This is a genomic window from Paracoccus salsus (assembly GCF_021556615.1).
Classification (GTDB): Bacteria; Pseudomonadota; Alphaproteobacteria; order Rhodobacterales; family Rhodobacteraceae; genus Paracoccus; species Paracoccus salsus.
In genome coordinates, this window is record NZ_JAKGGD010000006.1 from 169,227 (window position 1) to 254,798 (window position 85,572).

The window sequence follows — 85,572 nt, forward strand, 5'->3', positions numbered from 1 at the left end:
TGCGAAACCGATACGCCCCTCCCAGCCGGGCCATCGCGTAAAGTGCCGTCAGCACCTTCATCGTGCTGGCCGGCGGAAGCGGTCTGGCGGCCTCACCGCCATCCAGAAGGGCACCGGTCCGCGCGTCCAGCAGCGCATGGCCGATTGTACCCGGCAGTCCTGCACGCGCGATCAGGTGCTCCGCGGATGGCGACGGCCGGACAGGCGGACGCTGCGCCAGGCCCGTCGGCGCCTGCTCGGCCCATCCCCGCGCGACCGGCAGCGACAAGGCGCCCGCCAGCACGCCGCGCCGGGTCAGCGCCGTCACGATCCTTCCCCCGATGATGCGTGCTGGCCAAGCGAGGCCCGGATCGCCGTCGATGAATGAGGACGCATCGGCAGGTTTATCAGCACCCAGGCAGGCGGGCGTCGCCGTGCGAGGCTTGCGGCCTGCGACTGCGGCAGGCGCCATCGGCGCATGATCTGCGCCGCGACCGAGTTCCGGGCCGCGACACGCGTTCCGGGCCGCGCAAGAACACCGATCGGCACCATTCGTGCGATCTGGCGCCAGCGGTCCCATCGATCGAACTGCACCAGATTGTCGGACCCCATGAGCCACACGAAGCGAACGCCGGGATATCGCTTCTGCAGCGCGGCGATGGTGTCGGCGGTCATCCTCGTTCCCAGGCGCGCCTCGATATCGGTGACCTCGACCGAAGGATCCTGCAACAGCTTGCGTGCATCGGCGATGCGGTGGTCTATCGGCGCGGGTCCACGCGTTTTCAGCGGATTGCCCGGCGAGATCATCCACCAGATCCGGTCAAGCTGAAAGCGGCGCATCGCCACCCGGGTGATATGCACATGCCCGGCGTGGGCAGGATCGAACGATCCGCCCAGAAGTCCGATCCGCATGCCCGGTCGCGCGAGGGGAAATCCGTCAGCCATTCCACAGGTTTAGACGATCCCGGCGGGCAAGCCAACCGGTTGTTCTGGCCGATGGGAAACCACGACACCCAGCCATGGGCACGCCGGCAGCCCGGGTCGGTCACCACGCATCGGTCACCAGGACAGAACCGGCAGAAGCCCGACACGCGTCCCGGGCGCCCCTTTCGAACGACCGGCAGCGGGTGCGCGCGCCTCACCCCAGGTCGTCAGGCTTGCTTCATGTGACGTCCTCGGGCGGCTCGGTCAGGATCGTGACGCGTCCCCTGCCCTCGCGTTTCGAGCGGTAAAGTGCCGCATCGGCATCCGAAAGCATGCGTGCGGCAGGCAGGTCGCGATAGAAACGCGACAACACGAAGCCCACGCTTGCCGAGACCGAGCAGCTGTTCTGCTGGCTGCACAGCGCCGCCTCGATGCCTTCGATCATGCGCTTTCCCAGCCGGTCAAGCGTCGCCGGGTCTTCAAGTCCCTTCAGGATCAGCACGAACTCGTCCCCGCCGATCCGCGCGGCGGTATCATCGCTGCGGGTGACGTCGCGCAACACCTGGGCCACGTGACACAGCACCCGGTCGCCCTCGGCGTGACCCAGCTGATCGTTGACCTGCTTGAAGTGATCCAGATCCAGATGCGCCAACGCGAACCCGTCCCGTCCGCGACCGGCCCCGCCCGATCCGCGCGCCGGGCGCAACGCGTTGTTCAGCGCAAGTTCCAGACCGCGGCGGTTGCAGAGCCCGGTCAGCGCATCGGTATGGGCTTGCACCTCGGCTGCCTCGCGGGCTGCCTCCAGCTGGCTGTTGAAACGCTTCAGCTCACCCAGCACGCCGCCCATCGCCTCGCGCATGAACAGCAGCTCCATGGCCAGTTCGGCCGGCGCGAAATCGTCGTCTGTCAGCCCTGCAACCCGCACCGCGTCGTGCAAGCCGATCCCGAAGCCGAGATTCACCAGAACTGAACGATCATTCGCAAACACGGCATGGCCGCGCAGGTTCAGATGCGGAGAACGCTGCATCCGCAGGAACAGTCGCTCGCCGCGTGCCGCAGCGATGCGGATCGCGATCACGACATCCTCGGTCGCCCCGGCACGTCCACTGAGGAAAACCTCGCCGACATCGTCCGCGCCCTCGCCGATCAGCTTTCGCAGAGTCGGGCCGACCGACCTCACCCGGCCATCCAGACCGATCCAAAGATGCATGGGCAGCAAGCTGTCCATCGCCGCGCGGATGAGGACAAGATCCTGGCCGGGGGCGTTCATCGCGAGCGCTCCGCCGCCTGTCCGCCATCCAGACTGAAATCGCGGCCCTCGGCAAACGACTGGTCCGAGATCTGGACGACGACCGTGCTGCCCTCGACGTCGATCAGCCCAAGCGTGCCATAATCGTCAGCCATCGCCCTCAGCAGTCCGGCCAGCATCGCGGTCCATTCGGGCGCCGAGGACGGCAACACCAGCCGAAGCGTATTGCCATGCTGGCGATGCACGTCGATGCGTGGAATGCACAACTCGGGGATGACGAAATGCGCGCGGCCGGGCAGTTCTTCGAGGCTGATCACGAAATCCTCGAAGTCGCGTCCCGAGAAGCGAAGCAGCCGCCGGATCGCCTCGCGACTCGCCAGCCATGCGCCAAGATCCTCGAACAACTCTTCGGGGGGCTTTTTCAGCAATATCGCCGCCGTAGGGATGATCTTTTCGGCGCTGCACCCGCATCCCTTGGGGCCAGCCAGCGAACCCACGGCGTTCGACCGGGCGTTTTCGTTGCAGGACGCGATGACCTGCGACAACATCGCGGCACCATAAGTGTCGCGCAGAAACTCCTCGACCGCCCGAATTACCAGCCTGTGCATCTTTCACCTCGGTTGGCTGCAAGCTAGCCGGGAAAGATGAATAAACCGGTAACGCTGGCCGCGCCGCGATCGGATTTCAGCCCAACTCCCAGCCGTAATTTCCAGGCCCGGCGATCACCACCCGCGCGGACATCAGATCCTGCGGCCGGATCTGCAATGCCTCGGCCGCGTCCAGCACGCGTCCGTCATCCTCGAGCAGAAAGTCGAGGACATGCAGACCCAGTTCCGGCGTGCCCGACAGCGCGCGGATATCCTGCGCCCGCAGGCCAGAGCCGCCCAGGAACGTCGCCGCGAGTTCGGGCCTTTCAAGAATGTAGATCAGGCCGGCTCCGGCCAGTTCCCGTGCGGCATCGATACGGCCCGCCATACTTCACCTCCTTGTGTGGATCGGCGGAAAACGGCCGGTCCCCTCAGCGTGGAAACGCTTTGTTAAGAATTTGGTGACACGGTCCTTCTTCAGGCAACGCATGTAAAGGGACGAGACGCCCAATGACGGCACGCATCCTCGTGGCAGATGGGATGGCGACGACTCGCATCACCCTCAAGGTGCGTCTGGCCGCTGCTTGCTATGATGTCCTGACGGCAGGAACATTAGGTCAGCTTGTCCAGCAGGTTCGGTCCGGCCATCCTGACCTGATCCTGCTGGGAAGCGGCTTTTCGGATCAGAATCCCGTGGCGATCTGCCGCGAGCTTGCGCGCGACAACGGCGGCGCGCAGGCTCCGGTGCTGATGCTGGCCAACGGCGCCAACAGGCTTGAGGCGCTGCGTGCGGGCGCTGCGGCGGTGCTGGAGCCGACGGTGGATGAACAGATGCTGCTGGCACGGATTCGCGGCCTGCTGCGCGACACCGGCGCCGTCAGCGACCCGCAGCGATCGCTGGCCGAGGCGCAAGCCGAATTCGCCGGTGCCGCAAGCGCGGTGCAGGTCGCGCTGGTGGCCGACGGCGCGCCACGCGCCTTGCGCTGGCGCCACCTGCTTCAGCATCGCCTGGGCTGCCGCTTCGCGATCTGCAGCCCCGAGGAGGCCCTGGGCGCAGTCGCGGTGGGCCGCGCCGCTGATCTTTACCTGATCGCCGCCGATATCGCAGGACGGGGCGACGGGTTGCGGCTGTTGTCCGAACTGCGATCGCGCGTCGGTTCGCGCGACGCGGCGTTCGTGGTGGCCACCGAGCCCGACCGCGCCGAACTTGCGGCAATTGCGCTGGATCTGGGCGCGGGCGAGGTGCTGCCCATCGACCTTGGCGGCGATGCCGGGATCGAGGTCGCGGCGCTGGCCCTGCAGATGCAGCTGTCGCGAAAGGAGCAGTGCGACCGCCGACGGGCAGAGGCGATACGCACCATGCTTTGGGCGATGACCGACCCGCTGACCGGTCTTTACAACCGACGCTACGCGTTGCCTCGGTTGACGGAAATCGCGCGCGATGCCCTGCGCGAGGACACGTCCTTCGCGGTGCTTGCCCTCGACCTCGACCGCTTCAAGCGAATCAACGACAACCATGGCCATGCGGCGGGCGATGCCGTCCTTCGCGACGTGGCTGGTCGCCTCGAGGCCGAGATAGGCAATCTGGGCATCACCGCGCGGCTTGGGGGCGAGGAATTTCTGGCAGTGCTGCCAGGCGTCGACGACCGGCAGGCATGGCGACGTGCCGAGCAGGTCCGGCGGGCCATCGAGGCGCAGCCGATCACCCTGCCCGACCTGTCTGGCGGCGGACGCATCGATGTCACCTTGTCGATCGGGATTGCGATCGGCCGGGGTCGTGACCCCGCGGATCGTCCCGAGCGGTTGGCCGAGACGTCGCTGGAACGCGCCGACCGGGCGCTGATGTCGGCCAAAGCCATGGGCCGCAACCGGGTCATGCTGGCGCAGACCGAATATGCCGCCTGAGCGACGCCGGTTGCCGGCGGTGAGGAGGGGTGGCGCGCCCGCGTGTCAATGACTAGATTGGGGCGGTGCGGACCGCATCGGACCGCTGGCCACCACTCCGGAGACGCCCATGTCGCATTCCCAGGTCCCACACGTCGAATCCGATCGTCCAAGCGGCCGGTCGATGCTGCGCGGCGCGCGCGGATTGTGCCCTGCCTGCGGCGATGGTCGGCTGTTCAAGGGGTATCTGACGGTCGCCGACCATTGCCCACGCTGCGACGAGGCGCTGCATCATCAGCGCGCCGATGACGGACCCGCCTATCTGACCATCCTGCTGGTGACGCATCTGGGCGCCCCCCTGCTGCTGGCATGTTTCGTTGCATGGCGTCCCTCGGCCATGACGATGATCCTCAGCTTCGGACTGGGCGCGATCGTCCTGTCGCTGCTGCTGTTGCCGCGGATCAAGGGCGCTTTCGTGGGGCTGCAATGGGCAAGACGCATGCACGGTTTCGGAGATGCGGCCGAGCCCTCTGCATCATGATGGTCCCCCAGGACGCGCCGATCCGCGATGCGGCGACGATGATCCTGCTGCGACGGACCCGGCAGGGCGCATCGGTGCTGATGGGAATGCGCGGTGCCAAGGCGGTTTTCATGCCGTCCAAATATGTCTTCCCCGGTGGTGCGGTCGATACGGAAGACGCAACGGCCTTGCTTGCCAGGCCGCTGGCAACGCTGCATCACGACCGGATGCTGGCCGAACCTCGCGGCTGCGCGATGCCGAAGCCTCACGCCATCGCCGCTGCCGCGCTTCGCGAACTTGCCGAGGAAACGGGCCTGCTGATCGGGCGTCCGGGCGGACCGCCCTGCCCCTGGCCAGGTTATGCCGAAACCGGCCTCAGCCCCGATGCCTCCGGGCTGCATTACTGTTTTCGCGCCATCACGCCGCCCGGCCGTCCGCGTCGATTCGACGCCTATTTCTTCGTGGCGGATGCTGCCACGATATGCGGCGACGCTGATGACTTCAGCCGCGCTTGCGATGAGTTGTCGCATCTGCACTGGGTCCCGCTGGCTCAGGCGCGCGCGCTGAACCTGCCTTTCATCACCGAGGTGGTGCTGGCCGAGATTGCGGAACTGGCGGGCAGCGTCGCCCACGACGCGCCCCTGCCTTCGCCGGATACGGTTCCGTTCTTCGACAATCGCGGGCCATCGCCGCGCTTTGCCCAGATCGCCTAGCGTCCGCTGAAGCGCGGCTTGCGTTTTTCCAGAAAGGCGGTGACGCCTTCGCGGAAATCGTTGCTTTGTCCCGCCCGACCCTGCAACCGCGCCTCCAGCTTCAGCTGCTCGTCAAGATCGTTGTCAAGCGACGCCGCGACGGCCTCTCGGATCGCCAGATAGGCGCCGGTCGGACCTTCGGCCAGCTGCAACGCCCGAGTTGCGACGCCCTCGGCGAACTCGCCATCGGGCAGCGCCTGCCAGATCAATCCCCAATCGGCGGCCAGCCGCGCCGGAACGGGTTCGGCAAACAGCATCATCCCCATGGCGCGCGCCGCCCCGATCGCCCGAGGGACGGCCCAGGTCCCGCCCGCATCCGGGACCAGCCCGATCCTGCTGAACGCCTGGATGAAACTTGCGCTTTCCGCCGCGATCACGACATCCGCGATCAGCGCCAGGTTCGCCCCGGCTCCGGCCGCGACGCCGTTCACGGCCGCAATGACCGGCGCCGGGCAGTCGCGCACCGCATGCAGCATGGGTTCGTATTCGTCGCGCAGCGTCGCCTCGAGATCAAGCGCCGCGCCCGCATCCGTCAGATCCTGCCCCGAACAGAACGCCTTGCCGGAACCGGTGATGACGACGCACCGCACCTCTGGTGGCAGCGTCGTCAGGGCCCGGGTTATCTCGGCCCGCATCCGGCCGTTCAAGGCGTTCATCACCTGCGGACGATTCAGGATAAGCGTCGCGATGCCGCCATTGATGCCGAACTTGATGGTTTCGAAATTCATGAGGACCCCCTTGTCTGGGACCATGATGACCGGATTGCCGCAAAGGGAAAGCAGGACCCCGCGTCAGTCCCGCATGATCTGGCGCAGGCGATCCTTTTCGGCGTCACTCAGATCGCTGGGTGGGGACTGCAATCCGGCCCGGCCACGCAGGAAACGCCACGCAACCAGCAGCGCGACCAGCGCCATCAGCGGCCCGGCCAGCCACAGCAGCAGATTGCCGCCCCGAGCGCGCGGTTCGAACAGGACGAACTCGCCGAATCGGCTCACCACGGCGTCGATCACCTCGGTATCGCTGTCGCCCGCGACCAGCCTCTCGCGCACATAAAGCCGCAGGTCCCGGCTGATCGCGGCATTCGATTCGTCGATGTTCTCGCCCTGACAGACCGGACAGCGCAGCTTTTGCGAGATCTGCCGCGCCCGCGCCTCGAGCGCGGCATTGTCCAGAACTTCGTCGGGCTGAACGGCGAACGCCGCGAAGGGCAGCGTGACCAGCAGCAAAATGGCCAGAAACAGCGCCCTCATTCCGCAGCCACCGAAGCGGGCTGTGCGCGCCGCGCCCCCGCCGCCACCCGATAGCGGCGATCCGACAGGCTGATCAGGCCACCAAGCGCCATCAGGATCGAACCTGCCCAGATCCAGTTCGCGAACGGCTTGATGTAGCTGCGCACCGCCCAGCCCCCATCGGCCTGCTCGTCCCCGATGACCAGATAGATATCGCGGAAAATACCGTTGTCGATCGCCGCCTCGGTCGTGGGCATGGCCTGAACCGGATAGACGCGCTTCTCGGGGTACAGCGTGGCGACGGTGCGACCATGTCGCGCCACGTCCATCGTCGCCATTGTCGAAACATAGTTCGGCCCCTGCACCTCGGAAACATCGGTCAGCGTGATCTGATACCCTGACATATCAAACGGCTCTCCGATCCGCGCGACGCGGACATCCTCGGTCTGCCAGGCTGTCAGCAGGCCGACCCCGATGAAGGTCACACCCAGGCCGGAATGAGCGACCGCCTTGCCCCAGTCGGCGCGCGGCAGCCGCAGGATGCGGCTCCAGCCCGATCTGCCGGTCCGCAGCATCAGCTCCGCGACCGACCCCGCGATCAGCCATGCGCCCAGGCCCGCGCCGATCACCGCGATGGCGCTGCGTCCGGTCGAGACGGCAAAGACAAGCATCATCACCGCAAGCGCGAACAGCAAGGCGCCGCGCAGCGGCCGCAGCGCGCGCGACAGGGTCGCACGTTTCCAGGGCATGATTGCCCCGATCGGCAGCACCAGCGCCAGCGCAATCATGAACGGCGTGAAGGCCTGGTTGAAGAACGGCGCGCCGACCGACAATTTGCGATCCCACATCATCTCGGCAAACAGCGGCCACATCGTCCCGATGAACACCACGAAGGCGGACACGGCCAGCAAGGCGTTGTTCAGCACCAGCGCGCCCTCGCGCGAGACGGGCTGAAAGACGCCCTTGGCCGTCATCTCGCCGGCGCGCACCGCGAAAAGCGTCAGCCCGCCGCCGGCAAAGACAGCCAGGATCGCCAGGATGAAGACGCCCCGTGCGGGGTCGCTGGCAAAACTGTGGACCGAGGTGATGACCCCGGACCGCACGATGAAGGTGCCGATCATCGAGAAGCCGAAGGCCATGATCGCCAGAAGGATGGTCCAGCTTTTCAGCGATTCACGCTTTTCGACCACGATCGCCGAATGCAGCAGGGCGGCGGCCAGCAGCCACGGCATGAAGCTGGCATTCTCGACAGGATCCCAGAACCAGAATCCGCCCCAGCCCAGCTCGTAATAGGCCCACCACGATCCCAGGGCGATGCCGATGGTCAGGAACATCCATGCCGCCAGGGTCCAGGGCCGCACCCAGCGCGCCCAGGCAGCGTCCACACGGCCCTCGATCAGCGCGGCGATCGCAAAGCTGAAGGCCATCGAAAGCCCGACATAGCCCAGATAGAGGAAGGGCGGATGAAACGCCAATCCCGGGTCCTGAAGCAGCGGGTTCAGGTCGCGCCCGTCGAAGGGCGGGTTGGCCAGCCGCAGGAACGGGTTCGACGTGAAGATGATGAAGGCATAGAACGCCGCCCCGATCGAGGCCTGGACGCCCAGCACCCGCGCCCTGAGGCTGGGCGGCAGGTTGCCGCCAAACGCGGCTGCCGCCGCGCCGAACAGCGCCAGGATCAGGACCCACAGAAGCATGCTTCCCTCGTGGTTTCCCCAGACGCCGCTGATCTTGTACAGCATCGGCTTCGCGGTATGCGAATTCTCGTAGACCAGCTTGAGCGAGAAGTCCGAGGTCACGAAGGCCACGGTCAGCGCGGCAAAGGAAACCCCGGTCAGCAGGAATTGCGCCATCGCGGCGGGACGCGCGCTGTCCATCCAGCCCGGCCAGCCCTTCGCCGCACCGATCATCGGCACGGTCATCTGGTACAGCGACACTGCAAAAGCAAGGATCAGGGCGAAATGGCCAAGTTCAGCGATCATCAGGATGGTCCCTCCGTCGCGGCCAGCATAGGGATACGGAAAAAGGGGGGAAAGTCCCCCCTTCGTCCCGGTACATCAGTTTTGCGTGCGACCTATTCGCGCAAGCTGGCCGACCAGTCGCGCAGGGCCGCGTTGTCGGCAAAATCGTCATCGGGACGCGCGGGCCCGGCAAGGGCCTTGGTGTCCGCACCCCCCGCCTCGACAGAGACTTTCCTGGCAGGCCAGACGCGATGGCGAAAATAATGCGCCTCGCGCGCCCCGAAATAGAAGCCGACGATCGCTCCCAGCAGCCACCACAGCGGTTCCGGCACCTGTTGAAGTCCCTCCATCCGCAGCCCGAAGCCGACCGGCTCGACCATTGCATAGACGAACAGCGCCATCGTCCCCATCGCCAGCAGCGGGCGCGGAAGCCGGTTCAGTCCGTTCACAACACCATCGAAAAGGCCCGGCCGCGCGACCTCGAATTCCCGGCCAAGCTGGGTGATGGCGTGGGCATAGGCCTGCTCGTCCAGTTCCATCTTCCGCGTCGCGTTCTGGGTAAAGACCTCGGCCATGCCGGTCGCGGCGCTGCCAAGCGCAGTCACGCCCTGGCTGACGCCGAGGAAACGGTCGATCATGCCCATCCGGATGTCCTTTCGCGATGCTCGGCCTCGGTCAGGTGATAGCGAGGGGCGACGAATGCCTCGGCCCGGGTGATCCAGCCACCCTTGCCGCCTGCCCGCGTGCGGGCGTATTTGCGGCTTGCCGGACGTTGGTCGGCCAGCGCGTAGTAATAGTTCCTGCGTGCGATCCCGTAGGCGTCGGCCAGATGGTCCGGCGCCGCATCGGCGGCATCGGCGACCGCCGCGATGGTTCTTGGTCCGATCACCCCGTCGGCGGTCGCGGTGAACCCCATCCGCGTGACCAGTTTCTGCAGGATCTTCACCGCGTTGGCCCCGGCGTTGACATACATGTCGAAGACGCTGGCCTGGACGGGTGGGGCGAGTTCCGCCAATCGCGGCTTGCGGAAATAATGCTGAACGAAGATCTGCTCGGCCTGGGTCCGCGTCAACGCCCTGACATCGCCGGCATCGACCTTGCCATCGCGGTTCAGATCCAGCCCCAGCGACCGCATCGTACCGATCGTCACGCCGAAATTGGTCGCACCGCCCGGATCGTCGGGGTCGTTGACGTACCCGCCTTCGCGGGCGACGATCTCGCGCGCGATTTCCTCAACACTCGGCATAGCTGCCCCCTCATGCCGCCCGCCACCATTGACGGACCGGGGCATCCTCGCGGTCGGCAGTTAACCCTTTCTTAACCGGACGGGCGTTGCTCATGCCTCGGGCAAGACATCCTCGGGGGGTCGGGGGACGAAGCGCGCCCGGAAGTGGCGGGAGGCAATCAGGAATTCGGGTCCTGATAGACGCCGCTTTCCTTCAGTGTGTCCATGACCTCGCGCGGCATGTAGCTTTCGTCATGCTTGGCCAACAGGCTCTCGGCTTCGAAACGACCGTCACGATAATGCCCCTTGGCGATCGTGCCCTGGCCTTCCTTGAACAGGTCCGGTCGCGGGTCGCGGCCGACATAACTGACCGGGATCTCGGCGGCACCGTCGGTAATGACGAAATCGAACGCGACGCCGTCGCGGTTCAGGATCGAGCCGTCCTTCACCAGCCCGCCAAGCTGGAAATACTCGTCCGGCAAAGGCGCGCTTGCGCGGACTTCCGAGGGCGAGCGGTAAAGATTGATGCCGTCACGCAACGCATATCCGATCGTCCCTGTCGCGATGAACAACGCGACGGCCGTCGCGACCAGCACTTGCACCCTGCGGCGCTTCTTCAGCGATTTCATTCCGGCCATCGCCCCCTCCTGCTCCTCATTCGGTCTCGAATCGGATTGACCGGCGCAGGAACTGCGTGGCCTTGCCCGACACCCGCACCGGATCGCCCGTCGTCAGATATTTCGACGTGCCGCCCTCGCCCCGGAATTCGGGCCTGCGCTGAAGATAGTCCGCGAGGCTCTCGGCGACCAGCCCCGCCTGGCTGTAAACCTTGACCTGCGGGCCAAGCGCGCGCTGGAAGGCGGCTTCGACCAGCGGGTAATGCGTGCAGCCCAGAATCGCCGCCTCGGGGTGTGGCATCCGCCGCAGCAACGCCTCGACATGGCTCGTCACCAGCGCCTCGGCCAGAATTTCGTCTCCCATTTCAATGGCATCCACGACCCCGCCGCAGGGCTGCGCCTCGACATCCACGCCCACCGCGCGAAAGGCCAGCTCTCGCTGAAAGGCCCTGCTGGCGACAGTCGCGGGGGTGGCGAACAGCGCAACCTGACTGACCGCGACCTTGCGGGGCGGCGAATTGTCGCCCCATTGCCGTTCGGTCAGGGCCTCGATCATGGGGACAAACACGCCCAGAACCCGCTTTCCCTCGGGCAGCCAGGTTTCCTGCAACCGCCGCAGGGCGGCGGCGCTGGCGGTGTTGCACGCCAGAATGACCAGATCGCAGCCCTCGGCCCAAAGCCGCTCGACGCCCGCGCAAGTCAGATCGAAGATATCGTCCGGGGTACGGACGCCATAGGGAGCGTGGGCGTTGTCGCCCAGATAGACCAGCGGCAGATCCGGCAGGCGTGCGGCGATGGCCTGATGGACCGTAAGCCCGCCCAGCCCCGAATCGAAAACGCCAACCGCCATGGTTCCACCCCCCTTGCCGCGCGCCTGTTTAGGACGGCGCGCGACATTTGGGAATGACCCAGTTCATTCAGCGGCTTCACGCATCGGTGCGCCGCCCTGCCGGAACTGGTCCAGCAACGCGCTGCGGCGGAGGGCGGCGGCGTCGGCTGCCTTGTCCTTGACCGGACCATAGCCGCGCACGCTCAGCGGCAGTTCGGCCAGTTCGATCGCGATCGGCATCGTCGCATCATCGACCGCCGCCATGATCTCGCGCATGTCGGTCTCGTATTCGCGGATCATGGCGCGTTCCCGCCTGCGCTCGGTGCCGTAGCCGAAGGGATCAAGCGGCGTGCCGCGCAAACGCTTCATCGCGGCCAGCACCCGGAAGGCCTTCAGCATCCAGGGACCGAATTGTCGTTTCCTGGGGCGGCCGTTCGCATCGATGCCGGGAAAGATCGGCGGCGCCAGATGGAAGGACAGCCTGGTGTCGCCCTGCCATTTCTCGGCAATCTGCGCTGCGGTCGCAAGATGCAGCCGCGCGACCTCGTATTCGTCCTTGTAGGCCAACAGCTTGTAGTATCCGCGCGCGACGCTTTCGCGCAGCGGGGCGGGCGCGGCATCGACCAGTTTCCGGAACTTCCTTGCCAGCCGCTTGCCCTGATAGTCCAGAAGCCGCGCTTCGCGGTAGGAAACCGGATCGACAGGCAGCGCGGCGGGGTCCGCCGGCTTCGCGGCCTGATCGGGAAACACCATCGCCCATCGGCCGATATCGAAGGCGCGCAGGTTTTCCGCGACCTTGGCGCCGTTCAGGCGGATCGCCTCGCGGATCGCCTCCTCGGACAGCGGGATCAGCCCCTGCTGCCAGCAGGCACCCAGAACCAGCATGTTGGAATAGATCGAATCGCCCAGCAGGCGCAGCGCCAGATCGTTGGCATCGAAGAACGCCACCCGCTCGCCCAGCCGCGCCTCCAGAGACAGTTTCAGGCGGTCCGAAGGCACCTGGAAGTCACGAAAGCGGGTGAAATCGCCGGTGATGATCTCATGGTCGTTCACGACCGCGCCGGTGCGCGCCGTGGTCATCAGCCCGACCGTCTTGGCCCCGGCGGTCACGACCAGATCGCCGCCGATGACGCAGTCGGCCTCGCCGGTGGCGACGCGGATCGCACTGATATCCTCGGGGGCATTCGCAAGCCGCAGATGGATGTGCACGGCCCCGCCCTTCTGCGCCAGACCCGCCATCTCCATCATGCCGGCGCCCTTGCCGTCGATATGGGCGGCCTGCGCCAGCACCGCGCCGATCGTCACGACGCCGGTACCGCCGACGCCGGTGATGACGATGTTGTGCGTGCCCTTGATCGCCGGCAGCGCGGGTGCGGGCAGATCGGGGATCTCGAAGGATTCGGCTTTCGGTTTGCGCAGCGTGCCACCCTCCACCGTGACGAAGCTGGGGCAGAAACCGTTCAGGCAGCTGTAGTCCTTGTTGCAGCTTGACTGGTCGATCTGGCGCTTGCGGCCCAGTTCGGTGTCCAGCGGCACGATCGAGACACAGTTCGACTGGACCGAGCAATCGCCACAGCCCTCGCAAACCTCGGGGTTGATCCAGACGCGGCGGTCCGGGTCGGGGAACTGCCCCTTCTTGCGGCGGCGGCGTTTTTCGGCCGCGCAGGTCTGGATATACAGGATCGCGCTGACGCCCTTGGCGTTCTCCAGCTCGCGCTGGACATTCATCATCTCGGCACGCTCTTCGAAGCGCAGCCCCTTGGGGAACTGGTCGCGGACCACATCCTCTTTTTCATCATAGACGACAACCACCGGATCGACGCCCATCGCGGTCAGTTCGCGGGCGATCTGCGGTGCGTCCAGACCGCCCTCGTTGGGCTGGCCGCCGGTCATCGCCACGGCATCGTTATAGAGGATCTTGTAGGTGATGCTGGTCCCCGCAGCCAGCGCCGCGCGGATCGCCAAAGAGCCGGAATGATTATAGGTTCCGTCGCCAAGGTTCTGAAAAACATGGCCCCGCTTGCTGAACGGAGCTTCGCCGACCCAGTTCGCGCCCTCGCCGCCCATATGGGTGAAGCCTTCGGTCTCGCGGCCCATCCACTGCACCATGTAGTGACAGCCGATCCCGGCATAGGCGCGGCTGCCTTCGGGCAGTCGGGTCGAGGTGTTGTGCGGACATCCCGAGCAGAACCAGGGCGTTCGGGTCGCAATCTCGGGCGCGTTATCATTGCGGCGCACTTCGGTCAGGCGATCCAGACCGGCGCGGATATGTTCGGTTCCGCGGCCTTCCTCGATCAGGATTCCGCCGATCTTCTGCGCGATCATCACCGGGTCCAGCGCATAGCGAGTCGGGAAAAGCTCCTCGCCGGTCCGATCATGCTTCCAGCCATGCACGCGACGGCCGTGGCGATTGTCGAAGATCGCCTCTTTCAACTGCACTTCTATCAGTTTGCGCTTTTCCTCGACGCAAACGATAAGTTCCAGATTTTCAGACCATTCCTGAAAGGACTTCATATCCAGTGGCCAGGTCTGGCCGACCTTGTAGGTGGTCAGGCCCAGACGTTCCGCCTCGGCCTCGTCGACCCCGAGCAGCGACAGGGCGTGCACCAGATCCAGCCAGTTCTTGCCGGCCGCAACGAAGCCGATCCTGGCACCCGGCCTGCCCCAGACCTTGCGGTCGATCCGGTTGGCGCGGCTGAACGCCTCGGCTGCCCACCGCTTGTGATCGATCATCCGGGCTTCCTGGACGACCGGCGTATCGCCAAGGCGTATGTTCAACCCGCCCTCGGGCATCCGGAAGTCCTGCGGGGTCACGAAGGTCAGCCGATGCGGGTCGCCGTTCACGACGGCGGTCGCCTCGACCGTGTCCTTCATCGTCTTGAGGCCCGTCCAGACGCCGGCAAAGCGCGACAGCGCAAACCCGTACAGCCCGAAATCCAGGATTTCCTGCACACCGGCCGGCGACAGCACGGGAATATAGGCGTCGATCATCGCCCAGTCCGACTGATGCAGCACGGTCGAGCTTTCGCCCGTATGGTCGTCGCCCATCGCCATGACCACGCCGCCATGCTTCGACGATCCCGCCATATTGGCATGACGCATCACGTCGCCGCTGCGGTCCACGCCCGGCCCCTTGCCGTACCACAGCGCATAGACGCCGTCATACTTGCCCTCGCCGCGCAGTTCGGCCTGCTGGCTGCCCCAGATGGCCGTGGCGGCAAGATCCTCGTTGAGACCGGGCTGGAACAGGACATTCGCCTGCGTCAGACGCTTGCCCTCGCGCATCATCTGAAGGTCGACCGCGCCAAGCGGGCTTCCGCGATAGCCGGTGACGTAGCCCGCCGTGTTCAGCCCCGCAGCCTTGTCGCGTGCCGCCTGCATTAGCATCAGGCGCACCAATGCCTGGGTGCCGTTCAACAATACGTGTGACTTCGACAGTTCGAACCGGTCGGCCAGCGAGAATTCCTGCTTGCTCATCGTGTCTCTCCTCCACTCCCCATGGGCACTCCCCATTGGGCTTGCTCCGATTATAGGTCAGAAATACTGACCGATGAAGAAAAAAATCCATGCTTGACGCAGGCGTGAGGGACAGGCAGGGGAGAATGACTTTTGCAAAAATTGCATGGCTGGCCACGCAGGATTGTAACAGCTATGGACTGGGACAAGTTAAGGATATTTCACGCGGTTGCCGATGCGGGCAGCCTGACTCATGCTGGCGAGACGCTGCATCTGTCCCAATCGGCCGTCAGCCGCCAGATTCGCGCGCTGGAAGAATCGCTTGGCACCGCGCTTTTTCACCGTCACGCACGCGGGCTGATTCTCACCGAGCCGGGTGAATTGCTGTTCGACGCCACCTCGTCGATGGCGCGCCGCCTCGATGCCGCCTCGGCCCGGATCCGCGACAGCGAGGAAAACGTGCTCGGCGAGCTGAAGGTGACCACGACGGTCGGGTTCGGCACGCTCTGGCTGGCGCCCCGCCTGGTCAAGCTCTATGAGAAATACCCCGATCTGAAGATCGACCTGATCCTGGAAGAACGGGTCCTGGACCTGCCCATGCGCGAGGCCGACGTCGCCATCCGCATGAAGGAACCCAGCCAGTCGGATCTGATCCGCCGGCGCCTGCTGAACATCCGCATGCGACTTTACGCGACGCAGGCCTATCTGGACTGCGCCGGGGTTCCGACCGGGCTTGATGATCTGGCCGCCCACAGGCTGATCTGCCAGAAGGCAGATCAGCCGCAGGTCGCGGCCGGGGCGCGACTGGTCCAGATGGTGATGGGCCAGAACATCACCTCGACCCTGACCGTGAACAACTATTTCGGCGTCCTGCAGGGTGTGCTTGCGAATGTCGGTATCGGCGTGCTGCCCGACTACCTGACCGCCGATCATCCAGGTCTGGTCCGCGTCCTCCCCGAGATCGAGTCGGCCGAGGTGCCGGTCTTCCTCGCCTACCCAGAAGAGCTGCGTCAGACCCGCCGCGTCGCCGCTTTCAGGGATTTTGTCTTGGAACAGATACAGTCCTATCGCCGGCGGCAAAGCGAGGCCGAACTGGTCTAGACTGCCAAATGCCTGGATTCCTTTACTTTGCGGCGGCGAAATGCTGCGACTCGCCTGGCCATCTACAACTTTCGCGTGTAGCTATTCGGCAACTGCATGTCCGGTATGCTGCACATGCAGCATGTTATGCCTTGATCCGTTCCCGTTCTGCCCATAAATCGGGCTCAGAGGGTCATGGTCGGCCTCGCCGGCCATCATCTTCTACCTCCCTGTTGGACTTAGGCCGGGCCTCGTGCCCGGCTTTTTTTGTTCGGCCTGCAACGGCCGGGCTTTGAGCGCCCTTTCCATGTCTTGCGTCTCGCCATAAAAGGCGCCTGACTCCATGTGCAGGAAGGGCCAGACATGCAGGAACCGTCGATCACCCCCGATCTGATCGCCGCGCACGGGCTGAAATCGGACGAATACGATCGCATCCTGGATATCATCGGCCGAGAGCCGACCTTCACCGAACTGGGCATCTTCAGCGCCATGTGGAACGAGCATTGTTCCTACAAGTCGTCCAAGAAATGGCTGCGGACCTTGCCCACCGAGGGCCCCCAGGTCATCTGCGGCCCCGGAGAGAACGCCGGCGTTGTCGATATCGGCGATGGTCAGGCCGTGGTCTTCAAGATGGAAAGCCACAACCACCCCAGCTATATCGAGCCGCATCAGGGCGCCGCGACCGGCGTGGGCGGCATCCTGCGCGATGTGTTCACGATGGGCGCGCGTCCGATCGCGGCGATGGATTCGCTGTCGTTTGGCCGGCCCGAACATCCCAAGACACCACATCTCGTCAAGGGCGTGGTCGAAGGCATCGGCGCCTATGGCAACTGCTTCGGGGTTCCCAATGTCGGCGGCGAAGTGCGTTTTCACCGCAGCTATGACGGAAACTGCCTTGTGAACGCCTTCGCGGCAGGGCTGGCCGATGCGGACAAGATCTTCTACTCGGCGGCCTCGGGCATTGGCATGCCGGTCGTCTATCTGGGCGCAAAGACCGGCCGCGACGGCGTCGGCGGCGCGACCATGGCATCCGCCGAATTCGACGACACGATCGAGGAAAAGCGGCCGACCGTGCAGGTCGGCGACCCGTTCACCGAGAAATGCCTGCTGGAAGCCTGTCTCGAGTTGATGGCCTCGGACAGCGTGATCTCGATCCAGGACATGGGCGCGGCAGGTCTGACCTGCTCGGCGGTCGAGATGGGTGACAAGGGCGGTCTGGGGATAAAGCTGCAGCTGGATGCGGTGCCGCAGCGCGAAACGGACATGACCGCCTACGAGATGATGCTGTCGGAATCCCAGGAACGGATGCTGATGGTGCTGAAGCCCGAGAAAGAGGCCGAAGCCCGCGCGATCTTCGAGAAATGGGATCTGGATTTCGCCATTGTCGGCGAAACCCTTGCGGAAGACCGCTTTCTGATCATCCAGGGAAACGATGTGAAGGCCGACTTGCCGCTGTCGAAGCTGTCCTCCAGCGCGCCGGAATATGATCGCCCCTGGGTGGAAACCCCCGCTGCCGGCGCCGCGTCCGCCCTGCCCCAAATTACGCCTGTGGCGGCCCTGCGCGCCCTGATCGGCAGCCCCAACTACGCCCATAAAGCCTGGGTTTGGGAACAATACGACACTCAGGTCGGCGCCGACACGATCCTGCGCCCCGGGCTCGGCGCCGGTGTGGTGCGCGTTCACGGCACCAACAAGGCGCTGGCCTTTACCAGCGATGTGACCCCCCGCTATGTCAAGGCGAACCCGTTCGAGGGTGGCAAGCAGGCCGTCGCCGAGGCCTATCGCAACCTCTGCGCCGTGGGCGCGACGCCACTGGCGACGACCGACAATCTCAATTTCGGCAACCCCGAAAAGCCCGAGATCATGGGCCAGCTGGTGGGCGCCATCAAGGGCATCGGCGAGGCCTGCCGGGCGCTGGACTTCCCGATCGTCTCGGGGAATGTCTCGCTTTACAACGAAACCGACGGGACGGGGATCATGCCCACGCCCACGATCGGCGGCGTCGGGCTGATCGAGGACCTGTCGCGGTTGATCGCCGGCCTGCCCGGGGATGGCGATGTGGCGCTTGTCATTGGCACCACCTCGGGACATCTGTCGCAGTCGGCCCTGGCCCACGAGGCTTTCGGCATCGACAGCGGGGATGCGCCGCCGGTCGACCTCGTTGCCGAACGCCGCCATGGCGAGTTCCTGCGCGCAAACCGGTCGCACCTGACCGCTGCCAGCGATCTGTCGGACGGTGGCCTGGCTCTCGCCGCGTTCGAGATGGCCGAGGCCGCCGGCATCGGTGTGCGGCTTGACAGCGACGATATCGGTCAGTTGTTCGGCGAGGATCAGGCGCGCTATCTGGTCGCCTGCGATGCGGCAGGTGCAGAAGCCCTGCTCGAGGCCGGCGCACAGGCGGGGATCGAGGTGGCGCAGGTCGGCAGCTTTGGCGGCATGGCCATCCAGATGGGCGGCGATGCGGGCGATCTGGCGGAACTGTCGCAGCTTTACCGCACGGCTTTCGCGACCGCGATCCGCGGTGACATACCCGACCACGCATGACCGTCAATGCGCCCGCAGGCTATGCGGCCCTTGTCACGGCGGGCGGCCGAGGCCACCGTGCGGGCGGGGTGACGCCCAAACAGTGGCGCGATCTGGCCGGGCGATCCGTGCTGGCCCGCGCGCTGTCCGCCTTTGCGGGGTTCGAGCGCGTCATCCTGGTCGTCCATCCCGATGACATGGACTTGGCAATCGCGGAATTCGCCGGACCTGTCACGATCGTCGCCGGCGGCGAAACCCGTGCCGCCAGTGTCCGGGCGGGCCTGCGGACGCTTGAGGGAAGCGGCCTCACCCATGTCCTGATCCATGACGGCGCGCGCCCGCTGGTCGGCGATGCGGTCATTCACGGCGTTCTGGACGCGCTGCGGGCCGGCGCGCTGGCCGCCGCCCCCGCACTGCCGGTCAGCGACGCATTGTGGCGCGGTGAAGGCGGCATCGTGGTCGGGACGCCCGCGCGCGAGGGGCTTTTCCGGGCGCAGACCCCGCAGGGATTCGCGCTTGAAGCGATCGTCACGGCGCATCGCACGCACGCCCATGACGCCGCCGACGATGTGGAAATCGCCCGCAAGGCCGGAATCGCCGTTGCCATCACGCCGGGCGACGAGGACAACCTGAAGATCACCTACCCCGCCGATTTCGCGCGGGCCGAACGCATTCTGGGGACCACGATGGATATCCGCCTTGGCAATGGCTACGATGTGCATGGCTTCGGGCCGGGCGATCATGTCGTCCTGTGTGGCATCCGGATCGCCCATGATGCCGGGCTGGTCGGACACTCGGACGCGGATGTCGGCATGCACGCGCTGACCGATGCGATCTACGGCGCGCTGGCCATGGGCGACATCGGTCGCCATTTTCCGCCCTCGGACCCGCAGTGGAAGGGGGCCGACAGCGCCATCTTCCTGCGCCACGCGGCCGATCTTGCGCGCGCGGAGGGCTTCGCGTTCGGCAATGCGGATGTCACGCTGATCTGCGAGGCCCCGCGGATCGGACCGCATGCGGACGCCATGCAAATGCGGCTTGCCGAGATCATGGCGGTCGAACCTGGCAGGATCAGCGTCAAGGCAACCACATCCGAGCGTCTGGGCTTCACCGGCCGGCGCGAGGGGATCGCCGCCATCGCGACCGCCGCGCTGATGAAAGGATAAGCGATGGAACGTCTTCTCTGCATCTGGTTCGGGACGGGATTACTGCGCCCGGCACCCGGCACCTGGGGCTCGGCCGTTGCGGTGGTGCTGGGTGTGCTGCTGCATCGGATCGGGCATTTTCCCCTGTTGGCGGCAGCAACCATCGCCGTGACCGTCGCGGGATTCTGGGCCGTGCGCCGGCATACCGCCGGGATGGCTGATCCCGATCGCAGCGAGATCGTCATCGACGAGGTCGCCGGTCAATGGCTGACCCTGTGCTTTCCCTCCGCTGCGTTCTACTTTTCCGGCATGCCCGCCGACGTGTTTCCCTATCCCGGTTGGCTGGCGGCCTTCCTGTTCTTTCGCCTCTTCGACATCTGGAAGCCCTGGCTGGTCGGGCGCGCCGACCGTGAGGGCGGCGTGGACGGCGTGATGAAGGACGATCTGTGGGCGGGCGTGTTCGCGGGCATCGCGACGCTGGCTGCCGCTGCGATCGCGCATCTGGTGCTGATGTGAGCCTGGCCTCCGATGTGCTGGACGCGGCGCGCGATCGCGGTGTCCTGATCGCGACGGCGGAAAGCTGCACCGGCGGCCTGATCGCGGGCGCGCTGACGGAGGTGCCGGGTTCGTCCGATGTGGTCGATCGCGGCTTCGTCACCTACTCCAACGCCGCCAAGCAACAGATGCTGGACGTCCGGCCCCAGACGCTTGTGGCGCATGGCGCGGTCAGCGAGCAGGTCGCGGCCGAGATGGCGTCCGGTGCATTGTCCCATTCCGACGCGACGATGACCGTTTCGGTGACCGGCATCGCCGGACCCGGCGGATCCGAGCACAAGCCCGAAGGCCGGGTCTGCTTCGCTGTCGCAAACGCCTTCGGCATCAGCACCGAGACGGTCGAGTTCGGACCACTCGGCCGCCATCGGGTCCGCGCGGCGAGCGTCGATCATGCGTTGCGCCTGTTGTTGCGGGCGCTGCGGAACTAGCTGCGCAGGCCGCCGTCGGCGAGGATCGCGACGAAGGCGTCGACATCCGCCTCGTCCGTGTCCCACGAGGTCACCAGCCGCAGCGGAACGGGATCCAGCCCCTCGGCCGATTTGTCGGGCCAGAGATGATAGACCGCCCCGGCGGCCAGGGCGCGGGCATGCGCTTTCGCCGGAATGGTCGCGAACACCGCGTTGGACTGGACCGGGGCCAGCAACGTGCCGCCAGCCGCCTGCAAGGCCTTCGCCAGTCGCGCGGCCAGCGCATTCGCACGACCGGCCAGGCTCAGCCACAACCCGCCTTCCGCCAGTGCCAGCATCTGCGCGGCCAGATAACGCTGCTTCGAGACCACGTGGCCGGTCTGCTTGCGACGATAATCGAAGCCCTCGGCCATGTCGGGATCGAAGAATACCACGGCCTCGGCGGCCATTGCGCCGTTCTTGGTGCCCCCCAGGCACAACACATCGACGCCGGCCCGCCATGTCAGATCCGCGGCGGAACACCCAAGTGCCGCAACGGCGTTGGCAAATCGCGCGCCGTCCATGTGCAACGGCAGACCGGCCGCGTGTGCAATCCGCGCCAGCGCGGCAACCTGGGCCGGGTCATGGATCGTGCCCCACTCGGTCGCATTGGTGATCGACACCATCGCATTCCGTCCGCCGTTCAGGCCGCCGCCCGCGCCGATCCGCAGCGCCTCGGCCAGATCCTCGGGGTCCATTCTGCCCGCCGCGCCCGGCAGCGTCACCAGCTTGGCGCCATGCGAAAAGAATTCGGGCGCACCGCATTCGCTTGTCTCGATATGTGCGTCACGGTGGCAATAGATCCGCCCGCCCGGCGGACAAAGCTGGGCGCAGACCAGGGCATTCGCCGCCGTACCGGTCGAAACGAACCGCACGAAGGCCTGCGGCGCCTCCAGCAGATCGCGGATCGCCGCCTCGGCCCTGGCCGTGACCGGATCGGCACCATACCCCAGGACCGCCCCGCCATTGCAATCGTTCAGCGCGCGCAGCACGGCCGGATGTGCGCCAAAGGCGTTGTCGGACGCGAAATTCACGACAGGTCCTCGATGATATGCTCTTCCCAGTCGTCCTCGGTCACCTCGGCCTCGCTTACGGTCCAGCCGCGCACACTGACACCGGCGCGGTGCACGGTTTCCGCGTCGCCCGAGATCAGATGGTGCCAGTCATACAGCCGCCGCCCTTCGTGGCGCAGCCGGTAGGCGCAGGTCACGGGCAACCACCAGGCGATGGCCTTCAGCTTTCCGGGGGTCAGGACGACGCAGTCGGGAACGTAATCGTGGCGGTTGCTGTAAGAACTGCACCGGCAGGCTTCGCCATCCAGCAGCTTGCAGGCGACGCGTGTGAACGCCAGTTCGCCGGTATCCTCGTACTCGATCTTGTTCAGACAGCACTTGCCGCAGCCGTCGCACAGCGCCTCCCACTCTCCGGGCGTCAACTGATCCAGCGGCAATTCCCAGAACCGGTCACGCATCAGGCGCCTGCCAGAACCGCACGGGCCTGTGCCGCGTCGGCGGCGATCTGGTCGATCAGCCCGTCGATACTGTCAAAACTTGCCTCGTCCCGCAGGAACTCGACCAGTGCGACGGACAGATGCTGCCCATAGAGATCGCCTTCGAAATCGAACAGATGCACCTCGAGATTGGGGGCATTGCGTCCGAACATCGGCCGCACGCCAAGGCTGGCCACGCCCAGGCAGGACAGCCGGTCCGGGCCGGTCAGGACATCGACCAGCACGGCATAGACGCCCAGCCGCGGCAGGTGCAGCCCCTCCATCCGCATATTGGCCGTGGGCCAGCCGAAGTCGCGGCCGCGTTTCTCGCCATGCACCACCTCGCCCTCGATCCGGTGCCAGTGTCCCAGGATCTTTTCGGCATCGCGCGTGCGGCCCTCGGTCAGTGCGGTGCGGACGGCGGTAGAGCTGTAGTCCTGCCCCCCGGTGCCCACCAGCGGCACGGCGGTCACGCCAAATCCCAGCTGCGCGCCCAGTTCCGCAAGCGTCTTCGCGTTGCCCGCCCGTTTCGTGCCAAAGCAGAAATCCAGCCCGACGGTGACATGGCGCACGCCAAGGCCGTCCACCAGCACCTCGCGGGCGAAAGCCTGCGGAGTCAGGCCGGCAAGCACCGGGCCGAACGGCAACTCGTAGAGATGCTCGACACCAAGCCGCGCCATCCGGTTCGCACGCGCCTCGGCGTTCATCAGCCGGAACGGCTGTGTATCGGGGACGAAATATTCGCGCGGATGGGGCTCGAAGGTGATGACACCCAGCGGCGCATCCGCCGCCCGGGAGGCCGCCTCGATGACCGCGCGATGGCCCAGATGCAGGCCATCGAAATTGCCCATGGCGATGGTCGCGCCCCGTGCGTCGGAGGGCAATCCGCTCCAGTCTCGATGGATATGCATTGCGCCCCCAATCGGGGCGCGACGAAGCCCCGTCAGTCGAACTTGCGGCTTGGGGCCAGCACGACCGCCTCGCCTTTCAGCACGACCGTATCGCCCACCAGACAACGGGTTGCAAGCGTCACCCGGCGTCTCCCGTGGTCGATCGAGTCGACCGTGACCTCGGCACGAACCACGTCGCCGGGTCGCACCGGAGCCATGAATTTCAATGTCTGGCCCAGATAGACGGTGCCATGTCCGGGCAACTGCTCACCGATCACGGCCGAGATCAGCCCGGCTGTCAGCATGCCGTGGGCAATCCGGCCCTCGAAGATGGTGTCGCGCGCGTAGTCGTCGTCCAGATGCACCGGATTGCGGTCGGTGGACACCTCCGAGAACAACGCGATATCGCGGTCGGTGACCTGCTTTTGCAGATAGCGCGTCATGCCGATCTCCAGGTCCTCGATGACGATCGTGCCGCGCGGAAGATTGTCGAACATGATTTCATCCATCTGCTGAGGCCGGTTTGTTCACTTCCGATGCTGCATAGCAGCAATCTTGCGGGCGCGCAACAAAATACCACTTTACCTGCATTAAAGTATGCTTTTGTTGCGGACCTGATTGCGGCGGCGCCTACAGGCAAAAGCGCCCGAACCGTCACCGGTGCGGGCGCCTGGGCCAGTCGCGGTGATCCGGCCTCAGCGAAGCCGGCCGATGCTGAATTCCGGGCCGAGTTGGTGATGGGCCAGCCATTCGCGCAGCAATTCCGGGTCCGGCTCTTCGACATCGGTCCCAAAGGCTTGGGCCGCCAGGCCGCCTGTGACGAACACCGAGTCGATGCCCTCCTGACGGGCACCGCGAATATCGGTGTTGATGCCGTCGCCGATGGCCAGCACGCGGGACTTGTCGCTCAGCCCCAGCAGCCGTCGGGCGCGCTCGTAGATCGGCGGATGCGGTTTCCCGAAATAATAGGATACGCCGCCCAGATCCTCATAGAATTCGGCCAGGGCGCCGGCGCAATAAATCCGGGTCTCGCCCAGATCCACCACCACGTCGGGATTGGCGCAAAGCAGCTTCAGGCCGCGCTGTTGCGCCAGCATGAACGGCGCGCGGTAATCCTCGGGGGCCTCGTTTATCTCGTCGAAGGGACCGGTCACGACGATCCCCTCGGCCTCTTCCAGAGCGACGCGACGGATCGGCGCCGCGCCGGTCCATTCGGGCGGGGTGTCGGTGAAGAACCCGTCATCCTTCTCGGTGCCGACATGCCAGACCTTGCGGCCGACGGCCCCGCCGAACATGGCATCCTGTGCGGCGTCGCCGGAACTGATCACCATGTCCCAGGCATCCCGCGGCACACCCATGCGATCCAGCTGCGCGATCACATACTGGTTTGGGCGCGGCGCATTCGTCAGCAGAACCACCCGACCGCCGCCGCTGCGATAAGCCTGCAGGGCGCTGATTGCGGCCTCGTAGGGCCGCTTGCCATTATGCAGGCAGCCCCAGAGATCGCACAACAGCGCGTCGTAGTTCGCACCGATCTGCGACAGGTGCCGGATGATGCGCGTCATCAGAGCGCCAGGGCCGGTATGATCTGCTTCTTGCGGCTCATGATGCCCGGCAGCACGACGCTGTCGCCCGTGGCGGTGGCGCCGAAGCTTTTCCGGGCGATCTCGCGGACGAGATCATTCTGCAACAACAGCGTCGCCTCTTCGTTCAGGATGTCGATGATGAACAGCAGCACCTCGTCCGCACCATCGGCTGCCGCGACGGCCGGCATGGCGGCGATAAGCGCCTCCTTGCGGTCCAGCAGCACCTGCGGCGCGGTGGTTTCCAGCACCGAGATCCGCAGCTGCTTGCCGCCCAGCTGGTATTCCTTGCTGTCCATGCGCAGCAACGCGTCCTCGCCGAAGGCGCTGACATCGGATTTCGCGGCAAACATCTCGTTGGCATAGTCGGTGATGTTCACGCCCAGATCGGCGGCCAGTGTCTCGGCAACCGCGCGGTCATGTGCCGTCGTGGTCGGGCTGCGGAACTCGAGCGTGTCCGACAGGATGCAGGTCAGCATCGCGCCCTTCACCCCGTCGGGCGCGCGGCTCATGTCGTCGCCGATCAGGTCGTGCATGATCGTGGCGGTGCAGGCCAGCGGTCGGATGGTGATGTTGATCGGAACGCCGGTCTTGATGCCGCCGGCCAGAAGATGGTGGTCGATGATCTCGATCACGTCGGCATCGTTGATGCTGGGCGGCAACTCGGCAGGGTTGTTGGTATCGACGATCACGCATTGATCGCCCTTGGCAACGTCCGAGATGATTTCCGGCTTGTCGAGATTCCAGCGGGTCAGCATCCACGCGGCTTCGGTGTTCGGCTCACCCTGAAGGAAAGCCCTGGCCGGGGTCTTGCGGACCTCGGTCAGATACCAGGCCCAGATGATGGGCGAGCCGGTCGAGTCGGTGTCGGGGGCTGTGTGGCCGAAAACCTTGATCATGATGCACCTCTGCGGGGTCTGAATTCGCGCGCCTTATAGGCGTGGCGGCAGGCGATGTCCACGCAGCCGCCATCCCGAAGAAGAACAGGGCAGCCCAGGCAGGAACAGCATGTTTCGCGCCGGCTCGCGCGGCCGGCCAGCGAGCCCGAAGTTCTGCCGCGGCACGGCATCGGCGCGCTGACCGGCACCAATGCCGCGACCGGGCTCGAAGCCCTGGCACAGCATCCCCGGAGGCAACGGAACAACCAATTCCGGCTTGCATGCATCGACGCAGCCGGGGCGTTCGTCTCCTTGGGTGCTCGGCGCGCGCGACCGCCACAGTCTCGCAGGGTTCAATCTGCCAGACGCCTCGGCCGTTCTCGGCCACATGCCCCGCGCAAGATCCATGCCCCCGATCGCAGCGAATTGACCCTGATCGGGCCACCGGATCCCGGCCGCAGAGACCGATCGGGACACGGGCGACAAGCATAGCGATTTCAGGTATTTTTGGCTCCGGCGGTAGGGATCGAACCTACGACCAATTGATTAACAGTCAACTGCTCTACCGCTGAGCTACGCCGGAACACGGGGCGGGATATAGCAATGCATCCATGGGGCGTCCAGAGGCATTGCGCCGTTTTTTTCACATCGTCACAAACTGCGCGTCGGCCGACAGCGGACCGGTCGGCGCGATGGCGCCCAGAGTTGTCAGCGCGATCAGATGGGCAAGCACGTTGCGTGAGGCGGCGGGCAACAGATGGGGTGGGACAGCATAGATCCGACGGGCCAGCCCCGCTGCGTCATCCGGACCGTCGCGCAGGGCGGCAAGGATCTGGGCCGTCCGGAAACGACGATGCGCCGCGAGCTCGGCCAGACGGATCGCGGGTTCGACGACGGCGTCGCCATGCGCCGGCAGCAGGACTTGCGCGTCGAGTCCGGCGATCCGTTCCAGCGACTTCAGGTAATCCGCCAGATCCCCGTCGGGGGGCGAGATGATGGTGCTGGACCAGCCCATCACGATGTCGCCGGAAAACAGCGTGTCCTTCCACAGGAAACAGAGATGTCCTCCGCAATGACCGGGCGTATGGAGCGCGGTCAGGCACCACTCGCTGGTTTCGACGGACTCCCCGTCCCGCAGCAGCCGGTCGGGCGCGAAGCCCATGTCCAGCCCCTCGCCGCCACCGACAAGCCCCTGCGCCGCCAGGCCTTCCATCACCGGCGAGCGGCCCGAAAGCGCGTCGCCGAAGGCCAGCACGGGCGCACCGCTGAGCCGCGACAACCGCGCCGCGCCGGCGCTGTGATCGCGGTGCGCATGGGTCACGAAGATGTGGCTGATGCGGTCGCCGGCAGCCTCGGCGATCGCGGCGATATGGGCGGGGTCGTCGGGCCCGGGATCGATCACCGCGACGTTCCGCGCTCCGATCAGGTAGCTGTTCGTGCCCGGCCCCGTCAGCGGCGAGGGGTTCGGGGCGAGGATGCGGCGAGGCTCTTTCGTCGTGTGGCGCATGCGGTTAGCGTAGCGTCCAGACCACGGGGTTTCCATGTCTAACCAGGGCGACACAGGCTTTTCGCGATGGCTTCTTCCGCGCGGCCTTTACGGGCGCGCAGCGCTGATCCTGTTCCTGCCGGTCGTCGTGGTGACGCTGGTCGTCAGCGTGATGTTCCTTCAGCGCCATTTCGACGGCGTGACCCGGCAGATGACCGCCAGCATGGCACGAGAGCTGGGCTTTGTCGCCCAAAGCATGGATCAGGCCGACAACGCAGCCCAGGCGCTGCTGGCGGGCCGCGCGATCGCGGTGCCGCTTGGCCTGACGCTGCAGCTGCCGGTGCCGGCCGGCGGTGGCGATCAGCGCCTCGGATACGACTTCTCGGGCCGCGTGGTGATCGAGCAGTTGCGTGAAAGCCTGCCGCAGGTCCGGTCCGTCGACCTCGCCACGGACGAAAAGCGGGTGGTGGTCGTGATGGAGGGACGCTTCGGCCCCTACGCGCTGGCCTTCCGGCGCGAGCGTGTCAGCGCCTCGAACCCGCATCAGTTGCTGGTCCTGATGGTCTTCACCTCGCTGCTGATGACGGGGATCGCGACCGTGTTCCTGCGCAACCAGCTGCGCCCGATCAGACGGCTGGCGCAGGCGGCCGAAGAATATGGCAAGGGCCGGATCGTGCCCTATCGTCCCGGCGGCGCCGTCGAGATCCGCAGCGCCGGAACCGCCTTTCTTGACATGCGAAACCGGCTTGAGCGCCAGAATGAGCAGCGCAAGTTGATGATGTCCGGGATCAGCCACGATCTGCGCACCCCCCTGACCCGCCTGCGCCTCGGCTTGTCCTGCGTCTCTCCCGATGCGCCGCCCGACCCCGAAGAGATCGCGGCGATGGAAAACGACATCACCGAGATGAACCGCATGGTGGACGCCTTTCTGGACTACGCCCGCGACGAAGCCCAGGAACGCGCGCCCGAATCCGTCGCCGCGCTGGAATTCCTGCGCGGTGTGGTGGTCGACGCGCAGCGTGCCGGCCAGAATGTCCGCTTGCTGCGCGCGGAAGGCGACGAGGCCGGGCGCGCCACGTTTCGGCCCGACATGCTGCGCCGGGCGCTTGACAACCTGATCAGCAACGCCGTGCGCTATGGCAGCCGTGCCGAGCTGGACGCGACGCTGGGTCCGCGCAGCCTGCGGGTGGGTATCGAGGATGACGGGCCGGGAATCCCCGATGACAGCGTCGAGGCCGCGATGCGGCCGTTCACGCGACTGGATGCGTCGCGCAATCGCAACCGCGGTCAGGGCGCGGGTCTGGGACTTGCCATCGCCGCCGATGTCGCGCGCGCCCATGGCGGTCAGCTGCGGCTTGGTCGCGGACCGCGCCTGGGGGGTCTGCGCGCCGAGATCGTGATCCCGCGATAAGGCCGCGCCACGGTCATCTTGTGCGGAAGAGGTCTTGCCGCGAAATATGTGGTATTATCGAGGCCGTATTGAACGTGAACGCACGCCCCCCTAGATTGATCCAGGCAGGGATCGTGCGCCGCCATGTCGGGGCCATGATCTCGGGCAGGAAAGGAACGCAAAGCATGAACGAATTCGCCCCCCAAACCTATCCGGTGCTGCCTTTGCGCGACATCGTGGTCTTTCCGCACATGATCGTGCCGCTTTTCGTGGGGCGCGACAAATCGGTCCGCGCCCTTGAATCGGTGATGGAATCCGACAGCTCGATTCTGTTGGCCGCCCAGAAGGACGCCTCGATCGACGAGCCCGTCGAGGATGGGATCTATCGCACCGGCGTGCTGGCCAATGTCCTGCAACTGCTGAAGCTGCCGGACGGCACCGTGAAGGTGCTCGTCGAGGGTCAGGAACGCGTCGCGATCACCGGCTTCGTGCCGAATGACGACCATTTCGAGGCGACGGCCCTGGTGCTGGAGGAAAGCGACGGGGACGCATCGACCGTGACCGCGCTGGTCCGCACCGTGGCCGACGAGTTCGAACGCTATGTCAAGGTCCGCAAGAACATTCCCGAAGAGGTCGTGACGGCCGTTGCCGAGGCCAAGGAGCCCGGCAAGCTGGCGGATCTGGTCGCGGGCCATATGGGCATCGATCTGGACAAGAAACAGGACCTGCTGGATACGCTGAACGTCGCCGAGCGCCTTGAGAAGGTGTACAGCCACATGCAGGGCGAGATGTCTGTTCTGCAGGTCGAAAAGAAGATCAAGTCCCGCGTCAAGACCCAGATGGAAAAGACGCAGCGCGAATACTACCTGAATGAGCAGATGAAGGCCATTCAGAAGGAGTTGGGCGACGGCGAGGATGGCCAGAACGAGATCGCCGAACTGGAAGAGAAGATCGCCCGGACCAAGTTCAGCAAGGAAGCCCGCGAGAAGGCGGACGCCGAGCTGAAGAAGCTGAAGTCGATGTCGCCGATGTCGGCCGAGGCGACGGTCAGCCGCAACTATCTGGACTGGCTTCTCGCCCTGCCATGGGGTGTCAAGTCGCGCACCAGGAAGGATCTGGGCCGCGCCGAGCGGGTTCTGGACGCCGATCACTTTGGCCTCGAGAAGGTCAAGGAAAGGATCGTCGAATATCTGGCCGTGCAGTCGCGCAGCCAGAAGCTGAAGGGCCCGATCCTGTGCCTTGTCGGCCCTCCGGGTGTGGGCAAGACCTCGCTGGGTCGGTCCGTTGCGAACGCGACGGGACGTGAATTCATCCGCATCAGCCTGGGCGGTGTGCGCGACGAATCCGAGATCCGGGGCCATCGCCGGACCTATATCGGCTCGATGCCCGGCAAGATCATTCAGGCGCTGAAGAAGGCCAAGACGACCAATCCGCTGATCCTGCTGGACGAGATCGACAAGATGGGTCAGGACTTCCGCGGCGATCCGGCCTCGGCGATGCTCGAGGTGCTGGATCCCGAACAGAACGCGACGTTCGTGGACCACTATCTCGAGGTGGAATACGACCTGTCGAACGTGATGTTCGTGACCACGGCCAACAGCTACAACATGCCCAGCCCGCTGCTGGACCGGATGGAAATCATTCCGCTGGCCGGCTATACCGAGGATGAGAAGCGCGAGATTGCCAAGCAGCATTTGCTGCCCAAGCAGATCAAGGCAAACGGCCTGCGCAAGGGCGAGTTCAGCGTGACCGATGACGCGCTGACCCATGTGATCCGCTACTACACCCGCGAAGCGGGCGTGCGGTCGCTGGAGCGCGAGATCGCCAAGCTGGCCCGAAAGGCCGTGACCGAGATCCTGAAGGGGAAGGTCAAGTCTGTCGAGGTGACAGCCGAGAAGGCCGAGCAATATCTTGGCGTGCGCCGCCATCGCTATGGCCTGGCCGAGAAAGAAGACCAGGTCGGCGTCGTGACGGGGCTTGCCTGGACGTCGGTCGGTGGTGATCTGCTGCAGATCGAGGCACTGCGCCTTCCCGGCAAGGGCCGGATGAAGACGACGGGCAAGCTGGGCGATGTGATGAAGGAATCGATCGATGCAGCCTCCAGCTTCGTTCGGTCGGTCGCACCGGAAATCGGGGTCAGGCCGCCCGAATTCGAAAAGCGCGACATCCACGTCCACGTCCCCGAGGGCGCCACGCCCAAGGACGGGCCGTCGGCGGGCGTTGCGATGGTAACGTCGGTCGTTTCGGTGATGACTGGCATCCCGGTCCGCAAGGACGTCGCCATGACCGGCGAGGTCACCTTGCGCGGCAATGTGCTTGCGATCGGCGGGCTCAAGGAAAAACTGCTGGCCGCACTGCGCGGGGGCATCAAGACCGTGCTGATCCCGGCCGACAACGAGAAGGATCTGGCCGAGATCCCCGACAACGTGAAATCCGGCCTGAAGATCATCCCGGTCGGAAATGTCCGCGAGGTTCTGAAACACGCCCTCGTCAGGATGCCCGAAGCCGTCGAATGGGACGAGGCTGCCGAGGAAGCCGCCGAGGCGGCGAAATTGGCGGTCCGCGATTCGCGCGGAGAAGGCGGCAGTGCCGTTGCACATTAGGCAAGCCAGCCGCTGACGCGGGTCTCTTGCGTGCCCTGGCCGGACCGGAAACCCTCCGGTTCGGCCTTTTGATTCACCGGCTTGTCGCGATTAGCGGTTGACGTAGCGTCAATTGGGTTCCACCCTAGCGTCGGGTAATTCCGTCGTTTGGGGGACGAAGACCATGGAAAACAAGTCAATCGCGGATCGATGCGCGACGCTTATGGCCGGCTGTCAGGCCTCCGATCCACAGCCGGCGCAGGTCGTGCAGAAGAAGGATTTCGTCGATCGGGTCGTCGCCGCAACCGGGGTCAAGAGATCCGAGGCGCGGCCGATCATCGAAGCCACTCTGGAACAGCTGGGGCTGGCATTATCCGCTGGCCACACGCTGGCCGTTCCCCCGCTTGGACGGGCGCGCGTCAATCTGGAAAAGGACATGCGGGGCGGTGACGTCATCACGCTGCGTCTGCGCCGCAAGCGCGGCCTCACAAAGCCGCAGGCCAGCGTCACCCCGGTGGCGCCGGAATAGCGGTTTTTTGGGCCTTGCAACGATGCCGGCCTGCCGCTAGAAACCCCTCCACCGGGTGATTAGCTCAGCGGTAGAGCGCTTCGTTCACATCGAAGATGTCAGCGGTTCAAATCCGTTATCACCCACCAGAATTGGCCGGTCTGCCGCAAGGCGCGCTGGTGCGGGCCGCCTCAGGGGCGGCCCTTCGCATGTCAACGGACCCCATTCAGCCTGGCCTTGTATCCCGATCCGTATCAGATGCGGCACGGCGAGACGAAAGGGAGGGCGTGCGGAAATGTGGAGGGGCGCCTGGATGAGCCGCCGACCGATCTGTGCTGTCGCCATCCCGACAGCGTTCACGGGGCGTTGCGCGACTCGTCCGATCGCGCACCCGGTGGCCAAGGCTTCTGCCGCCTCATGCGCCGGACCCCGGTGGCATCGAGACGTTCCGGGGTCTGGCGTCGATCGTGACGCCTGGGATGACGCCGACCATGCTGCGATTGATCGCATGGCGGGCAGTGTGCACCATGTTCCCGATCTGGCGACCGATCCGGGTACGGCCCCTGTCGTATGGAGCGCAGAGTATCGGGGATGGCACGAAGGCGCAGCCGAGCGGCAGGCAGGGCTGGCGCTGCCAGCAGGATCACGCTAGAAGCCGCGCGAGAGGGCGGTTAGCTCAGCTGGTAGAGCGCTTCGTTTACACCGAAGATGTCGGGGGTTCGAATCCCTCACCGCCCACCATCAAATTTTTTCCTGGAACTTTGCATTTTTTTCGTGTTTCAGGATTTGTCGCCAGCCCCGGCCGGCGTCTGGTTTACAGGCCATAATCAGTTTCGAAGACATGATCCGTGCATATAGTCTGGCCTGCTCCGGTGGCCGCCGCGCGGAAGGTCGTAGGCCCTCCAATTCAGTAATCAAAGATTAATCGACGAAACAAGCGGACAGGCCGCCGCGCTGGCGCGCGGCGCTCTGGCCGGATGCGCATCACCCGCCTGCGTTGCCTTGGCCGCCGCATCGCAGCGCGGACCATCCTTGCACTGTGATCGCTGCCTTCGTTCGGGCGTCTTCGCCTGACGACTGTAAAGTATAGATTATTCCTGGTTAACCAAGGTGTCTTGCCGACCTGGGCACTGTGCCGAACCGCTGTCATGCCTGATTCGCTGCGCGGCAGCGATTTATCGACAGAGTGACGGGCGCGCACATTCTGGCTGTTTCAGCATATACGACTTTCGTAACACGTAGCCGCATAGTTAAAAGACAAATACAGCAGACAAATTGCTCTTATGCTTTGTGATGAGCAGGCGAATGCCGGAATGTTCGACCGGACGGTAAGAAACCGCCGATCCTTGGGGGCGCCTTGGCTGCGCTCCTTGCATCCGCGGCAGGGGCTAAACTAGTCTGCAACTCAACTGAACGGCGTAGTTCTTTTGTTAATACAATTTTAAGTTGTGTGTGCCCTTCTCGGCCGCGTCGTGCAAGAGATCAACTGCCGATGCCAGACGGAACGTCTGGGTCGTCGAACCATGTTTTGGGAAGGTCGTAGGAAATGGCAAGATATCCGGTGTCCACAGCGGAAACAGCCTCCGAGGCAAACTATGAGTCGGGACTGCTTGGGCAGGTTTATACTGATGAATCGCTCAGGAACCTCTTCGATGCTCTGGACAGGATGAACGGTGCATCGGATGCGATGTTCGTATCGGATGCGATCGATTACGGGTCGACAGACGGTTCGCTGCAAGAGTTTCTGGGCGACGATGCCCTGACGCTCAGCGATCCCGCCCTCGGCAACGTGTCCGACCTGTACGCTTTGCAACTGTCCGGTCAGATCTTTCTCGAGGCGGGGACCCACCGCTTCGGCAATGTGACCGATGACGGTTTCAGGCTGACGATCGGCGAAGAGACCGTTGCCGAATACACCGGCGCTCGGGCCGCATCAGCGACTTACGGCGAGGTCGAGATTACTGAATCGGGTTGGTACACGATCCGCGTGGATTACTTCGAGGCCTGGGGCGCAACCGAACTGCGTATCGGCCACAGTCTGGACGGCGGCACGTGGTCATATCTTGACGAAAGCCGCCTGCGCCACGGCACCGACGAGGCTGTGAGCGATCCCGAACCCGCGCCGAATGTCGCCCCGGTGGCGCAGGATGATGGCGGTTTTTCGGTGCAAGCCGGCCAGACGGTCACCATTCCGGTGGCCCAGTTGCTGGCGAATGATTCCGATGCGGACGGCGATGATCTTTCCGTTCTGCGTCTGACGAATGTCACCAACGGCACCGCGCAGATCGTCGGAGACGAGGTTCGGTTTACCGGCGCCGCACAGGGTTCGGGACGCTTTGACTATGTGATTGGCGACGGTCGCGGCGGCGAGGCGATCGCGACCGTTTCGGTGGGCGTGACGACCGCGCCGGCCAGCACGAACACGCGCCCGGATGCGCGCAACGACACGCGCAAGATCCTCGAGGATGGGCAACTCACGCTGAACCCGCTGGCAAACGACATCGATGCCGATGGCGACACGATGACGATTTACGAGATAGGCTCGCCGGGACACGGCACGGTGACGCAAAACGACGATGGCACGCTGACCTATGTTCCGGACGCGAACTTCAACGGGCGCGACAGCTTCATCTACCGGATCACCGACGGCAATGGCGGCACCGACACGGCCCGCGTCGTCGTCAATGTCACCCCGGTCAACGATGCACCGGTCGCTGGCGACGACGGCGGCTTCGCCGTTCAGGCAGGAGAGTCGATCACCATCGCGATTTCGGACCTGCTGGCAAACGACACGGATGCGGACGGAGATGCGCTGTCGCTCGTGCGGCTGGGCGACATCACCAACGGCACGGCAGAGATCGTCGGCGACCAGATCCGGTTCACCGGGAACGGTGCGGGCACCGGCAGCTTTGACTACGTCGTGGGCGACGGGAATGGCGGCCGCGACACGGCACGGGTTTCCGTGAATGTCACCGAGGCGCCGGTCACCGAGGCGCCGGTCACCGAGACGCCGGTGAACGTGGCACCGGTCGCTGGCGACGACGGCGGCTTCGCCGTTCAGGCAGGAGAGTCGATCACCATCGCGATTTCGGACCTGCTGGCAAACGACACGGATGCGGACGGAGATGCGCTGTCGCTCGTGCGGCTGGGCGACATCACCAACGGCACGGCAGAGATCGTCGGCGACCAGATCCGGTTCACCGGGAACGGTGCGGGCACCGGCAGCTTTGACTACGTCGTGGGCGACGGGAATGGCGGCCGCGACACGGCACGGGTTTCCGTCGAGGTATCGGCCCCGCCGGTGATCGGCGATGGCGACACGGGCGGCGGCGATACCGGCGGCGACACCGGCGGTGGCGACACGGGCGGCGACACGGGCGGCGATCATGGCGGCCACGGTGGGGGCGACACGGGCGGCGACACGGGCGGCGATCATGGCGGCCACGGTGGGGGCGATCTGATCGACCCGCCGCAGACGGCGGCCGAGATCGCGGCTTTCGTCGAAATGGTTCAGAACATGCCCGAGCACGACATGGAGGGTCACTCCGGCGCAATGGCTGGCCACATGGCGGCCTTGAATCTGGTTTCGCGCGGGGACGCCACACATGTGGCCGTCAACCATGGCGACTGGAACGATCCTTCGATCTGGCACAACGGTCAGGTGCCGGGCGATGACGCCCGCGTTCTGATCCCCGAGGGTATCTCTGTCGGCTACAGCGAGGAAAACGACGCCTCCATCTTCACCGTGCGCGTGGACGGCTATCTGCACTTCGCCACCGATGAGGATAGCAGGCTGGTGGTCGACACGCTGGTCGTCTCGCCGACCGGTCATCTGGAGATCGGCACCGAAGGGCGCCCGGTCCAGGCCGGAACGAATGTTGACATCGTTTTTGCCGACAACGGCAACATCGATGTCGCCTGGGACCCTGCCCTGCTGTCACGCGGCATGGTCGCGATGGGCGAGGTGGACATAGCCGGGCAGGAAAAGGCGTCGCATCTGAAGGTTCAGGTGGATGCGATGGCCGGGGATACCACGCTGACACTCGAAGAGGCCCCCACAGGATGGCAGGTGGGCGACAAGCTGGTCCTGACCGGCACCTACCAGCAGGGCTTCTACTGGAACAATGCCGAAGGTCGGATGGCTTTTGCAGAGACCCAGGACGAGGAAGTCACGATCGCAGCGATCAGCGGAAACACCGTGACGCTGGATCGCCCGCTCACCTTCGATCACGATACCCCACGTGAGGATCTGAAAGCCTATGTGGCGAACATGACCCGAAACGTCACCTTCTCGAGCGAGGGCGGTGACGACCTTCCGGCGCATCAGCGTGGCCAGGTCATGTTCATGCATAATGACGATGTCGATGTGCGTTATGCGGGCTTCAACGATCTTGGGCGGACTGACAAATCGGAATATTCCGGCCCGGCGAGCGATTTCGGCGGTGTCGGGAACCTGTCGCCCGATGCCAATATCGAGGGGCGCTATCCGTTCCATTTCCACGAAGCCGGCCTTGATGATATGGAGAACCCGGCGATTGCGATCGGCAACGTCGTGGACGGATCGCCCGGCTGGGGTTTCGTGCACCATTCGTCAAACGCCAACCTGACCCGCAACGTGTCCTTCGATGCCTGGGGCGCTGGCTTCGTTGCCGAGGACGGCAACGAAACCGGCACCTGGTATCAAAACATCGCCATCAAGGGTCAGGGCTGGAGCTTTGGCGACGGCGCGGTCAAGAACAGCGAAGTCGACGGCGACGTCGCCCGCACCGGTGACGGCTTCTGGATGGGCGGTCGTCTGGTCGAACTGGCCGAGAACGTCGCCGCGAATACCACGCACGGCTTTGTCTGGTTGCACCGGGGCGATCGCGACTCGATCGATCCCGACACGATGCATCACTCCGAAGTCGGATACGGACGCGATCGGTTGGACACCGACAAGCCGGCGATCCAGGGCTTCCGCGACAACGAGGCGTTCGGCACCAACACGGGCTTGATTGTCGTGAAACAGAACCCGGACCAGGGGCATGACCTGCGCAGCGTGTTCGACGGGTTCCTGAACTGGGAGACCCGCGAGGGCATCTTCCTCAGCTATACCGGCCACTACACGTTCAAGGATGTCGATCTGGTCGGGCAGCGCCCCGAGAACAACGACATGCCGGATGATACCCCTCATGGTGTGAACCTGGCCACGAACGCCTTCGACATGGTGTTCAACGGCATCAGGATCGATGGTTTCGATCATGCGTTCAACATGCTTGACAACAACGACATCCACAGTGGCGGAGGCGCGCCCGGCGACTTCCACAATACCGTCATCGACGGCGATTTCCGCAATATCGGTGGTGTCGATATCCGCGAGTCGTTTGCCGGACAGTTGACACAATTGGACGGCTCGAGCCTGACACCGGGACAGCTCGAATTCCGTTTGACGGCGGACCGAGTGATTTCCGATGCCGATCACATGTTGTTCAATGGTATCAAGACCGACTCGATCGGATCGATCCAGAGGAACTTTACCATCGAACAGCAGGGTCTGTGGAATTATCAGAAGGATGAGTTCCTCGACAGCGAAGGCTATTGGCGGCTGCCCGACGGCACAGCGGTCGCCCTGGTCGAGGACTTCGTGACGGACAGGGCAACCGGAGAGTCGCTGAAGCAGTATCTGGTCTTCGAACTGGACTATCCCGACAGCACCCTGAACAGCCGCTACTCCTATAACGGGGTGATCAATCTGGGCGGACCGGGTCCGATCGCGAACACTGACCACGCCACGACCAGTGCCGGCACCGCCTTGCGCATGGATCTTGTGGCCAATGACAGCGATCCGGATGGCGGACTTGTCCGGGTGGGCGGTCTGATCGACCCGCGCAACGGGAATGTCTATCTGCAGGACGACGGCTCTGTCCTCTACCGTCCCAATGACGGTTTTGTCGGGGTCGATCACTTCCAGTACTGGGCGGCCGACGAAGAGGGGAACTTTACCCGCGGTGAGGCCATGGTCACGGTTGGAGCTGCTGGCACCATGCTGCATGACGCCATGATGAGCGATATGTTCGACTTGTGATCCCGGCTTGGGGACGAGTGTTGCACACTGGTCTCGAGGCTTCACGAATCTGAACAAGCCCCCCGCCCAGGAAGCCCCGGGCGGGGGGTCTTGAAAAAACGAACGATGGTCGTCGAGTCGGACCATCATCTTGCCGGCGGCCGAAGCGCTGGCCTCTCGGGCAAGGATCGTGCGGCTCATGGTGCGCGGTCATGTCCGTCCGCGGGTGGCCGGTGACGGGGTGGTTCGACCGACACGGGCCGCTTTCCACGATCGATGCGCGACGCGATCCTGCCCGACGCCTCCGTTCACGACGCGCGGGTCGGGGAACAACCTCTGCGCTCACGGGTTGAGCCTGGAACGGACTCACGGGAAAGCCCATGCTGGACTGGATTTCGCAGAACGCGACCCTGGTCACCGCCACCGCGCAGATCGTCACCGCCAGCGTTTGGATCGTCTATCTGCACATCCTGGTGCGCAGCATCCAGCGCGGCCGGAAGACCAATATCCTGATAACCCGCGTGGCCGGAAACGCGGATCGCGCGCATCTGATCGTCGGCAACATGGGCGCCGAGCCGATCTTCGTGTCCGGGGTGTTCGCCGATATCGAGATCGACGGCGAGACGTTCGAGGCGGTCGTCGGTGACAACCGCATCCAGTCGAACCGGGAAGACGCCGATCCAGTCCTGCAAGCCACCGAGGGGCCGCTGGACCGAGCAAGATATCGCGATCTTGGCGCGATGTCGGACATTCTGCGCGGGGCCCTGAATTTCCTGGGAAAGTCCGAACAGATCGACCGAGCCGATTGCATGACCGTGACAGTGGTCGCAGAGAGCAGCCAGGACTCGATGCTGGCCGCCGGACAACAATCCTTCCGGGTCCATCGCAAGGGCGACAAGCGCATCTTCCTGCCGATCCGGACCCGCACCCACCAGATTCGCGGCCGCCGGGATCGCCGGCATCTTCTGGATCGCCTGCAACGGCGCATCAGCATGGAAGCCGACAGGGTGGCCGGCAACGACTAGAAGACGATCCGGCTGCGCCGCTCGGCGCCGGAACCAGGTGTTGTGCTGTCCCGGCGTGGCCGCGTCCGCGAGTCCGGTGTCCTTTCACCGGCACGTTCGGTGTCATTCCGGGTGGCTATCGAGGTGGAATCTGGCCGTAGAATTTGGCGGTTCGCTCAAAGCTCGGAACGTGGCGGCGCTTGCCCGCGGTGGTCGGCAACTCGGCGACGTCGATGTGACGGCACCCGATCGGATGGCGCTTGAATTTCGGCCGCCTTGGCTTTCATCCCGCGACGTCGGGCAAACCACAGGTCCCATGCCCTGCAGGCACGGGTGCTGCGCTGGTCTGGTTGGCCGCGGCACCGATGGCTGCAAGGCACGGAGGAAACAAGGGCCGCATCAAGGCTCGGGATCAGGCACCTGGCCGAGGCTTTCCCAAAACCCGCTTTCGCGCGTCAGCCGCTGGAACGAGGGCGGGCGAAAATCCGGCTCGGCCATCGGCGCGACATGGCGTTCGATGGTCAGGCGCGGCCCGTCGATCCTGAGCACGGCGAATTCGTTCTGCAGATCGCTCGGCCGCGCGCACAGCGCCGTCCCGGCCTGGATCTGCAGGATGGACGGATGGCCTCGGGCCAGCAACGCGCGCGCCGCCCAGATGTGAAGATGGCCGCTGAGGGCGATCTGTGCGCCCGCCCGCTCCAGCCTGTGCAGAGCCTCGGGCGCGCGACGCGCCAGCTTCTTGTCGATGCCGGGCAGGTGCTGCAGCGGGTGATGCAGCGCGACGATATTGGTGGCCAGCGGATCCAGCCCCGCCACCAGACGCGCGATCTGGGTATGCCGTATCACCCCGCGCTGACACGCGAACGGGTCGACGCTGTTCAGCCCCAGGACACGGACCTGACCGGCCGCACGCACCGGCGACAGCTCGGATCCGATCCCCTGGCGGTAGCCCGACCAGGGGATCAGGAAACGCACCGGGATATTGTATAACGGGACGTCGTGATTGCCCGGGACGGCCATGACCGGCGCGGTGATGCGCGACAGAAAGCGAGCGGCGTCGTGGAACTGGCCCGGCCGTCCGCGATGGGTCAGGTCGCCGGTCACCACCACCAGATCGGCCTCAAGGCGGTTCAGCCGCGCCAGCAACGGTTCGACCAGTTCGCTTCTGTGAAACCCGAAATGCAGATCCGACAAATGGACGATCCGCGTCATGTGGCGCGGTCCCGTGTCTTGCTGACGCCGTCGGCCGGCAGCAGGACGGTCAGCCCGCCGAGCCAGACCTTGAGATTCAGCGGCGAGGCCATCACGGTCTTTTCGCCGTCATGCGCGATCAGATGGCGCTTCTTGGGCGTCTCGATCGTCAGCGCGTCGGTCAGTATCAGGTCGAAGTCGCTGTCCTTGGCAGAGAAGCCGAAGGCCAGGCGGAACGCCGACCGGATCAGCGGCAGCGGTCGCCTTGCCCTGGCGACCAGAACCGCGAACTGACCCGCACGGATGGCGTCGGCCCCGTCAAGGCCAAAGCTGTCCAGCTGGTAGGCGCTGCGCGCCACGAAGACCAGCGCCGTTGTGAAGTGCCTCGACTGGCCGTCCATCCGTGCCGTCAGCCTCATCGGGTGCCGCAGACGACGCAGCGCCACCAGCACCGACCAGTAGGCGGCGATGCGCGACCGGCCCCAGCGCCTGTAGATGCTTTCGCGCGTCTTCAGGATATGCGGATAGGCGCCAAGGCTGACATTGTTCAGGAAGATCAGGTTCTCGATCTGCCCGATATCGATCGGCGTGAGCCGCGCGTTGCGGATCGTGTCCAGCGCATCGTCAAGCGTCTCGCCAACGCCAAGGTCGCGCGCGAAATAGTTGAATGTTCCGCAGGGCAGAACGCCCATGGCCGTTCCGGTCCCGGCCAGCGCGCTGGCGACTGCAGACTGGGTGCCATCCCCGCCAGCGGCCACCACCACGTCAAAGCCGTCCGCGACGGCGCTGCTGGCCATGTCCACCAGATCCGACCCGCGCCGGGTCTTTCGCAGCGCAAATTCGGCGCAACAGGGCTTCAGCGCCTGCGTGACCGCCCGGGCGAATCCCGTGTCGTCCTTGCGGCCCGCGCCGAGATTCATGATGACGCAAAGACGGCTTTGCGACAGGTCGTGGATGGCGTCTGACATGGGGTGCCCGTGGGATCATCGTTTCACCCCTCAACCCGCGCAAGCGTCGCCTGGTTTCACAAGTGTTGCACGGCCTCTTCGACACTGGGCTTCAGACCGGCGCCGCCGGCCTGGACATACTCTGCCAACTGGCTCCGCATCCGCGGCTCCCAGTAGTCGCGCAAATGATCGGCGATCCTCTCGGGCGCGTTGCCGGGTTGGCTGTCGAAGAAGCTGGCAATCTGGTTGGCCATCATAATCATTTTCTCAGGCGACATCGGAAACCTCGGCCTTCATGCGTTCAGGGTGGGAAAAGAGATCAAAATCCGCGCCGCGCGCAAGGGCGGCCAGGGTCACGCCCGCGCCCTCGGCCAGCCGCAGCGCGTGAAGCGTCGGGGCCGAGACGGCGACCAGCATGGCGCAACCGGCCATCGCGCATTTCTGCACCATCTCGACCGAGACGCGGCTGGTCAGGACAAAAGCGCCCTGTCCCGCATCAAGCCCTTGTCGCGCCATCGCGCCGATCAGCTTGTCAAGAGCGTTGTGGCGGCCGACATCCTCGCGGGCCAGGATCACCCCGCGTCCGGGCAGCAGGAAACCGGCCGCATGGACGGCGCGGCACTGGTCATGCATCCGTTGCCACGCGCGCAGGGATTGGGTGGCCGCGGCGATCTGCCCGGCGGTCAGCACCGGGCCCGCCTTGCGCAGATCGGGAAGCGGTCGGGCGACCTGATCCAGACTGTCAATCCCGCACAGCCCGCAGCCGACCGGCCCGGCCAGTGTCCGACGGCGCGCGGCCAGCGCCTCGGCGCGGTCCTCGGTCAGCCAAAGCCGCGCCTCGATCCCCTGATCATGCGCCACGATCTCACAGGATGCGATCTGGGCAATGTCGGTCACGATGCCCTCGGACAGCGAAAAACCGGTCGCGAAATCGCGGATATCCGCGGGGCTGGCCATCATCACGGCGTGACTGGTGCCGTCATAGACCATCGCCACCGCCGTCTCCTCGGGCAGGACACGGCTTATGGCGCTGCGGCTGCCCCGCGATCCGTCCAGGGCATGGATGTGCAAAGCCTCCGTCGCCCCAAGGGGCTGCGGCAAGTCCATGCGCTATTCCGCCGCCGGCAGGATCCGGCGTGACCTTTCGGCCTGCTCGTTATAGCTTTCCTGCCAGTCCGACGGCCCGTTCGAGGGGCTGACCTGCACCGCCGTCACCTTGTATTCCGGGCAGTTCGTCGCCCAGTCCGAGAAGTCGGTGGTCACCACATTGGCCTGCGTCGCCGGATGGTGGAACGTCGTGTAGACCACGCCGGGCGCCACCTTGTCGGTCAGCGTGGCCCGCAGCGTGGTTTCCCCCGCACGCGAGGCCAGCCGGACCCAGTCGCCCTCGTTCACGCCGCGAAGTTCGGCATCGTGGGGGTGGATTTCCAGCACGTCCTCGGGGTGCCAGACCACATTCGCCGTCCGTCGCGTCTGCGCACCGACATTGTATTGCGACAGAATGCGACCGGTCGTCAGCAGCAGCGGGAAGCGCGGGCCCGATTTCTCGTCGGTCGCCAGATACTCGGTGACGATGAAATGCCCCTTGCCCGAGACGAAGTGATCGACATGCATGGTCGGCGTGCCCTCGGGCGCGTCGTCGTTGCATGGCCACTGGACGCTGCCCTTTTCTTCAAGCAGATCAAAGCTGACATTGGCGAAGCTGGGTGTCGTGGCGGCGATCTCGTCCATGATCTGGCTGGCATGGGTGTAGTGCCAGTTCGCGCCCATCGCGTTGGCCAGAAGCTGCGTCACCTCCCAGTCCTCGTAGCCGTTCAGGGGGTGGATCACCCGGCGGACGCGGTTGATGCGGCGCTCGGCGTTGGTGAAGGTGCCCTCTTTCTCAAGAAAGCTGCTGCCCGGCAGGAACACATGGGCATAATTCGCCGTCTCGTTCAGGAACAGGTCATGGACGATGACGCATTCCATCGCCTTCAGACCCGCCGCAACGTGATGGGTGTCGGGGTCCGATTGCAGGATATCCTCGCCCTGGCAATAGAGACCCTTGAAGGTGCCATCGACCGCCGCGTCCAGCATGTTGGGGATCCTCAGGCCCGGCTCGGGATCGATCTCGACTCCCCAGGCCTTTTCGAAGATCTCGCGCACATCGGGCAGTTTCACATGGCGATAGCCCGGCAATTCATGGGGAAAGCTGCCCATGTCGCAACTGCCCTGCACATTGTTCTGGCCGCGCAGCGGGTTCACGCCGACGCCCTCGCGTCCGACATTGCCGGTCAGCATCGCCAGATTGGCGATGCCCATCACGGTGGTCGAGCCCTGGCTGTGTTCGGTCACGCCCAGACCGTAATAGATCGCGCCGTTTCCGCCGGTCGCGTAAAGCCGCGCGGCCGCGCGCAGATCGGCAGCGGGAACGCCGGTCAGAGCCTCCATCGCCTCGGGGCTGTGGCGGTCCTGGCTGACGAAATCGACGTAATACTGGAACTCGTCCCAGTCGCAGCGTTCGCGGATGAAGGCTTCGTTCACCAGGCCTTCGGTCACGATCACATGCGCCATCGCGGTGACCACGGCGACATTCGTCCCCGGACGCAGCGGCAGGTGGTAGGCGGCCTCGACATGCGGGCTGCGCACGATGTCCGTGCGGCGCGGATCGACGACGATCAGCCTTGCCCCCTCACGCAGCCGCTTTTTCAGACGGCTGGCGAAGACCGGGTGGCCGTCCGTCGGATTCGCGCCGATGATCATGACCACGTCGGACTTTTCGACGCTGTCGAAATCCTGAGTCCCGGCCGAGGTTCCGAAGGTCTTGCCGAGCCCGTAACCGGTCGGCGAGTGGCACACCCGCGCGCAGGTGTCGGTGTTGTTGTTCATGAACACCGCGCGGGCCATTTTCTGAACCAGGTAGGTTTCCTCGTTGGTGCAGCGGCTGGAGGTGATCACCCCGACCGAGCGGCGTCCGTATTTCCGCTGCAATCCCAGCATGCGGTCGGCGGCGAAGGCCAGCGCCTCGTCCCATTCGACCTCGCGCCAGGGTTCCTCGATCGTGTCGCGGATCATCGGCTTCAGGATGCGGTCCTTGTGCTGGGCATAGCCATAGGCGAAGCGACCCTTGATGCAGCTATGGCCGCGATTCGCCTTGCCGTGCTTGTAGGGCACCATCCGCACCAGCTCATCGCCGTTCATCTCGGCCTTGAAGGTGCAGCCGACCCCGCAATAGGCGCAGGTGGTGAGGATCGAGCGTTCGGGCGTACCCATCTCGATCACCGATTTTTCCTGCAGCGTCGCGGTCGGGCAGGCCTGGATGCAGGCGCCGCAACTGACGCAGTCCGACGTCAGGAAATCATCGGTCGCGGTGCCGGCACTGACCTTGCTTTCGAAGCCGCGCCCCTCGATGGTCAGGGCAAACGTGCCCTGCACCTCTTCGCAGGCCCGCACGCAACGCGAGCAGACGATGCATTTCGACGGGTCGAAGGTGAAATACGGGTTGCTTTCGTCCTTGGGCGTGTAGCGCGGATTGGCCTCGGCGACCGGCATCCGCAGACGGGCCTCGGCCTGGCTGCGCGCGCCGGTATCGGTCGGGTCGAAATGGTTCTGGCCGGGCGTGTAGCGCACGTCGCGCAGACCCACCTGCCCTGCCGTATCCTGCAATTCGCAATCGCCATTGGCCGCACAGGTCAGGCAGTCCAGCGGGTGGTCGCTGATATACAGCTCCATCACGCCGCGACGGATCTTCTTGATCTTGCCCGACTGGGTATGGACCACCATGCCCTCGGCGACCGGGGTCGTGCAGGATGCGGGCGTGCCGCGCCGTCCCTCGATCTCGACCACGCACAGGCGGCATGACCCGAAGGCTTCCATGTTGTCGCTGGCGCACAGCTTGGGCACCATGATCCCGACCTGGGCAGCCGCGCGCAGCACCGAGGTGCCCTCGGGCACGGTGACGCCGAAACCGTCGATGGTCAGCGTGACCGGCGCGCCCGTCCGGGCCGGAGTGCCCATGTCGCGGTCGTCGCCAGGTGCAAATTGCGGGATGATGAAGTCCTTCATTCGGCGGCCTCCTTCTGGGTCGCGAAGTCGTCGGGAAAGTTCTGCAGCGCGGACATGACCGGATAGGGCGTGAAGCCCCCCAGCGCGCATAGCGAGCCATCCCGCATCGTATCACAAAGATCGGTCAGAAGTGCGGCGGCGGCGGCATCGCCCGCGGCAATGCGGTCGATCGTCTCGACGCCGCGCACCGCGCCGATCCGGCAGGGTGTGCATTTGCCGCAGCTTTCGATGGCGCAGAATTCCATCGCGAAGCGCGCCATGTGCAGCATGTCGGCGCTGTCGTCAAAGACCACAAGCCCGGCATGGCCGATCAGCCCGCCCTCGGCATCGAACTCCTCGTAGCCCATCGCCGTGTCGAATTTCGAGACCGGCATATAGGCCCCAAGCGGTCCTCCGACCTGCACGGCCTTGACCGGCCGGCCGCTTGCGGTGCCCCCGGCGATGTCGTTCACGACCTCGCCCAGGGTGATGCCGAACCCGGCCTCGAACAGCCCGCCGCGCCGGACATTGCCGGCGATCTGCAAGGTCGCCGTTCCGCGCGAGCGGTTATGTCCCAGCCCGGCATACAGCGCCGCGCCGCGTTCGAAGATCACCGGCACGGTCGCCAGGCTGATGACGTTGTTGACCACGGTCGGCTTGCCGAGGAAGCCTTCAAGCGCCGGAAGGGGCGGCTTGGCGCGAACCACGCCGCGCTTGCCTTCAAGCGAGTTCAGCAGGCTGGTTTCCTCACCGCAGACATAGGCGCCCGCGCCGACCCGGATCTCCATGTCGAATGCGTGGCCCGATCCCAGCACCGCAGGCCCAAGCACGCCGGCGCTGCGGGCGATCTGCACGGCCCGGTTCATCACCTTGATCGCATCGGGATATTCGGACCGCAGATAGACGTAGCCGCGCGTCGCGCCGACGCCGAGACCGGCGATCACCATGCCTTCGATCAGCGTGAACGGATCGCCCTCCATGATCATCCGGTCGGCGAATGTGCCGCTGTCGCCCTCATCGGCGTTGCAGACGATGTATTTCTGCGTGGCCTCGGCCTGCATCACCGTCTTCCACTTGATGCCGGTCGGAAAGCCCGCGCCGCCGCGGCCGCGCAACCCGCTGTCGGTGACCTCCTGCACGATGGCCTCGCGGCCCATGCCGATGGCCCGGCGCAGACCGGCCAGCCCGCCATGGGCCTGATACTCGTCCAGGTCCAGCGGATCGATGATGCCGCAGCGGGCAAATGTCAGGCGCGTCTGGCGCGCGAAGAACGGAATGTCCTCGACGCGGCCCAGGCTGTCCAGTTCGCCGTCAAGCAGAGCGCCGGCGTCCTCGGGCGTGACCGGCCCGAACGCCACGCGTCCCTCGCCCGCGTCGATCTCGACCAGCGGCTCCAGCCAGATCATGCCGCGCGTTCCGTTGCGGATGATCTGCACATCAATTCCGCGTGATCCGGCCTCGCGGGCGATCGCTTCGGCCACGTCGTTGGCGCCGACGGCCTTGGCGGCGCTGTCCATGGGAACCCAGATCTTCATGCGCCGGCCTCGTTCAGCAGCTTGTCCATTCGCGCCTCGTCCAGCCGCGCGACCACGCGGTCGTCCAGCATCGCCGCGGGCGCGCAGGCGCACATCCCGAGGCAATAGACCGGCTCGACCGTCACGGCACCGTTGCGGGTGGTATCGTGCCAGCCGATGCCCAGCTTGGCCAGCGTCGCTTCCGCCAGCGCGTTGCCGCCCATGGACTGGCAGGCCTCGGCCCGGCAGATTTTCAGAATATGCTTTCCGGCCGGGGACTTGCGGAAGTCATGGTAGAAGCTGATGACGCCATGCACCTCGGCCCGGCCGAGATTGAGCACCTCGGCCAGAACCGGCACGGCAGGTTCGGGCACGAAGCCGTATTCATCCTGCAACGCGTGCAGCATGGGCAGAAGCGGCCCTTCCAGAGAGGTCAGAGGGGCGACGATGGCCCGGATCTCACCCTCTGTCGGGGCTGGCGATGAAAGCGTCATGGCTGGCCTTTCGAGAATTCTGAACACAAGGAAACAGGTTTGACGATCCAAAATCAATATCGTTGTTCCGTCGCTCGATAGAGATTATCTATCCCCAACCATCCGCCGCGCCTCGGCCAGCAGCGCCTCCAGGACCGGGGTATGCGGTTCGCGCCAGGGCGCGACGAGGCCGACCGCGTGGATGGTTTCGGGCCGTGCCAGCTGCACCAGCCGCAGCGCCTTGCCGTGACTGAGAAACCTGGCGATGTCCTCGGGCAGGATGGTCACCCAGCCGCCCTCCAGCACATGCGAGACAAGAACCACGGTCGAACTGGATTCGACGGTGGCCTGCGGCGTCACCCCGGCGGCGGCGAGGTTGCGGTTGATGATCCGCCGGTTCTGCATGTCAGAGGTCAGCAGGCACAGCCGGTGCCCCTCCAGGTCCGACCAGGCCACCCTGTCGCGCGCGGCCAGCGGCGAGGCCGCCTCGCAGACCAGCATGTAGCGTTCATCGTAAAGCCGCACCATGCTGACCTTGCCAAGCGGTTCGTTGTCCAGATACGAGATGCCCGCATCCACATCGAGATCGTCGATCATCTGCAGGATTTCGACCGAGGTGCGCGACAGGATCGTGAAGCCGACATTGGGATGCGCCTTGCCGAAGCGGGCGCTGATCTTGGCCGCCCATGTCAGCGCCGTCGGGATCACCGCGATGCGCAGCCGTCCCGACAGCCCGTGGCGGGTGGCGCGCATCTCTTCGCGCAACTGCCTTGTGTCGCCGACGATACGTCGCGCCCAGATCAGCGCCGACTGGCCCTCGGGCGTCAGCCCGCCATAGCGCGAGCCGCGAAAGATCAGCAGGACGCCAAGCTGTGCCTCAAGCTGCTTGATTCCCGCCGACAGGGTCGGCTGGGTGATCCCCAGCGATTGCGCCGCGCGGCCGAAATGGGCCTCCTTGGCGACCGCCAGAAACATCTCGAGCTTGTCGATCAAGGCATCCCCCGCTTCATCGACGCCATCAAGCCCGCCGCGCGGCCCGGCGTCAACGGTCTCGCGAAACCGGCGTGTCGTCCATCTGGTCCTTGCGCCCCAGAAGCCTGCGCATCAACACAAAGAACAGCGGCGCGAACAGGATGCCCAGCACCGTGGCGGCCAGCGTCCCGCCCAGCACCGTCGCGCCGATCGCGTTGCGACCGTTCGCGCCCGCACCACTGGACAGCACCAGCGGCAGCACGCCCAGAGAGAACGCGATCGAGGTCATGATGATCGGGCGGAAACGCTGGCGGGCGGCCTCGACGACGGCGCGGAACAGCGGCATGCCGGATTCCGACTGCCCGCGGGCGAATTCCACGATCAGGATGGCGTTCTTGCCGGTCAGTCCGATCACCGTCAGAAGACCGACCTGGAAGAACACGCCATTGTCGAACCGTCCCAGAAACGCCCCCACAAGCGCGCCAAGGATCCCGATCGGCATGACCAGGATCACCGCCAGCGGGATCGACCAGCTTTCATAAAGCGCCGCAAGGCACAGAAAGACCGCAGCCAGCGACAGGGCGTAAAGCAGCAGGGTCTGATCGCCCGATTCACGTTCCTCAAGCGAAAGTCCCGTCCAGGCGACGTCGAAGCCGCCGGGAATCTGGGCCACCAGTCGCTCGATCTCGGCCATGGCCTCGCCCGACGCGACACCGGGCGCCGGGCCGCCCTGGATCTGCATCGAGGGAATGCCGTTATATCGGGTCAGCCCCTGTGGCCCGAAGGTCCAGCTTCCTTCCGCGAAATTCGAGAATGGCACCAGTCCGCCCGTCACATTCCGGACCCGCCACTTTTCCAGGTCCGCAGGCGTGGCCCGGGCCTCGGCCTCGCCCTGCACATAGACACGCTTGATGCGGCCGCGATCGACGAAATCATTCACATAGGCACCGGTCCAGGCGACCTGCAACAGGTTCGCGACATCCGTCGCGGTGACGCCCATCGCACCGGCCTTGCGCCAGTCCACGTCCAGCCGATACTGCGCCGCATCCTCGAGCCCCGAGGGGCGCGCCTGTGCGATCAGCGTGCTTTGCCCGGCCATGCCCAGCAACTGGTTGCGCGCCGCAAGCAGTTGTTCATGCGACTGCCCGCCGCGCGCCTGAAGATAGAAGTCGAATCCCGACACGTTGCCCAACTCGATCACCGAGGGCGGCACGATCGGAAAAACCATCGCATCGCGGATCTGGCTCAGCGCGCCGAAGGCCCGGCCCGCCACGGCCTGCACCGATTGCGAGGGATCGGGCCGCTGGTCCCAGTCCTTCAGCCGCACGAAGGCGATGCCGACATTCTGCCCCTGCCCCGCAAAGCTGAACCCGGCCACGGCGAACATCGATTCCACCGCCTCGGATTCCTGGTTCAGCATGTAGTCCTGAACCTGCTCGAGGACCGCGATCGTCCGCCCGGTGGTGGCGCCGGTGGGGGCACTGACCAGGACGAACATGATGCCCTGATCCTCATCGGGCAGAAAGCCCTCGGGCGTGCGGACGAACAGCAGCGCCATGACCAGCCCAAGACCGGCATAGATCAGCAGCACCCGCAACGGTCGCCGCACGATCCAGCCCACCGCCCCGGTATAGCCTTTCGTCGTCTGGTCGAAGCCGCGGTTGAACAGCCTGAACAGCCCGCGCTTCCGGGCATGAGCCGGCTTCAGCATCGAGGCGCACAGCGCCGGCGTCAGGGTCAGCGCGACGACCACCGACAGCCCCATGGCCGAGACGATGGTGATCGCGAATTGCTGGTAGATCACCCCGGTCGAGCCGCCGAAAAACGCCATCGGAACGAACACCGCCGACAAGACCAGCGCGATCCCGATCAGCGCGCCGGTGATCTGGCCCATGGATTTCCGCGTCGCCTCGCGCGGGGACAACCCCTCTTCCTCCATGATCCGTTCGACGTTCTCGACCACCACGATCGCGTCATCGACCAGCAGGCCGATGGCCAGCACCATCGCCAGCATGGTCAGCGTGTTGATGGTAAAGCCGAAGGCCGCCATGATCCCGAACGTGCCCAGCAGCACGATCGGCACCGCCAGCGCCGGGATCAGGGTCGCGCGCCAGCTTTGCAGGAACACGAACATGACGGCGGTGACCAGCACGATCGCCTCGATCAGCGTCTTGACCACCTCCTCGATCGAGATCCGGACGAAGGGCGAGGTGTCGAACGGGATCACGTAGTCGACGCCTTCCGGGAAGAACTGCGCGAACTCCGCCATCCGCTGCTTCACCCGGTCGGCGGTGTCCAGCGCGTTTGCGCCGGGGGCAAGGCTGATCGCCATGCCGGTCGAAGGCCGGCCGTTGAAGGTCGCCGTCGAGGAATAGCTTTCCGCCCCGATCTCGACCCGCGCCACATCCTGCAAGAGGACCAGCCCGCCATTTTCCTCGGCGCGCAGCACGATCTGGCGGAAATCCTCGGGCGTCGACAGAAGCGATTGCGCGGTGACGGTGGCGTTCAGCTGCTGGCCGTCGGGCGCGGGCTCGCTGCCGAAGGCGCCCGCCGAAATCTGGGTGTTCTGGGCCGCGACCGCCGAGACCACGTCCGACGGCGAAAGCTCGTAGGCGGCCAGCCTGGACGGGTCCAGCCAGATCCGCATCGCATATTTCGCGCCGAAGACCTGCACGCTACCGACCCCCTCGATCCGGCTGAGATCATCGACGAGGTTGGTCACCAGATAGTCCGACAGATCGGTCTGGTCATACTCCTCGTCGCCGATCAGGCCGATGACCATCAGAAAGCCGGACGCCGATTTCTGGACCTGCACGCCCTGTCGCTGCACGGGTTCGGGCAGCAGCGGCATCGCCTGCGAAAGCTTGTTCTGCACCTGCACCTGGGCGATGTCCACGTCGGTGCCGGTCTCGAAGGTAAGGGTGATCGTGGAACTGCCCGCCGAGGTCGAGTTCGACGACATGTAGCGCAGACCGTCCAGCCCGGTCATCTGCTGTTCGATGATCTGCGTGACGGTGTTGGCCACGGTCTCCGCCGACGCCCCCGGATAGGTGGCGCGGACCGCCACCGATGGCGGCGCGATCTGCGGATACTGCGCGACCGGCAACGACAGGATCGACAGCAGGCCGATCCCCATGATGATGATCGAGATGACCCAGGCAAAAACAGGACGGTCGATGAAGAAACGGGCCATGACTGATCTTTCGCTTGTCCTGCTTGCGGCGGTCGTCGTGCTGTCAGTCGCTGGCCGGGCCCGCGCCGGCGGCCGGGCCTTCGGTCGATCCAGCATCGTCGCGCTCTTCAGGGGTCACGGTCATGCCGGCGCCGATCTTCTGCAAACCCGCCACGACGATCCGTTCGCCCGCCACCAGCCCGTCCCGGACGACCCAGCGGTTGCCCTGATCCTGGATGATATCCAGCAGTCGTTCCTCGACCACGTTGTCGGCGTTCACGACCATCGCGACCGGGCGGCCGCGCCGGTCGCGTGTGACACCTTCCTGGGGTGCAAGGATGGCGCCGCGCAGATGCGCCTGCGGCAGATCGGCCAGCACATACATCCCGGGCAGCAGAATGCCGTCGGGGTTGGCGACTTCCATCCGCAGGGTAATCACGCCGGTCGTCTCGTCCACATGCGGTTCGGCGGCGGTCAGCGAGGCGGTGTGTTCATAGATCGAGCCGTCGGCCAGCCGAAGCGCAACCGTGCGGTCGGCGCCCTCGGGCAGCGCGGCCGCGGGGCCCTGGCGCTGCCACCGGACGATCTCGGCGGCGGACTGGGTCACGTCGACGCGCACCGGATCGATCCGCCGGATCACCGCAAGCGGCGCGGTCTGGCTGGCCGTGACCAGCGCGCCCTGGCTGGCCTGAGCCAGGCCGATGACCCCGCCGATCGGGGCGGTGATCGTGGTCCGGTCAAGGTCGATGCGGGCCGCCATCAGCTGCGCCTCGGCCGCCTTGACGGCAGCGTCGGCGGCGTCGCGCGCGGCCACGGCACTGTCCTGGGTCTGTTCGCTGGCGACGCGGCGGTCGCGCAGGGCCGCGACGCGTTCGGCGTCGCGACGGGCGGCATCAGCCTGGGCGGTGGCCTGGGCCAGGGCCGCCTCGGCCTGCGCCACGCCGGCCTCGTAGCTGCGCGGGTCGATCCGGTAAAGCGGCGCGCCTTCCTCGACCTGGCTGCCCTCGTCGAACAGCCTTTCGGTGATGAGACCGTTCACCTGCGGGCGCAGCTCGGCTTCGGCCGAGGCAATGACCCGGCCAGGCAGGCTGGCCGTCAGCGTCACGTCCGAAGCCTGAAGCGTGACCACGGTCACCGCAGGCGGCGGCGCCTCGCCGCCGGGCTGCTGCTGGGCCAGCACCGGCAGCGCCAGGACCACGGTCGCCATCAGGCCGGCGATCAACAGGGTTCGGGACAGCGTTTCCATGCCGGCAGGTCCGCTTGAATGTGAGTGGTCGCGTTCGCAAAGGGAACCGAGACCGCGAAACACGCGGTCGAGGTTACGCTAACGCTATCGTGAAAAAAGGCAACACTCACCGGACATGGTCGGGCGCCAGCCATGCCGTGGCCGCATGAAGGGCCGGGGAAGCTTCCGGCGCGGCGACGGGCAAAAGCCGCCGCGCCGGTCAGGTCGGATCAGGCCAGATCGAACCGATCGGCGTTCATCACCTTGGTCCACGCGCGAACGAAATCGCGCAGGAACTTCGGCTGGTTGCCCTCGCAGGCATAGACCTCAGCCAGCGCCCGCAGCTGCGAGTTCGAGCCGAAGACCAGATCGACGCGCGTTCCGGTCCATTTCCGTTCGCCGGTCGTCCGGTCATGCCCCTCGTAAAGCTCGGTCGAGCCCTCGACGGCTTTCCATTCGGTTCCCATGTCCAGAAGGTTGACGAAGAAATCGTTCGTCAGCTGGCCGGGACGGTCGGTGAACACGCCGTGGCTGGACTGGCCGTGATTGGCCCCAAGCACGCGCAGGCCACCGATCAGCACCGTCATTTCAGGCGCGGTCAGCGTCAGCAGCTGCGCCCGGTCCACAAGCATCTTTTCCGTCGGCACGGTATAATCGGCCTTCAGATAGTTGCGGAAGCCGTCGGCCTCGGGTTCCAGGACCGCCATGCCCTCGACATCGGTCTGATCCTGGCTGGCATCGGTGCGGCCCGGGGTGAAGGGCATCTCGATCGCGCCGCCAGCGGCCTGTTCGATCGCCGCGACGCCGCCCAGCACGATCAGATCGGCCAGCGACACCCGCTTTCCGCCCGTGGCGCTGGCGTTGAAATCAAACTGGATCCCTTCCAGCACGCCCAGCACTTTCGAAAGCTGCTCGGGCTGGTTGACCTCCCAGTCCTTCTGGGGTGCCAGCCGGATCCGCGCGCCATTCGCGCCGCCCCGCTTGTCCGAGCCGCGGAACGTCGCCGCCGAGGCCCAGGCGGTCTGGACCAGCTCTGCCACGCCGAGCCCCGATGCCATGATCCTTGCCTTGAGATCGGCGATGTCCTGCGTGTCGATCAGCGGATGATCGACCGCCGGGACCGGGTCTTGCCACAGAAGATCCTCGGAGGGGACCTCGTTGCCCAGATAGCGCGCCTTCGGACCCATGTCGCGGTGGGTCAGCTTGAACCATGCGCGGGCAAAGGCCTCTTTCAGCTCGTCCGGGTTCTGGTGGAAGCGGCGCGAGATCGGCTCGTAGATCGGGTCCATCCGCATCGCCATGTCGGCGGTGGTCATGATGGTCTTGACCTTGCGGTTTGAATCGTCGGCGGCCGGCGCCATGTGATCCTCGTCGACTCCGATCGGGGTCCACTGATGCGCGCCGGCGGGGCTTTTCGTCAGTTCCCATTCATAGCCGAACAGCATGTCGAAATAGCCGTTGTCCCAGGCGACCGGGTTCGGCGTCCATGCCCCCTCGATGCCCGAGGTGATGGTGTGGCCGCCCTTGCCGCTTTCGTGACGGCTGACCCAGCCCAGACCCTGGGCGGCGATGTCCTCGCCCTCGGGCTCGCGGCCGACCAGGGCCGCGTCACCGGCACCGTGGCATTTGCCGAATGTGTGGCCGCCGGCGGTCAGGGCAACGGTCTCCTCGTCGTTCATCCCCATCCGGGCAAAGGTCTCGCGGATGTCACGGCCCGAGGCGACCGGGTCGGGGTTGCCGTCCGGCCCTTCCGGGTTCACGTAGATCAGCCCCATCTGCACGGCGGCCAGCGGGTTTTCCAGCACGCGGTCGCCCGAATAGCGGCTGCCCTTCGTGTCGGACGTGGCCAGCCACTCTTCTTCGGTGCCCCAGTAGATGTCCTCCTCGGGCTCCCAGATATCCTCGCGGCCGCCGCCGAAGCCGAAGACCTTGCCACCCATCGATTCGATGGCGCAGTTGCCGGCAAGGATCATCAGGTCGGCCCAGGACAGAGCGTCGCCGTATTTCTGCTTGACTGGCCACAGCAGACGCCGGGCCTTGTCCAGATTGGCGTTGTCGGGCCAGCTGTTCAGCGGCGCGAAACGCTGGCTGCCCGAGGCCGAGCCGCCGCGCCCGTCGCCGGTCCGGTACGTCCCCGCGCTGTGCCACGCCATGCGGATGAAGAACGGACCGTAATGGCCGTAATCGGCCGGCCACCAGTCCTTGCTGTCGGTCATCAGCGCGAACAGGTCCCGCTTGACCGCGTCCATGTCGAGCCGCTTGAACGCGGCGGCGTAATCGAAATCGCCGCCCATCGGATTTCCGAGCGGCGTGTTCTGATGCAGGATCTTCAGGTTCAGCTGGTTCGGCCACCAGTCGCGGTTCGACCGCACCTCGAGCGTGGCGTTCTTGAACCCGCCATGCATCACCGGGCAACCGCCGCCTGTCTCGATATCGTTTCCGTCCATGATCGTCTCCCCTGTGGAATGGAATGGCCGCGCCGCGCCGCGATTCCGGCGGTTCCACCACGGGGCAGCAACCCGACACCTGTTCGGCGTCGCGTCACGCCACGATGGCGGATCGATCCCGCCGAGCCACGCAGGCCCCGGGCCTGGCGCAAGTTCTCAGCCGTCACACTAGCAAGCCACGGCGATAGAGATAAGTCGTATATTCTGATCGTGGCGATCAGGCAATCTTATGTCTGGTCGCCGGCGAACGACGGGCCGGGCCATGAAAACGGGCCGGGCCATGAAAAAAGGCGCCCCGCGACGGGGCGCCCGATATCAGGCTGCGAAACGCTTCAGGCCGCGCGCGACAGCAGGACGTCCTCGACGCGCTTCTGTGCGGCACCCTCGTCCAGACCGCTGACGGCCGCGACCTCGCGGGTCAGGCGATCCAGCGCGGCCTCGTAAAGCTGACGCTCGGAATAGGACTGCTCGCGCTGCTCGTCGTTGCGGTGCAGATCGCGGACGACCTCGGCGATCGACATCAGATCGCCCGAATTGATCTTCTGATCGTATTCCTGGGCGCGACGCGACCACATGGCGCGCTTGACGCGGGCCTTGCCTTTCAGCGTTTCCAGTGCGCGGTCGATCAGGTCGGGCGTGGACAGGCCGCGCATGCCGATCTCGGATGCGCGGGCGGTCGGCACGCGCAGGGTCATCTTGTCCTTGTCGAACAAGATGACGAACATTTCCAGCCGCAGTCCCGCAACCTCCTGCTCTTCGATCTGTACGATCCGGCCAACACCATGGGCCGGATAGACGACGAAATCATCGGGGCGGAATTCGTTTTTCTTGGTCTTGGACATATGGCTTCCTCTGAGTGGTGCCTTTATAAGAGCACAAAGAACCGCAAGCGGCGAATGCCGCCCCCGGTTCAACTTTGATCCTGGAATTTACCTCATGCCCGGCAGAGGGCGTGAAGTATAAGGTCGGGGCGCACAAGTGATGGACCTCTGACTCCCATCAGATGCGAATGTGAAGGCAACATAACACAAATAAAGCCCAAAAAAAAGTGCGTTGACATCAACGCACAACGCGTGGGCAGCGCGAATTTTCGACTGCATGGTCAAAGTGTTAAGTTTTCAGCCCCGGTCAGGTCACGACCATGTCGGTGCGAATCGCCCCGATCCGCCACTCCCGCAGCGGAAACGCGGCAGGAGAGGGTCGCCGACACGTGCGGCATCCCGCCTGTTCGGCCTCAGTCACCCTCGCCCGGCGCTTCCGAGAAATATTTGTCAAGCTTGCCCGCCACGCCGTCCATCTCTTCCGCGGTCGGCAGCGGATCCTTCTTCTGGGTGATGACGGGCCATTGTTCCGAATATTTCCGGTTGAACTCGACCCATTTCTCCATGTCCGGTTCGGTGTCGGGGCGGATCGCGTCCGCCGGGCATTCCGGCTCGCAGACGCCGCAATCGATGCATTCATCCGGATGGATCACCAGCGCGTTCTCACCCTCGTAGAAGCAATCGACGGGGCATACCTCGACGCAATCGGTGTACTTGCACATGATGCAGTTATCGGTGACGACATAGGTCATGACACGCTCCCGTTCGCTCCGCCGCGGTGTTACGCCCGGCGGGGGAATCATTCAAGACCGGGCGCGCCGAAAAGACCGCCGTTCCGGACCTCGCCGCGAGGCAGGACTGGCGTTCGCCGGGTCCCGCGCCGGGGCGAACGGCGTGCGGCCGCAGCTGCCGCAGGCCGATCCGCCGCCACTCAGTCGCAGGCCAGATCCTCGTAAAGCGCGCGGGCCTCGGATGCGGGGCCGCGACGGTCTCCAAGCGCGAGAATCCGCAGGCTGACAACCTCTCCATGCGCCGAGACCACCAGCCGGTCGCCCGGCTTCACGGCCCGGCCGGCCTTCCGGCAAGGCTGGCCGTTCAAGCGTATGCCGCCACCCTCGATCCGTTCGGCGGCCAGGCCGCGCGACTTGAACAGCCGCGCGTGAAACAGCCATTTGTCCAGCCGCAGCCCGTCCGCTGTTGCCGTCACTTCTTGTCTTTGAGGGCGGCGAGGATCGCGAAGGGACTGTCGGGATCGGCCTTCTTCTCGGGGCGCGCGGTATAGGTCTTGGGCTCCTGCTGCCGCGGCTTGCCGGCCTTCTTGGGTCCGCCCTTGCCGCGCGGCTTGCCGCCTTCGCGCCCCTCCCGGGCAGGCTGTCCGCCATCGGCGCGTGCCTCGCGATGGTCGCCGCCCTCCTTGCGGGGACCGCGCCGCGCCTGCCCCTCACCCTGCGGGCGACGGTTGGCGGCGCGCGGCCTGGGCGCCCAACGGAACGTGTAGAACACCTCGATCTCGGGCGCGGCCTCGGGCGCGGCGTCCGGCGTCTGATCCGACGCGTCGGCCGGGCCCTCGGGGTCAGCCTGAGCTGCGGCCGCGGCCGCGGCGCGACGCTTTTCAGCCTGCTCGGCCTCCCATTTCGCGCGGGTCTCGGCAGCCAGAACGCTTTCCTCCTCGGTCAGCGGCGCGTCCGAGGCCGTGCGTTCGGGTTCGACGGGCGCGGCGACCGGCTCGACAGGCTTGACCTTCTCGCGCTCGCCCCTCTCGGCGGCATAGCCAAGCCCCTGCATCAGCCCCGCGAACTGCTCCAGCGTCATGCCGGTGATCGACAGCATGTCGGCATTGGCCTCGAAGCCCCCGCGCGTATCCTGGGCGCGCAGCAAGTCTGCCAGCCGTTCCAGCATGTCGATGCGGATCGCGCGATCGCCCGCAGGTCGATAGCCCGACAGCGTGTAATACCCGTCCGGCACATCCGGCAGATGCGGGATCGTGACCAGCCCCGGCGGCGGGCTTTCGGGAAACTCGTCCAGACCTTCGGCCAGTGACCACAGGACCAGTCGCAGCCGCGTCGGCGCCGGCTTCAGCAGCAGCGGCATGAAGATGGTGAACTGGCCAAAGCGGACGCCATGCTTGCGCAGCAGGCCGCGCGCCTCCTGGTCCAGTTCCTTGACATCGGACGCCACCCCATCGCGCGGCAGCACGCCAAGCGCCTCGACCAGCCGGAAGGCAAAGCCCTTGGCCATTCCGGTCAGCCCCTCGTCCTTCTGCATCGCGGTCAGCGGCTCGAACAGCGCGGCCACCTTGCGGTCGATGAAGTGCTGCAGGCGGCGACGCACCTTTTCGGCAATCTCGGGACCGGCCTCTTCGTCGACGAACACCTCGACTCCGGGATGCAGCGCGTCCGGACCCTTGACCAGCTTGCCGACCGCCGAAGAGCCCCACATCAGGCCGCCCTGCTCGGTGAAATCAAGTTCGGTGTCCGGCGAATTGTAGAACCGGTCCGCGCGCAGGTGGAATTCGGGGCGCAGCGCCTCGTGGCTGGCGCGGTTCAGCGTCCTGGCCTCGTCCGCCGAGGCGGTCTGGTCGGGCCGGAAGCGGAAACCCTCGAGACGGCCGGCGAATTCGCCCTCGACCGTCACTTCGCCCTTGTCGTTCACTTCGGCCACAAGGCTCTCCTTCTGCTTGAGCCGGCGCAGCAACACCGAGGTGCGCCGGTCCACAAATCTTTGCGTCAGTGCCGCGTGCAGCGCATCCGACAGGCGGTCTTCTACAGCGCGCGTCTCGCCGCGCCAATGGCTTTCGTCCTCGACCCAGCCGCTGCGCTGCGCGACATAGGTCCATGTGCGGATATATGCCAGCCGCTTCGACAACGCATCGATGTCGCCATGGGTCCGGTCGATGCGCTGGACGGCGCGGCCCAGCCAGTCCGACGGGATCGCGCCATCCTGAAGGAACCCGAATATCCGTGCCAGAAGCCCGGCATGTTCGGTCGGCGAAATACTGCGGAAGTCGGGCACCCGGCAGACATCCCAAAGCAGGCGCACATCCTTGCCGCCCTGCACCCGATCGCGGATATCGGGCATGTCGCGCAGGGCTTTCAGGGCATGCAGGTCATCGGCCTCGCGCCCGCGGCTGAGCCATTCGTGGCCCGAGGCGGCTTCCAGGCTTTGCACCAGCCGGTCCATGGTCCCGAATTCCGGTGCGCTGTTGCGCCACACCAGGCTGCTGATCGGCTGGAAGCGGTGGTTCTCGATCGCCTCGACCAGCCCGTCCTCCAGCACCCGCGCCTCGCCGGTGACACCGAATGTGCCTGGCTCGGTGTGCCGCCCGGCCCGGCCGGCGATCTGGCCCAGCTCATGGGGGAAAAGCGGGCGGACCCGGCGGCCGTCGAACTTGTGGGTGGCGCTGAAGGCGACATGGCGGATGTCGAGGTTCAGCCCCATGCCGATCGCGTCGGTCGCCACCAGATAGTCCACCTCGCCGTTCTGGTACATCTCGACCTGGGCGTTGCGGGTGCGGGGCGACAACGCACCCATGACCACGGCGCAGCCGCCCTTCTGGCGGCGGATCAGCTCGGCCATCGCATAGACATCATCGACGCTGAAACCGACGATGGCACTGCGCGCGGGCATCCGCGACAGCTTTTTCGAGCCAGCCCAGCTCAGCGTCGAAAACCGCTCGCGCCGCTGGAACTGGACGCCGGGCACCAGCGCCGCGATCGCGGGGCGCATCGTGTCGCTGCCCAGCAGCAGCGTCTCGTGCAGGCCGCGCATGTTCAGCAGCCGGTCGGTGAAGACGTGGCCGCGCCCCGGATCGGCGCAAAGCTGGATCTCGTCGATGGCCACGAAATCGGCCCCGATCTCGGGCATGGCCTCGGTGGTGGCGACCCAGTACTGGACGCGCTGGGGGACGATGCGTTCCTCGCCGGTGACCAGCGCCACGACCGAGGGACCGCGCGCGGCGACGATCCGGTCATAGACCTCGCGCGCCAGCAGGCGCAGCGGCAGCCCGATCACGCCGGTCCGGTGGGCCAGCATGCGTTCGATCGCGTAGTGGGTCTTGCCGGTGTTGGTCGGGCCGAGGACGGCCGTGACCCGGCCCCTGTCATGGATGCTCATGGCGTCAGATTTCGGTGCCCTGTTCCTGGCGTTCCAGACGTTCCACGCCGTCGATCGCCTCTTGCTGATGGGGATGGATCTTCAGGCTTTCGCGATAGGCCTTCAGGGCGCCCTGCCGGTCGCCCATCTCTTCCAGCATGACGCCAAGCTGCGTCAGTGCGGCGAAATGGCGCGGTTCCAGTTGCAGCGTCCGGGCCAGATCCGCGACCGCGGGGCCGAACGCGCCGGCCGTGGCAAGCGCCGCGGCGCGCAGGTGCCAGCCCGCCGCGAAATCGGGCGCATGGTCGGTCAGCGCCGTCAGATGGCCGATCGCGATGTCGGTGTTCCCCTCGTCCAAAGCTTGCTCGCCACGTTTCAGCAGCAGATCCATCGAGGCCGATCCTGATTTCGACCACTCCCGCAGGATGTCGCTTTCAGCGATCCGCCAGGCTTCGCCCTCGGGCCTTGCCAGCTGCGCGAACAGCGCGTCCATATCCGGCCCGTCCTGCGCCGCGGCAGGCCGGGTCAGCACGAAAACGGTTGCGAAGATGGCGAAAATCGTAAGAAGTCGGTGGCAGGTTGCCGCGACGACGGGATGGTCATGATGGCGTTCCGGGCGCATAGACCGGGTGTAACCCAGCCCGCATGCCGGGCGCCAGCCAAAGCGCGATGAGAGGATGGAAATGAGCAAAGTTGTGAACGCCGCGGTCGAAAGACTGAACGAAAAGATCGGCAGCTTCGGTTCGACGGCGAAATTCGTGATCGAGGACGAGGGCGCGATCATGATCGACGGCGACGGCGCGCGCGCCGGCGACGAAGAGGCCGAGGTGACGCTGCACGCCAGCCGCGAGACCTTCGAGGGAATCCTGAGCGGCGACGTCAACCCGGCGACCGCCTTCATGACCGGCAAGCTGAAGGTCGACGGCAACATGGGCGTGGCGATGCAGCTTGGTCAGGCGCTGTCCTGAACCGCATGACCCAGGAACCTGCACCGTTCCGGCAGTTGCCGGACGACGACCGCCGCCCGGCGACCGCATTCTGGGTTACCGCCGATGACGGCGTCAGGCTGCGCCTGGCGCTTTGGCGCAGCGATGCCGACCGGACCATGGGCAGCGTGCTGCTGTTTCCGGGTCGCACCGAATATATCGAGAAATATGCCCCTTTTGCCCAACGGCTGAACGCCGAGGGCTACGAGGTGATGGCGATCGACTGGCGCGGCCAGGGGATGTCCGACCGGCTGCAGAAGGATCCGCGCCCGGGCCATGTCGGCAATTTCTCGGACTATCAGCGCGACGTGGTCGAGATGGTGGTCGCGGCAACCGATCTTGACCTGCCGCGGCCCTGGCACCTGCTGGCCCATTCGATGGGCGGCTGCATCGGGCTGGCTGCGCTGCATGACCAGTTGCCGATCGCAAGCGCGGTCTTTTCGGCCCCGATGTGGGGGATCAACCTTCGCCAGATGCCGCACGGGGTCGCACTTGGCGTCGCCTACATGGCCGGCCGGCTGGGGCATGGCGGGCGTTCCACGCCGGGCAGCGGCGCGGGCGGCACCTATTTTCTGGACGAGGCATTCAGCGCCAATCTGTTGACCACGGATGCGAGCGAATGGTGCCGGCTGCTGCGCGAGGCGGCCGAATGGCCCGAACTGACCATCGGCGGGGCCAGCTTCAACTGGGTGTCGCAAGCCCTGAACGAATGCTCGCGGCTTGCGCGGCTGGATTCGCCCGCCCTGCCCATGACCGTCTCGCTTGGCCGCGAAGAAAAAGTCGTCTCGATCCCGGCGATCCGTGACCGCGTCGCGCGCTGGCCCGGCGCCACCCTTCTCGAGATCGAGGGCGCGCGCCACGAAGTCATGATGGACGGGCCGGAACGACGCGAGCAATTCCTCGACGCCGCCTTGCGACAGTTTTCGCAGAGCTGACGGGTTGCGGGTCACTCGTCGCCGGACGTCGCCCGCTCTGCCTCCGGAGGCGCGGTTGCGCGCGCGGGCGCAGCGACCGACCCCGGCAGGCGCAGCCTGACGCGCTTGATGCGGCGGGGGTCGGCATCGACGACCTCGAACTCGGCGCCGGAATCATGGGCGATCACCTCGCCGCGCAGCGGCACCCGGCCGGTCAGCATGAAAATCAGCCCGCCAAGCGTATCGACCTCTTCGTCCTCGTCCTCGCTGGCCAGCTTGAGCCCGGTCTCGGCCTCGACCTCGCTCAACGGCGCCCGGGCCTGGATCAGCCACTGGCCCGGCTTTTCCGCGACCCACAGCCCGCCCTCGACCTCGTCATGCTCGTCCTCGATCTCGCCGATGACCTGCTCGATCAGATCCTCGATCGTCACCAGCCCGTCAACGCCACCGTATTCGTCGATCACCAGCGCCATGTGCGACCGTTTCTGCTGCATCTGCTGCAACAGCACGCCGATCGGCATCGAAGGCGGAACATACAGCAGAGGGCGCAGCATCGGGCGCAGCGTGAACTTGCCGCCCTTGCCGAAGCCATGCTTCAGCGCAAGGTCCTTGAGGTGGATCAGCCCCAGCGGGCTGTCCAGCGTTCCGCGAAAGACCGGCACCCGCGAGAAGCCATGCTCGCGAAACATCTCGACCAGATCCTCAAGCGTCACGTTCAGCGGCGCTGCGATGATCTCGGCCTTGGGGATCGCGACGTCATCGACGCGCATCCGTCGCAGGTTGACCATGCCGGGCGCCGGCGCCGCGACGGGGCGATCCTGTTCCTGGTGGTCCTCGTCGCCCTCGTCCGAACCGGTCAGAGCATCGAAGAATCGACCGAAGAAACCGCGGGAGCTGGGCAGATCGCGCCCGTCTCCTCCGCAGCCATCGGCGGGGGCGGCAGCGTCATCGCCCAGAAAATGTTCGGGTAATCGGGACTCGGCGTTCATCAGACCTTCTCATGATAGGGATCGGGGATATCCAGCGATTGCAGGATCGAACGCTCGGCTGCCTCCATGGTTTCGGCATCGGCGTCGTTCAGGTGATCATAGCCCAGCAGATGCAGTGTGGCATGCACCAGCAGATGGGTGACGTGATCGGCGAAAGGCTTTTGCTGCCCGCGGGCTTCGGCCAGGCAGGTGTCGTAGGCGATGGCGATGTCGCCCAGCTCGTCCGTGTCGGGCGGCAGGGGCCGTGCGCCCGGGTCACGGGGCGCATGTTCGACCGAAGGCCATGAAAGCACGTTGGTCGCCTGCGGCTTGCCGCGGAAATCGGCATTCAGAGCCGCGATCCGCTTGTCATCGCAGCCCATGACGACCACATCGCCCGCGATCCCATGCCAGCGCAGCGCAGCGGACACTGCGCCCGCGGCGAGCCCCTCAAGTCCTGCTTCGTCCCATCGGTCATCCTCGATGACGCAATCGGCGGTGATCTCGTCAGGCATGGTCGCTTCGTATTGCCCGTCGCGGCACGTACTGGCCGCGCGGCCCCTCGGTATCGCCGCGCGCGATCGCGGCGGCATCCTCGGCATCATAGGCATCGATGATCCGCGCCACAAGCGGGTGACGCACAACGTCGCGTGCGGTGAAATAGCTGAAGCTGATTCCCTTGACCTGGTCGAGGATGCGCTCGGCATCGACCAGCCCCGACTGCATGCCGCGCGGCAGGTCGATCTGGCTGCGGTCGCCGGTGATGACCATCCGCGAGCCTTCCCCCAGACGCGTCAGGAACATCTTCATCTGCATCTGTGTGGCGTTCTGCGCTTCGTCCAGAACGACGAAGGCGTTGGCAAGCGTTCGCCCGCGCATGAAGGCCAAAGGCGCGATCTCGATGCGCTTTTCCTCCATCAGCTTCTGCATCTGCTTGCCGGGCAGGAAATCGTTCAGCGCGTCGTAAAGCGGCTGCATGTAGGGATCGACCTTTTCCTTCATGTCCCCGGGCAGAAAGCCCAGGCGCTCTCCGGCCTCGACGGCCGGGCGCGAGAGGATGATCTTGTCCACATGGCCGTTGATCAGCATGGTCACGCCGACCGCGACGGCCAGATAGGTCTTGCCGGTCCCGGCGGGTCCGATGCCGAAGGCCAGCTCGTTCTCGAACAGCGCGCGGACATAGGATTTCTGCGCGTCGGTGCGCGGTTCGACCGATTTCTTGCGGGTGCGAAGCTCGTAATTGCCGGCCGAGAACATCTCGATCTGCTCGGCCGGGCTGGTCTCGGTCGTGCCATCGATGCCCATGCGCAGCGCGGCTTCGACCTCGGCCAGGCTGACGGCCTTGCCCTGCTCGAGCCTGCCATAGAGGCCGCGCAGCAACTGCGCCGCCTCGGCCTGCGCCTCGGGTCCGCCGACGACGGCAAGCTGGTTGCCGCGGCGCAGAATATGGATGCCGAGGGCCTCCTCGATGCGCGCCAGATGACGGTCATTGGCACCGCACAGGTCGATGAGAAGCCGGTTGTCGGGAAATTCCAGCAGGGTTTCGCTTGGGTGGGTCGCGACGGGGGGCGTTGGGGTCAGGCCCAAATTGATCTCCAGCTTAATCCTCTGTGCATATGGTGGCGATCCGAAGGGATTCGCACAAGCGCATGTTGGCAGATCTTGCGGCAAAGCTGCCACCCCGGGCGGCATCGTGGGCAAGATACGGCCCGATGGCGCCCGGCGCAGCGGCAGCGCGGACCCGTCATGCCCCGGTTTTCCCCAGGAACTCTGCCAGAAGCGCGGCCTTGTCCATGGCGGCGACCGGGCCGTCCCAGACGATCCGCCCGTCCTGCAGCATCGCCACCCGGTCGCCGATGGCCCGCACCGAGGTCATGTCGTGGGTGATGGTGACCGCGGTCGCGCCGGTCTCGCGCACGATTCCCCTGATCAGTTCGTTGATTCGGCGGGCGCGGATCGGGTCCAGCCCGGTGGTCGGCTCGTCGAAGAAGATCAATTGCGGGTCGTCGGCGATGGCGCGGGCCAGGCCGACGCGCTTGGCCATGCCGCCGGACAGCTCGGCCGGCATCAGCCCGGCGGTTTCGGGCCCAAGGCCCACCCGTGCCAGTTTCTCGACGGCGATCGCGCGCGCCCGCTGATCGCTCATGCGCTGGCGCAGCCGGAAGGCCACGTTCTGCCACACAGTCAGGCTGTCGAACAGCGCGCCGCCCTGGAACAGCATCCCGAAATGGCGCAGGAAGTCCGGCCGCGATCCGGCGTCCAGCCGACGCCCCTGCCACAGCACCTCGCCCGCGTCAGGCGCGGTCAGGCCGAGGATGCATTTCATCAGAACGGACTTGCCGGTGCCCGACTGGCCGATCACGCACAGGCTTTCGCCCTGGCGCACGGTCAGGTCGACCCCCGCAAGCACAGGCTTGCTGCCGAAGGATTTCGTCAGGCCACGTATCTCGATCACCGGAAGAACAGCCCGGTCAGCAGGAAGTTTGCGGCCAGAATGCCCACCGCAGCAGCCACGACAGCGGATTTCGTGGCGCGCCCGACGCCTTCGGCACCGCGGCTTGATCGCATTCCGAACCAGCACCCGGCGACCGCGACGATCAGCCCGAAGGCCGCGCCCTTGATCAGGCCGGACAGCACGTCCCAACGCTCGAGGTAGGCCCAGCTGTTGGCCAGATAGGCGGTCGAGTTGAAGCCCAGTGAATTCGTGCCGATCAGCCAGCCCCCCATGATCCCGATGCTGTCTCCGACCGCGACCAGCAGCGGCACGGTCAGCACCGCCGCCCACAGGCGCGGCGTCACCAGCCAGCGTATCGGGTCGGTGGACAGGGTGACCAGCGCGTCGATCTGTTCGGTGACCTTCATGGTTCCGATCTCGGCGGCGATGGAGCTGGCGACGCGCGCCGCGACCATCAGCCCGCCCAGAACCGGGCCAAGCTCGCGCACCATGCCGATGGCGACGATGGCGGGCACCACGTCGCTGGCCTGGAACCGCGCGCCGCCCGAATGGATCTGCAACGCCAACGCCGCGCCGGTGAACAGCGCCGTCAGACCGACCACAGGCAGGGACAACCAGCCGATCTGCAACAGTTGCGTGGCAAAGGCGCGGGGATAAAAGGGCCGCAGCCGGAACAGCCCGCGCGCCGTGAACAGCATGACCGCCCCGCAGGCGCGCACCGTCCGCAAAGCGGCGCGTCCGGTCAGGCGGACAGGGTTCACAGGTAGATCCGCTCGTAACGCTGGCGAAGCGCCGTCAGGATTTCATAGCCGATCGTCCCGGCATGGTCGGCCAGCACGTCGATCGGCTGTTCGGGGCAGATCAGATCCAGGCGATCGGGAACCGTTTCCAGGTCGGTCACATCCGCCGTCACCAGATCCATCGAGACGCGCCCGACGATCGGACAGGCGACCCCGTCGGCAAAGAGACTGGCCCCGCTGGAGGACAGCGCCCGCAGGATACCGTCCGCATACCCGGCCGCAACCGTCGCGATCCGGCGCGGCGCCCCGGCGGTCCAGGTCGCACCATAGCCCACGAATTCTCCAGGCAGGACGGGACGTGTCTGGATCACCGGCAGCGACAGCCGCACCACCGGCTGCGCGTCCGCGAACGGCATCCCGCCATAAAGACCCACGCCCGGCCGCACGAGGTCGAAATGGTAGTCCGGCCCCAGCAGGATGCCCCCGGTCGCAGCCAGCGACAACGGCACGTCGCAGCCTTGGGTCATGTCGCGGAAGGCCTGCAACTGTGCGGCGTTGGCCGGGTGATCCGGCTCGTCGGCGCAGGCCAGGTGCGACATGATGAAGGCCGGTTTCAGGGCCAGCACCTCGGCGCGGATCGCCGACCATTCGGCCGCCTCCATGCCCAGCCTGTTCATGCCGCTGTCCAGCTGGATCGCGAACGGCAGGCACGGGCGCATCGCGCGGTCGCGGAAGAATTGCTCGGCGCTGTTCAGCACCGGCACCAGCCCGTCCAGATCCGCGCCCGCCATGTGACCCGACAGCACGTTGATGCGTGCGTCGTCAGGCAGATGTGGGCGGATCGCCCGGCCCTCCTTGGCCAGCGCCACGAAGAACTCGCGCGCGCCCGCCTGATACAGCGCCGCGACGATCCGGGCGGCGCCCAGCCCGTAGCCGTCGGCCTTGACCACCGCCGCCGCGCGCGCGCCCGGCGCCCTGGCCGCCAGCGCCTTCCAGTTGGCCACGATGGCCGATATGTCGATCTGCAACGCCATTCCGGTGGCTTGCCCCCCAGCCCGCGCGAGGTCAAGAGGGGTCGGCGCGCAGCCCTGTTTCGGCGTCGTTCGCGATTTTGCAGTTTGCCGCGGATCACCGCCGCATAGTTTGCAAATTTTCCTGATTTTTCTTTTCCGCGCCCGCGACACAGGCTAGCGTTCCGCAACCAAACCGGGAGGGTCCGCGATGAAAGACATTCTGCAAGAGCTGGAGCGCCGCCGCGACGAAGCCCGCCTGGGTGGCGGACAGCGCCGCATCGACGCACAGCACACGCGCGGCAAGCTGACCGCCCGCGAACGGATCGACCTGTTGCTGGACGAAGGCAGCTTCGAGGAATTCGACATGTTCGTGGCCCATCGCAGCACCGATTTCGGCATGGAGGACGATCGCCCCTACGGCGACGGGGTGGTGACCGGCTGGGGCACCATCAACGGGCGCATGGCCTATGTCTTCAGCCAGGATTTCACCGTCTTCGGCGGCTCGCTGTCGGAAACCCATGCCCAGAAGATCTGCAAGATCATGGACATGGCGATGCAGAACGGCGCCCCGGTGATCGGCCTGAACGATTCGGGCGGCGCGCGCATCCAGGAAGGCGTGGCCAGCCTCGCGGGATATGCCGACGTGTTCCAGCGCAACATCATGGCGTCCGGGGTGATCCCGCAGATCAGCGTCATCATGGGGCCCTGCGCGGGCGGCGCGGTCTATTCGCCGGCCATGACCGACTTCATCTTCATGGTGAAGGATACCAGCTACATGTTCGTCACCGGTCCCGACGTGGTCAAGACCGTGACCAACGAGGTGGTCACCGCCGAACAGCTTGGCGGGGCCTCGACCCACACCCGGAAATCCTCGGTGGCCGATGGCGCGTTCGAGGACGATGTCGAAGCCCTGTCCGAGATCCGCCGCCTGTTCGATTTCCTGCCCATGAACAACCGCGGCACCGTGCCTGTCCGCCCCTTCTTCGACGACCCGGCGCGGATCGAGGAAAGCCTCGACACGCTGATCCCCGACAATCCGAACCAGCCCTACGACATGAAGGAGCTGATCGTTAAGGTCGCGGACGAGGGCGATTTCTACGAGATCCAGAAGGATTTCGCCGCCAACATCATCACCGGCTTCATCCGGCTGGAAGGCCGTACCGTGGGCGTTGTCGCCAACCAGCCCATGGTGCTGGCGGGGTGCCTGGACATCGACAGTTCGCGCAAGGCGGCGCGCTTCGTGCGCTTCTGCGACGCCTTCGAGATTCCGATCCTGACCTTCGTCGACGTTCCGGGCTTCCTGCCGGGCACGGGCCAGGAATATGGCGGCGTCATCAAGCACGGCGCGAAACTGCTGTTCGCCTATGGCGAGGCGACGGTGCCGAAGGTCACGGTCATCACCCGCAAGGCCTATGGCGGCGCCTATGACGTGATGGCCTCCAAGCATCTGCGCGGCGATTTCAACTATGCCTGGCCGACCGCCGAGATCGCGGTGATGGGCGCCAAGGGCGCGGTCGAGATCCTGTATCGCAGCGAGCTGGGCGACGCCGAGAAGATCGCGGCGCGCACCAGGGATTACGAGGACCGCTTTGCAAATCCCTTCGTCGCCGCCGAAAAGGGCTTCATCGACGAGGTGATCCAGCCGCACAGCACGCGCCGCAGGGTCGCGCGCGCCTTCGCCAGCCTGCGCAGCAAGAAACTGTCGAATCCGTGGAAGAAGCACGACAACATTCCTCTGTAAGTCGCGGATATCCATGCAAATGCACATCTTTGTGAATGATGCAGTGCCGCCACAGCAAGGCGGGCTTCTGCGGATGACCTCAAAAGGCTGCTGTCTGGGACGCCGGCGCGTGGCTATCATCGCGCCGGGGCCGGCTCGTCAAGAAGCGGGCCCAACCTTGAGCAGCCGGGCGCAGGGTCGCCCGATTTACAGGAGCAAGACACCATGTCGAAGAAGATCATCCTCGGGCTTGTGCTGGTTTCGGCCTTTGCCGCCTGCCAGCGCCAGCAGCCGCAGGTCGATGTCTATCAGCCCACCGGCGGCCCGGTCACGGCCGAGCCTGTCTATCAGGGCAAATACGGCAGTTGAGCCCATCCTGCGCGGGCGGGCCGACCGCCCGCGCAGTCCTGACCGGTGGCACGGCCCGCGAGCTGTGTCATGCTGAAGCATCGCGGCTTTCCCGGCCGCCTTCCCGGTTCTGATTACCAGTTCACCATCCGCCGCGAGAACCGCAAGAAGGGCGCAACGCCCCTGGCGCGCCGCGAACGATTCAAGGACCGCAAGCCCGCCGACCGCCGCGCCGACACGGCTTTCCTCGCCGCGCTGATCGAGCATTTTGGCGACGAGCCCTTCGTGCGCGGCAATCTGGACGCCGGCCGCCTGTCCTGGCTGCTGGGGCGCGAGGTCAAGCCGGTCGGAGATCTGGACCCCATCGATTACGAACAGCTTCTGAGGGTCGACATGGCCGCCGCGGAAGCGTCGTTCCCCGAGATCTTCGTCAGGGACCAGCCGCCCGTGTCCGACTGGGACGACGGCGACGGCGACGGCGACGACGGCTGGCAAGATGACGGTGACCGCTGATGCGCGATTTGCTGCTTGAGGCGACAGATACACAGCGTTGTCAGTTTTACTGCGCGTTTGGCTGTGCGATAGTGCGATGGCAATATCAACACTCGGCCCGGAACCGGGTCCAAACGACAGGCGACTATTCATGCAGACATCATTCTTCTTCCGCCTTGCGGGCGTCACTCTTGTTGCTGCCGGCCTTTCGGCCTGTGCTCCTGGCTATCAGACAGGGCTTTCGCCCGACGCGCAGCGCGCGGCCGGCGGCGCAGTTGCCGGTGCGGTCATCGCCAAGGCGCTGGACGAGGACATCGCGACCGGGGCTGCCCTTGGTGGCGCCGCCGGCGCTCTGTGCGACGATGCGGGCGTCTGCCAGCGCCGCTACTGATCCGACAGGGCAAATCCACGCGCTTGGGCACAGCGCCCGCAGCGCTGTAGCCGATCCAAAGACAGGAATTCAGAAATGTCCAGAACACTTGCCCTTATCGCATTCGTCGGCGCCACCGCGGTTGCCGGCTGCACTCAGGGGATCAATCCGACCGACATGGACCGCGCGATCATCGGCGCGGGCGTCGGCGCGACTGCGGCCCATGTCGGCGGCAAGAACGTCGTCAAGGGCGCCGCGATCGGCGGTGCGGCCGGCGCGCTGTGCGACGACGTGCGGCTGTGCGAGTAACACGACTGCGGCGCATCGTCTGACGGCGCGCGCCTTGCTTATCATTGACCGTCCGGGGCGCGACCTGCCCCCGGGCGGTTTTTTCATGTCTTCTGGCCGGGGGTAGCCCATGTTCAATAAAATCCTGATCGCCAACCGGGGCGAAATCGCCTGCCGCGTCATCAAGACCGCCCGCAAGATGGGCATCAAGACCGTCGCCGTTTATTCCGATGCCGACCGCCACGCATTGCATGTGAAGATGGCCGACGAGGCCGTCCATATCGGCCCGTCCCCGGCCAACCAGTCCTATATCGTCATCGACAGGATCATGGACGCCATCCGCCAGACCGGCGCCGAGGCGGTCCATCCCGGCTACGGCTTCCTGTCCGAGAACCGCAAGTTCGCCGAGGCGCTCGAGGCCGAAGGCGTGGCCTTTGTCGGCCCGCCGGCCAGCGCGATCGAGGCAATGGGCGACAAGATCACCTCGAAGAAGCTGGCCCAGGAGGCCGGGGTCAGCACCGTGCCCGGCTATATGGGGCTGATCGCCGACGCCGAGGAGGCCGTCAAGATCTCGGGGCAGATCGGTTATCCGGTGATGATCAAGGCCAGCGCCGGCGGCGGCGGCAAGGGCATGCGGATCGCCTGGAACGACGAAGAGGCGCGCGAAGGCTTCCAGTCCTCGAAGAACGAGGCCGCCAACAGCTTTGGCGACGACCGTATCTTCATCGAGAAATTCGTGACCCAGCCGCGCCATATCGAGATTCAGGTGCTGGCCGATACGCATGGCAATGCGGTCTATCTGCATGAACGCGAATGTTCGATCCAGCGGCGCAACCAGAAGGTCATCGAAGAAGCGCCCTCGCCCTTTCTGGACGAGGCGACGCGCCGCGCGATGGGCGAACAGGCCGTCGCGCTGGCCAAGGCCGTCAGATATGCCAGTGCCGGAACCGTCGAGTTCATCGTCGATGGCCAGAAGAACTTCTTCTTCCTCGAGATGAATACCCGTCTGCAGGTCGAACATCCCGTCACCGAACTGATCACCGGGGTCGATCTGGTCGAACAGATGATCCGCGTTGCGGGGGGCGAGACCCTGCCCTTCGCGCAGTCCGACCTGACGATCCATGGCTGGGCCCTGGAATCCCGGCTTTACGCCGAAGATCCCTATCGCGGCTTCCTTCCCTCGATCGGGCGGCTCACGCGCTATCGTCCGCCGGCCGAGATCGCGGCCGGTCCGCTGAAGGACAGCGGAAACTGGGTCAATGACAGCGAGGACCGCGACAGCCCGATTGCCGTCAGGAACGATACCGGCGTCTATGACGGCGGCGAGATCAGCATGTTCTATGACCCGATGATCGCCAAGCTCTGCACCTGGGCCCCGTCACGCGACGAGGCAATCGAGGCGATGCGGATCGCGCTGGACGAATTCGAGGTCGAAGGCATCGGCCATAACCTGCCCTTCCTGTCGGCGGTGATGGACCATCCGAAATTCGTGTCTGGCGACATGACGACGGCCTTTATCGCCGAGGAATATCCCGATGGCTTCGCCGGCGTCACGCCGCCGGACGCCGAGCTGGTGCGGATCGCCGCCGCCGCCGCCGCCATGCACCGCGTGGCCGAGATCCGGCGCAGCCGGATCAGCGGGCGGCTGGACAATCACGAACGCCATGTCGGCGAGAACTGGGTGGTCTGCCTGAGCGGCCGCGAATGGCCGCTGCGCATCAACGCCGACCGACAGGGCGCGTCGGTCCATGTCGAGGGCCGCGACCTGCGCGTCGAGGGCGACTGGAGGCCGGGCCAGTCGCTGGCCCGCATGACGGTCGACGGCGCCCCGCTGGTGCTGAAGGTCGACAAGATCGCCGCCGGCTATCGCCTGCGCACGCGCGGCGCGGATCTGCGGGTGCATGTTCGCCGCCCCCGCGCCGCGGAGTTGGCCCGGCTGATGCCCGAGAAACTGGCGCCCGACACCTCGAAATTCCTGCTTTGCCCGATGCCGGGACTGGTGGTGAAGATCCATGTCGCGACAGGAGACGAGGTGCAGGAAGGTCAGGCGCTTGCCGCGGTCGAGGCGATGAAGATGGAAAACATCCTGCGCGCCGAGCGCAAGGGTGTCGTGAAAACCGTCAATGCGGAACCGGGCCAGAGCCTGAAGGTCGACGACATCATCATGGAGTTCGAGTGAGCCGGACCCGGCACATGCGCGGCAACGCCCCGGCGCGGGGCTATTCGTCCTGCATGGCTTCGCGCCGTCGCATCGGCATCGCATCGATCAGGCCGATGATCTCGGCCGGATCGACCGGCGCGCTGCGGGACAGCTTGATGCCGCCATCCTTGCCGATCAGCAGAACGGCGAAACCATCGCCGAGCCTCGGGCGCAAGGCGGTCGCGCCCGGGCCATCGGTCAGCAGCACGACGTCGCGTTCACGCAGCGCCGCCGCCTCTTCCTGCAAGGCGGCCAGCTGCGCCCGCACCGCGTGTCCCTGTCCCAGGACCACGACCGGTCGCGCTGTCCATCGCAGCCCCTTCAGGCTGTCCGCCCGGATGGGCGACACCGGCAGACCACCCTGCCCGCCCGTTGATTCGGCCACCGCAAGCACAGGAAAAACGGCGCCGAGGATGGTGCCGACAGCAAACAGGCGCAAGATCATGGCAAACTCCTTCGGGTGGACCTCACGCGCGGACGGGCTGCCGGGTTCCCCTGCGTCGATGGCGCGAGGAGAGCGATAGCGGACATGGACTGGCAGGCGCTTTTCCTGAACGACCGGGTCGCCGCCGCCCTCGTCACCGCCATCGTGGGCGGCGGGGTGGTCGCGGCTGGCTGGTTCTGGACGCACGCGCTGTCGCGACACCGTGACCGGGTGCTGCGCGATGAGCAGGTCTCGGACATCCAGCGCGCGCTGCTGGCCGAGATCCGCGCCCATGTCGCGGCGCTGGAACAGCAGCAGGCCGGAGACAGCTCCAGCGTCAGCCAGGCGCTGCGGCAGCGGCTGCTGGATGACCGCCATGTCCCGATCCTGCCGCACGACGCCAATGACCGGATCTTTCGCGCGGTGGTCGAACAGGTCCATATCCTGCCCGAAAATGTCATCGATCCGGTCGTGCGCTACTACCGGCTGATCGCCGTGCGGGTCGCGCTGGCCCAGGACATCCGCCGCAGCGCCCGGGGTCAGCCCGAACGCGCCGGCGAGATGCTTGATGACTATCTCAGCCTGACCAGCGAAACGCGGCAGGCCGGAAATTTCGCGATGATGGTGCTGGGCGCCAGCCTTCAGGGAGGCGCTGCCACGGTCAGGGCATTGCTGAAGGCGCTGGCGCAGAAAGAGCAGGAAACCGGAAAAACGGCCGCCCCAGCGAACCCTGAGTCGGGCGGCCCGACGTCCGACGACCCTAATAGAACACTTTCGGACCGGAGATTCCCTTGATGGGCGGAAGACCGATCACCGCTGCGATCTCGTTGGAATTGCTGGCTTTCAGCAATTTGCGGACCAGTTCGTCGGTGTCGGTCGCGGCCGAGACGCGACCGGGGCGCACCGGCGGGGCGGCCGGCCGGGGAGTCTCGATCTTGCGCAGGGCGGACGGGTTGGCCAATGCTGAACCTTTCGACATCACAGGCCCCAAGAGCGGCGCTGTTGACCTGAAGATAGGGGGCGCGACGCCGTTTCGCAACAAGAACCGCGATGCGCGCGCCGGGTTCCGCAACAGCTACTCGCCCAACCCGGCCCGCCCGACCTCTTGCCGGCGCAGTGGAAACTTGTCGATGGCGCGGCTGATCTCGCGCACATCCCAGGGCAACGGCTTGCGCAGCTTGACCTGCCCGTCCTTGTCCATGACGACCAGCGAGAACCCGCGGGGGTGCATCTGGCGGCGCCACGTGCTGGCTGCGGCCGGATCGGCGTCGATGATGACCACCACGTCGCGTTCGGCCAACACCCGGGGCTGCTCGCGCAACGCCTGCATCTGCTGGCGAAACGCGGGGTCCTCGGGCGAGTCCGCAAAGACCACGACCGGACGGGCGTTCCAGAGGAAATCGCCGGGTTCGACCTCGGCCGCGCCATATTCCAGCAACTCCGGTCCGCTGGAAGGTGCCGGCGGGGCGTCGGGCACCTCTTCGGGACTCATCGGGCGCGTGGCTTCGGAAGGGGATTGGCCAGCCGACACGACCGGCGGCGGCGCCTCGCGCGATGGCCCCATTGCGGCAACCGCCATTGCGAAAATCAGGAAATTCAACTTCATCGGCACCTCATCCTTAAAGTGAATATAGGGACGAGCGGCCCGTGGGAAAGGACGGATCATGACAAAACCGACGCTTGATGACTGGCGCAAGCTTGCCGAGAAGGAACTGAAGGGCCGCGATCCGGACAGCCTGACATGGGAGACGCTGGAAGGCATCCCCGTCAAGCCGCTTTACACCGAACAGGATACCGCGGGACTGGACCATATGGGATCGCTGCCCGGGCTTGTCCCGTTCACCCGCGGCCCGCGCGCCACGATGTATGCCGGCAGGCCCTGGACGATCCGGCAATACGCGGGTTTTTCGACGGCCGAGGAATCGAACGCCTTCTATCGGCGCAACCTCGCCGCCGGGCAGCAGGGCGTCTCGGTCGCCTTCGACCTTGCCACGCACCGGGGCTATGACAGCGACCATCCGCGCGTCGAGGGCGATGTCGGCAAGGCGGGCGTGGCCATCGACAGCGTCGAGGACATGAAGATCCTGTTCGACGGCATCCCGCTGGACAAGGTGTCGGTGTCGATGACCATGAACGGCGCGGTGATCCCGATCCTGGCGAGTTTCATCGTAGCGGGCGAGGAACAGGGGCATGACAAGTCGGTGCTGTCGGGCACGATCCAGAACGACATCCTGAAAGAGTTCATGGTGCGGAACACCTATATCTATCCGCCCGAGCCCAGCATGCGGATCATCGCCGACATCATCGAATACACCGCAAACGAGATGCCGAAGTTCAACAGCATCTCGATCTCGGGCTATCACATGCAGGAAGCAGGCGCGAACCTGGTGCAGGAACTTGCCTATACCCTGGCCGACGGGCGCGAATATGTGCGCGCCGCGCTGGCCGCCGGGATGGACGTGGACAGGTTCGCCGGCCGGCTGTCGTTCTTCTTCGCGATCGGGATGAACTTCTTCATGGAGATCGCCAAGCTGCGCGCTGCGCGGCTTCTGTGGCACCGGATCATGTCCGAGTTCGACCCGAAGAAGGATGCCAGCCTGATGCTGCGCACCCATTGCCAGACCTCGGGCGTCAGCCTGCAGGAGCAGGACCCCTACAACAACGTCATCCGCACCGCCTATGAGGCGATGTCGGCGGCACTTGGCGGCACCCAGTCGCTGCACACGAATGCGTTGGACGAGGCCATCGCCCTGCCCACCGATTTCAGCGCCCGGATCGCGCGCAACACGCAACTGATCCTGCAGGAAGAGACCGGCATCACCCATGTCGTCGACCCGCTGGCCGGCAGCTACTACATCGAGAGCCTGACGGCGGAGCTTGCCGAAAAGGCCTGGGCGCTGATCGAGGAGGTCGAGGAAATGGGCGGGATGACCAAGGCCGTGGCCTCGGGCATGCCCAAGCTGCGTATCGAGGAGACCGCCGCGCGGCGTCAGGCCCTGATCGACCGGGGAAAGGACGTGATCGTCGGCGTCAACAAGTACCGCAAGGACAAGGAAGACCCGATCGACATTCTGGACGTGGACAACGTCAAGGTCCGCGACAGCCAGATCGCGGCACTGGAAAGGATCCGCGCCAGCCGCGACGAAGCCGCCTGCCAGGCCGCGCTGGAGGAAATCACCCGCCGCTCGCGCGAGGGCGGCAACCTGCTGGAGGCGGCGGTCGAGGCCGCCCGCGCCCGCGCAACCGTCGGAGAGATCAGCATGGCCATGGAAAAGCAGTTCGGGCGTCACCGCGCCGAGGTGAAGACACTGGCCGGAGTCTATGGCGCCGCCTATGAGGGCGACGAGGGCTTCGCGGCGATCCAGAGGGATGTCGAGGCCTTCGCCGAGGAGGAAGGCCGGCGGCCGCGCATGCTGGTCGTCAAGATGGGCCAGGACGGCCATGACCGCGGCGCCAAAGTGATCGCCACCGCCTTTGCCGATATCGGCTTCGACGTCGATGTCGGGCCCCTGTTCCAGACCCCGGACGAGGCCGCGCAGGACGCCATCGACAACGACGTGCATGTGATCGGCATCAGTTCGCAGGCGGCCGGCCACAAGACGCTGGCGCCGAAGCTGATCGAGGCGCTGAAGGCGCAGGGCGCGGGCGATATCCTGGTGATCTGCGGCGGCGTCATTCCCCAGCAGGATTACGAGTATCTGAAGAAGGCCGGCGTCAAGGCGATCTTCGGGCCGGGCACGAACATCCCCGCCGCCGCCGCCGACATCCTGAAGCTGATCCGCGCGGCCCGCGCCGCCTGAATCGTGCGTCCCGCGATGGCCGGGGGGCTGTCTGCCCCCCCGGACCCCCCGAGGATATTTCCGGACCGAAGCAACCCACCCTCGCGGCGAGGCCGGCGCCGTCGTCAGACCTCTTCGATGCGAAGCTCGACCGGGTCGCTGACCAGCACGCCGGTTCGCGGCAGGGCCTCGACGGCGAAATCGATCGCCTCGGGCGTGGTCTTGTGGGTGACGACGAGCACCGGCACGCTGCTGTCGCTGTGCTGGCCGTATTGACGCATCCGGTCGATCGAGATGCCCGCGTCGCCCAGCACCGAGGCGACCTTGGCCAGCGCGCCCGGCTTGTCCTGCAACTCCAGCCGCATGTAATAGGCGGCCGGAACCGCTGTTCGGGCGGGCTGCGCGGCCTTCAGCGCGGCGGCCGGCTGTCCGAAGACCGGCATGCGGACGCCTCGGGCGATCTCGACGATGTCGGACAGCACCGCGCTGGCGGTCGGGCCCTCGCCGGCGCCCGCCCCGCGCAGGACGATCTGGCCGACGCTGTCGCCTTCGATCACCACCATGTTGGTGCCGCCCATCAGCTGACCCAAGGGGCTGTCGGCGGGAACGAGGCAGGGGGACATGCGCTGTTCCAGACCGCGCGCGGTCATCTGCGCCACGCCCAGCAGCTTGATCCGGTAGCCGAGATCCGCAGCCCGGCGGATGTCGTCGATGCTGACCCGCTCGATCCCCTCGATCTCGACCGCGTCGAACCGGACCTGGGTCCCGAAGGCGATGGCCGACAGGATGGCCAGCTTGTGGCTGGCATCGATGCCGCCAACATCGAGCTGCGGGTCGGCTTCGAGATAGCCAAGCTGCCGTGCCTCTTCGAACACCGCCTCATAGGGCAGCCCGGCGCTTTCCATTCGCGTCAGGATATAGTTGCAGGTGCCGTTCATGACACCCATCACCCGCGAGATATCGTTGCCGGCCAGCGATTCCGTCATCGTCTTGATGACCGGGATGCCGCCTGCCACCGCAGCCTCGAAACGAAGCACGCGGCCCAGTTGTTCGGCCTGCAGCGCCAGGTCCTGCCCATGAATCGCCAGCAACGCCTTGTTCGCCGTGACCACGTCCTTGCCGGCCCTCAGGGCCGCCTCGATGCTGTCGCGGGCGACGCCGTTGTCACCGCCGATCAACTCGACATAGACATCGACATCATCCGCCGTCGCGATCGCCATGGCATCGCTTTCCCACCGGTAGCCGGACAGGTCCGCGTCGCGGTTCTTCAGCCGGTCGCGGGCGCCCACCGCGGTGATCGACACGGCGCGACCCGAGCGAAGCGCCAGCAATTCGGCGTGCTTCTGGACGATCTTGACGACACCGATCCCGACGGTGCCAAGCCCGGCAATGCCCAGGCGGAGGGGGGACGACATGGAAGCCTCGTTTTCATCGATTGCGCGGGGTGTTAGCGCGGTCGGGCGAAGGTTGCAACGCCGAAGCCACGACCGCGCGACCGCGGATCAGATCCAGCGGCGCGTGCGTGACCGGTAGTCGGCGAACCCGGTGCCGAAGGCCGCCGCCAGCCGGCGTTCCTCGACCGCGATGAAGCGGCGGCTGATGATCGCCACGAAGCCTGGCACCAGGATCGGCGCGGCCAGCGGCGCGTCGAAGATCAGGCACAGGCCGGTCAGGATGACCGCGTCGCCCAGATAGATGGGGTTGCGGCTGCGTGCGAAGATGCCGCCCGTGACCAGTGCGCGGGGCTGGCCATGCGGATCGACGGTGGTGCGCCTGCGCAACAGTGCCGCGGCGGCTGCCACCATCAGCAGAAGTCCTGCCGCGACCAGCATGCGCCCGGGCCAGACCTGCCATGAGGGGCCGTGCGGCACGACCCGACCCACAAGCCAGCCGGCCGCGGCAAACCCCGCCAGCCAGACGGGCGGGTAATCCGCTGTCAGCCGCATCGTCCGTCAGCCTTCGTCGTCATGGCCTGACCACTCTCCGTCGATGCCCGTTGCACGCATGATCGACACCACCCGCCGTGCAGCCTGCAGCGTGATGTCGTGGATATCATGGACGTCACCGGCGCTCATGTCATCCGGATAGCGCTCGCCGCGCGTGTTGATGAAGGTCGGGTGCCAGTGACCCGGCTGCTGCCCGGGGCGCCACGAGGCGTGGCACAACAGGTTGCGCTGCAACCGCAATCGGCTCAGGGACTCGGCCAGGATGTGGCGGTCCTCGACCCGGGCCTGACGCATCGCGGCGACGAAACCGTCGATCAGCGTGCCAAGCGTGTCATCGGCGATTTCCTCCATGCGGCGCAGCCAGCGTTCCAGCGCGGCGTCATCCGCGTCCTCGCCCAGACCTTGCCGGGTCAGCGAAAAGATGGCGCGTTTCAGCGCCTCTTCCAGAAAGCCGAACGCCGAGACGGCGTGGCCGATGGCCGAGGCCATCTCGTCGGACAGGCGGTCGGGGGCGCGCGGCAGGGTCATGCGGCAGTCCTAGCCCGAAATGCCGAGCCTGTCTGCCCCCGACCAGCTGCCTCTGGTGCGGGCATCTTGCGGCAGATCATCACGCGGCCAGGCTGGTTCCGCAGAGCGACGGAACGTCGCGATCAACCGTGTCCTGACCCGCCGCGACCGGGCAGCGGCTTCGATCATCAACCGCCCGCCCGGGGCGGAAGCGGACCTAGCTGCCGGCGATCACGCGCACATAGTTCATCGTTTCGCGGTAGGGCGGGATGCCGCCATATTTCGATACCGCGCCCGGCCCGGCATTGTAGGCCGCCAGCGCCAGACGCCAGTTGCCGAACTGATTGTACATCATCCGCAGATAGCGGGCGCCGCCCTGAAGGTTCTGAACCGGGTCATTGGCGTTCACGCCCAGCTTTGCCGCGGTGCCGGGCATCAACTGCGCCAGACCCGTCGCTCCCTTGTGCGACCGCGCGCGCGGATTCCAGCCCGATTCCTGCTGCACCAGCCGCAGGAAAAGATCCTCGGGTATGCCATGCCGACGGGCCGCGTCGCGGGCAAGCGGGATGAAATCGCTGCGTTTGCCGCGATAGGCGGGGATATTGGCGGAAAGCTGGATCTCGACGGTGCTGCGGTTTCCGCCCCCGGGCTGCAAGCGTGCCGATTGCTGATACTGCGTGGCCAGTCGCGAATCCATCAGTCTCGTCTGGCGCGCGAACTGGTCGGCGCGGGATTTCGAGGAACTGCCCGAAAGTCGCAACCCCTCGGCGGCCGCCGGCCCCGGCATCATGGCCGGCATCGCCATGGCGCCGATCAAGGCCGCGCACAGCGCAAGTCTTGCCCTTGGAATAATATGCATCGTTCCGCCCTCGTTCTTCCCGAATTCTCGCGCCGTGGCGCGTCGCGCTTTTTCGTTATCGCGTTGTGAAGGAACTATACAGAAAATCGATCTTCAAGCCAGCCATGCGGATTCAGGCCCCCGGCCGCCCTGCCCGGTCGGCAAGTTCCCGCCGATCATTCCAGGGGGCCGGGCCAGGCGGAGGATCGGTCCCCGGGGGCGAAGCGCTTGCGCCCGGCGGGGGCGCTGGGATAGACCGTCCTGAAGAGTATCGAAGCGGGGAACTGGGGTATGTCAGGCAGCGTCAACAAGGTCATTCTGATCGGCAATCTGGGGCGCGACCCGGAAATTCGCACCTTCCAGAATGGCGGCAAGGTGGCAAATCTGCGGATTGCGACCTCGGAGCAGTGGAAGGACCGCAACACCGGAGAGCGGCGCGAGAAGACCGAATGGCACTCGGTCGCGATCACCTCGGAGGGTCTGGTGAACGTGGTCGAGCGCTTTCTGAAGAAGGGCAGCAAGGTCTATATCGAAGGCCAGCTTGAAACCCGCAAATGGCAGGACCAGTCCGGTCAGGACCGCTATTCGACCGAGGTCGTGCTGCGCGGCTTCAACGGAACGCTGCAGATGCTTGACGGGCGCGGCGAAGGCGGCGGCGGCGGGCGCGAATCGGGCGGTGGCGGCTATGATGATTCCCGCGGGAGCGGTGGCCAGACCGGCGGTGGCCAGACCGGCGGTGGCCAGACCGGCGGTGGCGGCGGCCGCAGCGATTACGACGACGAGATCCCGTTCTGAGCGCGGCGCGCGCGGCAGGCAAGTCGCGGGACATTCGGCACGGGGGCGGTTCGGAACGGAAGACGAACTCGGCCTGAGCGTCCTTGCCGTCAGGCCGTTGGCGGCATCTGTGTCGATGGCCCTGGCGGCCCTGCGGATCGCATCCCTGCCCCCTCTGGCATGGCAGGCCCGACTTTCAAGGTGGGGCTGGGCGGGTCGGGGCACTCGCTCGCGGGCATCCCCAGCATGCGCGATTCGATGCCGGACGGTGCCAGGATCCTGAACAGTCGGACCATCACGCCTCAGCGGCGGTTCGCACCGCCGCTGAGGCCGACCCAGGCCCTCGGGTCCCAGCTGAACATGTTCTGGCGCACGTTCGGTTTCCGGTTCCGGGCGATCGCGGTCCGGCCCGAGTGCGCGTCTGGCGCGCCACGAAATTTTCTCCCCGGTCCGGACGCCGGTCGGCAGGTCCCTGTGTTGCGTCGTCACCGGCATCAGGGCCACCAGTCCATTGTCAAATCGACCGGCGCGCCGGTGCGGTATGCAACGATGGAGGCCTCCACAAGCCGCTGCGCCTCGAGTGCATCGGCGAGGTTTGCAAGCGGGCGCGCCGCTCCGCATCCTCTCCGCGAAGGCGCCCATCTCGTCCCGGCAGGCCTGCGCGAAGCGGTCGATGACGTGGTTCTCCGGCGGCGCGGCCGTGGCGCCGTCGGGGGACCGATGCGGAGTGTTGTCTGCGGGCGGTTCGGCGGAGACGCGTGGGCCTGCGCGACATTCGCGCACCGGGTGCCATCGCCTCCGGTTTCCGACCGGCCTCGGCCACGCGGTCCCCGTTCCGTGTGTGAGCGGTCACGGCAAGCGGCTGCTGCGTGATGAGCCCAAGGCGCCGGCGTTGCAGGAAGCGCGCGAAGGCTACGCCTCGGGGCGCTTCGAGACGCAGGTGGCGGTGAAGCGCTTCCGGGAGCGTCAGCCGTCCTTCCCGAAAGATTTGCCGAACGGCGACATCCGCAACCAGCGCGTCCAGGACATGCTGACGCGCCCCGTCCATGCGGGCCTTGTCGAAGCCCCGAATTGGAACGTGTCGTTGCGCACGAGGCCTCACGATGGCCTCGTCAGCTTCGCGACCTTCGCGAAGATACAGGCGCCGCTTAAGGGCACGGCCAAGGCTCCCGCGCAAGGCCATCAAATAGGGACTTCCCGCTGCGCGGGGGTTCATCCTCTGCGATGCTTGCACCAAGCCTCTGACGGCCTGCTGGTCGCGGGGCAAGAACCCGAAGCATCCCGGCTATCCCGGTCTCGACTGCTAGCAGGATGCCCGCCCGTAGCCCGTCGTTACGGTTGCCCTGGCAGGCCGCAAGCAGCGCGTCGGGTTCGCCAGCCGCCAAGCGGCGCTCATGGAGCAGGCTTTCTGGTCGCTCGATGCGCCGGTGGGGCGCGTCTGCTCGGCAGAAGTCCCGATCCCCTATCCCAAGCACCTGGAAGATGCCGCGATCCCGCAAGTGCCCGGCATCGTCGCGACCGCACGGGCGATGCTGGGGCGGGCCTGATGGGCAGCTTCGCCATGCCGTCGCTTGGTGCCGATATGGAGGCAGGCACGCTGGTCGAGTGGCTGGTGAAACCGGGTGACGAGGTGCATCGGGGCGACGTGATCGCAGTGGTCGAGACCCAGAAGGGTGCCATCGAGATCGAATGTTTCGAAGACGGCAAAGTGTTTGAGCTGCAGGCTGATCTAGGTGCGACCCTGCCCGTGGGCGCGCCGCTGGCGCTGATCCTTGGCCCCGGAGAGACCGAGCCAGAATCGAAAGAGCCCGAAGCGCCTGCCGTTGCCGCCAAGCCCGAAGCTGTGCCTGCCCCAGCCACTGCAGGCAATCCGGAAGCCGCACCCGGTCACTTCGTTCCCGACAAACCCGAAGCCACGCCAAGGCCTGCTGTCGCCGGGGAGGCGAAAGCCGCGCCCGGTCCAGCGGTTGCGGCTCCGCTGCCCGGCGGTGCAACCGCTGCCTCGCCCGCCGCGCGCGTCCGCGCCCGTGAACTTGGCATCGACCTAGCGACGGTCACAGGAAGTGGACCGGCGGGTGCTGTCCTTCTGACAGATCTGGAGGTACGGAATACAGCTGCGGCGAGGGCGCAGACCGCCTCGCCGATGGTAGATATGCGCAAGGCCATCGCCGCGGCGATGGCGCGCTCCAAGCAGACGATCCCGCATTTCTACCTGTCGGAGACCATAGACGTGCAGCCCGCGCTCGCGTGGATGGACGCCCGGAACGCAGATCGGGCGCCCTCCGACCGGCTGCTGCTGGGTGCGTTGTTCGTGCGCGCCACGGCGCTGGCTGCCGCGAAGGTGCCGTCGGTGAACGGGCAATTCGTCGACGGCTCGTTGCGCCCCTCCGAGCGCGTAAACGCCGGTGTCGCCGTGGCCCTGCGGGGCGGCGGCCTGGTCGCGCCGGCGCTGATCGACGCCGGCGCGATGTCCGTCGACGAGACGATGGCGGGTATGCGTGACCTGGTCTTCCGCGCGCGCGCCGGACGGCTCCGATCCTCGGAAATGACCGAAGGCACGATCACGATTTCCAGCCATGGCGAGACCGGGGCAGAGGCGATGGCTGGCGTGATCTTTCCGCCGCAGGTCGCGCTGGTCGGCCTGGGGGCGCCCAAGCTGCGCCCCTGGGTCGTGGACGGCGCGGTTGCGCCACGGACCGTTGTCACCCTGACCCTGTCCGTCGATCACCGCGCGAGCGACGGCCGGCAGGCCGCGCGCTTTATCGCGGAATTCCAATCCCACATCGCTTCGCCGGAGACATTATGACCAAGCAAGACATTCGCACCGCTTTCATCGAGGAACTGGTCGCCATCGCGCCCGACATCGACCCGGCCACCCTGGGCGAGAACGATCACCTGCAGGACGATCTGGAACTCGACTCGATGGATGTCCTGAACCTGGTGACCGCCCTGCATCGGAGGCTGAACGTCGACATCCCGGAAACGGATTACCCGCAGATCGCCACGCTGGCGCGTGCGGTGTCCTATCTGACCGCCCGGGTGGCGTAATCGGCGACAGCGCCCCTTCCCTGCTCGCGCCCGACATTGACAGCCGTCAATGCGCAGGACGATTTCAGCGCGCACGGTGAACCAGCGGTTATCAAATCAGGAAGGAAAGATATCATGGTTCCTGACGGTGCACATTTTTTGCCAGCTTTCTCGGCACTTGCAGTCTCGGCGCTCTGCCTTGCCGCCACGCCCGCCATATCGGATGAAACCGGGCGGCAGGAATACATGAGCTATTGCTCCTCCTGCCATGGCGACACTGGCAAGGGTGACGGCGAAGTTGCCCAGTTCCTCAACGTCAATACGCCTTCCCTGACCACACTTTCCCAACAGAACGATGGTGAGTTTCCGCTTCTCAAGGTCATCCATATCATCGACGGGCGGTCTGGTTTGGGCCCGCACGGCACGTTGATGCCGGTTTGGGGTGACCGGTTCAAAGAGGCATCGATCGCCGCGACGGAAGAGTACGGCGCAGAAGTCATCGTGCGCGGGCGGATCGGTTGCGAACCTGACGCGCAGCGATGGAGAGGAGTTCCTGCCGCTGGCCATTGAGGCCAGCATAGAGACCGAAACCACGGTCTATCCTCTGGAAAAGGCAAATCGCGCGCTGGACGACCTTCGCTCCGGGCTGTTCACCGGGGCTGCCGTTCTGGTTCCCTGACGCGGGGCCGAAACTTTGAAGCCGTCGGCCGCAGATTGATCCGGGTGGCGGCTGTGTCAACGTCGCCCGAACAATTGTAAAACGCGGCGGGCTTGTCTGGGCCTTTGTCGTCGGCCGCGGAGCACTGGGCAATCGTGTCCCTCTCCGTGACGCCGGACAGTTTCTTGACCGTCGAACCCAACGTGGCATAGGCCGAGGGAGGTGACGCTCGCCAAGGGCAGGCTTGATTGCTCTCTTTTCAACGACTTCAGCAGAACCAGCTAAAGATCATTTCGAACGACAATATGACAGCGCCCTGAAGGCCATCTCCATTTCGGTGACGGCATGTCTTTCGGTCAATGGGCCATTGACGGCAGTCAATGCGTGGCGGCGACCGCAGCGCAAAATGTCATCGAAACAAGAAAGGAGTCTCCGATGGCCATGGTCTCAGGAAAAGTCACACTAGTCACCGGCGCGGCCGCAGGGATCGGTCGCGCGACCGCACAAATATTCGCCGATGAGGGCGCTAAGGTCGTGGTGTCCGACATAGATCAGACGGGCGGCGAAGAAACCGTATCGCTGATCAAGGATACTGGCGGCGACGCCATGTTCGTCAAGGCAGATATCTCCAAACCCGAAGACGTCGCAAAAACGATTGATGAGACGTGACCTGCTCCCCTAGGAGTCCGCGCCTATAAGTTAGCTCTGTTCGGGGTTTGGTCCTCTCTTGACCGTTGGTGATACTCCCGTGGGGTGAGCCCGTCGAGGCTCGAGTGCGGGCGGTGATGGTTGTAGTCGTCGCGCCATGCCGCAATCAGATGGCGGGCATGGCGCAGGGTCGGGAACAGGTGCTCGTTGAGGCACTCATCCCGCAGACGACCATTGAAGCTCTCCACGAAGCCGTTCTGCATTGGCTTGCCTGGCGCGATGTAGTGCCACTCGACCTGGCGGTCTTCCTGCCATTGGAGGATGGCGTTCGACGTCAGCTCGGTGCCGTAGCACGTCGGGAAGAAGGGCTGCTGGTAGGTTATGGCCGCCTGCGCAGCCTCTAAATTGCGCAGCGGGTGGCCATAACCGGGTCTCAGGTCTCAACAGTGGTTTTGCACAACCACACTGCTGAGGAGACCGGCTATGACCGCTACCCATTCTACCCTTACGACCGTGTTGGTCGCTATCGACATTTCCAAGCATCGGCACGAGGTGCTGATTGGCATCCCGGGCAAAAAGCGCCACCGCCGCATGACAATTACGAACACCCTGGAGGATTTTCAGCGCCTGTTAGCAGCTCTTACCAGCTATGACCTGCCAGTGAGGATCGGGTTTGAGGCGACCGGCAATGGTCACGTCCGTCAAGGTGGTGTAAATTTCCAGATGGCCTGAGGTCATGATCAGGCGGCTTTCGTAGTTATGCTGAGAATGGGGTCGATCTCCTCCTTG

The 85,572-nt window shown here is 65.6% G+C and carries 78 protein-coding genes, 3 tRNA genes and 2 pseudogenes (1 of these 83 cut by a window edge); 32 read left to right on the top strand and 51 right to left on the bottom strand.

Features of this window, described 5'->3' with window-relative positions; translation table 11 throughout:
• The 5 genes from dacB to L1965_RS12945 all read right to left on the bottom strand — a co-directional run.
• Positions 1-307 carry the start of a D-alanyl-D-alanine carboxypeptidase/D-alanyl-D-alanine endopeptidase gene (gene dacB, locus L1965_RS12925; RefSeq protein WP_235756863.1) on the bottom strand. 1,109 nt of this gene lie to the left of the window's left edge, so only the first 307 of its 1,416 coding nucleotides appear in the window; the start codon lies at positions 305-307; its stop codon lies beyond the left edge, outside the window.
• Positions 304-924, bottom strand: a complete 621-nt coding sequence (locus L1965_RS12930) for a nicotinate-nucleotide adenylyltransferase (protein WP_235756864.1) — start codon at positions 922-924, stop codon at positions 304-306. Before L1965_RS12930 ends, dacB begins: the two co-directional genes overlap by 4 nt.
• 217 nt (positions 925-1,141) lie before the next feature.
• Positions 1,142-2,173, bottom strand: coding sequence for a GGDEF domain-containing protein (locus L1965_RS12935; RefSeq protein ID WP_235756865.1), 1,032 nt, complete (start codon positions 2,171-2,173; stop codon positions 1,142-1,144).
• Positions 2,170-2,760 (bottom strand): heme NO-binding domain-containing protein, encoded by a 591-nt coding sequence (locus L1965_RS12940; RefSeq protein ID WP_235756866.1) that lies wholly within the window; start codon positions 2,758-2,760, stop codon positions 2,170-2,172. The genes L1965_RS12935 and L1965_RS12940 overlap by 4 nt, the downstream gene beginning before the upstream one ends.
• Before the next feature lie 76 nt (positions 2,761-2,836).
• Positions 2,837-3,127 (bottom strand): DUF3572 family protein, encoded by a 291-nt coding sequence (locus L1965_RS12945; protein WP_235756867.1) that lies wholly within the window; start codon positions 3,125-3,127, stop codon positions 2,837-2,839.
• A 122-nt stretch (positions 3,128-3,249) separates the two neighbouring features.
• On the opposite strand from L1965_RS12945, the gene L1965_RS12950 reads away from it, so the two are divergent.
• The 3 genes from L1965_RS12950 (at position 3,250) to L1965_RS12960 (ending at position 5,856) form a co-directional block, all read left to right on the top strand.
• Positions 3,250-4,644 carry a diguanylate cyclase gene (locus L1965_RS12950; protein ID WP_235756868.1) on the top strand — a complete coding sequence of 465 codons (1,395 nt, stop codon included), beginning with the start codon at positions 3,250-3,252 and terminating at the stop codon, positions 4,642-4,644.
• A gap of 109 nt (positions 4,645-4,753) precedes the next feature.
• Positions 4,754-5,164, top strand: a complete 411-nt coding sequence (locus L1965_RS12955; protein ID WP_235756869.1) for a DUF983 domain-containing protein — start codon at positions 4,754-4,756, stop codon at positions 5,162-5,164.
• Entirely contained in the window at positions 5,161-5,856 is a 696-nt protein-coding gene (locus tag L1965_RS12960) for an NUDIX hydrolase (RefSeq protein ID WP_235756870.1), read from the top strand. Before L1965_RS12955 ends, L1965_RS12960 begins: the two co-directional genes overlap by 4 nt.
• Here the strand turns inward: L1965_RS12960 and L1965_RS12965 are convergent.
• The 8 genes from L1965_RS12965 to L1965_RS13000 form a co-directional block, all read right to left on the bottom strand.
• Entirely contained in the window at positions 5,853-6,623 is a 771-nt protein-coding gene (locus L1965_RS12965; RefSeq protein WP_235756871.1) for an enoyl-CoA hydratase-related protein, read from the bottom strand. The genes L1965_RS12960 and L1965_RS12965 overlap by 4 nt on opposite strands.
• A gap of 63 nt (positions 6,624-6,686) precedes the next feature.
• Positions 6,687-7,145: a cytochrome c-type biogenesis protein gene (locus L1965_RS12970; RefSeq protein WP_235756872.1), complete on the bottom strand. Its 459-nt coding sequence runs from the start codon at positions 7,143-7,145 to the stop codon at positions 6,687-6,689.
• Positions 7,142-9,103: a heme lyase CcmF/NrfE family subunit gene (locus L1965_RS12975; protein WP_235756873.1), complete on the bottom strand. Its 1,962-nt coding sequence runs from the start codon at positions 9,101-9,103 to the stop codon at positions 7,142-7,144. Before L1965_RS12975 ends, L1965_RS12970 begins: the two co-directional genes overlap by 4 nt.
• Before the next feature lie 92 nt (positions 9,104-9,195).
• Entirely contained in the window at positions 9,196-9,726 is a 531-nt protein-coding gene (locus L1965_RS12980) for a holin family protein (RefSeq protein WP_235756874.1), read from the bottom strand.
• Positions 9,717-10,328 carry a holin-associated N-acetylmuramidase gene (locus tag L1965_RS12985; protein WP_235756875.1) on the bottom strand — a complete coding sequence of 204 codons (612 nt, stop codon included), beginning with the start codon at positions 10,326-10,328 and terminating at the stop codon, positions 9,717-9,719. Before L1965_RS12985 ends, L1965_RS12980 begins: the two co-directional genes overlap by 10 nt.
• Before the next feature lie 158 nt (positions 10,329-10,486).
• A complete protein-coding gene (ccmE, locus tag L1965_RS12990) occupies positions 10,487-10,936 on the bottom strand; it encodes a cytochrome c maturation protein CcmE (protein WP_235756945.1) in 450 nt (149 codons plus the stop codon).
• Positions 10,937-10,961: 25 nt separating this feature from the next.
• Entirely contained in the window at positions 10,962-11,774 is an 813-nt protein-coding gene (locus L1965_RS12995) for a glutamate racemase (protein ID WP_235756876.1), read from the bottom strand.
• A 63-nt stretch (positions 11,775-11,837) separates the two neighbouring features.
• Positions 11,838-15,230 carry an indolepyruvate ferredoxin oxidoreductase family protein gene (locus L1965_RS13000; RefSeq protein WP_235756877.1) on the bottom strand — a complete coding sequence of 1,131 codons (3,393 nt, stop codon included), beginning with the start codon at positions 15,228-15,230 and terminating at the stop codon, positions 11,838-11,840.
• A 174-nt stretch (positions 15,231-15,404) separates the two neighbouring features.
• Here L1965_RS13000 and L1965_RS13005 point away from each other — a divergent pair, with 174 nt between their 5' ends.
• The 5 genes from L1965_RS13005 (at position 15,405) to L1965_RS13025 (ending at position 20,940) form a co-directional block, all read left to right on the top strand.
• Positions 15,405-16,310, top strand: coding sequence for a LysR family transcriptional regulator (locus tag L1965_RS13005; RefSeq protein ID WP_235756878.1), 906 nt, complete (start codon positions 15,405-15,407; stop codon positions 16,308-16,310).
• Between the two features lie 342 nt (positions 16,311-16,652).
• Entirely contained in the window at positions 16,653-18,833 is a 2,181-nt protein-coding gene (purL, locus tag L1965_RS13010; protein WP_235756879.1) for a phosphoribosylformylglycinamidine synthase subunit PurL, read from the top strand.
• The gene (locus L1965_RS13015; RefSeq protein ID WP_235756880.1) at positions 18,830-19,978 is read left to right on the top strand and encodes a bifunctional 2-C-methyl-D-erythritol 4-phosphate cytidylyltransferase/2-C-methyl-D-erythritol 2,4-cyclodiphosphate synthase; all 1,149 of its coding nucleotides are present in this window, start codon (positions 18,830-18,832) and stop codon (positions 19,976-19,978) included. Before purL ends, L1965_RS13015 begins: the two co-directional genes overlap by 4 nt.
• Before the next feature lie 3 nt (positions 19,979-19,981).
• Complete coding sequence (locus L1965_RS13020; RefSeq protein WP_235756881.1) at positions 19,982-20,473, top strand: phosphatidylglycerophosphatase A family protein; 492 nt, start codon at positions 19,982-19,984, stop codon at positions 20,471-20,473.
• The gene (locus L1965_RS13025; protein ID WP_235756882.1) at positions 20,470-20,940 is read left to right on the top strand and encodes a CinA family protein; all 471 of its coding nucleotides are present in this window, start codon (positions 20,470-20,472) and stop codon (positions 20,938-20,940) included. The genes L1965_RS13020 and L1965_RS13025 overlap by 4 nt, the downstream gene beginning before the upstream one ends.
• Here the strand turns inward: L1965_RS13025 and L1965_RS13030 are convergent.
• The 8 genes from L1965_RS13030 to L1965_RS13065 form a co-directional block, all read right to left on the bottom strand.
• Positions 20,937-21,992 carry a threonine aldolase family protein gene (locus tag L1965_RS13030; RefSeq protein ID WP_235756883.1) on the bottom strand — a complete coding sequence of 352 codons (1,056 nt, stop codon included), beginning with the start codon at positions 21,990-21,992 and terminating at the stop codon, positions 20,937-20,939. The genes L1965_RS13025 and L1965_RS13030 overlap by 4 nt on opposite strands.
• On the bottom strand, positions 21,989-22,429 hold the full coding sequence (locus L1965_RS13035; protein ID WP_235756884.1) for a YcgN family cysteine cluster protein: 441 nt from the start codon (positions 22,427-22,429) through the stop codon (positions 21,989-21,991). Before L1965_RS13035 ends, L1965_RS13030 begins: the two co-directional genes overlap by 4 nt.
• The gene (locus L1965_RS13040; RefSeq protein WP_235756885.1) at positions 22,429-23,358 is read right to left on the bottom strand and encodes a bifunctional riboflavin kinase/FAD synthetase; all 930 of its coding nucleotides are present in this window, start codon (positions 23,356-23,358) and stop codon (positions 22,429-22,431) included. Before L1965_RS13040 ends, L1965_RS13035 begins: the two co-directional genes overlap by 1 nt.
• Before the next feature lie 32 nt (positions 23,359-23,390).
• Positions 23,391-23,834: a MaoC family dehydratase gene (locus tag L1965_RS13045; RefSeq protein ID WP_235756886.1), complete on the bottom strand. Its 444-nt coding sequence runs from the start codon at positions 23,832-23,834 to the stop codon at positions 23,391-23,393.
• A 198-nt stretch (positions 23,835-24,032) separates the two neighbouring features.
• Complete coding sequence (locus L1965_RS13050; protein WP_235756887.1) at positions 24,033-24,902, bottom strand: TIGR01459 family HAD-type hydrolase; 870 nt, start codon at positions 24,900-24,902, stop codon at positions 24,033-24,035.
• A complete protein-coding gene (locus L1965_RS13055) occupies positions 24,902-25,819 on the bottom strand; it encodes a manganese-dependent inorganic pyrophosphatase (protein ID WP_235756888.1) in 918 nt (305 codons plus the stop codon). The genes L1965_RS13050 and L1965_RS13055 overlap by 1 nt, the downstream gene beginning before the upstream one ends.
• Positions 25,820-26,306: 487 nt before the next feature.
• Positions 26,307-26,381: transfer RNA gene (locus tag L1965_RS13060), tRNA-Asn, on the bottom strand.
• Positions 26,382-26,441: 60 nt separating this feature from the next.
• Entirely contained in the window at positions 26,442-27,305 is an 864-nt protein-coding gene (locus tag L1965_RS13065) for an MBL fold metallo-hydrolase (RefSeq protein WP_235756889.1), read from the bottom strand.
• A gap of 34 nt (positions 27,306-27,339) precedes the next feature.
• Between L1965_RS13065 and L1965_RS13070 the strand changes: the two genes are divergently transcribed.
• The 7 genes from L1965_RS13070 to L1965_RS13100 all read left to right on the top strand — a co-directional run bounded on the left by L1965_RS13070 (position 27,340) and on the right by L1965_RS13100 (position 38,832).
• On the top strand, positions 27,340-28,695 hold the full coding sequence (locus tag L1965_RS13070) for an ATP-binding protein (RefSeq protein WP_235756890.1): 1,356 nt from the start codon (positions 27,340-27,342) through the stop codon (positions 28,693-28,695).
• A 164-nt stretch (positions 28,696-28,859) separates the two neighbouring features.
• The gene (gene lon / locus L1965_RS13075; protein ID WP_235756891.1) at positions 28,860-31,277 is read left to right on the top strand and encodes an endopeptidase La; all 2,418 of its coding nucleotides are present in this window, start codon (positions 28,860-28,862) and stop codon (positions 31,275-31,277) included.
• 163 nt (positions 31,278-31,440) lie between these two features.
• The gene (locus L1965_RS13080; protein ID WP_235756892.1) at positions 31,441-31,785 is read left to right on the top strand and encodes an HU family DNA-binding protein; all 345 of its coding nucleotides are present in this window, start codon (positions 31,441-31,443) and stop codon (positions 31,783-31,785) included.
• 53 nt (positions 31,786-31,838) lie between these two features.
• Positions 31,839-31,913 (top strand) — tRNA-Val (locus L1965_RS13085).
• Positions 31,914-32,429: 516 nt separating this feature from the next.
• Positions 32,430-32,505 (top strand) — tRNA-Val (locus L1965_RS13090).
• 805 nt (positions 32,506-33,310) lie between these two features.
• Positions 33,311-37,828 (top strand): Ig-like domain-containing protein, encoded by a 4,518-nt coding sequence (locus L1965_RS13095; RefSeq protein WP_235756893.1) that lies wholly within the window; start codon positions 33,311-33,313, stop codon positions 37,826-37,828.
• Positions 37,829-38,187: 359 nt separating this feature from the next.
• The gene (locus tag L1965_RS13100) at positions 38,188-38,832 is read left to right on the top strand and encodes a hypothetical protein (RefSeq protein ID WP_235756894.1); all 645 of its coding nucleotides are present in this window, start codon (positions 38,188-38,190) and stop codon (positions 38,830-38,832) included.
• 378 nt (positions 38,833-39,210) lie between these two features.
• On the opposite strand, the gene L1965_RS13105 is transcribed toward L1965_RS13100, so the two are convergent.
• The 16 genes from L1965_RS13105 to L1965_RS13180 form a co-directional block, all read right to left on the bottom strand.
• On the bottom strand, positions 39,211-40,023 hold the full coding sequence (locus L1965_RS13105; RefSeq protein WP_235756895.1) for a metallophosphoesterase family protein: 813 nt from the start codon (positions 40,021-40,023) through the stop codon (positions 39,211-39,213).
• Positions 40,020-40,970 (bottom strand): diacylglycerol/lipid kinase family protein, encoded by a 951-nt coding sequence (locus L1965_RS13110; RefSeq protein WP_235756896.1) that lies wholly within the window; start codon positions 40,968-40,970, stop codon positions 40,020-40,022. The genes L1965_RS13105 and L1965_RS13110 overlap by 4 nt, the downstream gene beginning before the upstream one ends.
• A 56-nt stretch (positions 40,971-41,026) precedes the next feature.
• On the bottom strand, positions 41,027-41,227 hold the full coding sequence (locus L1965_RS13115; protein WP_235756897.1) for a formate dehydrogenase subunit delta: 201 nt from the start codon (positions 41,225-41,227) through the stop codon (positions 41,027-41,029).
• On the bottom strand, positions 41,217-42,056 hold the full coding sequence (gene fdhD / locus L1965_RS13120; protein ID WP_235756898.1) for a formate dehydrogenase accessory sulfurtransferase FdhD: 840 nt from the start codon (positions 42,054-42,056) through the stop codon (positions 41,217-41,219). Before fdhD ends, L1965_RS13115 begins: the two co-directional genes overlap by 11 nt.
• A 3-nt stretch (positions 42,057-42,059) precedes the next feature.
• Positions 42,060-44,993 carry a formate dehydrogenase subunit alpha gene (gene fdhF, locus L1965_RS13125; RefSeq protein WP_235756899.1) on the bottom strand — a complete coding sequence of 978 codons (2,934 nt, stop codon included), beginning with the start codon at positions 44,991-44,993 and terminating at the stop codon, positions 42,060-42,062.
• A complete protein-coding gene (locus L1965_RS13130) occupies positions 44,990-46,507 on the bottom strand; it encodes a formate dehydrogenase beta subunit (RefSeq protein WP_235756900.1) in 1,518 nt (505 codons plus the stop codon). Before L1965_RS13130 ends, fdhF begins: the two co-directional genes overlap by 4 nt.
• Positions 46,504-46,980, bottom strand: coding sequence for a formate dehydrogenase subunit gamma (locus tag L1965_RS13135; protein ID WP_235756901.1), 477 nt, complete (start codon positions 46,978-46,980; stop codon positions 46,504-46,506). The genes L1965_RS13130 and L1965_RS13135 overlap by 4 nt, the downstream gene beginning before the upstream one ends.
• An 84-nt stretch (positions 46,981-47,064) precedes the next feature.
• The gene (locus L1965_RS13140) at positions 47,065-47,952 is read right to left on the bottom strand and encodes a LysR family transcriptional regulator (RefSeq protein ID WP_235756902.1); all 888 of its coding nucleotides are present in this window, start codon (positions 47,950-47,952) and stop codon (positions 47,065-47,067) included.
• 49 nt (positions 47,953-48,001) lie between these two features.
• On the bottom strand, positions 48,002-51,124 hold the full coding sequence (locus L1965_RS13145; protein ID WP_235756903.1) for an efflux RND transporter permease subunit: 3,123 nt from the start codon (positions 51,122-51,124) through the stop codon (positions 48,002-48,004).
• A gap of 43 nt (positions 51,125-51,167) precedes the next feature.
• Positions 51,168-52,349 carry an efflux RND transporter periplasmic adaptor subunit gene (locus tag L1965_RS13150; protein WP_235756904.1) on the bottom strand — a complete coding sequence of 394 codons (1,182 nt, stop codon included), beginning with the start codon at positions 52,347-52,349 and terminating at the stop codon, positions 51,168-51,170.
• Positions 52,350-52,558: 209 nt separating this feature from the next.
• On the bottom strand, positions 52,559-54,775 hold the full coding sequence (katG, locus tag L1965_RS13155; RefSeq protein WP_235756905.1) for a catalase/peroxidase HPI: 2,217 nt from the start codon (positions 54,773-54,775) through the stop codon (positions 52,559-52,561).
• A 332-nt stretch (positions 54,776-55,107) separates the two neighbouring features.
• Positions 55,108-55,617: a CarD family transcriptional regulator gene (locus L1965_RS13160; protein WP_235756906.1), complete on the bottom strand. Its 510-nt coding sequence runs from the start codon at positions 55,615-55,617 to the stop codon at positions 55,108-55,110.
• A 392-nt stretch (positions 55,618-56,009) separates the two neighbouring features.
• Positions 56,010-56,348, bottom strand: coding sequence for a ferredoxin FdxA (gene fdxA / locus L1965_RS13165; protein WP_235756907.1), 339 nt, complete (start codon positions 56,346-56,348; stop codon positions 56,010-56,012).
• Between the two features lie 179 nt (positions 56,349-56,527).
• Positions 56,528-56,803: an RNA-binding S4 domain-containing protein gene (locus L1965_RS13170; RefSeq protein WP_235756908.1), complete on the bottom strand. Its 276-nt coding sequence runs from the start codon at positions 56,801-56,803 to the stop codon at positions 56,528-56,530.
• Entirely contained in the window at positions 56,800-59,703 is a 2,904-nt protein-coding gene (locus tag L1965_RS13175) for a helicase-related protein (RefSeq protein ID WP_439332092.1), read from the bottom strand. Before L1965_RS13175 ends, L1965_RS13170 begins: the two co-directional genes overlap by 4 nt.
• Positions 59,704-59,713: 10 nt before the next feature.
• Positions 59,714-60,181, bottom strand: a complete 468-nt coding sequence (locus L1965_RS13180) for a tetratricopeptide repeat protein (RefSeq protein WP_235756910.1) — start codon at positions 60,179-60,181, stop codon at positions 59,714-59,716.
• 190 nt (positions 60,182-60,371) lie between these two features.
• Here L1965_RS13180 and L1965_RS13185 point away from each other — a divergent pair, with 190 nt between their 5' ends.
• Positions 60,372-60,656 (top strand): SCP2 sterol-binding domain-containing protein, encoded by a 285-nt coding sequence (locus tag L1965_RS13185; protein ID WP_235756911.1) that lies wholly within the window; start codon positions 60,372-60,374, stop codon positions 60,654-60,656.
• A 5-nt stretch (positions 60,657-60,661) separates the two neighbouring features.
• The gene (locus tag L1965_RS13190) at positions 60,662-61,609 is read left to right on the top strand and encodes an alpha/beta fold hydrolase (RefSeq protein ID WP_235756912.1); all 948 of its coding nucleotides are present in this window, start codon (positions 60,662-60,664) and stop codon (positions 61,607-61,609) included.
• Positions 61,610-61,620: 11 nt separating this feature from the next.
• Here L1965_RS13190 and L1965_RS13195 read toward each other — a convergent pair whose 3' ends face one another.
• The 6 genes from L1965_RS13195 to alr form a co-directional block, all read right to left on the bottom strand.
• Entirely contained in the window at positions 61,621-62,577 is a 957-nt protein-coding gene (locus tag L1965_RS13195; protein WP_235756913.1) for a hemolysin family protein, read from the bottom strand.
• A complete protein-coding gene (gene ybeY / locus L1965_RS13200) occupies positions 62,577-63,071 on the bottom strand; it encodes an rRNA maturation RNase YbeY (protein ID WP_235756914.1) in 495 nt (164 codons plus the stop codon). The genes L1965_RS13195 and ybeY overlap by 1 nt, the downstream gene beginning before the upstream one ends.
• The gene (locus tag L1965_RS13205) at positions 63,064-64,143 is read right to left on the bottom strand and encodes a PhoH family protein (protein ID WP_235756915.1); all 1,080 of its coding nucleotides are present in this window, start codon (positions 64,141-64,143) and stop codon (positions 63,064-63,066) included. Before L1965_RS13205 ends, ybeY begins: the two co-directional genes overlap by 8 nt.
• A gap of 157 nt (positions 64,144-64,300) precedes the next feature.
• Positions 64,301-65,011: an ABC transporter ATP-binding protein gene (locus L1965_RS13210; protein ID WP_235756916.1), complete on the bottom strand. Its 711-nt coding sequence runs from the start codon at positions 65,009-65,011 to the stop codon at positions 64,301-64,303.
• On the bottom strand, positions 65,008-65,772 hold the full coding sequence (locus L1965_RS13215; RefSeq protein ID WP_235756917.1) for an MlaE family ABC transporter permease: 765 nt from the start codon (positions 65,770-65,772) through the stop codon (positions 65,008-65,010). The genes L1965_RS13210 and L1965_RS13215 overlap by 4 nt, the downstream gene beginning before the upstream one ends.
• Positions 65,769-66,785: an alanine racemase gene (alr, locus tag L1965_RS13220; protein ID WP_235756918.1), complete on the bottom strand. Its 1,017-nt coding sequence runs from the start codon at positions 66,783-66,785 to the stop codon at positions 65,769-65,771. Before alr ends, L1965_RS13215 begins: the two co-directional genes overlap by 4 nt.
• A 187-nt stretch (positions 66,786-66,972) precedes the next feature.
• Between alr and L1965_RS13225 the strand changes: the two genes are divergently transcribed.
• The 6 genes from L1965_RS13225 to L1965_RS13250 all read left to right on the top strand — a co-directional run bounded on the left by L1965_RS13225 (position 66,973) and on the right by L1965_RS13250 (position 72,161).
• Complete coding sequence (locus L1965_RS13225; protein ID WP_235756919.1) at positions 66,973-68,505, top strand: acyl-CoA carboxylase subunit beta; 1,533 nt, start codon at positions 66,973-66,975, stop codon at positions 68,503-68,505.
• A 204-nt stretch (positions 68,506-68,709) separates the two neighbouring features.
• On the top strand, positions 68,710-68,853 hold the full coding sequence (locus L1965_RS13230) for a hypothetical protein (protein ID WP_235756920.1): 144 nt from the start codon (positions 68,710-68,712) through the stop codon (positions 68,851-68,853).
• A 69-nt stretch (positions 68,854-68,922) separates the two neighbouring features.
• Entirely contained in the window at positions 68,923-69,345 is a 423-nt protein-coding gene (locus tag L1965_RS13235) for a hypothetical protein (protein WP_235756921.1), read from the top strand.
• Positions 69,346-69,475: 130 nt separating this feature from the next.
• Positions 69,476-69,715 (top strand): YMGG-like glycine zipper-containing protein, encoded by a 240-nt coding sequence (locus tag L1965_RS13240; protein WP_235756922.1) that lies wholly within the window; start codon positions 69,476-69,478, stop codon positions 69,713-69,715.
• Between the two features lie 75 nt (positions 69,716-69,790).
• Entirely contained in the window at positions 69,791-70,003 is a 213-nt protein-coding gene (locus tag L1965_RS13245; RefSeq protein ID WP_235756923.1) for a YMGG-like glycine zipper-containing protein, read from the top strand.
• A gap of 109 nt (positions 70,004-70,112) precedes the next feature.
• Positions 70,113-72,161 carry an acetyl-CoA carboxylase biotin carboxylase subunit gene (locus L1965_RS13250; RefSeq protein ID WP_235756924.1) on the top strand — a complete coding sequence of 683 codons (2,049 nt, stop codon included), beginning with the start codon at positions 70,113-70,115 and terminating at the stop codon, positions 72,159-72,161.
• Between the two features lie 40 nt (positions 72,162-72,201).
• Here the strand turns inward: L1965_RS13250 and L1965_RS13255 are convergent, their stop codons facing one another.
• A complete protein-coding gene (locus L1965_RS13255) occupies positions 72,202-72,627 on the bottom strand; it encodes a DUF4174 domain-containing protein (RefSeq protein ID WP_235756925.1) in 426 nt (141 codons plus the stop codon).
• An 84-nt stretch (positions 72,628-72,711) separates the two neighbouring features.
• Between L1965_RS13255 and L1965_RS13260 the strand changes: the two genes are divergently transcribed.
• Complete coding sequence (locus tag L1965_RS13260) at positions 72,712-73,401, top strand: hypothetical protein (RefSeq protein ID WP_235756926.1); 690 nt, start codon at positions 72,712-72,714, stop codon at positions 73,399-73,401.
• Here the strand turns inward: L1965_RS13260 and L1965_RS13265 are convergent.
• Both L1965_RS13265 and L1965_RS13270 read right to left on the bottom strand, forming a co-directional pair.
• Positions 73,367-73,567 (bottom strand): hypothetical protein, encoded by a 201-nt coding sequence (locus tag L1965_RS13265; protein ID WP_235756927.1) that lies wholly within the window; start codon positions 73,565-73,567, stop codon positions 73,367-73,369. The genes L1965_RS13260 and L1965_RS13265 overlap by 35 nt on opposite strands.
• Positions 73,568-73,681: 114 nt before the next feature.
• Positions 73,682-74,212 carry a DUF4174 domain-containing protein gene (locus tag L1965_RS13270; RefSeq protein ID WP_235756928.1) on the bottom strand — a complete coding sequence of 177 codons (531 nt, stop codon included), beginning with the start codon at positions 74,210-74,212 and terminating at the stop codon, positions 73,682-73,684.
• A gap of 58 nt (positions 74,213-74,270) precedes the next feature.
• Between L1965_RS13270 and scpA the strand changes: the two genes are divergently transcribed.
• Complete coding sequence (gene scpA, locus L1965_RS13275; protein ID WP_235756929.1) at positions 74,271-76,406, top strand: methylmalonyl-CoA mutase; 2,136 nt, start codon at positions 74,271-74,273, stop codon at positions 76,404-76,406.
• Positions 76,407-76,510: 104 nt separating this feature from the next.
• Here the strand turns inward: scpA and L1965_RS13280 are convergent, their stop codons facing one another.
• From L1965_RS13280 to L1965_RS13295, 4 genes are all read right to left on the bottom strand, one after another.
• Positions 76,511-77,800, bottom strand: a complete 1,290-nt coding sequence (locus tag L1965_RS13280; protein WP_235756930.1) for a homoserine dehydrogenase — start codon at positions 77,798-77,800, stop codon at positions 76,511-76,513.
• A gap of 87 nt (positions 77,801-77,887) precedes the next feature.
• Positions 77,888-78,331: a methyltransferase family protein gene (locus L1965_RS13285; protein ID WP_235756931.1), complete on the bottom strand. Its 444-nt coding sequence runs from the start codon at positions 78,329-78,331 to the stop codon at positions 77,888-77,890.
• A gap of 6 nt (positions 78,332-78,337) precedes the next feature.
• Positions 78,338-78,859: a hypothetical protein gene (locus tag L1965_RS13290; RefSeq protein WP_235756932.1), complete on the bottom strand. Its 522-nt coding sequence runs from the start codon at positions 78,857-78,859 to the stop codon at positions 78,338-78,340.
• Between the two features lie 196 nt (positions 78,860-79,055).
• Entirely contained in the window at positions 79,056-79,697 is a 642-nt protein-coding gene (locus L1965_RS13295; RefSeq protein ID WP_439332091.1) for a lytic transglycosylase domain-containing protein, read from the bottom strand.
• A 270-nt stretch (positions 79,698-79,967) separates the two neighbouring features.
• On the opposite strand from L1965_RS13295, the gene ssb reads away from it, so the two are divergent.
• From ssb to L1965_RS13325, 6 genes are all read left to right on the top strand, one after another.
• The gene (gene ssb / locus L1965_RS13300) at positions 79,968-80,471 is read left to right on the top strand and encodes a single-stranded DNA-binding protein (RefSeq protein WP_235756933.1); all 504 of its coding nucleotides are present in this window, start codon (positions 79,968-79,970) and stop codon (positions 80,469-80,471) included.
• Between the two features lie 1,373 nt (positions 80,472-81,844).
• A complete protein-coding gene (locus tag L1965_RS13305; protein ID WP_235756934.1) occupies positions 81,845-81,997 on the top strand; it encodes a hypothetical protein in 153 nt (50 codons plus the stop codon).
• Entirely contained in the window at positions 81,997-83,256 is a 1,260-nt protein-coding gene (locus tag L1965_RS13310; protein WP_235756935.1) for a dihydrolipoamide acetyltransferase family protein, read from the top strand. Before L1965_RS13305 ends, L1965_RS13310 begins: the two co-directional genes overlap by 1 nt.
• Positions 83,253-83,498, top strand: coding sequence for an acyl carrier protein (locus tag L1965_RS13315; protein ID WP_235756936.1), 246 nt, complete (start codon positions 83,253-83,255; stop codon positions 83,496-83,498). Before L1965_RS13310 ends, L1965_RS13315 begins: the two co-directional genes overlap by 4 nt.
• A gap of 114 nt (positions 83,499-83,612) precedes the next feature.
• On the top strand, positions 83,613-84,047 hold the full coding sequence (locus L1965_RS13320) for a c-type cytochrome (RefSeq protein ID WP_235756937.1): 435 nt from the start codon (positions 83,613-83,615) through the stop codon (positions 84,045-84,047).
• Between the two features lie 523 nt (positions 84,048-84,570).
• On the top strand, positions 84,571-84,804 hold the full coding sequence (locus L1965_RS13325; protein ID WP_235756938.1) for an SDR family NAD(P)-dependent oxidoreductase: 234 nt from the start codon (positions 84,571-84,573) through the stop codon (positions 84,802-84,804).
• 23 nt (positions 84,805-84,827) lie between these two features.
• Here the strand turns inward: L1965_RS13325 and L1965_RS13330 are convergent.
• Positions 84,828-85,130, bottom strand: a pseudogene (locus L1965_RS13330) (integrase core domain-containing protein); the annotation flags it as partial.
• Positions 85,131-85,266: 136 nt separating this feature from the next.
• Here L1965_RS13330 and L1965_RS13335 point away from each other — a divergent pair.
• A pseudogene (locus L1965_RS13335) lies at positions 85,267-85,479 on the top strand (IS110 family transposase); the annotation flags it as partial.
• Positions 85,480-85,572: the final 93 nt, after the last annotated feature.

Bases quoted from the DNA above. Each gene is read 5' to 3' on its own strand.
- L1965_RS12930 (WP_235756864.1), bottom strand. From the start codon at position 924: ATGGCTGACGGATTTCCCCTCGCGCGACCGGGCATGCGGATCGGACTT.
- L1965_RS12935 (WP_235756865.1), bottom strand. From the start codon at position 2,173: ATGAACGCCCCCGGCCAGGATCTTGTCCTCATCCGCGCGGCGATGGAC.
- L1965_RS12940 (WP_235756866.1), bottom strand. From the start codon at position 2,760: ATGCACAGGCTGGTAATTCGGGCGGTCGAGGAGTTTCTGCGCGACACT.
- L1965_RS12945 (WP_235756867.1), bottom strand. From the start codon at position 3,127: ATGGCGGGCCGTATCGATGCCGCACGGGAACTGGCCGGAGCCGGCCTG.
- L1965_RS12950 (WP_235756868.1), top strand. From the start codon at position 3,250: ATGACGGCACGCATCCTCGTGGCAGATGGGATGGCGACGACTCGCATC.
- L1965_RS12955 (WP_235756869.1), top strand. From the start codon at position 4,754: ATGTCGCATTCCCAGGTCCCACACGTCGAATCCGATCGTCCAAGCGGC.
- L1965_RS12960 (WP_235756870.1), top strand. From the start codon at position 5,161: ATGATGGTCCCCCAGGACGCGCCGATCCGCGATGCGGCGACGATGATC.
- L1965_RS12965 (WP_235756871.1), bottom strand. From the start codon at position 6,623: ATGAATTTCGAAACCATCAAGTTCGGCATCAATGGCGGCATCGCGACG.
- L1965_RS12970 (WP_235756872.1), bottom strand. From the start codon at position 7,145: ATGAGGGCGCTGTTTCTGGCCATTTTGCTGCTGGTCACGCTGCCCTTC.
- L1965_RS12975 (WP_235756873.1), bottom strand. From the start codon at position 9,103: ATGATCGCTGAACTTGGCCATTTCGCCCTGATCCTTGCTTTTGCAGTG.
- L1965_RS12980 (WP_235756874.1), bottom strand. From the start codon at position 9,726: ATGGGCATGATCGACCGTTTCCTCGGCGTCAGCCAGGGCGTGACTGCG.
- L1965_RS12985 (WP_235756875.1), bottom strand. From the start codon at position 10,328: ATGCCGAGTGTTGAGGAAATCGCGCGCGAGATCGTCGCCCGCGAAGGC.
- ccmE (WP_235756945.1), bottom strand. From the start codon at position 10,936: ATGAAATCGCTGAAGAAGCGCCGCAGGGTGCAAGTGCTGGTCGCGACG.
- L1965_RS12995 (WP_235756876.1), bottom strand. From the start codon at position 11,774: ATGGCGGTTGGCGTTTTCGATTCGGGGCTGGGCGGGCTTACGGTCCAT.
- L1965_RS13000 (WP_235756877.1), bottom strand. From the start codon at position 15,230: ATGAGCAAGCAGGAATTCTCGCTGGCCGACCGGTTCGAACTGTCGAAG.
- L1965_RS13005 (WP_235756878.1), top strand. From the start codon at position 15,405: ATGGACTGGGACAAGTTAAGGATATTTCACGCGGTTGCCGATGCGGGC.
- purL (WP_235756879.1), top strand. From the start codon at position 16,653: ATGCAGGAACCGTCGATCACCCCCGATCTGATCGCCGCGCACGGGCTG.
- L1965_RS13015 (WP_235756880.1), top strand. From the start codon at position 18,830: ATGACCGTCAATGCGCCCGCAGGCTATGCGGCCCTTGTCACGGCGGGC.
- L1965_RS13020 (WP_235756881.1), top strand. From the start codon at position 19,982: ATGGAACGTCTTCTCTGCATCTGGTTCGGGACGGGATTACTGCGCCCG.
- L1965_RS13035 (WP_235756884.1), bottom strand. From the start codon at position 22,429: ATGCGTGACCGGTTCTGGGAATTGCCGCTGGATCAGTTGACGCCCGGA.
- L1965_RS13040 (WP_235756885.1), bottom strand. From the start codon at position 23,358: ATGCATATCCATCGAGACTGGAGCGGATTGCCCTCCGACGCACGGGGC.
- L1965_RS13045 (WP_235756886.1), bottom strand. From the start codon at position 23,834: ATGTTCGACAATCTTCCGCGCGGCACGATCGTCATCGAGGACCTGGAG.
- L1965_RS13050 (WP_235756887.1), bottom strand. From the start codon at position 24,902: ATGACGCGCATCATCCGGCACCTGTCGCAGATCGGTGCGAACTACGAC.
- L1965_RS13055 (WP_235756888.1), bottom strand. From the start codon at position 25,819: ATGATCAAGGTTTTCGGCCACACAGCCCCCGACACCGACTCGACCGGC.
- L1965_RS13065 (WP_235756889.1), bottom strand. From the start codon at position 27,305: ATGCGCCACACGACGAAAGAGCCTCGCCGCATCCTCGCCCCGAACCCC.
- L1965_RS13070 (WP_235756890.1), top strand. From the start codon at position 27,340: ATGTCTAACCAGGGCGACACAGGCTTTTCGCGATGGCTTCTTCCGCGC.
- lon (WP_235756891.1), top strand. From the start codon at position 28,860: ATGAACGAATTCGCCCCCCAAACCTATCCGGTGCTGCCTTTGCGCGAC.
- L1965_RS13080 (WP_235756892.1), top strand. From the start codon at position 31,441: ATGGAAAACAAGTCAATCGCGGATCGATGCGCGACGCTTATGGCCGGC.
- L1965_RS13095 (WP_235756893.1), top strand. From the start codon at position 33,311: ATGGCAAGATATCCGGTGTCCACAGCGGAAACAGCCTCCGAGGCAAAC.
- L1965_RS13100 (WP_235756894.1), top strand. From the start codon at position 38,188: ATGCTGGACTGGATTTCGCAGAACGCGACCCTGGTCACCGCCACCGCG.
- L1965_RS13105 (WP_235756895.1), bottom strand. From the start codon at position 40,023: ATGACGCGGATCGTCCATTTGTCGGATCTGCATTTCGGGTTTCACAGA.
- L1965_RS13110 (WP_235756896.1), bottom strand. From the start codon at position 40,970: ATGTCAGACGCCATCCACGACCTGTCGCAAAGCCGTCTTTGCGTCATC.
- L1965_RS13115 (WP_235756897.1), bottom strand. From the start codon at position 41,227: ATGTCGCCTGAGAAAATGATTATGATGGCCAACCAGATTGCCAGCTTC.
- fdhD (WP_235756898.1), bottom strand. From the start codon at position 42,056: ATGGACTTGCCGCAGCCCCTTGGGGCGACGGAGGCTTTGCACATCCAT.
- fdhF (WP_235756899.1), bottom strand. From the start codon at position 44,993: ATGAAGGACTTCATCATCCCGCAATTTGCACCTGGCGACGACCGCGAC.
- L1965_RS13130 (WP_235756900.1), bottom strand. From the start codon at position 46,507: ATGAAGATCTGGGTTCCCATGGACAGCGCCGCCAAGGCCGTCGGCGCC.
- L1965_RS13135 (WP_235756901.1), bottom strand. From the start codon at position 46,980: ATGACGCTTTCATCGCCAGCCCCGACAGAGGGTGAGATCCGGGCCATC.
- L1965_RS13145 (WP_235756903.1), bottom strand. From the start codon at position 51,124: ATGGCCCGTTTCTTCATCGACCGTCCTGTTTTTGCCTGGGTCATCTCG.
- L1965_RS13150 (WP_235756904.1), bottom strand. From the start codon at position 52,349: ATGGAAACGCTGTCCCGAACCCTGTTGATCGCCGGCCTGATGGCGACC.
- katG (WP_235756905.1), bottom strand. From the start codon at position 54,775: ATGGACGGAAACGATATCGAGACAGGCGGCGGTTGCCCGGTGATGCAT.
- L1965_RS13160 (WP_235756906.1), bottom strand. From the start codon at position 55,617: ATGTCCAAGACCAAGAAAAACGAATTCCGCCCCGATGATTTCGTCGTC.
- fdxA (WP_235756907.1), bottom strand. From the start codon at position 56,348: ATGACCTATGTCGTCACCGATAACTGCATCATGTGCAAGTACACCGAT.
- L1965_RS13180 (WP_235756910.1), bottom strand. From the start codon at position 60,181: ATGGACGCGCTGTTCGCGCAGCTGGCAAGGCCCGAGGGCGAAGCCTGG.
- L1965_RS13185 (WP_235756911.1), top strand. From the start codon at position 60,372: ATGAGCAAAGTTGTGAACGCCGCGGTCGAAAGACTGAACGAAAAGATC.
- L1965_RS13190 (WP_235756912.1), top strand. From the start codon at position 60,662: ATGACCCAGGAACCTGCACCGTTCCGGCAGTTGCCGGACGACGACCGC.
- L1965_RS13195 (WP_235756913.1), bottom strand. From the start codon at position 62,577: ATGAACGCCGAGTCCCGATTACCCGAACATTTTCTGGGCGATGACGCT.
- ybeY (WP_235756914.1), bottom strand. From the start codon at position 63,071: ATGCCTGACGAGATCACCGCCGATTGCGTCATCGAGGATGACCGATGG.
- alr (WP_235756918.1), bottom strand. From the start codon at position 66,785: ATGGCGTTGCAGATCGACATATCGGCCATCGTGGCCAACTGGAAGGCG.
- L1965_RS13225 (WP_235756919.1), top strand. From the start codon at position 66,973: ATGAAAGACATTCTGCAAGAGCTGGAGCGCCGCCGCGACGAAGCCCGC.
- L1965_RS13230 (WP_235756920.1), top strand. From the start codon at position 68,710: ATGTCGAAGAAGATCATCCTCGGGCTTGTGCTGGTTTCGGCCTTTGCC.
- L1965_RS13235 (WP_235756921.1), top strand. From the start codon at position 68,923: ATGCTGAAGCATCGCGGCTTTCCCGGCCGCCTTCCCGGTTCTGATTAC.
- L1965_RS13240 (WP_235756922.1), top strand. From the start codon at position 69,476: ATGCAGACATCATTCTTCTTCCGCCTTGCGGGCGTCACTCTTGTTGCT.
- L1965_RS13245 (WP_235756923.1), top strand. From the start codon at position 69,791: ATGTCCAGAACACTTGCCCTTATCGCATTCGTCGGCGCCACCGCGGTT.
- L1965_RS13250 (WP_235756924.1), top strand. From the start codon at position 70,113: ATGTTCAATAAAATCCTGATCGCCAACCGGGGCGAAATCGCCTGCCGC.
- L1965_RS13255 (WP_235756925.1), bottom strand. From the start codon at position 72,627: ATGATCTTGCGCCTGTTTGCTGTCGGCACCATCCTCGGCGCCGTTTTT.
- L1965_RS13260 (WP_235756926.1), top strand. From the start codon at position 72,712: ATGGACTGGCAGGCGCTTTTCCTGAACGACCGGGTCGCCGCCGCCCTC.
- L1965_RS13270 (WP_235756928.1), bottom strand. From the start codon at position 74,212: ATGAAGTTGAATTTCCTGATTTTCGCAATGGCGGTTGCCGCAATGGGG.
- scpA (WP_235756929.1), top strand. From the start codon at position 74,271: ATGACAAAACCGACGCTTGATGACTGGCGCAAGCTTGCCGAGAAGGAA.
- L1965_RS13280 (WP_235756930.1), bottom strand. From the start codon at position 77,800: ATGTCGTCCCCCCTCCGCCTGGGCATTGCCGGGCTTGGCACCGTCGGG.
- L1965_RS13285 (WP_235756931.1), bottom strand. From the start codon at position 78,331: ATGCGGCTGACAGCGGATTACCCGCCCGTCTGGCTGGCGGGGTTTGCC.
- L1965_RS13290 (WP_235756932.1), bottom strand. From the start codon at position 78,859: ATGACCCTGCCGCGCGCCCCCGACCGCCTGTCCGACGAGATGGCCTCG.
- L1965_RS13295 (WP_439332091.1), bottom strand. From the start codon at position 79,697: ATGCATATTATTCCAAGGGCAAGACTTGCGCTGTGCGCGGCCTTGATC.
- ssb (WP_235756933.1), top strand. From the start codon at position 79,968: ATGTCAGGCAGCGTCAACAAGGTCATTCTGATCGGCAATCTGGGGCGC.
- L1965_RS13305 (WP_235756934.1), top strand. From the start codon at position 81,845: ATGGAGCAGGCTTTCTGGTCGCTCGATGCGCCGGTGGGGCGCGTCTGC.
- L1965_RS13310 (WP_235756935.1), top strand. From the start codon at position 81,997: ATGGGCAGCTTCGCCATGCCGTCGCTTGGTGCCGATATGGAGGCAGGC.
- L1965_RS13315 (WP_235756936.1), top strand. From the start codon at position 83,253: ATGACCAAGCAAGACATTCGCACCGCTTTCATCGAGGAACTGGTCGCC.
- L1965_RS13320 (WP_235756937.1), top strand. From the start codon at position 83,613: ATGGTTCCTGACGGTGCACATTTTTTGCCAGCTTTCTCGGCACTTGCA.
- L1965_RS13325 (WP_235756938.1), top strand. From the start codon at position 84,571: ATGGCCATGGTCTCAGGAAAAGTCACACTAGTCACCGGCGCGGCCGCA.